The sequence below is a fragment of the Candidatus Binatia bacterium genome, from assembly GCA_029243485.1.
Taxonomy (GTDB): Bacteria; Desulfobacterota; Binatia; order UBA12015; family UBA12015; genus VGTG01.
On sequence record JAQWRY010000088.1, the window covers coordinates 172505 to 287847 of the forward strand.

A 115343-nucleotide genomic window follows, 5' to 3' on the forward strand; every position below is an offset into this window, starting at 1 on the left:
GAGTGGGACGACGACGATGCGCGGGCCGTGGCGTTCGATCTCGGAGATCTCGAGATCGAGCACGTGCGCGACGAGGCGAATCGCGGCCTGGTCGGTCGCTCCGTGGGAGAGGTCGCCGAAGAGCGCGGCACGGAGAAGTTGGCGACGTTTCTCGACCTCGCCCTCCTCGAAGATCTTCAGATGAGCTTCCGCACGCGTTCACCGGAGATCGCGAAGGAGTTCATTGGCCACATCGTCGAGAGCGGGCTCAAGGACCCCATCGTGATGGCTGGCTCCAGCGATGGGGGAGCCCATCTCGCGTCGTTCACCGGCGCCGACTACTCGACGCGTCTTCTCACGGAGTGGGTGCCGAAGACTCTTTCGTTGGAGCAGGCGATCTGGCGACTCACGGGGATGCCGGCCACCGTGCACGGTCTGCGGGACCGGGGATTCCTGCGGACCGGCGCGTGGGCCGACATCGTCGTCTACGACCCGGCCCGGCTCGCGTGCGGCGAGGCTCACCTCGTGCGCGATTTCCCTGCGGAGACCGAGCGCTACGTCGTGAAGGCCGAGGGCTACGTCGCCACAGTCGTGAACGGCGAGATCGTCATGCAAGAGGGCGAGCCGACGGGCGCCCTTCCCGGGCATTTCATTCGGGGCGCCTGAACGGGGGTGCAGTTGGGGCCTGACCGGTTCCGGGTCGGGTTCCTATTCCTCGTCGACCTTCCAGTCGGGCTTCCTCTTCGCAGCGAACGCGCGGGGGCCCTCGGCGGAGTCGGGGTGCGACCAGTGGAGGTAGATCTCCCGCCACCCGCGCTCGAGCGCATCGTTTAGCCCCTGGTCGAGTGACTGCCACAACGCCCGCTTGCTCGCTGCAATCGTGGCGGGGGAGAAGCCGGCGATCGTGTCGGCCAGCTCGCGCGCGCGCGCCATGAGACCCGGTCCGGGCACGACTTCGCTGACGAGCCCGAGTTCGAGGGCTCGCTTCGTGTTCATCCGCTCGGTGCCCGACAGGAGCATCATGCGCATGACCTCGCCGAACGGAACCTTCCGCGCGAGGCCGATCGTCTCCAGAGCGAAGACTTGGCCGATCTTCACGTGGGTGTCGAAGAAGGTCGCGTGTTCCGCGGCCAGGATGAGATCGCCGTCTGCGATGAAGTGGAGGCCGGCGCCGAGGCACATGCCGTTGATGGCGACGATCACCGGCTTGTCGAAGCCGTCGTGCAGACAGTCGGTTGGCGAGCCGCGGTAGTAGGGGCCCTTCGTGGAGCCGCCGATGGTCCCGCTCTCGGTGGTGTCCTTCATGTCGGCACCCGCGCAGAAGACCTTCTCGCCGGCGCCGGTCAGGATGACGACGCGTACTTCGGTGTCCCCGGCGGCCAGGGCGAAGGCTGCGGGGATCTCGGTGTGGAGGAGGTTCTGGTTCAGCGCGTTCATGCGCTCGGGGCGGTCCAGCGTGATCGTGAGGATGTGTCCGTCCTTCTCGTAGCGAAGATCCTTAAATTCCATTGGGCCTCCTCGGGTGCGTTTCTAGATAGCAGGGTCGGGGCGCCGCGACGAAGGCTCCGTGCTATTGAATGATGCGAGGAATGGCGGGCCAGAGCTACAGCATTATCGGGACCGGGGCGCTCGGGGGATACTACGGCGCTCGTCTGGCGCACGCCGGCCGCACGGTCCGATTTCTGGTGAACCGCGACTACGAGCACGTGCGGCGACATGGCTTGCGAGTCGATTCGATCCACGGAGACTTCTCGCTCGCCGAGCCGGAGGTCTATGCCCTTCCCGAGGGCATGCCCGCGAGCGACGTCGTTGTCGTCGGTTTGAAGACGACGCGGAACTCGCTTCTCCCGACGCTTCTACCGCCGGCGACGAGCCGAGATGCGCTGGTTCTCAGCATGCAGAATGGCCTCGGCATCGAGGCGGACGTCGCGAAGGCGGTTCCGGGGCGCACGATTATCGGTGGCCTCGCGTTCTTGTGTTCCAACAAGGTGGGCGCCGGACACGTGAAGCACTTGGACTACGGGGACGTCCGCCTGGCCGAATACCGCGCGGACGGGCAACCCGCCGGAATCACGCCCGCAGTGCGTGCGGTTGCCGAGGATTTCCGAGCGGCTGGTGTCGGGGTCGCCCTCGAGGCCGATCTCGATACCGCGCGCTGGAAGAAGCTCGTCTGGAACGTGCCCTATAACGGGCTCTGCGTCGTTCGGAACGTAACCACCGACGTCGTGATGGCCGACCCGAAAACGCGGGAGCGGGTTGAGCACATCATGCTCGAGGTGCTGGCGATCGCGGCCGCCCGCGGCCACCCCATTCCCACGGACTTCGTACGAACGATGCTCGATTTCACGGCGAAGATGGCACCTTACGATCCCAGCATGAAGCTCGACTACGAGGGTGGTCGGCCGCTCGAGATCGAGGCGCTCTACGCGCGGCCGCTGCGCGCGGCACGGGACGCGGGAGTCTCCTGTCCGCTCACCCTGGAGTTGTACGAGCAGCTTCTGCAGTTGGACCCGGCGGTTCGCGGCTCAGTCTGAGGGATCCGGCCACAGGGACAACGCGGCGCCGCCGAGGAAGCTCGCCTGAGCGGCGTCGTCGAGGCGCGAGCAGGCATGTCGGGCGAAAGCGACCATCTCTGCGTAGGAGCGATCGTGCGTTTGGGGGTAGTCGGATCCCCAGAGAAGTCGACCGGGGCCGAAGATGGTGTGCAGATGGTCGACGAAGTCGCGCACGTCGTCGCCGCTCCGTTCGATTGCCCCCAGGAGATGCGTCGAGACTTTGAGGTGCAGGTTCGGATGCCGGGTGAGCGCGCACAGCGTCGTCGCGCCCTGGAAGGGGGGGCCCCCTCGGAGATCCGGGAACCCGCAGTGATCGAGGGCGACCTTCGCTCGGGGATGTGCGGCGAGCAGGTTCTCGAGCTTCGGCATCTGGTTGGAGAGTAGGGTCGCCACGATCGGGATCCCGAGCTGGGTTGCAACGTCGATCACGGCGACTCCGGGAGCCTCGTCGAGCCATGTGGATTCTGGATGCGTGATCGTGAACAGGCGTACGCCCCGAGCTCCGTGGTCGACGACGAGCCGCTCGAGCGTCTTGGGGGCGGTCGGATCCAAGGGGTCTACGATGCAGACCGATCCGAGCCTGGGGGAATGCTCGCTCGCGGCATCGAGGCAGTACGAATTGTCGTAGGAGTACGCGCCCATGGCTTGGACGGCGACGGTCCGATCAATGCCGGCGGCATCGCCCGCCGCGATCAGATCCTCGGCCGACACCGCATGGGTGTCGAACCAGCGGGCGGGTGCGCCGTCTCCCTGAGGCAGGCCGTAGGGCCGCAATGGATACCGCTCCCGATCGGGCGAGACGATGTGCGTATGGGTATCGACGATCAACGCTCCTAGCGGTACGAGGAGAAGGAAGTGGGATCAACCATTGGCGCTGGAGTCTGAATGAACGAATCGAATCGAGCGGTGATCCGGGCCGAGGTCCGGAAGCAGGCAACGGGCCCCGGCGGTCTCTGTGAACTCGTCCGTGAGCCGGTCCTCGGCTGCGAACTGGAGGTGTTCAAGACGCGAAAGCGTTCTCTGCGCGAGTTGCTCGCGGCCTCCGGCGACCGTGAGGGCGTCGAGTATCTCGTCGACCACGAGCGTCGGATCACGTACCCGGAGCACGTGCGGTTGGTCGCATCGGTCGCTGCGGCGCTGCGGGACGAGTACGATGTGCAGAAGGGGGACCGCGTCGCGATCCTCGCCGCGAATTGCGCGGCCTGGCCGATCGCCTTCTGGGCGACGGTGAGTCTCGGTGGGGTCGTCGCGGCGCTGAACGGCTGGTGGACGGCCGATGAGATCGAGTACGGCCTCTCGGACAGTGCTCCGAAGCTGCTCATCGGCGACCGGAAGCGGCTCGCCCGTCTCGAAGGGACGGGCATCGACGTGCCTACGTTGGAGATCGAGAGCGGCTTCGCCGCGCTTGAGAACTTTGCGGTGGACGCCTCCTTGCCGGACGTCGAGCTCGCGGAGGACGACCCGGCGACGATTCTCTACACGAGCGGGACGACAGGTCGGCCGAAGGGTGCCGTTGGAAGCCACCGTGGGCTCATCGGATTCGCCGACGGCGCCCGTGCTTCGGCGACGTTGAAATTTCTGATCGAGTTGGCCGAGCAGGGAGACGACGCTCCGGCGGCTGCGGAGCGTCCGCAGACCGTCTCTCTTGCCGCCGCCCCGATGTTCCATCTCTCGGGCCTCTACGGTTCGATCGTGCTGCAACTCGTGTTCGCCGGGAAGCTCGTGATTCGAAGTGGTCGATTCGACGCCGGCGAAATCTTGGCGCTCATGGAGCGCGAGCGAATCACGCAGTTCACCGCGCTCGGAGCGATGGGACACCGCGTGAGCAGTCATCCGGACCTGCTTACGCGAGACCTGTCGAGTGTGACGAACGTCGGCTTCGGCGGGGCGCCGGCGAGCCCGGCTCTCCAGGAGAAGATGCGAAAGGCCTTCCCGACAGCCGGGCAGAATCTCGGGATCGGGTACGGTTCGAGCGAGACGGTGGCGATCGTCGCGTCGTTCAACGGAAAGGACTACCACGAGCATCCGGAGGCGACGGGCTATATCGCGCTTGGGCAGGAAGTCGAGATTCGCGACGAAGACGGGATCGTTCTCCCGCGGGGGCAGCAGGGGAAGATCTTCGTTCGCAGCGCTTGGGCGATGCTCGAGTACTGGCGCAACCCGGAAGCGACCGCGAAAACGATCGGGCCGGATCGGTTCCTCGACACCGGGGACATCGGTCGCGTGGACGAGGACGGCCTCGTCTACATCAACTCACGGGCGCGAGACATGATCTTGCGGAACGCCGAGAACGTCTATCCGGTTGAGATCGAGTACCGGCTCGACAAGCACGCTTTGGTTCGCGAGTCGGCGGTGTACGGTGTCGAGCACGAGGAGTGGGGGCAGGCCGTGCACGCGGTTGTCGTTCCGGAGGAGGGCCCAGCCCCGTCGCCCGCGGCGCTCGCTGCGTGGTGCGCGGAGACTCTGGCTCCGTACAAGGTGCCGACGAGCTGGCAGGTCCGCCCCGAGCCGCTTCCGCGAAACCCGGCCGGCAAGGTGTTGAAGAACGTGCTCCGGGGCGGCGCGGCGAACGTTCTGACTGAGGACGAAGTGTAACCGCCGTCGGCGGTGCACTCGTCGCCGCGATCACCGGCCGCGTGGCTCAGATCGCGCCGACCGGCTTCGACGGCGTGAACGTCACCAGCATGCTTTCGAGCCCGGCGATGAAATTCGACGGGCGTCGCGGCAATGGGTCGTCGTTCGCGAGCGCCATGTCGGGAAGCCGGCGCAGGAGCTCGTCAAACATCACGCGCAGCTCCAGCCGGGCGAGACTCGCGCCCAGGCAGTGGTGTGCGCCGTAGCCTCCGAAGGCCACGTGGTCATTCGGGTGCCGCTCGACGTCGAACGAATCGGGGTTCGCGAACGCTCGCTCGTCACGGTTGGCTGACTGGTAGAGGAGCAGGAGCTTGTCTCCCTCCCGAATCTTCTGGCCGCGGAGCCTGGTGTCCTGCGTGGCGGTGCGGTTCATGTTCTTGATGGGCGAAACCCAGCGCAGGAACTCTTCCACCGCAACTTTGAGGCGAGACGGATCCTCGATGAGCTTGGCGCGTTGTTCCGGAAACTGCATGAGCGCGAGCGCACTCTCGGTGATCACGTGTCGAGTGGTCTCGTCCCCGCCGACGAGGATGAGAAGGGATTCGTGGGCGATCTCTTCGTCGGTCAGGCGTTCCCCGTCGATCTCACCGTGGACGAGGAGGGACACGAGGTCGTCGGTGGGTGTCGTCTTGCGGTCGGCCATCGCGCCCATGATGTAGGTGAAGTACTCACCGCCGGCGGCGGTCGCCGCCTCGAGTTCGGCTGCGCTCGCCGTCGAGGAGGTGGCCTGCAGCATCGTCTCCGACCAACGGAGCAGGGTGGGAAAGTCCTCCTTGGGCATACCGAGCATGTCCCCGATCATGATCAGCGGCAGCGGCGCTGCGACGTCGCGCACGAATTCGCACTCGCCGCGCTCGCAGACGGAGTCGATCAGCCAGTTGCAGATCTCCCGAACCCGCGGCTCGTGCGCGGCGAGTCGCCCGGGTGTGAAGCCTCGGTTGACGAGACCACGACGTCGCTTGTGCTCGGGGTCGTCCATGTTGATCGACGATGGAACCCAGCTGTCGGGGCGCGATCCCTTGCCGGAGCAGAAGAGTTCCGGGGCCTTCGAGGTGTGCATCACGTCTTCGTAAAGTGTGATGCCCCAGATCTCGCCGCTCGGGTCGTAGTAGACGGGCGCGTTCGCGCGCATCCAGGCGTAGTGCTCGAGTGGGCGGTCGACGTAGAAGGTTCCATCGAGCAGATGGATGTCCTCGTGGATCGGGTGGTCGGGCATGGTGGATCCTCGGTTCAGGGGCAGCTGTCGCCGGCGGCCCACGTGATGGAGGCCTCGAGCATCCGCTCATGCTCGGAGCGCATGTAGGTCTTCGCACCGTGGCCCAATGCGGAGTAGAAGCTGCGGCCGTTGCCCGGGCAAGCGATCCAGATGATCGGATGGTCCCCCATCTGGAGCTCTTCGCCGGGGTCGTACGTCGATTCGTCGAGCGTCGCGAGCACGTGGGAGCCGGACTCCCGCGCGCTTTCCTCGAAGGAGTACCACTCGTCCGTGTGGACGAAGCTCTCGCCGAAGTGAGCCATGATCGGGTGATCGCCGTCTTCGATGACGACGGTCGCCTCGCGGAACTGCGGCATCATCGGGTGGCCGGTGAAGCGGCCGCCGCCGAGGAGGTCGTCGGTGTACCAGTTCCAGTAGCGGTAGCGGGTGCCGGCGGCGCCATGCAGCCCGACGAAGCCGCCGCCATCTTCGATCCAGCCGATGAAGGCGGCCTTCTGCTCGTCGGTCCAGTTGTCGCCGGTCGTGTTGTTGCCGACGATCACGTCGAATCGCGAGAGTTGCTCGTCGTTGAACACGGCGGCGTTCTCGGTCTGGAAGACGGCCCAGCCATTCCTCTCGGCGAGTCGGCCGAGGGAAGCCTCGGCTGCGGGGATGGCCTCCTCGTGGCGGAACCCGGAGGTCTTCGAGAAGAGAAGGATCTTCACGCTCGAATCGTTCAGCGTCGCTGGCAGCTCCGGTGGAACCGTGTCGATCACCGGATCGACCCAGCCGAGTGCCGGGCCGATGCGCTTGTACGCCTGCCAGCCTACGAACACGATCGCTACCAGCACGATCGCGCCTACTATCTTCAAGATGCTCTTCATGGGCGAGGTCGCCATCGTCACTCCGTTTTCGTCACGGGAAATTCCATCCCGTTGTACGACGCGGTTGCACCGGTCACGGTGCCGTCTTCGTCGGTCTCAAACTGGATGGACATCTCGTCGCGCAGGAAAAGGCCGTCGCCCGCCTCCTCGATCGGTCCCTTGCCGGTTCCACGTTGGCCGACGGCCAGGACCGATTCCTGTCGCACGATCACGAGCTCGGTTCCGATTACCGGAACTTGATAGGCGCCGACGTAGCGATCGAGTCGGTGTCGGATCGGCAGCTCATGCAACTCTTTGACCGTCCATGGCAGCGTGCGTCCGGCGGTCGCCTCTCGAATGCCCGCAATCACGTCCGGTGAGATTGGATCTTCAGCGTGCCCCCAGGCGCGGCGCATGTACGTGAGCAGGCCCGCCAGGGCCTCGTCACCGAAGTGTTCGGTGTCGTCACCGTGCCCGGGCATGGTGAGGTTCCATTCCTTGCCGTCGATTTCGATGGGGCCGGTGAGACCGTCGAGCACGATGCGCACGAGCCAATCGTCGGAGTCACGTGCCCAGGGCGAGCCGGCGAGAGCGGGGGCCTGGCCCGCGAGGCCGCGACCGGTCGCGCCATGGCACGCGGCGCAGCTGTCGGCGAAGAGCTGCTTGCCGGCGGTGCGACGTTTCTCTTCGTCTGGCGAGAGCGCGCGGGCGCCGCCGGGCCGAGGGTCTCCGGGCCATGTGAATCCGCGCCGGACGCGCCGGGTGGCTTGTGCCACGTCGACGCTCGACTCGCGGTCTTCGGAAAAGAGCGGGTGTGCAGCAGGAAGCTCGACGATGCCGCCACCGGGGCTGCGCCACGCGGTTTCGAGGCCCGTGAGAAGAGCAATCTGCGCCGCGTCCGACGGCGTGGCCAACACGAGGTCGAGAACCGTGGTGGGCGGCGTTTGCGAGGGGTTCGTTTTCGCAGAGAGCTGTGCGGCGCGCGCGAGGAGCGCGAGCCACTGTCGGGTTGCGTCATCGATCTCTGCTCGCTCCGCACGCGCGACCTCGCTTTGCAGAGCGTCCGCTTCGAGCCCCGAGAGACCGGACACGACGGCTTGCCTCGCGAGCGGGTCGCCGGGCATTCGGCCCGTCGCGAGCATCTCTTCGAGGGGGCGCTCCTCTGCGGGGAGCGCCCCGAGCGAGTGTAATGCCTGCAGTCGAACCTCGGGGTCGTCGTCCTCTAAGAGCGGGCGCAGGGCTGTGAGGCCGCCTGCGCCGGGGTGGTAGAGGAGGGGTTCTCCGGCGCGCAGGGCGACGACCCGGACACGCGCGTCGTCGTCTCGGAGGGCCGTCTGCCAGGTGTCGACGTCGAGCTCCTCCATCCCTTCGAGAGTCCACAGCGCGTGGCGGCGACCGAGCGGGGCGAAGTCGGCTAGGCGGCGCAGAGCGGGTGCGGCCGCGGGGGATCGCTCGTGGACGAGCCGGCGTTGGGCGTGGTCGCGGACCCAGCCGTTGGGATGTTCGAGTGCGGCGATCTGGTCCCCGGTGGTTGCGAGTGACGGAGGTTGTCGCGGGAGGGGTTGGTCCTCCTTCACGATCCGCCAAAGTCGCCCCGTCGCTCCGGGCTCCTCGAGTTCGTGATTCTGTATGTACTCGCGCAGATAGTCGGACACGAACTCGGCGTGCTGAATCACGCCGCGATACATGTCGATGACCCAGATCGCGCCGTCGGGTCCGTGGTGCGCGTCGACGGGGCGGAAGCGCTCGTCTGTGGATGCGAGGAACTCGCGTTTCCCCCACTGTGGATCGTCGTAGAGGTGGTGTTCGGCGGAGAGATCAGTGCCGTCCCTCTCGACCGAGAAGCGCGCGACCGCGGAGCCTCCCGATTCGGGGACGAACGCATCGCCCACGAACGCAGGGCCGAACTGGTCGCCGCGTTGGATCGCGAGCCCGCTGACCGCGGTCGGTCCGTTTTGGCGACCATCGGCGCGAAGGGTGCCCTTCAAGTAGGCCCGGTTCAGGCCCGGTGCGACGCGTACGCCATGCACGAACTCCCCGTCACTGAGCGGCACGTTCACGCCGGCCTTCGCGACGGGCGCTCCCGTCGCCGGTTGGCGCCTCGGGTAGTCCGCCGGGATCGCGTCCCCGTACAGGAACCCGGAGTTGTGATTGTAGTAGAGCCGTCCGTCGTCGTCCTGCGCGATGCCCCACTGGCCGCGCATCTGCGTCGGCTCGACCTGGAGGGCTTCGTCGTGAAACCGAAACCTTCGTTTCGATCGCGAATTGTAGATCCAGTTGTCGATGCCGGGGAGGAGGCCATTCTCCATGTGCTCGGGATTCGTTCTGCCCTCGGCGTACGCGGTGAGTCGGGTTTTCTCGTCGCACCGCGGCTTGGACGGGTCGGCGCCGGTCGAGCGGCAGAGCCAGAGATTCGGAGGCTCGGCGACGAGGACTCCTTCTGGGAGGACGGCGATTGCACGGGGCATCACGAGCCCGTCGAGGAACACGTGGCTCTGATCCATCCGGCCGTCGCCGTCGGTGTCCTCCAGGACGACGATGCGGCCGTTGGGGATGTCCTCGTCGTTGCCGTAGACGTCCGGCATGAAGCCGCGCATCTCGACGACGTAGAGGCGCCCTTCGTCGTCCCAGTCCATCGCGACCGGGTCTACGACCAGCGGTTCGGCGGCGACGAGTTCGGCACGGAAGCCGGGGGCGAGCCGAAACGTTGCGAGCTCGTCTTCGGGCGACAGCACCGGCGCTGGCGGAACGTCGATCGCGGCCAGGATCGCGGCTGGATCCGGGCCGCGCCAGAGACGCCAGCCGACCCAGCCGAGGGCGATCGCGACGACGAGAATGACGAGCGCGCGCTTCACGGAGTCGCTTACCTACATGTGTTGCGAGCCGTCGGCCAGCGCTGTCGGACTCGGTGGTCCGGGAAGTCAACGACGGGGCCGACCGATGCCTGGCCACGGGGGCCGGCGGGGGCCGATCTCGGCGAGGGGGGGCGCCCGTGGGAGCCCCCCCTCGCGTGATCGAGTGAAGTCCTACTGAAGGACGAGGAGTTCGACGCGGCGGTTCTGCGCGCGGCCGTCTTCCGTGTCATTGGTGGCGACCGGGTTCGACTCGCCCATGCCGATGGCGTCGAGGCGGCTGCGTGCGACACCCTGAGCGACGAGGTAGTCGACGACAGACTCAGCGCGGCGCTGCGAGAGGCCCATGTTGTACTCGGCGGTGCCGATGGAGTCGGTGTTGCCCTCGACGGCGACGCGAACGTTCGGATCCTCGTTCAACGTGGCCGCGGCCGCGTCCAGGATCGGACGGGCATCGGCCCGGATGGCCGACTTGTCGAAGTCGAAGTTCACGCCGCGCAGGACGAGCTTACGCTTGACCGGCGGTGCCGCGGCCACCGCGACCTGCGGTACCGGGAAGACATGGCTTACGCCGATGCCTGCGAGAACGAACTGACGATCGTTGGTCGTCGCCGGGTTGGCGTCCATCGTCGTCCAGTCATAGCGGCCCCAGATGCCGACACTGGTGAGGTCGCTGATTCGGTAGGACACACCGGCGCCGGCGTTCGCGCCGCCGCCCGTGTCGGACATCGCGCCCGTCAGGTCCTTGTAGAAGCCGCCCTGGACGCCGAAATGCGTCTCAACCGGTCCGGTGACGTACGTGAGCTTTGGACCACCGGTGAAGATCACCATGGTGCCGAAGCCGCCGCCGAAGGCGGTCCCGTTGTTCCATCGTTCGGTGCCCGGCGAGAACGTGAACTGGGGCTGTCCGATCAGGGAGATCTTCAGGGCCTCGGTCAGATCCCAGCGATAGCCGCCGTAGAAACCGACGGTCGCGCCGGTGTTGCCGTCGACCGTGTCGCGGAACTTCGACAGCGAGATCATGGCACCGGTGTTGGCGCCCACCTCGGGGCCGTCAGCCGCGAAAGCGGCGGGGGCGACGACCATCGACATCAGCGCGGTCGCCAACAAAACGCTCTTGAACTTCATGTTGCCTCCTCATTTACGTTGCGTGGCGCTGCGGGCAATGGCCGCTTCGCTCACGAGACGCGTTCAACATCATTCCAGACGCCTCCGAAGATCCCTCGCCACGCCTAGGCGCGCGATCTCCGTCCTGCGCGTCGTAATCAGGTCGGGTCGAGCTTGCCGCCCGGCGTCGTTCCAACGAATTGCTGCGCCGGCAGCAAGAAGGTGTCTCGTGCGTCCTGTTCTGTACCGCTCGGCAGGGTGATCGGCAGCGAGAGCACGTAGAACGCTGCACCAGCGATGCCCGCCATGAACAGGGTGGGGCGACCGATGATCAGGTCCGTGAAGACGGCGACCGGGCCGATGGGATCGTCCTGCATGACGACGCTGGGCGCGGGAGCGATCTCTTGAATGACGATGATCTCTTCACCACCGACTTCGTCGGCCCACGCGATCGGGGCGGAAGCGATGAGTGCGAGACCGGCGACGACGGCGGCAACGGACTTGGTGAATCGGGTCATGAATCTCTCCTTACTGCCGGCTGGAATTGCCGGATTTCCCTCGTGGTATCTCAGGATTTTCGTTCTCTCTCAAGGGCCGCGCCCAAGGGATAGGCACTCGAAAGGCCGCCTCGCCCACGAAACGGGCAGAAAACTCTCAACGCACCGCGTTATTTGCTCTCTTCAGGGTCATTCTTGCCATTCGAAACATTGGACCTCGACCATCATCGGCAACAAGAAGCGAACATAGAAGCTGTGGAGCTTCAGGACGCCGTGATCCTCGGTGCTCCGGTCGATGATCTCCACCCGCTCGTCTCGCTCGCAGTAGGCCCGCGCCCGCCCGTACATCTCATCCAGCGCCTCCGGGGTCGCCACGGACATGCCGAAATGGTCGAGGTGGGCGCACGACATCGGGTTGTCGTCTGCGACCAGGAAGACGAACTCCTCGTAGCTATGGGCTTTGAGCACGAGTCGCTCTCGATCGATCGTCATCGTTGGCATCTCCTCCCAGCCGAAGACGTCCGCGTAGAACGAGAGAAGGTCGGTCCGATGTCTCTTGTCGAGGGCTTCGGCGGGCATCGAGAGCGCGACGTGATTGAAGCGAGGATGGCGGGGAGCGTCGTCGGACATGGTGTGGCTCCTTCGTTCGATCGTTCAGCGGTTCAGTCGTTCGGTGAGACGAGGACCTTCCCCGCGAGCCTGCCGGCGGCGTGGGCCACTCCCGCGTACTCGTGCCCGCCGATCGAATCGGGGCGCCCCCAGCCGTCGACGACCATGTGAAGGTCCGTGCCGCAGATCCCGCAGTGGCTCACCGCGAGGAGCACCTCGCCCGAGTCGAAGGTGGGGACCGGCACCTCGGCGACCTCGACCTTGCCCTTCTTGCGATAGACGGCTGCGCGCATCCTAGTGCACCGCCGGCGGCAGGATTTGACCGCCGTGTCGGTCCGTTAGAACCGGTAGCTCAGTTCGCCGCCGAAGGTGCGCGGCTCGTTGTAGATCCGGGTTGCGATCCCGAACGAGGAGACGACCGGGCTCACCCACTGGAAGTAGGTCTCGTCAGTGAGGTTCTTTCCCCACAGCGCGATCTGCGCGCGGTCGTCGAGGAAATCGTACGAGAGTCGTGCGTGGAGCAGGTTGTATCCGCTCTGCGTGCCCTGCGGCACCTCGGCGCCGATGATGTGGACACGGCTCTGGTAGGACCAGTCCATCCGCGGCGTGACCCATCCCCGAAGCCACTCCGGTCCGCCGGGGTCGACCGCGAGCGAGTACTGGACTGCGATGTGGCTCTGGAGCTGTGGTGCGTTGTTGAAGCTCTGGCCGGCGCGGTCGAGCTGCGTGCCGTCGAGCGAGCTGATGCCGATGAACTCGTCGAACTCTGTGTAGAGCAAGCCGACGGAGCCGTGCAGCTGGAGTCCGTCGATCGGTATCGTGAGCAGCTCGAGTTCGGCGCCGTGGGACGTCGCCTTCGCGCCGTTCAGCGTCGTTTGCTCGATGTCGGGTATGCCGTCGCCATTCTGGTCGCCGACGTCGACTTGCGTCGTCACCTGGATGTCGTCGTAGTTGTTGTAGAAGACCGACGCATTCAACGTGGCGAGCTGGTCGAAAGCGATCGTCTTGAATCCCCACTCGTAGGAGTCGAGGTACTCGGGCTCGAATTGGTCGAGGCTGGTCGCGACCGGGTTGAGCACGCCGTTGAAGCCGCCTCCGCGGAAGCCGCGCGAGTACGTGAAGTACGTCATGAAGTGGTCGACCGGGGTGCCGTCGAGGAGGTCTTCGGGGAGAGTGGCGGCGATGGTGCCCATCGGTGTCCAGGCCGTGAAGATAACAGAGTCGTCCTGGTTGAGCGTGGGCGGGTCGTCGGTTCGGGGGTCGGTGTTCTGCGCGAAGAGCCCCTTCTTGTCCTCGGTGTAGCGGCCGCCGCCGGTCAGGCTGAGCCAGTCGGTCACGTCGAGGGTGCCCTGCGTGTAGAGGGCCCAGCTCCAGTTGTCGATTTCGCGTAGGTTCAGCGAGACGATGTTCAGCACCTCGGGGACGACCGTGAGGGTCTGGGCGTCGCGGCCGTTTTCCCAGAACCCGAACGCGCCGGCCACGAACTGGATGCGGTCGTCCCAGAGGCTGCCGTTCACCTGCAGTTCCTGGCTGACCTGCTGTTGGCTGCCCGGAAGCCCGTCGTGGACGCCGCCGCCGACACCGGCGCGGAAGACGGCCTCGGCGGTGCTGCCGTCGTTGTCGAGTCGCAGCCGTGGAGCCTGTTGCCGCCACGAGCCGATGTACTTGAAGACGTAGTCCTCCAGGGGTCCGCTCGAGGGGTCCCATGCGATCGTGCCCCACGTTCCGTAGCTCTGGACGTCGGAGATGCCGTCGATGTTCGACGCGCCGTCGAACGGCGACGTGGACTCGCACGCCGGCTGCAAGCCACTCACGAGGTTGCCGATCGTGCCGCCACCGATGTAGACGCACTCTTGTAGGCGCCCGTGGTTGTGGTCGCGCGACCAGGAGCCGCTCACGTCGATCGTGACGTCTTCGATCGGGAGGATGCGAACCGAGCCGAGGAACGAGAGTGAGTTTCGGTTGCTCTCCCACCGGTCGTACTGCCGATTGAATGCGTACCCGCGGGTGTTGTTTGTCGACACGGAGAGACGCGTGAAGACCTTGTCCTCGACAATCGGCAGATTGACCATCGCTTGCGTGTAGAGTTGGCCGAGGCTGCCGGGGCGGAGGAGGGCGAAGCCCTCGAGCTCTGGCTGTGGCTTCACGGTGGAGATGCTCACGGCGCCGCCGACAGTGTTCTTTCCGAAGAGCGTTCCCTGCGGGCCGCGGAGGACTTCGATCTGTCGTACGTCCAGAACGTCGATGAGCGTGCCGATCGCGCGCGGAAGGAACACGCCGTCTACGTAGATGCCGACGCCGGGGTCGAAGGCGATCGACGCAGACTGCGGTGTGCCCACACCGCGGATCACGATGTCGGCGGCTTGGCCGTCACTCGGTGTCGAGATGCGTAGGTTGGGGACGAGCTGCTGGATGTCCTCCAGTCGAGTGACGCCGGTCTCGCGCATTTCGGTGGCGCCCACGACGCTGACGGATACCGGCGTGTCCTCCAGGAACTCTGCACGCTTTCGCGCTTGCACGACGATCTCCTCGACGCGTGCGGTGTGATGCGCCGCGGTCGAGGCGGGTGCGGCGTCCTGAGCGGCCGCTGACGCTGGGATGGCAAGAGTGACGCATATCAAGAGAAGCCGAGTACAGTTGCGGAGCTTTGCGGTTTGCGAGCCGAACATTCACCCTCCCATTGCTGCTACGGCGGGCATACTCGCGATTGTGGTCGAGACGCAACCCGGCGACATCGGGCGTCGCTGTCTGGGCGTCCGCGCTACGTTTCGACACTTTCTGGCGGACACACGGTCCGCATGACGTCTCAGGGCCGGATTCAGTCGCCCCCATTGATTCCGCGCAGGGATTGACTCTGAACGTTTAGGCCCGGACCGATTCTCTCTGCGAGACAGCGCGGCGGCCCGCTTGACCTTTGGATACGACCGGTACATGCGTTGCGCTCTCTCGAACCCAAAAGGGGCACCCACATGCGCGTTTTTCCACGACTCTTGCCGATGCTGATCGTTCTCGCTGTGCCGCTCGCCGCGGTGGCCCAAACTCCACAGAGTGAAGCCGTCGAGGATTGGGAGACGCAGAGCGCGACGGGTGGTGCCGAGACCGAGATGGACGCGGCCGAGGCGCAGGCCCAGGCGGTCGAGTCGGGAGAGCCGACGGGACTCTCGCGGCGAGCGAGCAATCAGGTCGAAGAGATCGTCGTGAGCGCGCGGCGCCGCGACGAGTTGCTGGAAGATACGCCGGTCTCGGTCACGGCGCTCGGCGAGGCGGCGCTTCGTGAATCCAACATCACGCAGATGACGAACCTGAACGGGATAGTTCCAAACCTGCAGTTCCAGGCAGGTGGTGGGAATCCGAATCTCGCGCAGGTGTTCATTCGTGGCGTCGGGCAGGTCGATGCCGATCAGCTCACGTCGGATCCGGGTGTCGGCGTTTACGTCGACGGCGTCTACCTGGCGCGTGCGCAGGGGACGGTGCTCGATGTCGTCGACGTCGCCCAACTCGAAGTGTTGCGCGGCCCGCAGGGGACGCTCTTCGGAAAGAACACGGCCGGCGGCGCGCTCAACATCACGTCGGTGAAGCCGACGGAGGAGTTCGAAGGATTCGTCTTGCTCCGGCCCGGCAACCTCGGTCAGATCGATACTCGAGTCACGTTGAACATTCCGATTTGGGAAGATCGCGTGTACTCGCGCATGACGTTCGCGTCGTTCATGAACGGCGGCTACATGTTCAATAGCTACGAAGACGAGTACTGGTCGGATCGCAACACGTTGGCGTTCCAGGGGTCGCTTCGTATCCTGCCGCACGACGACGTGACGATCGACATCACCGGCAGCTATTCGAAGGCGCACTCGACTCAGTTCGGTGCGCACTGCACGATGTTCGACGAGAGCGCACTGCAGACTCTCGTTCCCGGCTTTCGTGAGGCGTGTAAGAAGTCCTCCACGCTCACGACTCGGAACTTCAAAGCGGAATGGCCGGGCATGGCGGATCTTCAGTCCTGGGGGATCTGGGGGACGATCCAGTGGGACATCGGCGATGCGTCGGTCTTCGAAGACCTCAGCTTCAAGTCGATCACGGCGTATCGCGCGCAGGAAGAGGCGTTCCGTCGGGACATGGACATGACGGAGTTCAACCTCGGGTCGCAGACGTCGACCGGCGAGGACGTGGTCTTCGGCGACTTCACGCTGCCGAGCACCCCGCTGTTCGCCTCGCAGGTCAGCCAGGAATTCCAGATGAACGGGACCGCCTGGGATGGCAAGATCAACTACGTCGGCGGCGTCTACTACCTGGCCGATAGCGCCGACAACACGCGGGCGACCGGTTTCGTACCGAATATGCCGTCGGTCGGCGGGGTGTTCTACGCCGAGAGTCATCTCGACAATTCGTCGATCGCGGTGTTCGGGCAGGCGACAGCCGACATCCTGGACTGGATGAGTCTCACCGGCGGCATTCGCTGGACGCAAGAAGACAAGCAGGCGTCGCTCCTCGACGTCGAGCCGGCCGTGCGGGTGCGCGCCGACGGGACGGAGAGCAAGAAGTTCCAGGCGTGGACCCCGATGGGTACGCTTGCGATGCGGCTTCCCGAGGAGCATCTGCCCGACCAGCTCGACCACTTCATGGGCTACTTCACGTTCGCGAAGGGCTTCAAGAGTGGCGGCTTCAACTTGCGTCCGATTCCAGAGGACATTGAGCTTCTCGAGCCTTATGAGCCTGAGAACCTCAATTCGTACGAGATCGGATTCAAGACGATCGGATGGGACCGGAAACTGACGTTCAACACATCCTTGTTCTTGAGCGACTACGACAACATCCAGGTGCTCACTGTCACCACGGTCGACACGGGGGGCTTCATCCCGACGGTCGTTCCCCTCACCCAGAACGCGGCGACCGCAACGGTGAAGGGTGTGGAGATGGAGCTTCTCCTGATGCCGTTCGAGGGGATGCGCATCCAGGCGAACGGTGCGCTTCTTGACACCGAGTACGGTGAGTACGCCGGCGTGAGCGATCTCACGGGTCTGGACATCAACCGCAAAGGGGAGACGTTCAGCAACGTCCCGCCCTACACGGCCTTCCTCGCGGCCCAGTATTCCTTCGAACTCGACGTCCCCAGTGCGGACTGGGTACGCGGCTGGCTCACGCCGCGTGTCGAAGGTGTGCTCAGCGGCCCGATTCACTATCAGGGCCCCGAGTTGCCGACGGCCACGCAGGGCGCCTTCGGCCTCCTCAACGCGCGCCTCGCCTACGACTTCAACGACGACCGCAGCCAGGTCGCCCTCTGGGGCCGCAACCTGACCGACACGATCTACTTCAACTCGAGCATCCCCATCACCGCCTTCGGCTTCAATCTCCCGTTCCTGGGCGCCCCCCGCACCTTCGGCGCGGAACTAACGCACAGGTTCTGAGGCCGCCGGTAGGGACGTTGGTTAGTCTCGCTGATTTTGTTTAGTCGTGGCGAGCGCCCCTTTTCCCCGCGACGACCCCGGCGACTACTAAAAAAAATCAGCGAGACTAACCAACGTCCCTGCCTCCTACTTCTCCCTGTAGGTGAAGGGGGCTTCGGGGAAGTCTGAGGCTACGGTGGGGGATAGGCCTACGGGGGAGTCGTCGAGGCCGAAGGCCCAGCGGAGTTGGGCGGTGACGAAGTGGTTGAAGACGGGCCAGCCGGCTTCGGCCGGGAGGGCTTCGGGCTGACAGCCGTCGGTGCCCAGGCGGCGGAGGCCTTCGGGGACGGGGAGGCCGGCGTCGAGTCCGATCTGGACGATGCCGCCGCCGTCGGCGCCGATGCGGCAGAGGTCTGTCGGTGCGAGATGGCCGCCGCCTTCGACGATGACGAGTCGGGACGGTGACGGTGCGTTTTCGAACGCACGGACGACACCGTCGACGCTCACGATGCCGTCGATGTCGCCCGTGAGCCACATGGACGGCGCTTGTGGGAAGTCACTGGGTTCCGTCGTGTCGCGCACGCCGGCCGAGAGCGGAATGTAGGTCACGACGTCGGTCTCGCTGCCGAAGCGGAAGGACGACCCCCCGCCCGCGGAGTGGCCCGTGATCGCGACGCGGTCGGCGGCGATCCGCCCCTCGAGGAGTCCGCCGCCGGTCGAGTTCAGCTGCTTGGCGAGGTCGACGGCGGCTCGGCTCAACACCAGGTCTTCGATCGGCTGCTCCGGCGGTTGCCCCAGCGCGTTTCCGAGACCGCGCTCCAGGTAGTCGGGCGCGACGACGACAAAGCCCCAGGTCGCGAGGTGGGTCGTGAGGAAGGTCGACTGCGTGCGGAAGCTCGCAGACCCGTGCGCGAAGACCACGAGCGGGAAGGGGCCGGCCGCGCTCGCGGGGGCTTCGCGATGTGCGTTCGTCTCGAACGGCGGATTCGCGTCGGCCGGTAGGATTGCGTTGATGAAGTCCGGCAGCCAGTCGCGGATGAAGTACACGTCACGCTCGCGCCCGCCTTCATCGCCGGAGTCGACCGGGTACCAGATCTCGACCTTTCGGTCAGCGTAGCCGACGGTCGTGACGCCCGCGGTGAACGGCCCGGCATCTCGGTAGGCAGCACCGGGAGCCGTCTCGCTCGAGGTCGAGCTGTCGCCACACCCATACGCGCCGACGATCGCCAGCATCACTCCGAGAGTTCGCACAAAGTACACCATAGGAAAACGCTATCCCGCGCCGACGAACGGGACAACGGCGTTTTCGTTCAGCGCAACTTTTGACCCGCGACCGGCACGCCGCCCTGCCCCTTGATCGCATCGTTGTAGTGTCCCTGACCGTCGTGCGGGCGTGCGCCGGGAGGCTTCCACGTGAGGATCAGACTTTCCCGCAGGACCCCGTTGCCGGTCGGCGGAAACGCGGCGTGCATCGTATCGCTCAGATGCAGGGACACGTCGCCCGGCTCGGCCTCGATCAAGACGGAGCCCTCGATCTCGTTCTCCGAAAAGAGGTCCGGAGGGCAGCTGAACGGGGCGGACCCGGGCAGCATCCACAGCCCGCCCGTCTCGCGATTCGCCGGTGTAAGAAACAGGCTAACGTTGACGGTCGGGCAATGGAGCGCGTGGCCACCCATTCCGCAGTCGCGGTGCCAGGGAAGATCCGCCAGCCCCTGGGCGATGTCCTTGACCTTGTAGAGGATGGTCACGGCTTCGCCGTCGACGTCGGGCACGAGGTCCGAGTCGACGAGATCGATTAGACGCGTGAGGCGTGGCTCTCCGACGAGTCCGTGGAGCTTCGGGGCGGCGCGCGCATCGAGAACACGCGTGAGTCGCTTCTCACCCGACTTCGCGACGCCCCACCACGAGTTGCCGTCGTCCTCCGTCGCGGTCGCGGCGATCGCCGAGGCCGCTTCGCGAAAGCTCGCAACCTCGTCCGCCGTGAACACCGAACGAAAGTGGACATAGCCGGCCGTCGCGATGAAATGTGCGATCTCCGCCGGGTCGTCGTCGACAGCGAAGGAGCGCCGCGGATCGAGAGGGGCGCCGTGGCGGTCGCGAAGATCGATCGACGCGCGTTCGAAGACTGGCCGTCCGTGGAACAGGGCTCGCCACCCGGGCTCCCAATCGAGGAAGCGGCGAGAGTCCCCGCGCAGCACACGGGCGCGGCCCGGGTAGAAGAGTCCCGCCGCGGCCGCGAGATCGTTCACGAGGTCCGAGAAGTCGGGCGCACTGATCTCGACTTCGGTGTCGGCGTCCGTTGCGCCCGGCCTCACCGTGATGCTCCCCGCTTCGGGGATGTACGTGTACGCGTCGCCGTTCGGGAGTCGAAGCGCGAGCGATCCGAGCGCTCGGCTCGCCGTGAAGGCATGTGCGCCGTGACCGGCGGCGATGCGGCTCGGCAACTCGTTCTCGTGAAACTCGACGAACTCGATCTCAGGAAACTCGCTGGCCATCCTCGTCTTGTATCGTGCGGAGAGGCCGTCCGCACCACGCCCGCGAGCGTCAGGCGCGCGGGAGGCGGCGCGGCTCGAAGAGGAAGGTTGCCCCTTTGCTCACCTTGGCCAGGGCGAGGGCCTGGGACGGCTCGTACGCGTCGGCCGCCGGGTCGATCAAGACATCGAAGGCGAGCCGTGCGCCGCTCCGTGGGGAAGCCGGCACGCACTGTGCCTTCGGGTTCACCGTGCCCGCGATCGCGTCGAGCGCGGGGTGGGGTGCCTTGCCAAGCCCGGCGAACCACGAGTGCGCCTCGGTCTCCTCGAAGGCCGGAGACGGTCCGAACGTGAGCCGTGCGCTGGAATCTCCGGTGATCTCGACGTGGAGATCGATGTACGCGCGCGGTTGAAAGCACGGGTGCATCTGGAACACCTTCGCGATGGACTCGATTCCATCGCCCTCGATGGCGAGCGCGGTGAGGAGTCGCTCGGCGGTGAGCGCGGCGATCCCGTCCCACTGCTGGGCTGAGAGATCGTCGGCGTCCTCCGTGCCGAAGCGCTGCTCGATGGAGAGATTGAACGCGTGCGCGAGGAGATGGATCTGCACGCCGATCTCTTGGAGTACGGTGACCAGGGCGTCGTGTGAAAGATCCTCGAGCTGAAACCCGGGATCGAATGTGCCGGAGTAGTCCGCCCAGCCGCCCGGCTCGCCGTTCGCGACGGCCTTGGTCAGCACGACGCTTGCCGCCTTCGAGCGGCGGTTGATCGCCAGGTTCGCGTGTTGCTCGTAGGCGACGCCCTCGTCGTCAATGAAGACCCTCCACCGGCAATGCGGCATCCTGTGCTCGGGGGAACGCGGGGGTCGGTGAATCGGTCTGACCTTCATGCAGGGGTGCGCCGCCGCCGCGGTCGCATCGAAGGTCGGATCCTCGATGTCGTGGCACATCGTCCGAACACGCTCTTCGCCGAACGGTTCGACGTCCATCAGGGCGCCGCAGTGTGCGAGCCAGAACTCTCCGTACTCGGGTCGGTGGAGCAGGAACTGAAAGTCCATGAACTGGTGCGGCGCACCGATGTCGAACTGCAGGTTCTTGAAGACGGTGCCGACGTCGTTCCCCTCGAACCGGAGCGCTCTTTGCATGCGTTCCGAATAGATCGGACTCGCCGCCATCCACTCGTCGATCGAGATCGCGGTCATCGCGTCTTCGCCGAAGCGCATCATGACGAGCGGAAGGCCGGCTCGGTCTTGCAGATGGCCGGACAGCAGATACTCACGGCCCAGTTCGGCAAGGACCTGCCGGGAAAAGGAGCCCAGCGTGAGTTCGGGGTCGAACGGTCCGGAGTAGTTGCGCCGCAAAGTGCTCGTCGTCACGGGGAGTTCCTCAGTTGATCCGAACCCGATTCCGAGTCCGGGATGGCGCCGGCGACGTAGGCGATGCGGGCGGCTTGGGTGAGAAGGTCGGCGCGGCTCTGCACGAGAATGTACCGCGCTTCGGCGAGGTCGCCTTCCGCTTTCAGGAGATCGACCACGGTCGCGAGGCCGTGGCGGTAGCTTTCCAGGTTTCCTTCGTACGCCTCTTGGGAGGAGTCGAGGAGTGCTTGTGCGTACTCGTACTTCTTCACGGCGGCTCGTTGGTCGTGGTATGCGCGCCAGACCGCAGCGATGGTCTCGAGTTCGGCGCGTTCGAGTCGGGCGCGGACTCGAGACGCCTCCGCTTCGGCTTCGCGGATCGTGTTCAACCGCTCGAAGCCTTCGAAGATCGACCACCGAAGGCCGAGGCCCGCGTTCCAGACCGGCGTATCGCTCTGCACTGTGGGCGGGCCGGAGAACTGGTACCACCAGGCGTCCAGCCCATAGTTCCCGGCGGCGTAGATGACGGGGTAGAGATCCGCCTTCGCTTCGCGCGCGATGGCCTCCTGCGCCCGTAGCTCCTCGACGCGGGCGGCGAGGTCTGGGCGTTCTGCGAGTGCGACGTCGATGAGTGCATCGACGCTTCCGGAAAGCTCCAGCGGGACGTCTTCCATCGGCTGGATGTGAATCGACTGATTCGCCGGAACGCCGACGGCGAGCGCGAGGTTTGCCTCGGCGTCGCTCACGAGGACCCGTGCGCTCTCGAGCTCGTACGCCGCCTTGGCTTCGGCCTGCCGTGCGAGCAGCACGTCCGAGCGCGTTGCGAGTCCTCGCGCGAGCCGCTCTTCCGCGGCGCTCGCGACCGAATGGGCGCTCACGAAATTGCTCTCGGCCGCGCGGAGCATGCCGCCGGCGGCGTCCAGGGCGAAGTACGTCGTCTGCACGGAGAAGAGGACTTCCTGGAGTGCCCGGTTGAAGTTCAGATTGGCCGCGAGAAGTTGGCGCCGTGCGCTCTCGGCCCTCTCGGGGCGGCGTCCGAAGTCGAAGAGGATCCACTCGAGCTGGACCAGCGGGGTGATCGAATACTGCGTGACGATGTTCGGCGACTCCCGTGACTCGAAGAGGTACCTCGCATTCCCGCCTTCGACCTGGACTCCGATGTCGGGCAGGTACCCGCCGAGCGTTCCTCCGAAAGCGGCGGCGCGCACGCGTGCGGCCTCCCAGGCTTCGCGCGTCCGCGGATTCGTTCGCATGGCGACGTCGACCAGCGTCGCGAGATCGTAGCTTTCTGCCGCGCTGAGCTGCCGGTCTTCCCTTGCGAGGACGCGCGTTGTCTCACGCTCGGCATCCAGGTCGCCCGCCTGCGGTTGCCATGGTTCGGAGGAGTCCTTCGGTGCCAGAGTCTCCGGTTCGAGGTACGCGGCCTTCGAGGTCGCGAAGGGGAGATTGCACGCGGCCGACAGCAGGCACGCCGCAAGGCCGATGGCTCTCTGATACCTCGCGCGTCTTTGGCGTTCGTGTCTCATCGCCCGGTCAGAGGTCGATACACGAGATTCATCGTCGAGAGAAACGAGACAGGCTACGATGGCGGCTGAATCACCGTCTGCGTCATCGTGTTGTAGCCGAATTCCTCGACGCGCTGGGCGATGCGCCAGCCGGCGGGCGTGCGGATGAGCTTGTCGTGGTACCAGCCGCCGCAGAAGAACAGCTTCGGTGGGGCGTCGCCGTTCGGTACCGCCATCGGGTTGTAGAACCCCGACCGGCCGGTCGCGGTGTCTCCGTCGAGGAGGATCTCACGGTTTATGACGAGGTGCTGTGTCATCGGGAAGCCCGCCATGGTTTCCTCGAGCCACTTCCGCACTTCCTTCACGCCGCCCTTGATGCCGCCGAACGCCGTGTAGTCGATGTGGGCATTCTCGGTGAAGCAGCTTTCCCAGAGGTTCCACTGCTTGCGGTCGACCCCGGTCGCGTAGCGGGTCAGGAGGTCGTCGATTTCGAGGCGGTCGTCGAGTTCTTCTGGGGACATGACCGGAGTTTCGCCTGAGTCGGGCCCGGTTCTCAAGTGGAGCGGTCGAAGCTTACAGACGGGCCAGGGCGCGGTGGGCCGACCTGCGAGCGACCTCGAAGGTGATCGCCAAGGCGATGAAGGTCGCGCCGAAGCAGGCGGCGATGAGGGGGGGCTCCCACCGAAGGAGAGGAAGGCTCTTGCTCGAGGTCCAGAAGAGGCGGGTGACCGGCCACGCTTCGAGGGCGCAGACGACGGTGATCACACCGAGGCAGACGACCATGTAAAGGATCGCGCCGAAGCCGGTCGCGATCTGCGCTGCGTTCTGGGTGTCGAGTCGGGGATACGCGGCGCCGAACGCGAGTCCGAGGCTCACGATGGCGGCGATGAGGGGGAGAAGCGTGATCGCGAAGACCACGGTCAAGCCGTGTCCCACATCGAGGAAGTAGTTTGTTGCAGCCACGAGGACCTGCCCGAGGAGCAGCAGAGGCACGTAGCCGATGCAGAACTTGCTCCACCACAGCTCGGGGATCGAGATCGGCGCCGAGCGCAGGATCCACCAGGAGCGTCCTTCGAGGCTCACCATCGGATAGACGAAACGGACACTGACCGCCGTCGTGACGAAAGCGGCGAGGCCCAGGTTGCAGAAGGCCGCGACGTCGCGCAGGACGATCGCGAGGGGCGTGCCGTCGGACGTGGGAAGCGCTCGGAAGTTGAAGACGTAGATCCCGACGAGCGCCGCGAGGAGCAGAAGCTGAGACCACTGGCTGGCGTCGCGCAGGAAAATCGTGACGTCCTTCGAGAGCAGTAGTCCGGTCGCGCGGGGAAGCGGTCGGGTGACGGTCTGCAGGAATCGGGCGAGGCGGCGTTCCGGCCCGGCCCCGATTCGCCCTTGCTGGGCGCGCGTCCATGCGGTGAGAAAGACCCGCTCGACGAGCGCCGTGCTCGCGAAGAACAGAACCGCCGCGGTGGTCACGAGCAGGGCGAGGAAGAAGAGCGGATCTCCCTCGCGTGCACCGAGCAGTGGGATCAACACCTCGCCGGCCCAGGTCGTGGGCAGGAAGGGGGAGGGACTACCGCCGAACCCGACGAGAAAAGCGGCGAATCCGACGAGCCCGTCCGCATCTGCGAGCCGCTCGGGGCGCAGCATCCTTGCAGTGAGAAACGCGGCACCGATCAGCAATCCGACGAGGACGAGAAGGCCGTCGCGCGCTCGCTGTGCGGGGAAGAGGAGAACCAGCCCCGTCGTGACGAGAACCCCGATCGCGCAAAAGATGAAGAGGAAGGGAACGAGGGTTGCTACCGTGCCGAGGTAGAACAGCGGGCCGGCCTCGTACACCACGCCGTAGGCGAGGAACGCCGGCAGGCCGAAGAGCAGCACCATCCACGACGAGGAGATGAGCGTCTCGATGAAGCGAGCGTGGTGCAGAAGCCGCGTGTCGACGGGCGCGGCAAGCAGGAGGTTCACGTCGTCGGCGAGGTAGAACGTCGTGAGCGCACTCACCGTGTTCGAGATCAGCAGAACCATCGCGAACGTGACGAACAGTAGGACGAGCAGACGCTGCGTGAGCAGCGGCCCAAAGTCGCCGATCGTCTGGAAGTAGTCGAGGCCGCGAACAAAGAGCGCGAAGCAGCCGATCCAGAACGCCATGGTGAGGAGCGTCCCGATCACCGGTCGGAGCTTTCGTCGTGCAGCGTTGTTTCGCATCGCGAGGACGCGCGGCGACAGGATACCGCGGAGCGATGCCCCACCGGACGTCGCGCCGGCCGAGGTCGCCACCATGCTACCACTGGCCTTCGGCGGCACCGACGAGATCGAGGAACACCGATTCGAGCGACTCGGGTGCGTCCGTTCCGTCTACCGGCACCGCGGCGCCTTCGGCCTTCGACGTCGTGCGCGAGCGGAGTTCCTCGAGGGTGCCGAGAGCGATCAGCCTGCCGCGGTCCAGCACGCCGATGGCGTCACAGAGGGCCTCGGCGACCGAGAGGCTGTGGGTCGAGAGGAAGATCGAGACGCCTTCCGCCGCGAGTTGCTGAAGCAGGCGCTGAAAGTCCTGCGCGCCTTGCGGGTCGAGCCCGACCATCGGTTCGTCGAGGACGAGGATCTTCGGGCGGTGGACGAGCGCCGCGGCGAGGGCGAGGCGTTGCTTCATACCGTGCGAGTAAGTTTCCGTAAGCTCGCCGGCCCGGTCCAGAAGGGCGAAGTCGCCGAGCAGCTCCTCGCTGCGCGACTCGCGCTCTCGTTCCGGCACGCCGTAGAGCCCTGCGACGAAGCCGAGGAACTCTCGCCCCGTCAGCTTGTCGTACAGGTACGGATGATCCGGGAGGTAGCCGGTGATCGCCTTCGCGTCGCGCGATCGCTCCTGAATGTCGAAGCCGCCGAGGGAGACGGTGCCCTTGGTGGGCTCGAGCAAGCCCATCATCATCTTGATCGTCGTCGTCTTGCCCGCGCCGTTGCGGCCGATGAAGCCGAAGACCTGGCCGGCCGGGATTTCGAACGTGAGGCGGTCGACGGCGACGAGGTCTCCGTAGCTCTTGTGGAGGCCGGCGAAGCGAATCACGAGGGGTTCTCCAACTTGGTGAACTCGAGCCGGCCGACGATATCGGCGAGCTCGAGGTGGCGTTCGGGCCCGCCCTCGAGGAACTTAACGTGAGTGGCGTCGGCGGGAAACTGGCCGAAGATCGCATCGGCGCTGACCCAGCGTCCGAGCCACAGCTCGTTCCACGCGTGGTAGTAGAAGCCGTCTTCGGCGTAGACCACGCCGGCGACGACTCGCGTCGGGATGCCTGTGGCGCGCGCGAGCGCCGCGAGGAGTACGGCGTGCTCGTTGCAGTCGCCGGTCTTTGACTCGAGCACCGCCCGGGCGCTCGGAATCGTGACGCTCATCTCCTGCGTGAGCGCGCCCCGGACCCAGTCGACGAGAAGCCGGGCCTTTCGCCCGGGGTCGGTCTCGCCTCCCACGATTTGAAGGGCCTGGGCGACGATCTCGGGGGCCTCGGATTCGATGAACGCCGACGGTTCGGTGTAGGCGGCCTCCACCATGGTTGCGTGGTCGCCCGGCGCTGCGCCGCGGAGGGACTCGCGTTCGATCTCGAGGATTCCGTTCGCGATTCGCTGCCGCGGCGGGTCGTCGGGGATCCTGCCTGCGGCTTCGCCTCCGACGGCGAGGCGGAGGTGCGACGCTTCTCTGGGCTGCTCGATCGTTCCGCTCAGCGGGATCCGGTTTTCCGTCGCGAGGTCGACGGGCGCGCTGCCCTCGATGTTTGCGACGGCGACCTCGGGGGCTTCGCGCTGAAGTCGAAAGCCGAGGGTCGCTTCTTCTCGAATGGTGGAGCCGTCCTCGGCGATCCACGCGGTCGCTTCGATGCCCTGGTGCGTCTCTCCAATTCGAACGGTCTCGATCGGCCCGTTCGGTCCGTCGATCGTCTCACGCCCCTTCACGGTGACGGTGAGTATTTCGTTCTGCATCGTGAGCGGGCTGAAGACGGTCGCGCCGTAACGCGCCCCGGGCTCTGCACCCCACAGCGCGAGCTTCGAGCGCAGCGTGGTCGGAAGATGGATCGGTTCCTCGAGAGGGATCTCGAGGGTGTTCATTGCGGTTCCGGTGCCGTGTTCGATGTGGACTCGCTCGGGAGTGACGTCACCGACGGCGGAGAACGTTGCGGCGGGGGACACCAGTCGAAACCGGAATCCCTGAAGCGCGTATTCGGAATCGGTCTTGGCCACGAGCGACGTCTGCACCTGCTGCTCGGTTCCGAGCATGGCCAGGCGGAGATTCGAATCGTCCCGGAAGGCGAGCCCGTTGGGGCCCCGGGTCGTCGAGCGGTGGGCCCAGCCGATCTTCCGGTCGTCTTGATAGATCCCGAACCACTCGTCGCTCTGCACGCGGCCCGGATCGGAGAGTGGGCTGTCTTCGAGTGCGATCAGCGGCGCGTCGGTCGGCGGTTGCTGTCGACCCACCAGCGCGGCCAGCAGTCCGAGCCACACGGCGACGACCACGACGATTCCTGCCGTTCTCACTGTGCGATCTCCCTCATGGCGCTCCTCATTGCTTCCCTTCGACGCAGGATTCTCGCAACCCTTCAGGCCGCACAGACGAAGTCACGGAGTTCCACGAAGCCCATGCGAGCCAGGGCCGCACGGACCTCGCCCCGGGGGCCCGCGCCCGCGACCGACGTGACGATCCGCTCTCCAGGGTGATCGGCCAAATCGTCGGGAGAGATGACCGGTGCACCGTGGATCCGTTGCCCGAGCCGGCCCGGATGGACCTCCACTATATGAGAGGGCTCGCGGTCGTGCGCGATTAGGGCCCGTCGGAGAATTTTCCCGGTGTGTCCATACCCCCATAGAACGTAGGTTTTCCGGTCGGCGAGGAAGCCCTGGCGCAGAAACGCCGCCTTCAGGAGGGGGAACTGCTCGATTTCGTACGCCGCGGCCGTGTGCGTCAGCCGATTGGGGTGCTCGCGCCAGGAAACCAGCCGGCGGGGCACGATTCCGAACGCGTGACCGTCTTGGTGGAGTCGGAGGAGGAAGTCGTAGTCCTCCGGCCAGCCGACATCCCGGTAGCCGTAGGATGTGAGGATCTCCCGTCGCACCAGCCAGGTCGGGTGGGCGACCGGGCTCTCGATGAACCGCTCCGCCCGAACGCGCGCCGCGTCGTCGATCGATCCGAGCCAGCGTTCGTAGGCGCGGAGCCCGTCCCTCATCGAATCGCGAGGGAAGATTCGTACGTGACACCCGACACCCGCTTCGTCGGGGTGGCGCCGCAGGTGGTCGACCTGCAAGCGGAGCCGCTCGCGATGCATCAGATCGTCGGCATCCATCCGGGCGATGAAGGTTCCGCTGCAGGCTTCGAGGCCGGCATTGAGAGTCTCGACGAGTCCGTGATGGTCGCGCCGCAGGACCCGCGCTCGCGGCTCGCGGCCTACGAACCGAGCGGCGCAATGGGCGGTGCCGTCGGTCGATCCGTCGTCGACGATCACGCACTCCCAGTCGGTAAGGGTCTGCCGCTCGAGACTTGCGAGACAGGCGGGCAGGGTGGCCTCGGCTTGGTAGACCGGTAGAAGGACCGAGACGAGCGGGGCGGCGGGCACGCACCATCCTCGCTGCGCACGTACCCGATGTCCAACACACCTCTGGAGGCCACCATGTACGAGACGATCAAAGTCGACCGTGAAGATCATCTGACCTGGCTCACGCTCAACCGCCCGGACTCGTTGAACGCGATGAATCGAACGTTGATTCGTGAGGTGAGCGACTTCTTCCAGAACCTCCCGGCGGATCGGCAGACGCGGGTCGTCGTGATGCGCGGTGCCGGACGAGCGTTTTGTGCCGGCCTGGATCTGAAGGAGACCGGGTCGCAGCAGGAGGCCGCGTCTTCTGCGGGGCCCTCGATCGTCGGAAATCTTCGAGGTCAGCGCGAGGTCAGTGAGATTGTGTTGCGCATGCGTCGCGCACCGCAGCCTATCATTGCAGCGGTCCACGGCGCGGCCGCGGGCGGTGGCTTCGGCATGGCGCTCGCCGCCGACGTTCGAATCGCCGGCACGTCGGCCCGAATGAACGCAGCGTTCATTCGGATCGGCCTATCCGCGTGCGACATCGGCGTGAGCTACTTCTTGCCGCGCCTCATCGGCGCCTCGATCGCGAGCGAGCTTCTGCTCACCGGCGACTTCATCGAAGCCGAGCGAGCGGAGCGGTTGGGTCTCGTGTCGCGAGTCGTGCCCGACGAGGAACTCGAGGCCTCGGCCCGCGAACTCGCCGGCCGGATGCTGCGCAATTCTCCGGCCGGGCTCCGGCTCACCAAGGATTGTCTCAAGCACTCCCTGGACGCGGGAAGCTTGGAACAGGTAGTCGGGATCGAGGATCGGAATCAGATCCTGTGCGTGCAGTCGCGTGATTTCAAAGAGGGCGTGACCGCGTTCCTCCAGAAGCGCCCCGCGACCTTCACCGACGACTGAGGCCGTCTGTTTGTCTCGGCCTGGCCTGACCAGTATTTCGTCGGGATGGAACGACCTGCGGACTCACCCCTGAACGACGCCAAGAACGTGGGCCGCGGCCTCCTGATGGGGGCGGCGGACATCGTGCCGGGCGTGTCCGGCGGAACGATGGCGCTGATCCTCGGAATCTACGAGCGCCTCATCGCCGCGATCAGTCACATCGATCTCACGCTGCTGGGCCTCGTGAAGAATCGTCGCTGGGGGGACGCGATGGCGCACGCGGATCTTCGCTTCCTCGTCACGCTCCTCGCGGGAATCGGCGCGGGCGTCGTGAGTCTCGCGAGCTTGATGCACTACCTGCTCGAACACGAGATGGCGGCGACCTTCGGTGCGTTCTTCGGGCTGATCCTCGCGTCGAGTTGGCTCGTTGCGAAGCTCATCGAGCACTGGGGGCCCGGTGAGTTCGCCTCGGCGGCACTCGGTGCGGTGTTCGCCTTCTGGCTGACCGGGCTCGTGCCCGTGGTCGCCGAACCGAGCTACCCGTACATCTTCTTCAGCGGATCGGTCGCCATCTGCGCGATGATCCTCCCCGGAATCAGCGGCGCCTTCGTCCTCCTGATTCTCGGCATGTACTACCACGTGACGGGGCTGCTGAAGGGCCTCGCGTCTGGCGGCTTCACCGGCGACGCCATCATGACGTTGGTGGTCTTCGGCGCGGGTTGCGTGACCGGTATCCTCGTCTTCAGCCGCGTTCTGCGATTCCTGTTGGATCGCTTCCACGGCGTCACGATGGCCGTGCTCTGCGGCTTCATGTTCGGATCGCTGCGCAAAATCTGGCCGTACAAGATCGAGATCGATCCCGATCCGGCCAAGAAGTTCAAGGCTCGCGTCTTCGAGAACGTGCTGCCCTGGGACGCACCCGACGGGATGATCATCCCCGTCGTGATGATCGTCGTCGGGATTGCGTTCGTGCTGGTCCTCGAGCGCGTCAGTCGCCCGAATGAGACCTGACTCGTAGTCTACAGAAGGATCTCCGCCACGGTGCGCAGTGAGTTCACGTCGGTCGCGCCGACGAGGAGCGTCGTCACGCGGCTTTCCTTCCACGCGCCGAGCCGGTCGCGGATGCGCTCCTTGGAGCCGACGAGCGAGATGCTGTCGGCAAAGTCGTCCGGAACGACCTGCGCGGCTTCGTCGCGCTTCCCTTCGGCGAACAGGTCCTGGATCTTCTCGACTTCCGCGCCGTAGCCGAAGCGTGTGACGAGGTTCGCGTGGAAGTTCTTCTTCCGGGCGCCCATGCCGCCGATGTAGAAGGCGAGCATGTACTTGACCGGGAGCAATGCCTGCTCGAGATCGTCGTTTACGTTGACCTGAACCGGGGGGATGACCATGAAGTCGTCGCTCGCATTGGTGAGCGACTCTTCGTATACGTCCTTGTGGAACGGCGAGTAGTACAGCGGCAGCCAGCCGTCGCACAGTTCGGTCGCCATCTGGATGTTCTTCGGGCCTTCGGCGCCGAGCAGGACGGGGATGTGACTGCGCAGGGGCTTGTTGATGAGCTTCAGCGGCTTGCCGAGGCCCGAGCCGCCCTTGAGCGGAAGTTGGTAGTGCTCGCCCTCGAACGTGAGGGGCCCCTCGCGCTTCATCATCTCGCGGAAGAGCGAGATGAACTCGCGTGAACGCCCGAGCGGTTTTGGGAACGGCTGGCCGTACCAGCCCTCGACCACCTGAGGGCCGGATACGCCGAAACCCAACATGAGTCGACCACCCGAGAGGTGATCGAGCGTCATCGCGGTCATGGCGACGCACGCTGGGGTGCGGGCCGAGATCTGGACGATGCCCGTACCGAGCTTGATCTTGGAGGTCTGCGCCGCGATCCAGGTGAGCGGGGTGATCGCGTCGGAGCCGTAGGCTTCGGCAGTCCAGACCGAGTCGAAGCCGAGGTTTTCGGCCTCGATTGCGAGGGGGGCAGGGTTCTGGGGACCCGTCATCCAATAGCCGACCATCAATCCGAGCTTCATGGATGGATGGCTAACGCGCGGTCCCCGGGAATGCGAGGTGGGTCTACGCCAGGGTGACGAGCAGCGCGTCCTCGGCCACCTGGGTTTCGAGCTCGACCTCGATCGATGCGATCGTGCCGTCGCGGGGGGCGACCACGGGGATCTCGACCTTCATCGACTCGATGACGAGGAGCTCCTGGTCTTCGGTCACGGATTCGCCCGGAGCGACGAGGATCTCGAGAATGGTGCCGACGGCGGGGCTGCGAATCTCGGTGGGAGCGCTCATCCGCCTTGTTTCGCAGACTGCTGCCAGAGTGTCACGCCGCGTGGCTGGACCGCGGAGGGCGTGTCATACTTCGCCGGATGAGCAACGAGACGTCCGAGGCGCCGGCGAGTGGCTGGCTCCGCTGGCTAGCGCTCGCGGTGGTCGTCGTCTCGCTGGGGGTGCTCGTCTTCACCCGGGACTTCGATGGTCCGCCCGCGACCCGGGAAGGACCGCCGTCGATCGTCTTGGTCCTAATCGACACGCTTCGTGCCGACTATCTGGGCACGTATGGGTTCGAGGGCGACATCTCCCCGGAGTTGGATCGGGTGGCGGACGAATCGATCGTGTTCGAGAGCGCGTTCAGCCAGGCTCCGTGGACGAAGCCGGCCATTGCCTCGCTCTTCACCTCTCTGCATCCGGAGCAGCACGGCGTGATTGCCCATATGGGGCGCTACGGGGATCGTGAAGGAGAGAGCCCGCGCGCGAGTGCGTTGCCGCAACGCGCGGTGACGATGGCGGAGATGCTTCGCGGGGCCGGGTACGAGACGGCGGCGTTCATCGCCAACCCGTGGATCCAGCGGCGTCTCGGGTTCGCGCAGGGCTTCGATGTGTTCGACGCGAAGGACGTGGGCAATCAGGTGCCCGCGCGGGTTCTGCTCGACAAGGCCGGTGCGTGGCTCGCGCAGCGCGAGCAAGACAAGCCCTTTTTCCTCTACATCCACTTGATGGATGTGCACGGGCCCTACGATGCGCCGCAAGACGACTTCGATGCGCTCGCGGGCAGCCCGGGCCTCGGCGAGCCGCGCCCGCTGACACTGGCCGAAGCGCAGCGGAGGAAGTCGTACCTGATGCGCGCCGGCGGGACGCACGGCGACGATCTCGCGCTGGAGGCGTGGCGCGGTTCGTACGCCGCTGGTGTCCGCTCGGTCGATCGTCAAGTCGGCGCGTTCCTCACCGGCCTTTCCCGCGGTGGCGTTCTGGACGACGCGCTTCTCGTCATCACGTCCGATCATGGCGAGGAACTCGCGGACCATGGCGCGTGGGACCACGGAGGCACGCTGTTCGACGAGCAGATTCGCGTGCCGTTGCTCGTACGTTTGCCCGGCGCGAATCCGGATGGTCGGCGCGTCGAGCGGGTCGTCAGTCTGATCGACCTCATGCCGACCCTCTTGCGGGTCGCGGGGAGCACCGTGCCCAAGGGCCTCGCGGGCGAGGATCTGGGACCGCTTCTGGCCGGACAAGAAATCGAGAAACCCGGAGTCGCCTACGCTTCCGGGGTGAAGTGGCGCCCGGCCGCGAAGGCGGTGCGCACGCGGGACAGCAAGCTCGTTCGGTCCGGCGACGTGACGTGGGTATTCGACGTCGCGACGGACCCGGGCGAAACCCGCGGCGTTCCGCCGGGGTCGATCGAGATCGAAGAGCTCGCCGCCATTCTCGACGAACACGGAGAGAAGCTCGCCGCCGGACCCTCGTTCCGCACCGAGGCAGCCACGATGGCTCCGGGAACGCGCGACAAGCTCCGCGCTCTCGGATATCTAGACGAGGGCCCCCCGCCCGAGCCGACCCCACCCGCCGATCAAACCGAACAGGAGAAGGAAACGTGAAGGTACGAGCCGCAGTCGCCACCGAGGCCGGAAAGCCACTCTCGATTGAAACCGTGGACCTCGAAGGTCCGAAGGCCGGCGAGGTTCTCGTCGAGATCAAGGCGACAGGGATTTGTCACACCGATGCGTTCACGCTCTCCGGCGACGATCCCGAGGGGATTTTCCCGGCCGTGCTCGGTCATGAGGGGGCAGGCATCGTCGTCGACGTCGGCGCCGGAGTGACGAGTGTGGCCAAGGGCGATCACGTCATCCCGCTCTACACGCCGGAGTGCCGGCAGTGTGAGTACTGCACGTCGGGGAAGACGAATCTCTGTCAGGCGATCCGGACGACGCAGGGGCAGGGGCTCATGCCCGACGGCACGAGCCGGTTCTCGCTCGGTGGCGCCGAGCTGTACCACTACATGGGCACGTCGACGTTCTCGAACTTCACCGTGCTCCCCGAGATCGCCCTCGCGAAGATCCGGCCGGACGCCCCGTTCGACAAGGTCTGTTACATCGGTTGCGGGGTGACGACGGGCATCGGCGCGGTGATCAACACCGCCAAAGTGCAGGCGGGGGACAACGTCGTGGTGTTTGGTCTCGGCGGAATCGGACTGAACGTCCTTCAGGGCGCGCGCATGGTCGGTGCCGGCATGATCATCGGCGTCGACACGAACGAGACCAAGCGCCCCCTCGCCGAGAAGTTCGGCATGACGCACTTCGTTAACCCGAAGGAAGTCGAAGGCGACCTCGCGCCGTACCTCGTCGACCTCACGAAGGGTGGGGCCGACTACAGCTTCGAGTGCATCGGCAACGTGAACACGATGCGCCAGGCCCTCGAGTGCTGTCACAAGGGTTGGGGCGAGAGCATCATCATCGGCGTGGCTCCCGCGGGTGCGGAGATCTCCACGCGGCCCTTCCAACTCGTGACCGGTCGCGTGTGGCGCGGCACCGCCTTCGGTGGCGCCAAGGGCCGTACTCAGGTTCCGCAGATCGTCGACTGGTACATGGACGGGAAGATCAACATCGACGACCTGATCACCCACAAGATGCCGCTCGAGGATATCAATCAGGGCTTCGACCTCATGCACGAGGGCAAGTCGATCCGCAGCGTCGTCGAGTTCTAGTCGAGTCTTAGCGGCGCCGGGTACCGCTGTGCGCTGTCGACGGGGCCCCCTCGACGGCACGTGTGGCCGCGTCGATTACGCGGCGGCGATGCTGCGCTCAGGAATGACGAGCCGGCCGGCCGGGCGCTTGTGCGAGGCTCGCACCGGCGCCGTTTCTTCGGCGGTCGGTAGCGCGGCGTCGCGCAGCTCGGCGAACGCCTCATCGAGGCACTCGGCGAGCACCCACGCGTCGGGGATCATCTCCGGGTCGGTGGTGACGCCGATGTCGAGGCGGCCTACGAAGCTCACGGCGGTGAAGTTCAGGCCCTGTGTCGGGGCGAGTACCGAGATGGGGAACACGCGGTGGACGCGGGCGCCGGCGATGTACAGCGGAACGGGCGGGCCGGGTACGTTCGACACGACTGCGTTCGTGGGCAGGGTGCCGGTGTACTCGGCGAGACCGCTCAGTGTCCGAAAGCCGAGGTTGATCAACGCCGGCGGCAGCACTTCTCCGAGCGATGGAATGGCGGTCTCGCGAAGGCGGCTCGTCACCTCTTTGGCGAGCGTCGCGCTTTGGTGGATCGCACGGACGCGCTCGACCGGATCGTCGATGTCGGTCGCGCAGGACACGACCATGTGCGCGACTTTGTTCGAGGACTCTTTGTCGCCCTTCACTCGCGTCGAGACGGGGCACGAGACCGCGAGGCTCGCGTTGAGCTCTTCGCCGTTGCGTTCGGCGTACTTGCGCATCGCGGCGCCGCAAAGGCCGATCACGACGTCGTTGAGTTTCACGCCGAGGACGCCCTTGATGGCCTTCACTTCGTCGAGCGGGAGCGAGGTGTAGGCGAACCGTCGGCCAGGGCCGAGCTCTGCGTTGAAGCTTAGGCGCGGTGCGGCACCAGGCAGTCCTTCGGTGCCATGTTCGAGCACGTACGGGATCATGTTGGCGCCGCGTCGGAGGGCCTGGAATCCGTAGCCCACAACGGCCCCCGGAAGAGTCACCAGGTTGGTGAAGCCCTCCAGCGCGCGCGAGAACTCGCTCGGAATCTCCTCAGTGGTTGGCTTGGTCGGAAGCGGAGTCGGAGGGTCTGCGGGCTCCGGCTCGAGATCGCACAGGATGACGCTCAGGTCGGCGCCCTTCATGCCGTCCATCAGCGCGTGGTGCGTCTTCATGTAGATGGCTGCGGCCGGCTCTCCGTCGAGCTCGACGCCCTCGATGAACCACATCTCCCAGAGAGCGCGGCGTCGATCGAGTTTCTGCTCGTGCAGGTAGCCGCAGAGGTCGGCCAGCTCGCGCATTCCGCCCGGGGAGGGAACGGCGATTCGGTGCAGGTGGCGGGAGAGATCGAAGGACTCGTCCTCCATCAGGTACGGGCGCGCGAGCCCCAAGGGGGCCTCGGCAAGGCGGGAGACGAACTCGGGGCCGGCGAGGTTTAGGCGGGCCGCCAGGTTCCGGGCGACGCGGTCGAAGCTGAAGCTCTTGGCCTCGGTCGGGTCGAGAATGATCAGGCCCCCAACGTGCGCATGTACCTCCGACGTCTCCATGGAGACGAAAAGGGAATCCGTGCCAGACAGCTGCTTCATGACTTCTCTCTCTATTTTCCGGTTTACTTCAGCCGACGACCGGCTAAACGTTCTTTGATCTCTTTTGGAAACTCGTCTGTTTCCTAAGAATACGGAATTGGTGCGAATGGTGCAATGCCCTTACCCGTCGATTTATATGTAGAAATTCTAATTTCTTGGAGCAGCGCTGCCTGTACTGAAGGTTCGGGGCGGGCTGTGGGCCCCGGAAGATATCTATCTGTTTCCCTTGAGAGCTCCAGTGGGGCAGGATAGGATCGGGGCGTTCCCCGCATGGATAGGGAAGAAATAAAGAAACGGGCCGAGGCGAAGGTTCGCCGGGAGCAGGCTCGGACGCAGATGTACCAGGACCTGGTCCTGGAGTGCGCCGAGCGTCTGTTCTCCAAGAGCGGCTTCGGCCAGGTGACGATGCGGGACATCGCGGTCGAGGCCGCGATCTCGCCGAAGACGCTCTACGCCGTCTTCCCGGGCAAGGACGAGATCTACGCCGAGGTTGCGCGGCGCCGGAGCCTGGTGCTTCTCGACGCGCTCCGCACGGCGATGGCCGGTGACGACTCGACGATCGAGCGCATGCGCCGCGGTCTGCACGCGCTGGTTCGATTCCTGGTCGAGCACCGCGCGTTCTTCCACATCATGATGCGCGAGTCGCGGTCGTGGGGGCTCCTGCCAACGGGCGAGGCTTCGTCGAGCGGCGACTGGCGGGCGGGGCACAGGCTGCAGGCCGAGCTGATGCAGGCGGGGATCGACGAGGGCGTTTTCTACGATGGCGACCCGGAGTTGATGGCTGCCATCTCCTTGTCAACGACCCAGGTCTACCTGGCCGCGAAGCTCGAAGGCCCGGGCGACCCGGACTCCGTTGCGATCTCCGAAGAGATATTCGACCAGGTTCAACGCAGCCTTCGCAAGCTGCCTCCGCTCGCCCTCGAGGACTCGAACGCCGGCTGAGTCCGGGCGGCTTCGCGCAACGATGCCGGAGCTGCCGGAGGTCGAGTTCGGACGCAAGGTTGCCGAGCGTGTGGCGCTCGGTCGTCGCATCGAGCGGGTTCGTTGTGCGCAGGACCGTATCGTCTTCGAAGGGGTGGCGCCTCGGACGGTCGCGCGTGTCCTACGGGGGAGAACCGTGACCGCCGTTCGCCGACACGGAAAGCAGATCTGGTTCGAGCTAGACGAGCGACCCTGGCCACTCATTCATTTCGGGATGACGGGAGCGTTCCGCGTGCCTGAAGAGACGCCGCTCCCCCTCGAGTCGAGTGCGCGTGTCGTCGATCGGAGCTGGCCGCCGCGCTTTGCGAAGGTCCACTTCTGGTTCTCTGACGGCGGCGAGTTGGTGATGACGAACGCGCGCCGTCTCGGCCGCATCCGTCTGCAGCAGAACCCGCTCGGAGAGGCGCCGCTCGCGAAGTTGGGGTTCGATCCGCTGACGAACATGCCGCCTCTCGCCGAGTTTCGGCGTTTGCTGGCGGGCCGCGGTGGGACCGTGGTGAAGGGGCTCCTGCTGGATCAGGCATTCGCGGCGGGCGTCGGGAACTGGATTGCCGACGAGGTGCTCTACCGGGCGGGGATCGACCCCCGAAGGAAGACCCGCGATCTCGAACCGGATGAAGTGAAGGCCCTGCACAGAGCCCTCCGTGCGGTGATTCGCAAGGCGGTCTCGGTCGATGCGCGGAAGGACCTCTTCCCGAAGTTGTGGCTCTTCCATGCCCGCTGGGGGAAGGAGAGCGACGCGGCGCTCTCCGACGGAACACCGGTCGAGCACATGACGGTCGCTGGCCGCACGACGGCCTGGGTTCCGTCCAGGCAGCGCTAGCCCAGATTGCGCGCTCAGGGAACGATCTTGGGCGGCAGCGGGTGGCGATAGAGCTTGGCTGCGTTGCCGTGGGTGATCGCGTGGATCTCTTCGAGGGGCAGCTCGCCGATCACGTCGTCGATCACCTGCTGGGTGTTGGGCCAGGTGCCGTCGCCGTGTGGGTAGTCGCTCTCGAACAGGATGTTCTCGACCCCGATCCGGTAACGAGTGCAGACCGTCGACGGATCTTCGATCATGCAGAACCAGAAATTCCGCCTTAGGCACTCGGAGGGGGAGATCTTCGGATCCGGCCACCCTTTGCCGTAACCCGAACGGCTCATGATGTTGTCGAGTCGGTCCATGAGCGTCGCGACCCAACCGATGCCGCCTTCGGACATCGCGATCTTGAGCTCCGGGTACTTCGCGGGCCATCCGCTCCACAGCCACTCCGCGCACGAGCCGAGTGCCATCGGTCCGAACTGGGTGGCGCCCAGTTCCAACATCGGCGCCCCCTCCGGCATCTTCGGAAAGCCCGACGAGCCGACGTGGAGGTTCAGCACGGTGCCGGTCTCAGCGCAGGCCCGGATGATCGGTTCCCAGTAGTCCATGAAGCAGGAGGGAAGACCCTGCTCGTGCGGCTGCTCGGGCACGGTCACGGCGGTGAACCCGCGCTTCGCGTTGCGCCGGATCTCCTCGGCGCCCTTCTCGGGGTCGGAAAGGAAGGTGATCCCGAGCGGCACAATCCTCTCTGGATACGACCCGTGCCACTCCTCGAAGAGCCAGTCGTTCCACGCGCGCGTACAGGCGAGGCCGAGATCCTGATCCTTCGACTCGCTGAACAAGGTGCCGCCGAAGCCCGTCACGCCGGACGGAAAGTTCACCGACGCCCAGGTGCCGTTCAGATCCATGTCCTTGATCCGCGCGTGGATGTCCCAGCAGCCCCGCCGCACTTCGTCGAAGCGTGCGGGCTCGACGCGGTGGTCCTCCCGCGGCCGCCCGGCAACGCACATGAAGCCGACCTGGAAGTAGGGGGTGTCCTCGTACTGCCAGACCTCGTGCCCCTCCTCGGTCTCCACGACTCGGGGCGCCGCCGCCTCGAACTTCTTGGGCATGCGGCCCTCGAAGGTGTGCGGAGGCTCGAGCAGGTGATCGTCGACGGAGATGAAGGTGTATTTCTCCGCGCGCGGCTCGGGGTCGGGGAGGAGCGGGTTGGTGGCGGGGCGTTTTACGCCGAGCTTGATGATTCTGGGCATGGGCTGTCCCTATACAACGAAAAAGGGGGACGGCCACTGGCCGTCCCCCTCCTTCACGTGATGTGTCTCTTGGCTCCTAGTCGAGCAAGCCAGCCGGCTTGTCCAGGAAGGCCATGCACGCCGATCCGCAGGTCATCGACTGACCCGGGTTGGTGGTGCCCGGGCTGTCGGTGTTCGTCGGGCAGAACAGGCCCATCTGGCCGGAGCAGACGAGCGCGCCGAGCTCCGACGGGTCCGTCCACTCGCTCGCGCTCGATGCGCGCGAGAGGCTGCTCGAGTTTTTGTAGATCGACACCTGCTCGAGGAAGCCTTCGTCCCTCTCGGCGCTGTACGGAGCATCGATGTGGAAGAAGCCACCGTACGTGCCGGTGTTCTGCACGATGCCCTCGTAGCCCACGGCATCCACGTAGCCGTTCAGGTTGTCGAGGAGCAGGAAGCCGTCGGGGCAGCTCGAGTCGGTGTTGGTCAAGTGGCCGTTCTTGAGATTCGAGTCACTGGCCGAACCCGGCAAGGTCACGTCGCAGTCCGACACGTGCGTCGACGTGTCGGTGAAGCAGACGACGAAGAAGCCGATTCCGGTGCCGGTGTCGTCCGCGAGGACGCTTCCGCCCGGGATGGTCGCGACGAAATGCGCATCGCCCGCGTTGATGAAGCTCGGCGTGAGGCATCCACCGCCGGCACCTTCGACCGACACGACCTGGTAGCCCGCCAAGTCGAGGCCGGCTGGGCCGGCGATCTCGACGAACTCGTCGCGGTCGGTGTTGGGGAAGCCGTCGTTCGAGTCGTAGTCGAACTCGTTGACCCATGGCTGCAGGAAGTCGCCGCCACACGCGCCGCCGGAGCAAGCGTCGTTCACCGTGCAGCCGTTGCTGTCGTCGCACGGGTCGGTGTTGGGGGCGTTAGTGCAGGTTCCGGCGCCGTCACAAACGTCATCGGTGCAGAGGTTGGCGTCGTCTGTGCAGCCGCTGCCGTTCGGCTCGAAGCCGCAAAGGGCATCGCAGCAGTCACCGCTGACGGTGCCGCCGTCGTCACAGTCCTCGCCGGCGTTCAAGATGTCGTCGCCGCAGACTTCGAGCAGGCACGCGTCACTGCAGCCGTCGCCGTTCACGAGGTTGCCGTCGTCGCAGGCTTCGCCCGTGGCCTGGATGCCGTTGCCGCAGGCCGTGACAGTGCAGTTTGTGTCGCAGCCGTCACCGTCGACGGCGTTGCCGTCGTCGCAGTCCTCACCGGTCTCGGTCACGGCGTTGCCGCAGATTTCCTGGCAGACTGTCGTCGTTCCGTTGATCTTGATGTTGTTGACGAGGTTCTTCTTGAAGAGGCTCGGCGGAGTCTCCCAGCGGCCGCAGTACTGCTCGGCGCCGACCGTGAACCGGGTCTCGACCCAGGAGACCGGGCCGGTAACCGGATCCAGGGAGTAGTCGCCGCTCTGGATCTTGGCTTTCAGGATCCCGCCCTTGTACTTGATTGTGCGGATGCCACCCGGCCCGCCGAGAGCGGCTTTGTAGCTGTAACCCGATCCGGCGGCCTTCCAGTTGCCGCAGGGCAGGGCGACCGATGCGTGTGCGCTGTTTGACGTCAGGACCTGGAGACTCGATGCGTTCGCGCCGGCACACGTCGGGTTCACGAGAGGACCGATGGCCGGATCCTTGTACGTGAACTTCAGGATGTCCTTTTTGGGGATGAAGTGTTCTTTGGCCACGAGCGCCTTGCCCCCGGACAAGGTCGTGAAGGCGAGTGCGGTTGTGCTCGAGAGCAACACTGTACAGGCAAGCATGAGAACGAAAGCAGACAGGGGGAGACGCGTATGCATGGGACCTCCAGGATCCGTATTTTCCCTGCCTCCGCACAGAGAGTTCTTCGGACAATTGTTCCGCTTTTGGAGGGGATCGGTCAAGGTATTACGCGGCTTCTCGCGATGGCAGTCGCCATGGGCGAGGCTTGACGAGTTGTCATTGCGCCGAGCGGGCGGAGTCGGTGGGGACTGCTAGGGAGGCAGCCATGGGAAATCTGCGTTTAGACGGGGAGGTAGAGCGTGAATTGGAACTTGCGTTCGAGGACTTGGCCGGGTTCCCGGGACAGGTGGACGACCTGACGAGGCTCGTCCCCGGGCGCGAGGGTGGGGCGGTGCGGTTCGGATCTCTGCTTGAGGCCGCGCAGCCGAGGGCGTCGGCGACCCACGCGACGCTCTCCTCGGGGGACGGAGACTTCACAGCGAGTGTGCCGCTCGAGGCCCTCGCCGAAGCGGTGGTCGCCTACCGCGACGGCGACGCGGCCCTGCCGGCCAGTCGGGGTGGCCCGTTCCGGTTCTTCATTCCGGAAGGTGGGGCGTGCGCCACGGCTGAGGTGGACCAGTGCGCGAACGTGAAGTTCCTCGCGACGATCCGCTTCACCGCCGGACGAGGCCAGGATAGCCGGCCGACGAATCCGACCGAGCACGCAGAACTCCACGAGCACGACGAGAACTGATCCCGAAACGGGCCCCGATCTCGGAACGGCCCTATCGCGAACCGGACTGAGCGCGAGGCCGGCGGTAGACCCGCCGACCTCGCTTCTCTCGATCAGTCCAGCAGCGAGTCGCTGTAGGCCAGGAAGGCCTGCGACGCGGAGCTAGTGTAGTGTGAGCCGAGGAGGATGAACATCTCATCCTCGACAGTCACGCCGCCGATCAGTCGGCAGGCATCACAGTCGCCGTCGCCCGCACCCGGGGACGAATCGCAGGCGGAGTGGTTGCCGCTGCAGAGGGCGTTGTGGTTCGGGCCGCCGATGCAGCGCGTGCTGCCGGCGCTACACGGTCCGCCCGGGACGAACAGCAGGGGGGGCTCAGGCGACGTCGAACGCCGCTTCACGTCCTGAATGTCCGTGGCGCCGTTGTCGTAGAGCGCGCAGTACTTGTAGGTACGATCGTTCGTGCCGTCGCCGGTGTGATCGACCGGCGGGTCGAAGAGCAGCTGAACGGGGTCGTTGTATTCGGTCGACACGTAGATCGGGGCGCCACCCGGCGCGGTGCATCCGCCCCCCGAGCAGGGGGTCTGCGGCGGGCCCCAGATTCGGAACAACACGCCACGCTTGTGCGTGTGCGAGTCCAATTCGAACAGGAACGAGTCGGCTGGCAACGTGTAGGTGCGACAGTACTCGCGCGTCTCGAACTGCGGCACGCTCATCACGAAGATGTCATCCGAGTCGAAGATCGTCCCGATGGCATTCGCATCGGTCGTATCTGCGAACCACATGTTGTGGTACTGCTCGATCGTCGTGTCGGTGGGCGTGAGGTTGAAGCCGTGGGAGTTCCACACGGTGAATCCCTGGATCGGGACCACGCCGAACACGCCGTCGGGGAAGGTGATCCGGTGGTAGGACTCTTGCGAGCCGCCGATCCGAGGTGAGTTCGGGGTGCCCTGACCGTTGATGCTGAAGCCCATGTCTGGCGGGCCCCACCCCAGGCAGGCGACCGTCGAACTGACCGCGCTGGCGCACGCGGAGCGTGTGCCGCACTCTGCACCGCCGGCTGCGGCTGGTACGCCGAGTTGAGTCGGGTCACACGACGTCCCCTCGTTGACGCCGCCGAGGCACGACCATGCGCCCCATCCCGGGTGCGTCCAATCGTGGGCGCCGATGTAGGCCTGGATAATGCTGTGATGCGACTGCGGGTCCTGTGCGAGGAGTCGGTCGTGGATACGAATGCAAGTGCGCAGAGGTCCACCCATCTCCGGTGGGCAGGGGGTCTGTGCGTTTAACGGGACCTGGCCGTTCAAGTCGTAGCGGGTCGCGTAACAGACCTCGTCCTCATCGTTGGCGGGCACGACCCACGGGGGCGCGTAGAACTGAATGCCCTCACCCGCGGGGGGCGGTTCGAGCGGTGGGATCTTGTTTGGGGTGGGTTCGCCGAAGCAGCCATCGAACAGGCTTTCGGTGCCGAGGACCGTTCCCGTTTTGGGGGCGCCCGCGCGGATCCACTCGCGCAATCCGGCGAGGCGGTTTGTATCGACCGGGGCCAATCCGCCGGTCGGCATCTGCGCTCCCGGAACCGATGCGGGTTCACCGAGCGTGGCGGTCGCGAGCTTATGGTAGAGGAAGCTCACGCGCGCGTCGCCGGGCACGATGCGAGAGAGCGAGCTGATCGTCGAAGCGACGCTGACGATGTTCGCGTAGGCGTTGGCCGGCGTGAGGTCGAGACCGCCCTGCGCCGTAGCGCCGTGACAGACGAACTGCGTGCAGCCACTCGCGGCGAAGATCTGATCCTGCACCGCGTCCCAGGTGTGGTCGTACGACGTGCCGACACAATCGCTGATCTCGCAGTCGGCGATGCAGCCGTCGGTCTCGTCGAGATTGCCGTCGTCGCACTCTTCTAGGCCTTCGATCACGCCGTTGCCGCAGACCTCAGTCGGGCAGAGGCCGGGGGCCGGAGCGTTCTTCGAGAGGAAGAGGCCCGTCTCGTTCTTCTTCACGTCGCCGCCGAAGTCACTGCAGTACCACTCGAGGTCGTTCGGGTCCGTGTCGCTGTAAACGCCGAAGTAGACCTCGACGCTGTCGACCGGTCCGTCGACTTCCCAGGGCCACTTGTCGCCGCCTCCGGTGATGATCAGCGAACCACCGTTGTTGCCGGGCTTGTAGGTGACCCGTTTCACGGCCGTCGAGACGTTATTTTTGTCCGTGTATTTGTAGCCCTTGCTGCCGGCCGGGTTTCCTAGGCCGGTCCACAGAGCCGGGTCGAGTTCGATCAATTCGGTGCGGCCGGCGTTGGCGCCGGTCCAGCGCACGAGCAGCTTCGACCCGTTTACTGCCGGATCGTGCACCGGGTTGATGAGGATATCCCGCGTCGATTTGAAAACGAACTTGTGCTTGCTCGGATCCTTCTTCGTGTCGATCTTGGCAATCTTGCCGCTCACGTTGAAGTTGACGGCGTGCGCGTCGGCCCTGGAGGCCGGGAGCAGGAAGCTCAGGGCAATTCCTGCGATCAAGACGGCGCGAATGCGGTTCTTGGTTTTGGGCATTACGGTCAGATGCTCCCTTGGCGTGGCTCGCTCGATTGGGGCTCGCGCCTCGGGCCCGAACATTAAGGAGATTGCCTCATGGGTGCCGGTGTAGGCAAGCTGTGTGGTGTAGGTCTGCGGGAACAGGCGAGGTGCCCTCTGATCAGTCGTGAGGGCGTGTGAACGGTTCAAATAGGGCGGACCATGTATGGTCCGCTTTGCCGTTGCCCGAAGACGAGTCCGGCCCCTGCGATTGCCTGCAGTGAAGTGTCTACCCCGTTCAGGGTCGAGGGCAGGGGTTTGTCAGTGACCACGCGGTTTTCGATTCTTATCGGTGCAGTTGCACTCGTGCTCGTAGCTCTGCCGGTGGAGGCTGTGATCTCCGGCGGGGGGAACGCTGCCAAGGACTGCTGGGCCGAGTTCGAAGCTCCGAATCTGGGGGCTCAACTTCCCGGCCGCGCCCAAGACTTCACGGGAACTGCGCTGCTTCGACGGCGAGTTCGGCTGCGATCTCGATGGTGAAGTAAACGGCGCTTGTGAGTTCCCGATCGGCGTCTGCCTGTACAACGTCGATCCGCTGCTGCCGACGTGTTCGCCGTCCGACGTGACCCTGGAGGAGGTGAGCAACAAGAAAGGTAACCCCGACCTGGCGCTCTCCTTTGGCAGAACGCGCTCCAGCCCGAGCCCGTCACCCCCGTGTTCGGCTTGTTCAACGGCGCGGTGGGATTCGCCGGTGACCGATTCCATGCCGCTCTTTACGAGACCATCCCGGTGGCCTCGCCGGAGCCCGAGCATTTGATGGCGTTCAGCGCGGTCGATGGTGCGACCTTGTAGGACGAGGAGATCGGGGCGAGTTGGGGCCACGTCGGGATTGCTGCCGGCGTAGTGTGGACCGGGACCCAGGCAGTTTCCGATCTACTCGGATACGACACGGTGACCGGCGCCGCGGTTGCCACGCTGCCGATGCCCGCGAAGGTCGCGTCGGGGCCAGCGATTGTCGACGGTGTGCTCTACGCCGGATTCGGCGTCGGCGGTGCCGGTGGTGTGCGCGCGTACGAGCTCCCATAGGCGCGACGCGAGGAGTGGTCCTTCCGCGGGCTAGAATTTTCCGTGTCGGCCGGCGCCCTTCGCAAAGCGCGTAGCACCTTCGCGCGTCTCGCCGGAGCGGATGACCTCGAGCCCGAGTCGGTACTCGTTCTTGAGCGCTTCCTCGAGTTCCAGGTCCCACTGCTGGTAGGACGACATCCGGTCGGCGCGCATGCAGCGTTGGGGAAACCCGGCGATGCGCTCTGCGAGTTCGAGTGCGCCCGCGAGGGCCTGCCCCGGTTCGACCAGTCGATTCGCGAGTCCCATGCGCTGGGCCTCGTCACCCGAGACGCCGCGGCCGGTTAGGATGAGATCGAGCGCGTTGCTGTGGCCGAGCATGCGTGAGAGGCGGACGGTGCCGCCGTCGAGGAGGGGCACGCCCCAGCGGCGGCAGTAGACGCCGAAGGTCGCATCCGTCGCCGCCACTCTCATGTCGCACCAGATTGCCAGTTCGAGACCGCCCGCGACGGCGAAACCCTCGACCGCGGCGATCACCGGTTTCGAAAGGAGGAAGCGCGAGGGCCCCATTGGACCGTCTCCCTCTTCGCGCACCTGGTTACCGCGCCCTTCGGAGACCGCCTTCAGATCGGCTCCGGCGCAGAAGAAGCCGTCCGCGCCGTTGAGGATCGCCACGGAGAGTGCGTCGTCCTCATCGAAGTGGCGGAACGCAGCCGCGAGTTCCGTCGCGGTCGGGCCGTCGACGGCGTTGCGGACCTCGGGGCGATCGATTGTGATGATCGCGATGTCGTTCTGCGTCTCGAAGCGCACGTTGCTCATGGGGCCATCCTTTCGGCGATGATCGAATCGTTGCGGACGGACGGTTGCCGCGCAACTCGACGACGGGCGAGGTGCGTGGGCGACCGACAGCCGGTGCGCAGACGGCTCGGATTGACGGACCCGGAAACCTCACGGCTGTTCTCGACGCTCGCCGGAGGCTACTACGACGGCGGTCATGGGGCTCTCGATCGAAGTTGCGATGCTCGTTCTGATCGCCGCGGTACTCCACGCTACGTGGAACACCTTCATCAAGGCCAGCGGGGATTCGTTGGTCACGTCGACCGTCATCATGGCGACGGGCTCGTCTCTTTGTGTACTTGCGTTGCCCTGGGTGCCGCTGCCTTCGACGGAGACCTGGCCCTTCATTGCGGCGAGCGTGGCGATTCACAACGTCTACTTTCTGCTCCTGCTCCAGGCGTACCGATTCGCCGATCTCTCGCAGGCGTATCCGATCGCGCGGGGGACTTCGCCGTTGATCGTGGCGGTCTTCTCGGGCGCGGTCGTCGGAGAGCGGCTCGGGTGGCTGCAGTTGGGGGGGGCGGGTCTCGTTGCGATTGGGATCGGGAGTCTCGCCGGGGTGGGGAGCGCGCAGCGCGCGGTCGATCGACGGGGGGTGTTCTACGCTCTGGCGTGCGGCCTCTCGATCGGCGCGTTCGCACTAGTCGATGCCGTCGGGGTGCGGACGTCGCAGAACGTCTTCTCCTTCATTCTCTGGCTCACGGCGCTCGAATGCCTGCCGCTCGTCACCTTCACGATCGTCCGTCGCCGCGGCCGGCTCTTGCGCAGCGTCGTGGAATGCGGACCCCGGGCGGTCCTCGGTGGAGTCCTCGCGGCAGTGGCCTACGCGACGGTGCTGTGGGCATACGACAACGGCCCCGTTGCGCCCGTGGCCGCGTTGCGCGAGACGAGCGTCGTGATGGCCGCGCTGATCGGCGCTCTGCGGCTCGGAGAACCGTTCGGGTTGCGCAGGGTGTTGGCCGCGGCGGTCGTCGTGGCGGGTGTCGCGCTCTTGAACCGCGTGTAGCCAGGGCGCGCGTTACTCCCAGATCACGTCGAAGCCGTCCTGACTCTGGTCGAGACCGGAGCCGTGGACGGCAAGAACTGACAGCCGGCATTCTTGATTGGGCTCCGGGGAGCGTATAGACGCGGCTCCGGGCGTTGGTCGCCCGTCCGCCCGGACAGGGTGGGTCCGAGAAGGAGGAGTTACATGTCGGCCCGTTTTCGTTCTCTGTTCGGCGCGTGTGCAGCGCTCACGCTCGTTGCCGGCTGTGCGGCCTCGCAGGGTCAGACGTCGTCCACTTCGTCTGCCGCGGCCGACACGGCGGCCGACACGGCGCCGGGTATGAATGCCAAGGGTGAAGTCGTCGACTCCTCCTCGATCCAGTCCGGCAGCGGGAAGACCGTGAAGGGCATCAACGACTGGGAGGGCGAGATCACCGGCAAGCCGTTCCCGGGCAGCAAGTTCACCAAGCTGAAGATCGGCATGTCGCGCGCTCAGGTCGTAGACCTGATGGGACCGCCGACGGATGAGGGCGCGTACGTGACCGCCAAGGCCTTCATCCCGTTTTACTACGGTAGCGACACGAGCCGGATCGAGCTGGCCTACAAGGGCCAGGGGCGCCTCATATTCTCGACGGGCGCGGGGTGGGGAACCGATAGGGGGCACCTGACCTGGATCATCTACAACAAGAACGATTCGGGTTACCGCTGATCGGCAGCGCGCGCTGTCATTCGAAGAAGCACCAAGGCGACGTTGACTCCCCATAGGCACCCGGCAATCTGGCGCGACCGATGAATCCGAGGACCGCACTGATCGCCGCCGCGCGCGAATTCAACCACGGCCGGTACTTCGAGGCCCACGAACAGCTCGAGGAAGCCCTCGACGACGTGCCGGATGACCAATGGAGTCTTTTCCTGGGCCTGATCCAGATCTCGGTCGGCTATCACAAGATTACACAGCAGCTGTGGAGTGGGGCCGCGCGGATGCTGAGGATCGGTCTGGAGAAGGTGGACGACCTGCCTGCCGAATTCGGCGGCGTGAACCTCGCGCCGTTTCGGGATCGCGCCCGCGCGGATCGGGATGCGCTCGACGAGCGAAGCTTCGACGAATCTCGGTTCCGCCGGACTCCTCCGCGCCTCCAGCCTCGGCCTGAGTAGACGGACTGCGACTTCCCGCAGTATGGGTTCGGCGTGGCAAAGAAGACGGCCAAGAAGAGGACGACCAAGAAGAAACCCGGGGCGAAACGTGGAAGTGCGGCAAAGCGCCTCACGCCCCGCAAGGAGAAGCGCGGACTCGAGGGCGCGGAGATTCAGCTGGGTCTCGATGCCCCGGAGATCGCGACGCTTAGGCGTGAGATCGATGCTGCGGGAGGCACGGCGATCGGCGCGTACAGAGAGCCACTCTCCGGCCGCCCGATCGTCCTGGCCTCCTTGCCGCACGGCGCGGTGGAGCCGACGCCGTTTCAGCGCGATCTATCGCCGACGCACACAAAGAGGCTCGCGCAGAAGATCGAGGAGAGCGGTTCGTTCCTCGATCCCTTGATCGTCGTGCGCGGGGCCGAAGGGGGCTTCTGGACGCCGAACGGACGTCACCGCCTGGCCGTCGCGAGCGATGATTGATGAAGTCCTGGGTGCGTCGTCTTCTCGCAGGGTTCGCCTTGGCCGTCGTGGTCTTGGTTGCCGCCGGGTGGTGGTTGTTGCGCAGCACGCCCGTTCCGGAACTCGATCTTCCCGGCGTGCTCGAGCAGGGGCGCCTCACCTGGGAGGACCGACCGCGGACGTATGAGTTCTACCGCCCGTCGACTGTAGCCGGCGTCCCAGCGGTGGTGTTCGTGCTCCACGGCTCGATGGGAGACGGCGCGGGCGCACGCGCGATGATGGCGTACGAGTTCGATCGCTTGGCGGAGGAGAACGGGTTCCTTGCCGTGTACCCCGATGGGTTCGATTCTCATTGGAATGGCTGTCGCGCGAAGGGGCCCTACAAGGCGAACGAACTGGATGTCGACGACGTCGGGTTCCTGCGGGCCATCGTGGACCGCCTGGTCGAGAGTGATGGCGTCGACCGATCGCGCGTTTTCGCCACCGGGGTCTCGAACGGTGGCCACATGGCGATCCGCCTGGCTCTCGAGGCGCCGGACTTCGTGCGCGCTGTCGCGCCGATCGCCGCCTCCCTACCATCCGGGGACAATCTCGACTGCACGCCGAGCGGTGCACCCGTGGCGGTCCTCCTCATCAACGGTACCGAGGATCCGATGAACCCGTTCGAAGGCGGAACGGTCGCGCTCTTCGGTGTTTGGGGGAACCGCGGAACGGTCCACTCGACGATGGAGACGACCCGCTTTTTTGCGAAGAGCGCGGGGTACGGCGGTGATCCCGCGGTCGAGAAGCTGCCAGACGTTCGCACGGACGATTCGTCTACGGTGGTTCGCCATCGCTGGTCCGGGGGAGAAAAGCCGGAAGTCGTCCTCCTCGCTGTCCACGGAGGTGGGCACACGGTCCCGCATCCGGAGATGCGGTATCCTCGCATCATCGGCCCGACGAACGCCGATCTAAACGCCGCCGAAGAGATCTGGGCCTTCTTCGATCGAGCCGCCGTGGGGGCCCCGGTCGAGCCGCAAACCCTGCTTTTCGCACGCTAACCCGGGCTCGGTAGAAACCGCTAACCAGGCTTTGCGGCCGCGATCGAGGGAGAACAGGCCATCTTAGAAAACATAGAGTTTACAATGGATTAGGGGATTGTCGACAGGCGGCCAGGGATGGCATCGCACCTGCAATTCCCTGTTCCCATGAACATTCTCTCGAAGGCTCTCGCCACCCTCGCAACGATCGCCACCGCGGCCACTCCGGCCGCCGCCGCCCGCTCCGACGTCTTCTTTGACGGCGAGCGGGTCTCCGCCGTTGCCTTCGAGACCCCCCTTCGCGACCTCTTGGCAGCTCTGGCCGCCGAGACCGGGCTTCAGGTTCGGTTCACGACGGACGCCGGTGACGAGGCTGTCGACGTCGAGATCTTCGAGCTCACCGTGAACGAGGCGCTGGGGCGCATCCTGGCCCACCGCGGATACAGCGTAGTCGGCTCGCAGATTTGGATCTCCTCCCCGGTTGCTGGCTTCCAGGCCGAGACCACCGTCGTCACCGGGGGCGCACACGCCGCCTACGTCGCCGAGCTGGGACGGCAAGCGTTTGGTGTGAGCGGCCGCGGCCGTCTTGCCGCGACAGCCGAGCTGGTGCGGGAGCGCAGCGCGGCGGCCATCGACGCACTGCAGGACGTTCTCGAAACCGAGCGCAGCTCGCAGATCCGAGCCTCGGCGCTGTGCGGGCTCGAGCGCAGCGGCAACCTCTCGATCGACTCGCTCGCCGAGTTGGCCCGCGACCAGGAGGGTGGGATGCTCCGCCGCAAGGCGATCCAACTCCTCGCCCGCCACGGCGCCGGCAGTGAGCTTGCCCAGTCCACGCTGATCGACCTCGCGGACACGGCCGAGAATCCGATGATCCGGTTGACCGCCCGGACCGCGCTTCGCACCCTCGAGCGCGCCGCTGCCTAGAATTTAGGCGGCTCGATCTGGGCGGGCCACTGATGTACGCATGGAGGATGGCTGACCGCGTGTTTTTCGGTGGAAGTCTCCGCCTTTTGCCGGGGCAACTGAGGTGAGTGTGAACGGCGCTTTTCGCGTCGGGCTCAGACGCGTGATCGCTAAGATTTGGCTCTGGTTCTTCCGCTGGGAGGTCGAGGGGCCGCCGCCGGGCGTGCCCAAGGGCGTGGTCGTCGCGTATCCGCACACCTCGAACTGGGACTTCACGTTCGCGCTCGCCGTCGGCTACTACCACCGCGTCGACATCCGGTGGCTCGGGAAGAGCGCCATGTTCAACTTCCCGTTCGGATGGTTCTTCCGCTGGCTCGGTGGGATTCCGGTCGACCGGTCGAAGGCCACAGGACTGGTCGACTCGGTCGTCGAGACGATCCACTCGTATGACGAGCTCCTGATCGTGATCCCCCCGGAGGGAACGCGGGGCCAATCGGGCCGTTGGAAGAGCGGCTTTTATTGGATCGCAGTCCGAGCAAATGTGCCGATCGTGCTTTCTTACCTCGACTACACACGCAGGCGCGGCGGCCTCGGCACCACAATCAATCCGACCGGCGACATCGAAGCGGACTTCGAGAAGATCCGTGACTTCTACGACGGTGTCCTCGGGAAGTACCCCGAGAAGCAGGTCCCGATCTCGCTGCTCGATCCGGCCCCCTGAGCGGCGCCTAGTTCTGCTCGGCTTCGGCTTCGGCTTCGGCTTCGAGCGAGAACGGCGGCGTTACTATCCCGCCGGATACGACCATCTTGATTCCCTCCTCGACCGTCATGTCGAGGATGATCAGGTCCTTTCTCGGAACGAAGAGGAGGTAGCCCGACGTCGGGTTCGGTGTCGTGGGGAGGAAGACGTTCACCGTCTTCTCCTGCGTACGATGCTGCACTTCGCCCGCGGTCGTTCCGGTGAGAAACCCGATCGACCAGATGCCTTTGCGTGGGTACTCGAACAGGGCCACTTCGCGAAATGCGTTCGATTTCTGCGCGAGGACGCTTTCGAAGATCTGCTTCGTGGCTCCGTAGACCGTACGGAGGACCGGGATGCGGCTCACAATCCGGTCCCCGATGCTGTGAATGGCACGCCCCAAGAAGCCCGAGGCGAGCCAGCCGATGAGCGTGATCCCGGAGATCACGACCAGAAGGCCGAAGCCGGGGATTTTGAAGCTCGACGGCAGGATCTGGCTGTCCACAAAATCGACGAACCAGACCGCGACGCCGATGGTGACGGCGAGGGGCGCGGCGAGGAGGAGTCCCGCCAGGAAGTACCCGCGCAGGCGAGCGCTCAGTGGTCGCTGGTCGGGGGCGTTGGGGGTCATGGCGGTCTACTCCAGTTCGGCGGTGATGCGGACGGCTGCGGAGATCTCGATCTCGCCCGCCTGGATTGGCGGCGGTGCGGCCGCGTCGGCCGACATCGCGACGGCCCCGCGACGGAACACGGGTTCCGGAGGCGGACGTCCGCCCGCACCCTGTTGCTCGATGAGGAGGAGGCTGCCGATGTTACTCCCGGCGCCGGCTGCGGCCGCTTCGGCGCGAGCACGGCCATCGCTCACGGCCTGCTTGAGCGCCTCGCGCTCGAGCTCGTCGCGCTTCTTCACGTCGAAGCGAAGACCACTCACCGCGGTTGCACCAGCGCGCGTGGCGAGGTCGATGATCTCGCCGACCTTTTTGATGTCGTCGAGCCGTACCTCGACCTGGTTGCGCGCGAGATAGCCGCGCGAGCGCCGCGTGCCTTTGTTGTAATCGAACTCTTCCTGGAGGCCGTAGGAAACAGTGCGAATCGCGTTGTCGCCGAGGCCCGCACCGCGGAGCTTGGCGAGAACGGCGTCGCTCGTCTTCGCGTTCTGTTGCTGCGCCTCTCGGGGGTTGGGGTCACGCGATTCGACGGCCAACATCACGAAGGCGCGGTCGGGGGCAACGCGGATCTCCGCTGTGCCGGTCACCACGACCTTTGCCGGCTCGTGGTCGGCGGCGTGGCTTGGTTGGGCCAGGACCGCACTGCTCAGTGCGGCGGCCACGGCGACAAACAATCTCCCTCGCTTCATCCCGTCCTGGGTATCCCAGGTTGAGAGCCGAGTCGAAGGCGGGGAGAGCGGGGGCGCCGGCCGCCCACGGGGAGCGGCCGGCGGCACGACCCGGTCAGATGAATGGAATCGTCGTGTACGGAGCCCCCGGCAGGAGGGGGACGTGGGCGTTCGGGCTCTGGAGCCAGTTGTCGATGATGCTGGCGTAAACCTGTCGGAAGTCGGTGTGGTGCACGAGGTTGCCCTTGGAGTCGGGGGCGCCGATGTCCGGCATCTCGCCGTAGATTCCGCCGTTCACGCAGTCGCCGAGGGCGAACACGGCACCGGCACTGCCGTGGTCGGTCCCGCCGCCGCCGTTTTCGGCAATGCGGCGACCGAACTCCGAGAAGGTGACGACGAGTACATCGTCGGAGATGTTGGAACCGGCTTCGACGTTGATGTCCTGGAGATCCTGGTAGAACGCCCCCAGGGCAGGGCTCAATTGATCGAACAGACTCGCGAGTCGCCCGCTGGTCGAACCCTGGTTGGTGTGGGTGTCGTAGCCGCCCTGCCGAACATGGAAGTAGTTGGCCCCGACCGGCGTGCCGCTCACGGCATCGTGCCGGATGATCGAGGACACCTCGGTGAGGCGGTCGGCGATCGATCCCGAAACGCCGTCCAGGTTCGAACCCCAGCCCGTGTCGATGGCCGCGTACTCGTCGATCTTGCCGATGAGCACCTCGCCCGAGACACCGACCGTGTTCTGCAGGCCGCTCGTTTCGCCCGGGTCGGCCTCCACCGCGTACATGGCCTCGAGGGCCGTCTTCTTCGCGACCGCATCGGGGTACTCGTTGTCGTCTGGAAGAACGAACTGTGAGAGCTTCTTCACCGCGAGGACGTTGCAGCCCAGCGGACAGACGAACATCTTGCTCAGCGTCGTATCGACATCGACGGTCACGAGATCCGAAGACGTATAGTAGCTGTCGAGGTAGCGCCCGAACCAGCCGTCGGCGAACGGCAGGACCGACTCGCCGCTGAACCAGATGTCCTCAGATCGGAAATGCGAGAGGCTCTGGTTCGCGTACGACACACCCTGGATGACCGCGAGCTTGCCCGAGTCGAAGAGCGACTTCAGGTGCGACAGCGACGGGTGGAGTGCGAGCGTGTTGCCCTTCACCGGGTCCGTCCCGATCGTCGTGGCGGCGAGTTCCGCCGGAGTGAGTGCGATCGACGAGCGAGCCGCGTCGTACTCGGTGCGCTGCGGGAATCCGGGTTGGTCGTTGACGGGCACGACGGTGTTGAGCGTGTCGAGACCGCCCTCGAGCTGCACGACGACGATGATGGGATTCGTCGGGCCTGCCGCACGAGCCTCGTTCGGGCTGAAGAGGGCACGCTGAAGCGGGCCGGGAATTGCGAGCGTGGCACCGGTGAGTGCGCCGCCCTGGAGGAGTCTTCTTCTACTGATGTCCATTGTCGCCTCCTCCTCTCAGTGGATGTTGGATTCGGGGATTTGCAGGGCCAAGGCGATGGCGCCGCGTACTTTGGTTTCGACGACGGTCTCGTCTTCGAAGTTCGTCTCGCCCTCGAAGTAGTCGATCAGAGCCGCTCGGGTGCCCGTCGGAGTCTTGCCGGCGATGCCGAGGCGACTGAGGATCTCGTCGACGACCTCTTCGATCGTGGTCGCGTCCTTCGGGATGATCTTGCTCGGCTTGAGCAGAACCAGGTTCTTGTCGCGTCCGGCGGCGATGGCCTGTCCGACTTCGAACCGCGCCAGGGTCTGCCCACTGGACAGCCAGGCTGTGCCGTTGCTCCAGCCGTTCACGCCGGGCGGGTTGAACAGTTCCATGCCCATGCTTTCGAGCGCGTTCGGCGTGTAGGTGTGCTTCGACTTCGCCTCGAGGCCGCGCATTGCGCTGAACAGGAACTCGCACGGGTTTCGTACCGTGCTCGACTTCGCCTGCGCGGAGTAGAACTCGTCGTCCAGGAACATGTCGCGCAGAAGGTCGGAGATCACGTAGGTGCCGCCGGCACGGAAGGTCGCGGTCAGGCTGTCGATCAGAGCCGCGGACGGATCCGGATACGCGAAGTACTCCCACAACTTCTTGCCGATGAAGCGCGGCATGGTGAGATTCCCGGAGGAGTCTTCGTGGGTGAAGATCGCGTCGATCACATTCGTCGCGGGCGGGAGCAGGTTGTCGCTGCCGTCCTCGACGCCGAAGTTGGCGGTCACCTCGAAGGACTTTCCTGCAAACAGGGTCTTCGGATCTTCGTCGAAGCGGTTCGGGTTGAAGTACCCGATGTCCTTGTCGCTGATCTGGAAGCCGGTGGTCGCACGCGTGACGGCGATGACGTCGTCCTGCGTGTAGTTCTCTTCGGTGCCGTCGAAACTGAAGACGCCGAGAACGAACAGTTCCAGAACTTCGCGCCCGAAGTTCTCGTTGAGAGAGCCGTCCTTGTTCGTCTTCCCATCGAGGAAGTCGAGCATCGCGGCGTCACGGGTCACCTCGTGGATGAGGGTGCGCATGTCGCCCATCCCGAACTGGCGGAACGCCCGGTTTTGGAAGGACATCTGGCGCACGTTCTTCACGACGTCGAACTGGGTCGCGAAGTGGTCGTGCCATAAGAGGACCATCTTCTCCTGGAGGCGCCGCGCGTTTTGCTTCTCCATGCGCTTGCACCACCAGGTGGACAGCTTCCTCAACTCGGCCCGATCGTTCGATGACTTCCCGGGGCCCTTCGCCTTGCTGGCTTTCTGGCCCACTAGGAACTCGACGGTGAACGCCTGGCCCTTTTTCACGAATTTCGAGACGTCGCTCGGCTTCGCGCCGAAGCCTGCCCGATTCAGCAGGTGGACGACGTTTTCCTCATCCCAAACAACCATAGTTTCCCCTCCGACCTGTAAAGATGCTGCCCCGGGACGGGGGTGGCAAGGCATTTTTTACCTGGAGTGCCCGATACCTCCGATCGGGCGGTTCGGGCGTTCGTATACACAAAGGGGAGGATGGAAGGCGGATTCTTCGGTAGTAGGAGGGCGGGCGGCCCCGGTTCCCACGCCAGCGCTCGGTCGATGGTCCTGGCGGGGAATGGGGTGGTTTGCACCAGCCAGCCTCTGGCATCGCAGGCCGGACTGGCGGTCCTGCGAGCGGGCGGGAATGCGATCGATGCCGCCGTGACCGCGGCGGCCGTCCAGGGGGTGGTCGAGCCGTACAGTACCGGGATTGGGGGGGACTGCTTTGCCCTGGTCTGGTCGGCCCGAGATCAGCGCCTTTTTGCGCTGAACGGGAGCGGGCGGGCCCCGGCGGGAGTGTCTCCGGAGGACCTGCGGGCGGCGGGTTCCGAGATGCCTCGGCAGGGCATCCACACCGTCACGGTCCCCGGCGCGGTCGGCGCCTGGTGCGCGCTTCTCGAGAAGTTCGGTTCACGCTCGCTCGGCGACGCGCTTGCTCCGGCGATCCAGCTTGCCGAGGACGGCTTCGCGGTGAGCGAGGTGATCTCCCACGAGTGGAATCTCACCGCGCAGTTCGGCTTCCTGCAGAATGATGCCGCGCGGCGCTGCTTCGCGCCCCGCGGGACGGGCCCGGCTGTCGGCCAGGTCATGCACTTTCCCGATCTTGCTCGGTCTCTGCGATTGCTCGCAGACGGGGGAGGGCGGGTCTTCTATGAGGGGGAGCTGTCGGACCGGCTCTTGAAGGCGCTCCGGGCCGAGGGAGGCTCGTTCTCGCGGTCGGACTTCGCGGACGCGCGGCCCACCTGGGTCGAACCGATCGGCGTCGACTACCGTGGGTATCGCCTGTGTGAGATTCCTCCGAACACGCAGGGGATCACCGCGTTGATCTCCCTGGGGATTCTCGAGCAGTTCGAGATCGGAGCGCTGGAATGCGGTTCGGCGGATGCGGTGCATCTCACGATCGAAGCGGTGAAGCTGGCGTTCGCGGATCGGAACGCGCACATCGCCGATCCCGATCACATGGCCGCGTCGGTGGAGGCGCTTCTCGACCCGGCCTCGCTGCGGGCCCTCGCCGGGCGGATCGATCCGTCGCGCGCCGCGGCCGACGTGGTCGCGCGGCCTCCCGCCGGGAGTGACACCGTCTATCTCACGGCGGCCGACGGCGAAGGCAATGTCGTCTCGTTCATCAATAGCCTCTACGGGGCGTTCGGTTCCGGACTGGTCGCCGGGGACACCGGTATCGTTCTGCAGAACCGGGGAGCCGGCTTCTCGCTGGACCCCGACCACCCCAACATTCTGGCGGGCGGGAAGCGGCCGTTCCACACGCTGTGTCCGGCGATGCTTCTCCAGAACGGCAAGCCGCGGGTGTCGTTCGGGGTCATGGGCGGAGAAGTGCAGGCGCAAGGGCAGGTGCAGGTCGTGTCGAACCTCGTCGATCACGGCCTGAACGTGCAGGAGGCGTTGGACGCGCCGCGTTTTCATTTCCTCGGCGCGGCGGATGTCGCGCTCGAGCCGGAGTTCGCGACGGACGTTGCGGCAGGATTGGCGGAGCGCGGTCACGAGTTGAAGGACGCGGTGCATGCGCTCGTCCGCGGCGGGTTCGGTGGTGGACAGGCGATTGCGATCCATCCCGACACCGGCGTGTTGTGGGCGGGCTCGGACCGGCGCAAGGACGGGGCCGCAGCCGGCTTCTAGCGGGTCGGGGGCCGTTGGCGCGATCTTGCGCGCGTGACGCTAGCGCGCTCGCAAGAAGACGATCATCGCGCCGTCGTCGCCGCTCCGGTCGAGCTGGCGCTCGAAGTGGTCGACCTGCTCTCTTGCGTTCTGCTCGATCCAGGCTGGGACCGCCTGGCGGAGAACGCCGATGCCGCCGGGGCTTCCCTTTCCTTTGCCGTAGATGATCCGCACCTCGGGTTCGCCGCGCGCGTGAGCCTCTTCGAGAAATTTTTTCGTTGCGTCGAGGGCGGGGCGGACGCCGAATCCGTGGAGGTCCAGGGTCGGGACGATGCCGAAGAGGCGTCTTAGAAGTCCGTGCATCTGTCGTCGCTATATGGACACTTCGAGTGTCACGCGCATGCCCTCACCGATCACAAATGACGCAATGCGTCGTGGCGTATCCGAACGATTGACCCTCATTGGCTCAGCGCGCCCTATAGGTTTGGAGTGCAATGTCGATATCATCACAGGCAACGGGCGGCGTGCCCCAACTGGTCGTGGGTGTGTGGGGTAGGGGGAATGGGGCGCGCCGGATCCGTTGCTCGAGTAGTGGGGCGCAGTCCCCTAAGCACCATGAATCCCAAGGGAAATTTGTTGACTGACCTTCCGGCACAGAATAGCTATCGCTTTACTGATCGTGAGGGTCCGTGTGTCCGGGGTGGGGACATGCTTGGGCGTGGTGGTGAATAGGTATGGCCTCGGTATCCCGAGGCTCTTCGGACGGGAGTCCGAGTTGAGAGGGGTGTCCAACATGAAGCCGTTCGTAAGTGCGCTGGCTCTGGTTTCCATTTTCGGTCTCGCAACGATGGCCACGGCGGAGGACTCCGCCTCGGCGGAGCCGCAGACGGTCACGCAGTCGCGCGTCCAGGGTTCGGTTTTCGATCCGGACAGGAATCCCGTCTCAGGAGTCGACGTGATTCTGCTCTCCGAAGCGGGTGCAGAGCTCGGCCGAACTTCGACCGACGCCACTGGGGCGTACTCTCTCGGGTGCGTCGACCTCGGCAGCTACCAGTACGAGATCGCCCCCACCGGCAACGGCTACAAGGGACACAAGGTCGTCGCGCCTCTGGGGCCGAACGGCCTCACGATCGCGTGGGCGGTGGATCACAGCAAGCCCGCTCTCGCATCCGCAACCGCGACCGGTGGTCCGTGTGGTGCGGCAGCGGTCGCAGCTGCCGGCACGGGCGCAGCCGCCGCAGGTGCAGCGGGCGCAACTGGCGCGGCCGCAGGAGCCGGAATGAGCACTGGCGCCATCGTCGTCGGTGGGACCGCGATTGCGGCCGGTGTCGGAGTCGGGATCGCGGCCGCTGCGGGCGCGTTCGATTCCAACAGCTCTGCACCGTCCTCTCCGGCGCAGTGATCGCATCGAAGGTAGGGTCGTATCCTGCCTTCGCCGTCGAGTGGGCACGGGCGGCTTTGCCGCCCATGGACGAGTCAGGAGGGTAAGCCTCGGTGACGATCTTCCGCGCAGGCGTGGTCGTGGCCCTGGTCGGGTTCGTGGCCGCGGGTTGCTCCGCGAAGCGAGCCGATGGCTGGGAGCCGGTGGAGCATGAGAAGCAGGCCGCCTTGGAAAAGGCGAGCGCGCCTCAGGTGACCCATGCTCTCGCCGATTCGCCGGCCGTAGATCTGGCGCGCCTGCGCCGCGTCTACGACGACCGAACGCGCACCGGCGGAGCCTGGGACTATCCCATCGGTACCGGCGATCTCATCGAGATCTCGGTTCCCGCCATGTCCGAACTCGAACTGGAGACGGTTCGGGTGTCGAGTTCTGGAACCGTCTCCCTGCCGATGCTGGAGGACGTTCGCGCATCCGGGCTCACTGAAAAGCAGTTCAAAGCGGAGCTCCGGCGGGCACTGTCCCGCTACATGCACAACCCACACGTGTCTGTGCATGTGAAGGAGTACCGCAGCCGACAGGTCGGCGTACTCGGCTCGGTTGACAGCCCAGGGTTGCACACCGCCAAGAGCGCGGACGCCACGATTCTCGACATGATCTCCGAGGCGGGCGGCTTGACCGACGACTCGACGCAGCGCCTCTTGTTCATCCCGGCCGAGCGCGTGTCGGCCGAGGATAGCCTTGCTCTCAGCGGTCTCGTCACCGAAAAGCTCGAGTCCGCGAATGTCGACATGGCGAGGTTCGACGACCTGGAGGCGACTCCGATGTTGCAGGCCTCCGACCCGATCGTCATCGATCTCGAAAAGATGAACCGGCGATCGGCACAGTTCGCGTTGGCCGTGCCGGTGCGGCCGGGCGACACGATCATGGCTCTGGGCGGCGGTCAGATCTTCGTGCAGGGCTGGGTCGAGGAACCCGGCGCGCAGAAGATGGCCCGCGGTCTCACATTGCTTGGGGCGATCGCCGCGGCCGGTGGGACTTCGTATCCCGCGCAGAAGTCGACGGTCCAGGTTCTCCGCGAGCAGAGCGGCTCGGATCGAGTCGTCAAGATCGTCGACCTCGAAGACATCGAACAAGGCCGGGCCGAGGACATTCGACTGCGAGAAGGCGATCTGGTGATCGTCGAGGCAGAGGGCGCGAAGCTCGTTGGTTACGGCGTCTACCAGTTTTTCTCGAACGTGATGCGCGTTGGCGTTTCACTCGCGAGTCCATTCTAGCGGCGCTTTGCGCGGCTATCGGGAGAGCGGCACTCATGAGGCAACTGACCACGAATCCCATTCCCCCGAATGGCCAGGTGCCGGCCCACCCGGCAGCCAGCCCGCAGCCGATCCACCTGGATATCCCCGTCGACCCGTACGCGGCGGACGAGGAGCCACGCTTCGTCGAGTATTGGCGACTCATTCGGAGCGGCTGGAAGTGGGTCGTCGCCGGGGCCGGTGTCGCTGCGCTCGGTGCTTTGGCCTACGTGCTGCTCGTCACTCCGCTGTACACGGCGGAGTCCAAGATCATGATCGAGCGGCGCGCGCAGAACGCTTTGAACATCGAGGAACTCCTCGCGGACGGTATGTCCGGCGACGAGTCGAACTACTACCGCACGCAAGAGCAGATCCTGAAGAGCCGCACGCTCACTGTCGACGTAATCCGGAACCTCGGTCTCGATCGAAACCCGGATTTCATCGCCCAGGAGGGTGCGTCGACCGGACTCGTGTCGGGGTGGGTCGCGAGCCTTCGCGGGCTCGTTTCGGGTGACCCGCCGAAGCGGTCCGATCCCTCCGGTATCGCGCGCGACGTCATTCGGCAGTATCAGGAGGATCTCTCGATCTCTCCGGTGACCCGCACGAAACTCGCTGTCGTTCGTTTCACGACGCCGGATCCGGTCCTGTCAGCCGAGATCGTGAACTCGCACGTGAGCGCCTACATCACCCAGGGTTTGCGCCTCCGGAGTGAGGCCAATGACGAAGCGCGGATCTTTCTCCACGAGAAGCTCTCGGAGATCAAAGAGAAGCTCCAGACGTCCGAGGCCGCGCTCAATGCCTATCGGCGGGACAAGGGGATCATCTCTCTCGACGACAAGGAGAACATCGTCGTCGATCGGCTCGCCGATTTGAACGACCTCCTGACCGAGGCCGAGGCTCGGCGCATCAACCTCGAAGCAGACGTCAAGCTCATCAAGTCGCGCGCGTACGACTCGTTGCCTGCGGTGACGAGCAACACACTGATCCAGGCGCTCAAGGGTCAGCTCGCCGAGAAGGAAGGCGAGTACGTCGAGGTCGCGGCGCAGTTCAAGATGGCGTATCCGCCGGTCAAGCAGGCAAAGGCCGAAGTGGATGCGCTGAGAAAGCGCCTCGATGGGGAAATCGAGCAGGTTGTCGGCTCGATCGAGTCGAAATACCTCGCTGCCGCCGACCACGAAGAGCAGCTCCGCGAGGCGATGGACAAGCAGAAGGAGGCGGCTCTCTCGATGAAGGACGCCGCCGTCGACTACGCGATCTTGGAGCGGGAAGCCGAGACGAACGAGCAGCTGTACGACGAGATCCTCCAGCGTATGAAGGAGATCGGTGTCGTGGCGGCGGTTCAGGCGTCGAACGTTTCGATCATCGACGCAGCGACGCCCCCGGAGCATCCGTCTTCGCCGCAGAAGCTCCGCACGCTTCTGCTCGCGCTCCTGATGGGAACCGGCCTTGGTGCGGGTTTCGTCCTCGGAAGAGATCTCCTCGACCAATCCGTCAAGAACTCGGATGAAGTCGAGCGCTACCTCCACTTGCCCAGCCTCGGCATCGTCCCCGATTTCGAAGCGTTGCCTGCGGGAGCGGCCGTGTACGGATACGGTCACGGTTCGCGCCGCAAGCAGAAGGCGATCCCAGTCGATCAGTCCAAGGAAATCGAATACGAGGAGATTCCGGCCGCGGAAGCCATCCGGTCCGCCTCGAAGGCGGAGGCGCAGGATACGACGGCAGTCGAGGTCGGCGGAGGTCAGATGAAGCTCGTCGGGTCGGTCCCGCAAGCAGACTCGTCCCTCGTGCTCGCGCAGGGAAACGACTCCGTAGTGGCGGAGGCCTACCGGACGTTGCGCACGGCCATCCTTTTCTCGACGCCGGAGCAGGCTCCGCAGGTCATGATGTTCACGAGCGCACTCGAGTCTGAGGGGAAGACGACGAGTAGCTTGAACACGGCGATCGTCTTCGCACGGATGGGCTCTCGCGTCCTCGTCATCGATGCCGACATGCGACGTGCGAGCTGTCATCGCCGGTTCGGTGTGACGAATGATTACGGACTCTCGGAGGTGTTGACGGGACAGAAGGATGCGCCGGAAGCGATCAAGAAGACGTCGGTCGAAGGCGTCTTCATGCTGACCGCGGGCTCCTTGCCTCCGAACCCGACGGAGCTTCTCGCATCCAAGGCGATGCAGGAACTCCTGGCGGAATCGGCCGGGGCGTTCGACTACGTAATCGTCGACTCACCGCCCGTCATGGCCGTGAACGACGCCGTCGTCATCGCGCATATGGTCGATGGTGTGGTGATGGTCGTTCGAGCGCATCATACGCCGCGCAAGATTCTACAGCGCGCCGAGGCCAGACTTCTTCAGGCGCGGGCGCACGTTCTGGGCGTCCTTCTGAACAAGGTCGACGCGCGGACCGACCACTATGCGACCTATTACGGTGGTAAGTACTACTCTTCGTACTACTCGAACGAAGAGACCCGCAGTGGCGACGGCGCCGAGTCGGCTTAGGTAGGCGGACTCAGGCGCGAGGTTTTGGCCCCCGCCAGCCGACATCACCAGCACGTGCGCCGCCAGCAGGTAGGCCATTGGTGCGACCGGGCCATCATCGCGGGCCTTGGGTTCGTCATCGTCTTCGGGCCTTTTGCGTTCGGTGCCATCCATCCGTGGGCCTACGGGTTGTTGGAGGTCGTTGCGGCGCTCCTGGTTCTCGTCTGGGTTGGGAAGCTCGAGTTCTGGGGCACGCCGAGTGAGAAGCTTCCGACCGTTCCCCGCGAGATCTGGATCCCGGTCGCAGGCTTCTTGAGCATTGCGGTCTTACAGGTCGTCCCGCTGCCTCCGGGCGTTCTTCGGGTCATCTCGCCCGCGACCTACGAGATGTATGCCACCGCCCTTCCCGGATGGCCGGACAAGGCTCCGTACGAGGAGGTCGTGCGGGACCTGATCGCGCGAGATGACCTGGGCGTTCAGGCTGCGGCTCTGAGCCGGCCCGTCTCGTTGCCCACCGCCCGTGATGTGGAACGCTTCGGGCTGGACTCGATCGTGCCCGATGCCTGGGGCCGCCTCCCGGGCGAGCCACTGCTCGAGCACAACGAACGGAGCCAGCTCGAACGTTGGGTCGACCGCGACCACAACGGGTTTGCGAGTTCCTGGCGGACTCTGTCGATCGATCCGGCACGGACGGCTGCGGAGCTCCTCAAGATTCTGACGTACCTGGCGCTTTTCTCGGTCGTGAGCTTCTATCCGCTCGCTCGCGGTTCGCGCGAAGACACGCGGTTTCAACGCCGACTCCTCCGCATCCTGGCGTTCACCGCGATCGCCGTTGCTGCGGTCGGCCTTCTGCAGCGTTTCGCGTGGAACGGTCGGATCCTCTGGGTTTTCGTGCCGTGGGATTGGGGTGTGCCGCGGCCGACCAGTCCACAGACGAGTGGGCCCTTCGTCAGTCGGAACAACTTCGGTGGCTATTTGGCGCTGACGTTGCCGCTGGTTCTCGTTCCCTTCCTGACCCCCAGTCGGATGGACCTGCGGGGACGACGGACGTGGACGAGGGTGCTCTTCGGCGCGGGCGCGGCTCTGACGGCGGCCGCTCTGTTGTTCAGCCTCTCGCGCGGAGCGTGGGTCGCGTCGGCCGTGAGCATCGGAGTGCTTCTGCTCGGGCTGTCCCGCCGGTTGGCGCCTGAGCAGCTTCCGAGATTCCTGCGCTCCAAGCGAGCCGGTGCCGCGGCGGCGTGCGCCTGTGCGGCGGCAATTCTGTTTCTGATTCTCGTCCCGACGGGTGGGTCGGAGCTGGGCAGTGATATCGACCGGAGGCTTGAACAGAGCGTGACCAACTCGGTGAGCTGGGATTCCCGAGCGGCGTTTTGGCTCGATTCCCTTCCGATGATCGGCGACTTCGCGGCTTTCGGAGTCGGGCTGGGTTCTTGGGGTGCGATCTTCCCGAGGTACGACGGGTCCTTCTTCTTCGGAACGCAGGCCCGCCGCGCCCACAATGACTACGTGCAGCTTCTTTCCGAGACGGGGATCCTCGGGGCGCTGCTCTTGCTCGGGGCGTGCGTCGCCATTGGCGTCCGGTTGCACCGCGCGACGCGGGAACGCTCTGAGGATGCGCTCGCGCCGGGGCTCGCGATCGGTGCCGGACTGGTGGCTCTCGCGATTCACGAGTTCGTAGACTTCGACCTGCAGATGCCGGGAATCGCGGTCACGGCGACGGTGCTGTTGGGCCTCGGCCTGCGGGGGAGTTGGCGCGGCGTGGCCCGTGAGGGGGCTTGGGCCCGGTTGCCGGCTGTTCTCGCGCTCGCGTCGATCGTCTATCTCGGCGCCGTCCTGATGCAGCCCGCGCTGCGTCCGTACACTCCGGTCTCTCCCGGGGTCGTCGCGGCTCTGCGGGCGATCGATCGCCGCCCAACGGAATCGCCCGCGCACCTCGCGCTGGGTGTCGAACTCGCAGAGGTCGGGCCCGGGCTCGCTCGCCCAGCGCTCGACGCCGCGGTCGAGCTGAATCCGAACAGCCCCGGGCCACGGGATGCACGCGCCGTCGTCGTCGCTCAGCTCGGTGAGGAGGAACAGGCCCTGCGGGACATCGAGGAGTCGATGTTCCGCGCGCCCGCCCGATCACAACACCCGCTGTTCCTCTCGACTGCGGTCGCGTGGCTACCGCTCGAGAGCCGCACCGCGGCCGAGCGGGGACTGAAGCGTGCGGTCGATGGTGCCGGGTACCGAGCAGCCATGGCTTTGGCCGGCTTCTACTCCGGCGTTCATGACCGAAAGGCTGCGGCGGTTGCGTGGGAACAGGCCGCCGAGCTCTCGCCCAAACGGCCCTACGCGGCGACGATGCTGCGATTGGCGGGGCTGGAACTGACCCGTGCCGGTGAGTGGGGTGGTGCCGAGGAACTGCTCGAGCGTTCGATCGACCTGGATCCCGGCGCGTTTCCCGCTCGGGCTCTCTTGATCTCACAGGTTCTCGCCCGTCGGCCCGATCTGAGTGAGGCGCGGGCACAGGTGCAAGAGGGCATTGAAGCCGGTGCCGACTCGTACGAGCTCGATCTGGCGCTCGCAGAAGCGGCTCGAGGAGTTGGAGACGCGCAGGTCGAACGGTCGGTCCTCGAGGCGGCCGCAGCGCAGAGGCCGAATGACGTTCGTGGTCACTATCGACTCGGGCTTTCGTACTACCGAGCGAAGCTCTGGGACAAGGCGGCGCGATCGATGGACCTCGCCACGCGAGCAGCGCCGGACTACGGGCCCGCCTGGTTCTATCTCGGGCTCACGTCCGAGAACGCCTATCGTTTCGATGCGGCGGAGAGAGCCTTCAAGCGAGCGCTCGTCGCGGACCCGGAGGACGACGGCTACCGCCGACACTACGACCGGTTCCTGGTCCGCCTGAAGAACGGATGAGCGCTCAGCCGCGCGACGGGCTCTGGTTGTGCATCAGTGGCCGGCCCGTACGGGCCGGGGACAGCAGGTACGCCAACAGTTGCGCAAGCAGCACAGCCACCAGGACGTGTTTCATCCCCTGTGAGAGAACGACCGTGGTCGTCTGGCGAATCGCGTAGACCGCAATGGGGATCAGGTTCAGGTAGAAGGCGAAGCCGATCAGGGAGGTGCTCGACAGGAGGAGCAGCCACCGCGATGCGCGTCCAACGAGCCACATGAGTACGATTACGCCGATCCAGCCGCCATCGATCCAACCTTGGCCGACCAGGGTGAAGCCGGCTCCACCGCCCCGTCGGTAGAGGGCAGGGTAGAAGGTCTGCGAGAACCAGGAAGCCAGGTTCCTGGTCTCATGTGCTGCGCGATCGGTGATGACGCCAACGGAGATCGCATCCATGCTGTCGCCGAGTGTCCCCAACCCGAAGCGGTAGGGATAGTCGGACGGGACATGCTGAACGAGTTGGGCGAGATTCTCTCCGGCGGTTCGGAACTCTCCACCCAATGCGGCGGCGATCATCGCCTTCCCGGAGGACCGGGTGTTCAGGCGGTCGTACACGCCGGACTGCACGCCGCGCCCGTCGAGGAAGTAGCTACGGAACTCGCCCGCGGAGGTGATCGCTACCGCGCCCGCGAGAGTGAGGGAGACCAACATGAGCGGGCGGATCTGTCGGATCGTCGAGGAGTAGAGGATCAGGGCCGTCAGCACGAGGCGAGCGATCAGGTCGCGCTCGCCGAGGACGAGAAGACCGCCGATCGACAACACGGCGTAGACCGCGAGGACTCCGATGGGAAAGGGCCGGCCCTCGGCAATCCGGCTCAGCGCGAACAGCGTGAAGAAGGTGTTTCCGAAGGTGTACAGAAAGTCGAGCTTCCAGACCCACGACCCGACCACGTTCTTCGCCATTTTCCCGACGAGGCCGGAGTCGGCTACGCCCAGGATCGAGAGCACGATCAGCACGGAAGTGATCGCGAGCAGGACTCCGGCGGCCGTGCTGAGGTTGGGCGTCATCGGGAACGTCCGCGTGTTCAGCGCGAATCGCTTCGGGCCGGCGCCGAGCGCGAACGCCGCCAGACCGACGTACTCGATTTGAAGAGCTTGCGTGTGGGGAAGCGGGCGATCGTAAACCCCCATGAGGTAGAGGATCGGTGCCGAGACGGAATACAGAAGGAAGGCACCGCTGAACCACGTGAGGGGGTGTCGAAGCTCGTAGTCGACCAGGCCGGCCAAGCCGGCAGCCAAGGAGGACAGGGCGAGCGTTCCGAACACGATCGACTGGGGAGCCGGGGTCACGAAGGAAATGCCGAGAAGGGCCACCGACAGCATCAGCGCGGGCTGAGCGGCGAGGCTGGCGAGCGAGGCGACCTTGGGTGAGGCCCTGTGCTGCTTGGTTGCTGCGACCGGCGTCATACTCTCCGTTCCCGCTCCATTCGACGTCGTTCCGCTCAGGCCGAGTGGCCGCTGGCAGCCGCCTGTCGCGGAGCCAGGCCGTAGAGCTGCGTCATGACCTGAGTCATCACGAGTTCGTCTGCAAACTCCCGCCGAGCTTTCTCTCTGGATCGGATCCCCTGGTTGCGGCGCAGGAACGGATCGAAAGCGAGCGTCCGAACCGCCGTAGAGAACTTGTCGGTGTCCTCAATGGGGACGAGGAAGCCGTTCTCACCCTCCTCGACGACCTGGCGGCACCCGACATGGTCTGTCGTGACGATGGGTTTCCCCATGGCCAGGCCCTCGATGAGCACGAGTGGACATCCCTCGCGGTAGAACGACGGTAGGGTGACGATGTCGGCGAGCGCGATCAGCTCGCGCACGTCACTGCGGAAGCCCACGTGCGTCAGGTTGTTCCCGGCATTCTGTTCCAGGTATTCCGGTGGCACTGCATCGGGGCTCTCCGGCTCCATGGGGCCGACCAGGAGAAAGTGGGTCGGGATTCCCCAGTCCCTCGCGAGCTTGCCCGTCTCGACGAACTGCCGGACCCCCTTCGGCCAGACGACCCGCGCGACCATCATGAGAACGATCACGCAGGACTCTGGGATGTCGAATTCGGATCGGAGCCGCGCTGTTGCGTCGGGGCCGACTTCGTCGGGCGAATAGCGTTGGATGTTTACGCCTTCGCCCTTCGTCAGGAGAGCGCGGTCGCGTGACACGACCTTGAGGTCGACGAACAGTTCGAGGTCATCCGGGTTTGCAAACCAGACGCCGTCGTAGGTTCGTCCCGCAAGTCGGTAGAGCGCGACGGCCACTTGTCGTTGGATTCGTTGGCCGAGGCCACCTCCGCTTTGGAAGGCGAAGCCCAGGCCGCAGACGAGCGCCACGACCCGCGGGGCGCCGGCGAGCTTTGCAGCGATCGCACCGAAGGTGTTCGGCTTGATGGACATCGTGTGGACGATGTCGGGCTGTTCCCTCTTCACGAGCGTGTAGATGTCCCGGCACAGTTTCAGGTCCGCCGCCGGGCTCGTGAATCGATACATGGGCAGCGGGATGTGGCGCGCTCCGAGCTCGGTGATGTGGGAGATGTAGTCTCCGGTCGGGCAGGCCACGGCGACGTCGACCCCGCGTGCGACGAGTTCTCTGATGAGATTCCCGCGTAGCTTCCACGCCGAGAAGTCCTCATTGATGATGATGATCGCCTTCATGGGATACGGAGCCCGGCTTTCCTAGAGATAGTCATGACGTTCACGGAGGCTGCGGAAGACCTGTGCCGTGGCTCCGGCAAGCATCGCGGCATAGACCAGAAAGTAGAAGAGAATGAACCACTCGAGCTTCCCGAGGAGCACGGCGGCGAAGAAGACGATGAGGAAGTAGCCCCCGATGTTCTCGAGGTCGCGGACAAGGCCGAGACCTCGAGAAATGATCGAGCCGTCGGGCGCGACGTCCTCCGTGACGGGATCCGTCCCGAACCGCACTTGTACGATTCGTTGCGTCAGCCGCATGAGGATCGCGGCGACCGAGCTGTACGCGCCCAAGATCAAGGAGTAGGCCGGATCATAGTCGAACCGGATGTTCGCAGACTCGAGCGCCGCGGTGACGGAGCCTTCCGGATGGAGATAGAGCCCCAGCCCGACACTGATGCAGAAGAATGCGATCAGGAAAATGCCTGCGAGGTGGTCGACGAAGCCGCCGTAGTTGCTCCGAATGCCGAGGGTTCGCGCCATGGTTCCGTCGGTCACGTCCAACGTCTGCCAGATAAGAAGAAGAATGGCGGCAGGTACGCGCGCACTCGCGGGCCCGAGCGCCAGCAGCCCGCAGCAGAACAAGGCCAGGGCGAAGTTGAAGAAGTTGAGCTGGATGGGCCGGAGCCCGAGGCGGAGACCCACCCACGCACAGTACGGCCCCAACGGCCGAATCGTGCGGAGGAAGAACCCGTGGTCCTTGAGGCTCGCGTTCGCCGCGCGGATCTCCGCGACCGACGGATGGCTCATTGCGCGGCGCTGATGGCTCTCGGCTCGGTGCGCGAGCACTTCTCGTAGATGCCGCGCATGATCTTGACGCACTCCACCGGATAGCGGCCGATCGCCGTTTCTTCGGAGAGCTGCAGGCCTTGCACGTTCTTCCGAATCGAGGCGTGGATGTCGTTCACCTCGGCGATCAGCGGCGTCGGCTGTTTCACCATCGTGTGGAGGAACTGCGTCGCCAGGAGGATTCCACGGTCGCGCATGAGCGCCTCGCGAATGATGTGGTCCTGAACCAGTGGGACGTTCTGAACCCCGACCTCGGCGGCCAGGTCCCCTCGGTCGATCAAGATCGGATCCGACACGTCGAGGATCTCGGACAGGTTCTCGACGGCCAACTGGGTCTCGACCTTCGTTACGAGTCCGACCGAGGAGCCCTCCAAGCACTCGAGGCAGCCTCGCACATCATCGGCGGTATGGACGAAGGACAAGGCGAGGAGGTCGACATCAGTCTTCTTTGCGAGATCGATGATCGCGTGGTCCTGCTCCAGCAAGGCCGGAACGTTGGCCGTCCCGTTGATGACGTGGAGCCCCTTGTTGTTCTCGAGCACTCCCTCGCTGTGCGAGATGAACGTGACCCGGTCCGGCAGCTTTTCGGCGACCTCGAACCGGAAGAGTCCGTCGTTGGCCAGGATCTCCTGGCCCTTCTGCAACATCTGCAGGAACGGGGCGTAGTTCACCTGGTGGGAGTAGAGGTGGAACTTGCCCTTCTGTCGAAGGACGATCGGATCGACCAGATCGCGGGTACGAACCTTCCGTCCCGGTAGATCGATCATGATCTTGATGTTCCGGCCCGCGATTCGGCGGATGTCCGCGATCATGGGCTTCAGGGTTTCGATTGAGCAGTGCGCACCGTTCAGGCGAGCGATCGTGGCGCCCTCTTGGATGAGCTCCGGTAGGACGTTCTCGTTCAGTATCCTGCTGCTAATCGTCGCAATGATGTCGAAATCTCTCTTCATCTCAGCATCCCTCCGTTCCATGGTTTCGGGTTCGTTCCCAGAGCCTCTCGAGGCCCGCGATGTTTCGCTGTATGTCGAAGCGCGCTCGCGCGACTGTCCGGCCGCGGGCGCCAAATTGCTCTCTCTGGTTTCGGTTCTGACCCATGAGGCTGATCGCGGACGCGAGACCGTTCGCATCCCCCGGTGCTACGAGGAGGCCGGTCTCTCCGTGCGCGACGATCTCTGCAGTGCCCCCGACCGTGGTGGCGACCACGGGCTTGCCGAGCGCCATCCCCTCCATCACGCTCTTCGGAACTCCCTCGCTGAGGGACGGAAGAACGAGGAGGTCCATCACCGAGGCGATCGCGTGTGCGTCACGTCGCCATCCGAGGAAATGGACGTTCGTCACACCGAGTTCACGGATGCGATCTTCGAGCTCGGCCTGATGCGTGCTGTAGGCCGAAACTCCGGAATCGCCGACGAGGTACAGGTGGGTGTCCGGTAGCACGGCTTGTACGCGGGCCATCGCGTCGATGAGGTGCGTGAGCCCTTTCAGGGGGTAGATCTGGCCCACGTAGACCACGTTGAAGGACTCGGGCGTGAGGCCGATCTCCTGCTCGAGCTCGCTGTGGTCTCGCTTTGCCGCGGTCTCGATCTCTTCGAGGTCGATGCCGTTCGCGAGAATTCGGATCTTCTCGTGGTGGCTCTCGACCAGATCCGGGTACTTGAGCCGCTTGTTCGTCTCGGTCTGATAGACGATCGTCCGAGCCAGCGAGAAGCCGAGTCGGTCCAGTGCCGGGCTCTCAAGGTCGCCCTTGATGTACCAGACACACGGCCGGCCGGTCAGCTTCGCGGCCGGTCCTATGGTGAGGAGCGACCGAAGGTTGTTGCAGTGGAGCAGGTCGGCGGATTCCTTCTTGATCACGGCGGCGAGCTTCGCGGTGTAGCGAAGAAGCGAGAGCCCGGTGAGCGCGTGCTGCGCGGGGCCGCCACCGGTCAGCATGCCTCCGTACTGTCGAAGTCTCTCCGGGGCGGGGACGACGATGCAACGGCCGCCGAGTTCGCGAATCCGGTCGAGGAACTCGTCTTCGAATGGGGTGACGAGGACCGGCTCGTAACGCTCGCGGTCCACGTGCTGAAACAGGGTGATGAGGTATCGCGTGTTCCCGTACACCTTGAAGAAGTAGGGCTCGAAGATCAGCACCTTCAGCTTCTTCGCAGGCGGGGCGGTCGCCGCGGCGCCTAGCTGCCGTGCGGCTTGCATCAGGACTGCGCTCCCGCGAGTCGCCGTTCGCGCAGCCACCCGACCAGCTGTTCTCCGGCCAGGCGATGCCCCGATGCGTTCGGGTGCACGTAGTCGAGCGACCCGCCGAACTCGCGGAAGTAGAGTCCCTGCGCGGAGTTTTCGCGGAAGATCGGCGTGAAGTCGAGGAACGCTACGTTTCGTTCTTGCGCCCATTTCGCGAGCAGGGCTTGGGGTCGGGCCTCGAGTACTCGCTCGGACATGTCGTACCCGTAGGTGTCGCGGTACAGCTCGAGGAGGTCCTGCGAGAGCTGCATCTCATACGGGAACACGACGAAGCCGACGCGGGCTCCCATCGCTTCCGCCTGCGCGATGATGTCGTCCAGTACGGTCTGCGTGTACGCCCACGCGGACTCGAACGCTTGCCCTTTGGTTTCGAGCCCATCGAGGAAATACTTGTGGCGCACGGAGCGATCGAGGACTCCGGTGCGATACAGGGAGTCCCGAGACCGTTCGATGAGCAGGAAGTAGAGGTGCGACCGAACCCGAAGCTGTTGGTGCGCCTCCGCGAGCAGCGCATACAGGTACTCCCGCGTGGTGGGTATGTACGTAGGGCGCTCGAAGTCATTCAGGGTGAGCCCGATCAGAACGAGGTCCGGGGAGAAGGGGACGGCCTCGTCGCGCATCATCTCGAGGTAGCCGCTCGGTTCGTCGCCGCCCTGGCTGAACACCAAGACCTCGAAGTCCTGAGCAGACTCCTCGCGTGCGTTGAGCTCTCGTTCGACGATTTTTCCGTAGGATTCCGCCATGAGAACGCCCGTGCCGAACTCGATCGAGTCCCCGATGAGTGCGATACGATAGGTGTCGGCGGGCTTGCTTCTCGGGTACTCGGAGTCGCGGTGGCCGGTCGAGTTGTATCGGATCGGAACGCCCCACTTCTCGATCTCGGAACCGGGTGCGGGGTTCTTTTCGTAGGTGAAGTAGTCGATGGGCTGCGGAGCGACGACGCGCACCACGACTTCGAGGAGAACGACTGTCAAGGCGATCGACAGGCCGGCCAGTGCCAGCTTCGCGAGCAGAGGTCGCCGGCTCATCGTGTCGCCTCCGCGGTCGCGGTGGGCGCGGCTTCTCGAACGAGCCAGAGAGCGGCGCCGACGGTTCCAACGGCCAGCACGGCCAGACCGATGACGAGAGCCTGCAGGGCCAGAACCTCCGGTGCCGCGCTCCCGGTTTGCAGGACGACGGCTACGACGATGAGGGCGGCCACGACGTTCACACTGCTGACGGGGATTCTGGACAAGCCGTCCAGCGAGCCCTGGAGTGCGAGGAAGAGGGCGAAGGGTACGATGCCGACCGCCGTGTACGCGAGTGCCGTTTCGATGGCGGTCGACTCCATCCCGAGCCACCAGCGAACCGCCAGTGCAGCGAATTCGAATGCGATCACAGAGGCGATGAACCCTCCGACGATGATCCCGCCGATTTGGAGCCACAACAGTGAGCGCATGTCTGCGCCCTTGCCGGTCCGTGTGAGGGAGGCGGCACGCGGCAGCATGACGACCGACACAGGAGACAGTGCGGTGCTCACGAGATTCAGCATCGTGACGGCGAACGCGGCGGCGCCCCCGCCGCTCAGGTCGCCGCCCCGTGTGGCCCACCAGCCGGGCATGAGGAGCAGGATCGAAAACCCGATCGAGCCCGGCAGCCGCGAGAGTCCGAAACGCAGATGGGCGGCGGCCTGTGGGCCCGACCACAGCTGCAGCAGCGTGCCACGTCCACCGCGAAGGGTCCGGGCAATTCCTATGAGGGCGGTGAGGCTGAGAAGCCCGCCGGCGGCGGAGAACACGAGCGCCATGTCCGCGCCGGGCAGGAAGAGGCACGCGAGGGGGACCAAGCCCGTCAGGCCGAGTGAGAGCGCGCCCACGATCTCGAATTTCTCCTGCCCCTTCCAGAAGGCGATCCACAGGTAGGTGAGCGCCATCCCGAAGGCGTAAAGGGTCGTTGGCAACGCCAAGTGGGCGAGTTTCGCGTCGCCGAAGAGTAGGGTCGCTACGACGTCGGGGACCGTCGCCGCGATCGCGACTGTGAAGAGCCCGATGCCGAGGACGGGGACAGCGGCCGAAAAGAGGACGCGGCGGATTTCGTCGAGCTCATGAACCGCTCGGCGCCGCGCAACTTCGCGTGTCAGGCTGGTCGGCACGCCGAGCATTGCGAGCAAGCAGACGGGGCCGGTTGCCCGACGGGCGAGGCTGTATTCGAAGAAGCCCACGTCGGAGAAGTTCTCCGCGACGACGCGGTAGCTGAGGAAGATGGTCGCGGCGACGAGCTGCGTGGCGATCGTCGTGATGAGGAGCGACCGCTTCAGGCCCTCCTGTGGCGCAGGCGGAGGGAGCTCGGCCTGGGTTGTCGCCTGTCGAGTGGCCGCGGCGTTCATGAGGCGTCCGCGAGCTGCCGCGTCTCGACCACTTCCGTGGCACCCGGTGGCGGGAACGGGCGGAGCTCGTCGTCGCGTTTCGCGATGCGGATCAGCTCCGGAGCGGCTCCAAGGCTCGACAGCACCTGGCCCACGCCTGCGAGGGCCTGCTCACGGCCGATGAGCGCGAGTGCCGTCAGGAGCACGATCTGGGCGTCGAGCGCGAGCGAGGAATGCTCGACGTAGAGAAGGCCGAGTCGGCTCTTCCAGGGACGGATCACCTGGTTGTATTTGAGGTCGGGGTCGTCGGCTCCGTCGAGGATGTCTCCTTCGTCGGCGAATACGATCGATGCCAGGTCCGTGATGCCCGGGCGGACTTCGAGGAGGCGTCGCTCCTCTTCGGTGTACAGCGCGACTTCACTCGCGACGTTCGGCCGCGGCCCGACGAGGGACATCTGCCCAACGAGCACGTTCAGGAACTGAGGGAGTTCGTCGAGCTTGAAGCGGCGGATCATGCCGCCGGTTCGCGTAATCCTGCTGTCGGATGCACCGGTCGAATCGACGCCGGACTTGTCGGCGTCGACGACCATCGAGCGGAACTTGAGGAGAGGGAAGGGGCGGCCGCGAAGGCCGACGCGGTTCGCCACGTAAAAGGGCGAGTGGCGGTCCTCGAGAAAGATCAGCGCCGCGACGACGACCATCAACGGCATCGTGATGGCAGTAGCGACGAGGGCTACGAGTGTGTCAGTCGCGCGCTTCAGCATTCCAACGGACGATCAGTGGCCCAACAGCCCCTGTGCGCGGCCTACGACGTCGTCGACGTCGGAGTAGTAGGCAGACTCGAGAGCGCCACTCGTCGGCGCGGGTGCGGGCGGAAGACAGAGTCGGGCTGCCGAGCCCAAGACACCTTCTTCAGCGCAGCGTGCGATCACCTCGGAGGCAATTCCGCAGGCGCCCCAATCTCCGTCGACGACAAGGAGGCGTTTCGTCTTGGCTACCGATTCGAGCACGGTGTCCATCTCGAGCGGGTTGAGCACTCGGAGGTCGACGACGTCGCTCTGGATGCCTCGCTCGGCGAGCTTCTCGGCCGCCTGGCGACATTGGTGGGCCGTGTAGCTGTATCCGACCAGCGTAACGTCGCTGCCTTCTCGGGTTCGACGCGCACCTTGTTCCGCCAGGGGTGTCTCATCGACCGGTCCGAGGTCCTCGTCGAGCTCGTACAGCCAGCGATCGTCGAGATAGATCACCGGGTCGTCGCACTGCGTCGCCGCGACGAGAAGATCTCGAGCGTCCTTGGCGGTGCTCGGCATGACCACGCGCAGCCCGGGGATGTGGGCGAACCAGGAAGCGAGCGACTGCGAGTGCTGGGCACCCTGCTCGCCTCCGCGATTGATGATCGCGCGAACGACGAGCGGCGCGGGCGCGTCGCCGCCAAACATGTGGTTCCACTTCGCCGCCTGGTTCACGATCTGGTCCAGGGCGAGGATCGCGAAGTCCACCCGGGGGTGGATCACGATCGGCCGGTAGCCGGAGATTGCGGCGCCGAGCGCGGCGCCGGTGCACGCGGCCTCGGACACGGGAGTGTCGATGACACGCTCGACTCCGTAGTCGACCTCGAGCTGGGCCATCGAATCACCGACGTACCAGGGGCTCCAGAGTCCCTGGCCGATGGTGAACACCTTGTCGTCGGTGGACAGAAGGTGCGCGAAGCCCTCGCGGATCGCATGTGCGTAGGTCGTCACGAGTTGGCTCCCTTGCGGCTGTCTTTCGCAGACCACACGCGGGCCAGGAGCTCGCCTTCGGCCGGGTGGGGTGCTTTCGAGGCGCGCTGCCAGCTGGCAGCGACGCGCTGTCTGGTTTCGTTACAGATCCTGTCGAGGTCGGACGGTTTGAGTCGGTCTGCGGCCACCATCGCGCTGGCGAGGCGACGGATCGGATCGCGTCGCTTCCAGAGCGTGACGTCACCGCCGCGTCGCACTCCGACGTCGAGATCCTCGCGGTAACCCACGTGACCCCGCCAGCGGTACGTGACGAGTTCGAGGTAGACCGGTTGATTGGTTCGCGCGAGCTCGAAGGCTTCCGCAGAGACGCGCTTGACCTCGGCGAGGTCGTTGCCGTCGACGCGGAACCAGGTGATGCCGTGAGCCTCGGCAAATCGGCAGGTCGAGTCCGCCGGCTGCCGTGCGTGGATGTGGAGATGGCTCGAAAAGAAGTTGTTCTCGCAGACGAAGAGGAGGGGCAGGCCCATCACCGAGGCGAGGTTGAGCGTCTCGTGGACGACCCCTTCCTCTGTCGCGCCGTCGCCGAAGTAGGAGATCGCGACGGAGCCGCGGCCGTCCATCTTCGCCGCGAGGGCGGAGCCGGAGGCGATCGGGACGGTGGCCGCGACGATGGGCACGGTTCCGTAGAGCCCGTTTTCGACGTCGCGCAGGTGCATCGATCCGCCCATGCCGTGCGAGCAACCCGACTCACGGCCGTGGATCTCGTCGAAGAGCGCGTCGAGATCGCAGCCGAGTGAGAGGTAGTGCGCATGGGAGCGGTGAGCGCCGAAGACGCGGTCGTCTTTCTTCACGTTCAGCGCGACACCCATCGCCGTTGCCTCTTGGCCGATGGCGAGGTGGCATGGGCAGCGGATCGAGCCGTCCTTCACGCCGTCCGCCACCTGCTCCTCGGCGGCGCGAATCAAGATCATTCGTTCGAGTGCGAGCTGGGCTTCCTCTCGCGTCAGGAGCGAAAGGTCGCAGGGCTCGTTTCCGTACTCGGGATCCGCGAGTGCGCCAAGCGAGTCCGGGTCTGAAGACTCCGGCAGACCTTTCGCGCGTTTCGCGCCCAGTCGCGCCAGTTCCTCTGCGGGAGATGACATTCCGTCGTGCATAGTTGCGATCCTCTGCGGTCCTGCGGCTTCAGCCGTAGAAGCTGCCGATTTGCTCGATGATGTAAGAGAGCTCCTCATCCGTGAGGGCCGTGTTCATGGGGAGAAGCATGCACCGTTCGAAGAACCGGTCGGTGTAGGGAAGCGCATCCGAGGCCAGGCCGAGGCCGTTCAGCCGATGGAGTGGCTTGCCACCCCATTGGATGATCGATCCCACGCCGCGCTCGCGCAGGTGCGCGCGAAGCTCGTCTCGTCGGTCCGCTTCGATTTCGTAATTCTGATAGACGTCCATCCGGTCGGGGTCGCTGTTGGGGCCCGGGGGAACGCCGATCTGCTCGAGCCCGCGCAGGCCGGCGTCGTAGATCGCGGCGATCTCACGGCGGCGGGCGATGGTCTCTGAATAGTGGCGGAGTTTGGGGAGGAGGACCGCGGCCTGCAGGTTGTCGAGGCGTGAGTTCACGCCCCACATCTGGACTTCACCCTCGTCGTCTCGCCCGTGATCGCGCAGCATGCGGAGCTTCCGTGCGACGTCGGCCGAGTCCGTGAGGAGGAGACCTCCATCGCCGAAGCTGCCCAGCAGTTTGGCCGGGTACAGGCTGATCGAGCCGGCGAGGCCGAACGTTCCGGCGCTCTTCCCGCGATAGGTGGCCCCGAGGGCCTGTGCGGCGTCTTCGATGATCACGAGCCCGTGGCGGTCGGCGATGGCCTGTAGGGCATCCATGTCGGCGATGCGGCCGTTGAGTTGCGTCGGCATGAGGACGCGCGTGCGGTCGGTGACCGCGGCCTCTACGGCTTCCGGATCGATGAGCCGGTCTTCCCGGCATTCGACGAGTACGGGCTTCGCGCCGACGAAGTGGGCCGCCGCGGCTGTGGCGACATACGTGTGGGAAGCCATGATGACTTCATCGCCGGAGCCGACGTTTGCGACGCGCAGCGCGAGCATCAGCGAGTCGGTACCGTTCGCAACCCCGACGACGTGTGCAACGCCCGCCAGGTTCCCCACGGCTCGTTCGAACTCCTCGAGTTCGTCCTGGAGGATGAAGGCCCCCCGCTCGAGACAGCGGTTCATCGCTGCCTCGACGTCGTCGCGGTGCTCGGTGAAGACGTGCGGATATGGGAAGAACGGGATCTGCACTTAGTTGCCGCCCGTCTGCTTCTGGGCCGCGCAGAAGAGGACCTTGTGGTCGTGATCGTCGTTGCTTTCGGGGATCGTAGAGGGCTCGTCCCACGGCACGATCGCCGGATCGACGTCGGCGGGCATCTCTACCAGCTGGCCGAATACGAATCGTTTCAGAATCTGCTTTGCCGCCATCGAGCCAGGGACCACTCCGAGTTTGGACGCGGCGGCCTTCATCGGGCGGAGCATGCGTTGTCGGGTGGACACACTGCCTACGGGGACGCCGCCGAAGAACTCCGGTGCGAATCCCGAGGCCCGCAGCTCGGCGGCGAGTTCTGTGACGCCGAAGTAGCGCTGCGATCGGGGGCTGGACACGAAATCCCAAAGGCTCGGGTTCGCGGTGCAGATGAGAAGTTCGCCGCCGGGTCGAAGGACGCGATGCGCTTCCCGGAAGAACGCGCTGGTCTCCGGCAGGTAGTAGATCGCTTCGAAGAGGATGACCACGTCCACGGATGCCGAACGGCAGGGCAGGGCATCGGCCGGGCCGACCAATACGGGGACCGCGCCGGAGGCGGCCGAGGCTGCCTTCGTTGCGAGGTCGGGATCGAGATCGCACGCAAGGACGGAACGCGCCGCCCCTGCGAGCGCGGAGAGTCCCTGTCCAGAGCCGCACGCGACCTCGAGCACGTCGCGCCCACGGCAGCGGCTCGCCGCCCAGCCGTAGCGCTGTGCGAATCGGGAGAGCTGCTCGGCGGAAACCTGAGTCCCCGTGACCTCGGTGACCTCCGACCAGCTCGTGTCTTTGACTTGGACCAGTTTCGTCCCCTTGCTGCTTTGCTGTGAGGCGGGCCGGCATCGCGCCGGAGTCGCCTCCGTTCGAAAGACGGCCGGCTAACGCCCGGCAGCCCGTAGTTGGGCCAGATTTTCGCTCGCCTCATCATCGCCCAGGTCGGGTGAGAATTCCGGGACGAGGCTTGCGAGTCGATCCAGGAGGTCGATCTCTTCGGCCGACCGGCAGTCCGACTCCAGGCTGTTCAGGGCCGCGTTGAGTTGCGACCGGTCGGCGGGTCGGAAGTGTCCGATGAAGATCTTCGGATGGCGGGTCTTGTCCGCCACCTCTTCTGAGACCGACAGTTCTTCGTACAGTTTCTCGCCGGGTCGAGTGCCGCTGAACTCGATGGCGATGTCTTGCTCCGGTTTGAGTCCGGAGAGACGGATCAGATCTTTCGCGAGGTCGACGATCCTCACGGGCTCGCCCATGTCCAGGATGAAGATCTCGCCGCCCTTCCCGATGCTGCTGGCCTCGAGGACGAGTTGGCAGGCCTCGGGCACCGTCATGAAGTACCGCTTCATGTCGGGGTGCGTAACCACGACGGGTCCGCCTTCTTGAATCTGCTTCTGGAAGATCGGAACGACGCTCCCGGTCGAGCCGAGAACGTTGCCGAAGCGAACCGTGACGAAGCGGGTCTTGCTCTCCTGTGAGAGGGCCTGCACGTACATCTCGGCGAGCCGCTTGGTGCACCCCATGACCGACGAAGGGTTTACTGCCTTGTCGGTCGACACCATCACGAAACGATCGACGTCGTGACGTTGGGCGGCGTCGGCGAGTGCTCGGGTTCCGATGATATTGTTCTTGATGGCCTCGCCGACGTTCCATTCCATCATCGGTACATGCTTGTGCGCCGCCGCATGTAGGACGAGCGAGGGCTTGTATCGAGTGAAGATCTCATCCAGGCGCGCCTCGTCGCCGATGTCGGCAATGAGTGGGTGGATCCGATCTGCATGGTCCGGGAACTTGGCGAGCAGGTGTTGGTGGGCCTGGAAGAGATTGCCTTCCGCCCGTTCGACGAGCAGGAGCCTACGTGGCGAGTAGAGCAACGTTTGCTCGCATAGGCCGAGCCCGATGCTGCCGCCGGCGCCCGTGATCATCACACAGCTATCGTGGATTGTGGACTGAACGTGCGGGCTGTCGAGTTGTACCGGGTCTCGACGGAGCAGGTCCTCGATGGTTACCGGGCGGATCTTGCTGGAGCCCAGTTGTCCCGCGGTTTCGTGGAGTCCCTGTGCGACCTTGGTTTCGATGCCGGCGGACTTGCATCGTTCATGCACGCGCCGGACCAGGGAACCCGGAGGTTCGGAAACCGTGATCAGGGCCTGATCAATTCGATGCTTGAGACCTAGCGCCGGGATGTCTGCCGGCGTGCCGAGTACCCGCAGCCCGTGGATGAGCTGTCCGGTTTTGCCGCCCGTGTCGTCGACGAAGCCGACGGCATGGATCCCGAGGCCTGGTCGACGCTCGATCTCTTTCGCCATCCACAGGCCGACTTGGCCGGCTCCGACGAGGAGGGTTCGCTTCTCCGGGCCGGCGTCGGCTCGTTCCCCGGCTGCGCCGGCTCGTTCGATGAGTGACCGCCACACCGCACGCGTTCCGGCGACGCCGAGGAATGCGACCATCAGGTCGATCAGGATCACCCCGACCGGCAGGATCGCGTACATCACGTAGGCCGACATTGGCAGGAGCATCTCGCCGACGAGTCTCATCGACAGGAGAACGGTTGCCGCACCGCCGGTCGCGTACAGGAGACGCGACGCCTCGCGGAGTCCGATGTAACGCCAGGCGAAGTCGGGCGCGCCTACGGCTTGGAGGCAGATCAGTTGGAGTCCGACGACGTACGGCCAGAGGAAGAAGAGTCTCTTGACGTACTCGTGAGGGATGTCGCCCTCGAAGCGGAGCAAGAACGCGAGCCAGAGGGCAGCCGAGAGCACGACGGCATCGGCACCGACACGGGCAAGTCGACTCAGCCTGCGAAGGCGTGAACTTCCCGCCATGCGTCCCCCTCCATCTCCCATCCCAAACAGCCCCGTTTTCAAGAGCAGTTTCTCGTGGCGCCGCAGAACTCCACCGCCTCCCTCCCCCCAGTCCCCACGCCGCCATTCGACCTGCATCAGGCCCGTCCGACGGCAGAGCAACCAAAGCGGATAATGGCTCGGCGTGTCAACGAAATCAGCCCCGTTCCGCCTACCTCTCCGGCGCTTGCGGACGCGTCGTCCCGAGGGCTGAGACGTGCCTTGCACGCCGTAGCGATTGCCTGATTTTTGGGCACGATCATCCGCAAACTCCTCTTCGTCCGGAGGAGGTAGCGGCAGATTTTACCCCCACCTATAGGGGCATCGATGAGTTTTGTGCCGTTCAGGAACAGGGCGGTACCGTTCTGGCACGCGGGGTGACGCTATCTGCAACGCGCGGTGTTCCCGGTGGTCCCCATCTCGCAGTCGTCCGGGTCGAACACGGCCTCGCCGCAGATACCGGCCGACGCCACCGGTGGTGTGAGCGCGATCGCTGCGCGGAGCGGGAGCACCGGCGGGATCGCGGCGAAGCCGCCTCGACTGCCCGTGACAACGACTTTGTAGACGTCGGCCCCGGCGGCGGTCGTCTGGATTCTCACGCGGTTCACGAACCCCCCGACCAGGCCTGCAGATCGGAAGACGGATCGTGAACCGGTGGGCGTCGCCTTGTCGTAGGCGCCCCCAGGAACGTGGGTGTCGAGGACGCGGTTACGGTCGGCGTCGTGCACGACGATCCGGATTCCGGTTGCGACCGGGTCGAACGCCGGTGCGGACGCGAACGAGAGGATTCCGGTGAGCTTGAAGCGGTCATCTCCCGGCCCGGTCGCGTACTTGGAAAGCTTCAGGATCGCGTTCTCGACCGAGGGGCCGGCATTGCACGCGTCACAAGCGTCGCCGAGTCCGTCGCCGTCGGTGTCCTCCTGTCCGGCGTCGGCATCTTGTGGGCAGAGGTCCGCTTCGTCGCACGCCCCGTCCCCGTCACCGTCGGGTTGTCCTACGTCCGCAGGACACGCTGTCGTAGAGCCATCGCACGCTTCTTCGGGGTCGCATGCACCGGCGCCCGCGCGACACACGGTGCCGGCAGGAAACAATTCGTCTGCAGGGCAGGCGTCGCTGAAGCCGTCACAGATTTCTTCTGGATCACACGTCCCGGTGGACGGACGACAAGTCCCACTGCTCTTCAGGTCGACCGGGCAGGCGGCCGAGATGCCGTCGCAGGTTTCGGCTGCGTCGCAGACGCCCTGGGTGGCACGGCAGATCGAGCCGGTGGTGGCCAGGCTGGCGCAGGTGGAAGAACAGCAGTCACCATTCGTCGTGTTCCCATCATCGCAGGACTCGCCCGCGTCCAGGACGCCGTTACCGCAGCTTCCAAGGGGCGCGGAGACGAAGCTCGGCACCTGGACCAGGCCCGCGCCGGATAGAGTGTCTGGCCCCGGATCGTCCGCGTCTATCGCGTTGTCGATGAGCCGCTGTTTCATTTCGGACGGTGTCAGCTGGGGTAGTCAGTGGCTCGCGAGGTAGCTCTGTGTAAGAGCGACGATGCCTCCGACATGGGCGGAGGCCGCCGAGGTCCCGTTGAACGTCCAGTCGAGGACGAAATCGAAGTCGGTGACGGCGTAGTTCTCGACGATCCCCGGTCCGGCGATGTCCGGCTTGAGCCCGCCGGATCCGGCGGGGCCGTGCGAGCTGGGCTCGCTCACTTCGTCCTCGAAGAAGGAATCGATCTCCGAGACCGTGAGCGCGCTGGCGACCACGGCCAGGTCAGACAGGCTTCCCGCGGAGTTGTGGACCAGGGTCTCCTCGACGCCGAGCCCGCACGCGATACGGAACTCGGGCCACACGGGGAGCGGTGTGGGAGCGGTGTATCGAACCGAGAGGAAGTAGTAGTTCTCGTCGAAGTCGGCATCGAAGAGGTTCACCGTCTTCTGGAAGAAGCCGCCGAGGTTCCTCTCCGTGCCCGAGACCGGTACGACCCCTGAGTCACCAGGGCAGATCGGGTCGTCGTGCGGCGATCCGTCGTTCCAGCTGACGAGACGCACCTTGAACTTGCTCTCGTCGAAGCCCTCCTCGATTGCGCTCCAGCACGTGACTTCGAGACTCTCGGCGTCGAAGTGATCGAAGTCGAACCAGAGCTCGTTCAAGGCAACGCGAAAGATGTCGTCGAAGGTATGGTATTCGCTGTCGTCGTTGGCGTCGTTGCAGATGTAGTCCGGGCCGCCGCTCACGCAGGCCACGCAAGGCTCGTACTGGTTCCTGACGTGGCGCACCGCCTCGTTTCCTGCGGCGACGATGACGACGCTGCCCGCTGCGACCGCGTAGTCGATGTCGTCCGTAAAACGGTTCGTGCCTCCGGCACCCAACCCGACTGGGTCGGCCATCGTTTCGATGTGCGTCAGCGGGACGTGGATGACGTCAATGCCCTGGTCCGCTGCGTGTCGGATCGCATGCTCGATGCCGCTCACGCTCTTTACGCGGTAGAGCTTGATCGTCGCGCCGGGGGCCATCTCGTAGATCACCTCGGCGGATGCCGTTCCGTGCTCCCGAGAGCCCTTTCCGTCGAGAGGCGCATTGATGAAGGTGGAGCTGCCGGAAGAGAGCTGCTCGAACATGTCACCGACGGGAATCGCGTAGAGCTCGTCGTTCGGATCCGCGATCGTGTTGGCCAGACTCTCGTAGTCCTTGTCGATGATGGCGACGGTGACACCACTACCGGTCTCGCCGGCGAAGTGTGCAAGGTCGGCTCGTGTGAGCTCAATGCCCTCGCTGTCAAAGAGCCCGGCGGGGACGGGTTCGATCGGGGTGAGGATCCGTCGAACGAAGGGCAGTGCGGCAATCTTCGGTCGATTCCCGGAAGGCGCCCAGGCCTCGAGGCCGTCGAAGTTGACTACGGCCGACGCGTCGAGGACGACGCCGTGGTCCACGAGAACGTTCAGCGTTTCGGCTAGGGAGTCTCGTGGGTCGAAAGATCGGAAGAGGGGCACCGGCCCCCTGATCGATTCCTCGATCGCCCGGAGTCGATCGTTCGTTCGTCCAAGGTCCGCGGGCGGCAGAGCTTTCATGTCGAGCTGGATCTCGACCCGTGACATCTCCCTGTGGCTCGAGGCAGACACCGAGCTTGGGCCGAGGAGCGCGAGCAGGGTGAACGATAGTGCGAGTGTCGCCTTCATGGGTGAAATCTCCGTCAAGTAAGTAGCCCAGGTGTGCATGCCGCGGAATGCACGCCCGCGTCTACAGCGGATGGCGCCTCCGCCATGGCTTGGCGCTGTCGTCTCACACAGCTACCCCACCCCAATGCCCTTCGACCCGACCCGCGCAAAGTCCTTCATCGACACCCTCTGGAAGGACTCCATCCTCCCGACTCTGATCGACTACGTCCGCATCCCCAACAAGTCCCCCGCCTTCGACAAGGACTGGTCCGCGAACGGTCACATGGACAAGGCCGTCGCTCTCGCCGAAAGCTGGGCCCGCGAGCACTTGCCCAAAAACGCAAAGCTCGAGGTCGTGCGGCTCGACAAGCGCACGCCCGTCATCCTCGTCGAAGTGCCGGGAACGACCGACGGCACGGTTCTCCTCTACGGCCATCTCGACAAGCAGCCCGAGATGACCGGCTGGGAAGACGGTCTCGGACCCTGGACGCCCGTCGTGAGAGACGACAAGCTCTACGGCCGCGGTGCCGCCGACGATGGCTACGCTCTCTTCGCATCGCTCGCCGCGATCAAGGCACTGGAGGAGCAGGGCGCCGAACATCCGCGCTGCGTCGTTCTCATCGAATGCTGCGAGGAAAGCGGAAGCCACGACCTGGCGCCGTACATCGAGCACCTGAAGGATCGGATCGGTTCGCCCGATCTGGTCGTCTGTCTCGACTCGGGCTGCGGCGATTATGACCGCCTGTGGTGCACGACGTCTCTGCGGGGAATCGTCATCGGGGATCTCAAGGTCGAGATCCTACGCGAAGGTGTTCACAGCGGCGATGCCGGCGGCATCGTACCTTCGAGCTTTCGCGTCGCGAGGCAGTTGTTGTCCCGGATCGAGGACCCTGCGACAGGCGAGATCACCCTCGACGAACTCAAGGTCGAGATCCCGGCGGACCGGCGCGGTCAGGCCGAGCGGGCCGCCGAGGTTCTGGGCACGGCGGTCTTCGACAAGTTCCCGTTCCTGGGGGACGCGGGTCCCGCAATTACGAACCCGGTGGAACTCGCACTGAACCGGACGTGGCGCTCGGCGCTCGAGATCACGGCGGCCGAGGGGATCCCCGACCTGGCACACGCCGGCAACGTGCTGCGACCGGCGACGACGTTGCGTTTCGCGCTACGCCTGCCGCCGACGATCAAGGCCGGAGAAGCGGCCAAGGCAATTCGGAAGGTCCTGGAAGACAACCCGCCGCACGGAGCGAAGGTCAAAGCCGGCGGTGGGGGCCAGACCGGCTGGAACGCGCCGCCCATGGCGGCGTGGCTCGAAGGAGCCCTCGACGAAGCGTCGAAGGAATGGTTCGGCCCGCCGGCGGTCGCGATGGGCGAGGGCGGCTCGATCCCGTTCATGGGCATGCTCGGGGAGCGCTTCCCAGAGGCTCAGTTCGTCATCACGGGCGTGCTCGGGCCGGGCTCCAATGCTCACGGCCCGAACGAATTCCTGGACTTGAAGACGGCCCGCCGATTGACGGGCTGCATCGCGCAGGTTCTGAACATTCGAGCCGGGCGCGCCTAGGACGGCTCGCTCGACTCGAGGGCATCATCGAGAAGAGCCCGCTCCGCATCGCCCGGCCGGGAATAACCATGCTCCCATTGGTCCACGGTGCAGACCGTCGTGCCGAGTCGGCGGGCGAGCTCTTCTTGCGTCATTCCGAGGCGCCAGCGCAAGTCTAAAATTCGGTCTGCGTCGGGCGCCTCGTACGTTTTCATTGTTCCGTCCCGCTCGGGGAGCGACCCTTTCACATCCGATGGGCGGATTGTGCTGCGGGCTCAGGGGCGCTCTCAAAAGGGGGGGGTGTCACCGATCGCTCCGCTGTGAGTCGGTCGAGACCTGCGGTCGCAAGGCGACTCGGACGGGTGTGCCCGTTCTCCCAGCGGTTCACCGTGGACACGGTGACGCCGAGCTCGTGGGCCAGGTCCTCCTGAGTCATGCTCAGGTTGACGCGAAGGGTTTTGACTTCGGAACCGGTCATCGTTTGAACTGTAGTAGCCATCTCTCTCTCACTCTCCTATTCCGACCGTTTGCGTTTCTGACGTTTGTTCTGCTGTTCGCATTCGATCTGCACACACTCATCGCAACGCGAGTGCCAAGGCAGTGCAGGGAGGCGCTTGCGCAAGAATCTTCCTGATTTGGGCACTTTTCGGTCGCAGGTGGATCACAGAGTGAGATTTACGGGAGGATTCTGTCACTTGCGGGCGACGAACGTCGCCGCCCAGTGACACGAGCCCCTCGCGCGCGTTCCACAAATGTGGATCCGCGGACGTCGAACGCGATGGGGTTTACGCTGCGCCGTTGCCGAGCAGGCTGCGTGCGATCTGGGAGATCTGGATCTCGTCGGTGCCGGCATAGATCTGCAGCACCTTCGCATCGCGACACAACTGTTCGACCTGGAACTCCGCCATGTATCCGTTCCCGCCGAAGAGCTGGACGGCCTCGAGGGACACGCTCATCGCTGCACGTGCGGCGTAGAGCTTTCCGGCGGATGCTTCGGCAAGGGTGAAGTTCTTGCCGAGCGAGGCGCGCTCGATCTGCTGGAACACGATGTTTTGCAGATTCATGCGCGCGACTTCCATCTCGGCGAGCTTGGCCTGGATCAGCTGGAACTCACCGATCGGCTTTCCGAACTGCACGCGCGTTCGCGCGTACTCGAGAGAGAGCGAGAGGCACTGCTCGATGATGCCGAGGGCCATGGCGACGACGCCGATGCGCTCGGTTCCGAAGGTATCCTTCGCGCCGGAACGGGCGGGTCCTTCTTCGGTCTCGCCGATCAAGCGGTCCCTGCCCACGCGGACGTCTTCCAAGAAGAGCTCGCCCGTCGGGGAGGAGTGGAGACCCATCTTGCGCAGGGGCTTGGACTGCGTGAGGCCGGGCGTTCCCTTGTCGAGAATGAAGCTCAGGACCTTTCGCTCGCGAGGCTCGTTCCCCTCGTCGAGCTTGCAGATGAACACGATGGTGTCGGCGTAGGGGCCGTTGGTGATGAAGGTCTTGGAGCCGTTCAGAACGTAGTCGTCGCCGTCGCGGCGGGCGGACGACTTCATGCTGCCGAAGGCATCGGAGCCCGAACCGGGCTCTGTGATGGCCCATGCCCCGATTTTCTCCATCGTTAGGAGCGGCGGAACGAACTTCTCCTTCTGGGCGATCGTTCCCTTCGAGCGGATGGCGCCCCCGGTGAGCGCCACGCTGACGCCCATGGCCGTGATCAGCCCGGGGCAGTAGTGGCACAACTCGATGATCGGGATGAGCTGCATGGCTGCGGCGTCGGCCGCGGCTTCGATGGAAACGCCCCGCTTCTCCTTCGAGCCCTTGTCCGCAGACTCGTCAGCGGTTCCGTTCGCTTTCGCCCTCTCGCGCTCGAGCTGGCGTTTGAAGCGATCGGCCTGCATGGCGCCGATCCCGAACGTATCGAACATCTTGCGCAGGACGGCGTAGGGCGGCGTGTCGCCGTGCTCGAGCTCCTCGAGATTCGGCTTGATCTCCGCCTCGACGAACTTCTTGAACGCGTCGCGCATCGCCTCGTGCTGCTCACTCCATTCGATCATGGAGCGAGCTAACCGAACGGCGTCGTTTCGGTCAACGTGGGGGTCTCTGCTACCTCTGCGGCCATGCCACGTGCTTCCGGACAGACGTTCGTCTTCGACAAGAGCCTGCGAGAATACGCCTACCGTTGTTGGCCGAACGGCTGCCCCAAAGGTCGGACCTGCTGTGTGGGACTGACGGTCGAGGTCTCCAAAAAGGAGATTCGTGCCGTGGACAGTCTGATGGACGAGCTCGAGGTCCTGATCCCGACTCTTCGCGAGGACGACGGCTACATCGACGCCTTCGTGGACGATCCGCCGACGTGGGTGATCGACTCCGACGAGAGCGGCGCCTGCCCCTTTCTTCTCCGAACCAAGAAGCACTCCCTATGTTCGATTCACCACCTGGCGCTGGAGACCGAGCGGCACGTGCCCGATTGGAAGCCGGCCGCCTGTCGACATTGGCCCATCATGCTGCGTGGTGAGGGAAGTCGAGTGCGCGTGATGGTGCAGCCTGCGGCCGAGCGAATTGGTTGCGTTGCGCCCCTGAAGGATCTGCCGGGACACCCGACGGTCCTCGAGGCGTACCGCGAGGAGCTCATCGAGATCTGTGGGGCCGATGTGGTCGAGCGCCGCGCTCCGAAGAAGAAGGCGCGGTGAGCATCTCCCGCGCACCCGCCGGCATCGTCCGGCCTGCGCGCCGGCCGGCAGGATGGAAGCCGGTCGGGCCGCAGCCCCCGGCGCACGTCGCTCCGGAGTTGGGCCCACGCGAGGGCGAAGACCTCTGTTACCTGACCGGAGACTTCCGGATCCTACAGCGCCTCGGTGGTCATCGGTGGTCGCTCGACGATCTTCTCACCGCACACTTCGCAGCGTCCTTTCACACGGAGAATGCGCCGACGCAGTTCGTGGATCTCGGCTGCGGCATTGGCTCGGTCTTGATGATGCTGGCGTGGCGCTTTCCTGAGGGGCGCGGCGTCGGGCTCGAGGCGCAGACCGGCAGCGTGGATCTCGCGCGCCGCTCGCTCCGGTTCAACGGTTTGGAGGACCGGTGCCTGGTGCATCACGGGGATCTGCGTGAGTCGCCGCATGCCGGCGGGACGTTCGATCTCGTGACGGGAACGCCCCCGTATTTTCCGATGGATGCCGCGAGTGGGTCGGACGATGGGCAGCGCCTCGCGTGTCGGCTCGAAACCCGGGGCGGCGTCGAGGACTACTGTCAGGCCGCGGCGCCGCGGCTCGCTCCCGGGGCGCGCTTCGTTCTCTGTATGCCCGGAGGGCCCGACGGTCGCGTTGGGCAGGGGGCGCGTGACGCCGGCCTCGCGATCGAGTGCCATCGCGACGTGGTTCCCCGTGCAGGCAAGGCGCCGCTCTTCGGTCTGTGGTCGCTCCGGCGCTCGGACGAAGTGCAGGGCACCGACGTCCTGTCCCCGCTGGTCGTGCGCGACGAGCGCTCGGTGTGGACCCAAGAACTGCTCGACGTCCGTCGCGACATGGGAATGCCGAGTGCCCACGACCCGTGAGACCGGACGAGGGTGGGCGGATGGCCGCGTCGTCTTCGGGTGCCTGGTCTGCCAGATCGGGATGGGAGTCGGCGGCTACATCTTTCCGGTCTTCCTCAAGCCCATCGCGGACGAACTCGACTGGTCGCGCACGGTCTATTCACTCGCGCATCCACTGATGAGCACCTCGGTCGCGCTGGTGGCACCGCTTGTCGGGCGCTTTGCGGATCGGCGCGGACCGCGCCCCGTTCTCGTCGTCGGCGGTTTGCTGATGAGCCTCGCGCTCCTGGGTGCGGGCGAGATGCAACGCCCCGAGCACTTCTATGCGGTCGCGATCGTTCTCGGCGTCGCCGTTGCGTGTCTCGGAGATCTTCCCACCGGAGCGGCGATCGCGGGGCGCTTCGATTCCCGCAGAGGGCTCGCGCTGGGCATGGTGTACATCGGGTCGAGCATTGGTGGTTCGCTCGGTCCGTTGCTCGCGACCGCGCTCGCCGCGGGTGCGTCGTGGCGAGCGGGCTTCACCGGCGTCGGGAGTCTGTTGTGGATCGTTCTTCTGCCGGCGGCGTTCCTCGTCGGGCCGAGTCGCCGCGGCCCGGCCGCGGATGCGGTGGGCGACGTCGCGGCCACGCGCTGGACCGCGCGCGATCTCGCCCGGACCCCTGACTTCTGGCTCCTCTTCTGGGCGATCTTCGTCTTCTACGTCTACCGCCTCGGCGTGAATGCTCACCTCGTCGCCTACCTGAGCGACCTCGGCTACTCCGACGGGCTTGCGGCGGCGGGTTTCAGCTTGATGGTGGGCGTCGGGGTCACCGGCAAACTGATGGCGGGGAGCTTCGCGGATCGCGTCGGCGCTCGTGCGGCGGTGCTGGTCAACTTCGGCTTAATCGTCGTCGCTTCGATCTTGTTGCTGCTCCCTGGGATCGGAACGATTCTCGGCGTTTTCCTCGTCGTGCACGGTTTCGCAACCGCCGCGGAGGACGTCGTCATCCCGCTCGTCGTCGCCCGACGGTTCGGAAGCGAAAGTCTGGCGACGGTGTACGGCTTCTTGATGCTGGCTCTCGTGCCGGGCGGCTCCCTGGGCCCGGTTCTGGCAGGCTGGATCCACGACACCCTCGGCAGCTACACAGTCGCTTTCAGCCTCTTTGCCGCGGGGAACCTCACGGCCGTGGTCGCTCTGGCGGCGATCCGGTCGGGGGATGATACGGAGCAGGAAAACCTCTCATGAAAAGCACTTTGGTGACCATCGTTTCTCTCGTCGTGCTCGCCGGAGTACTCACGTGGCTGACAATCGGCGCGCAGCAGGTGGAGTGCGAGGTTTGTATCGACTTCAAGGGCCGTCGAAACTGCGCGACGGCAGCGGCCGCGACGAAGGATGAGGCGGTGCGAAGCGGACGGACGACGGCGTGTGGTCTTCTCGCTTCGGGTGTGCGCGACGGCTTCGCGTGTGACGCCACGCAGCCCTCATTGGTGAAGTGCAAGTAAAGCTTCGCGTGTGACACCACGCAGCCCGCGTCCGTGAAGTGAGTAGCCGGGCGCGTCGCGTCAGGCGGCGGTGTGGTCGAGGCTTCGCGGGAGCCAGATCCGGAACGTCGACCCGGCTCCGGGCGCGCTCTCGACGGTGATCGAGCCGCCGAGCAGATCGACCAGGCGTCGGACGATGTAGAGGCCGAGCCCGGCTCCGCCGTGCCGCCGGCTCGAGGAACCGTCGACTTGTTGGAACGGCTCGAAGATCGCGGCGAGTTGGCCTTCCTCGATCCCGATCCCGGTGTCCTCGACCGAAATCTCGATGCCTCGGTCGTCTGCGCGGCCGCGCACGGTCACGCTGCCTTCGGTCGTGAACTTGAGCGCGTTGCTGATGAGATTCTTCAGCACGACTTTGAGCTTCATCGGATCCGACCGCAGGGTCGGCAGGTCTTCCGGGAGCTCGATCCGCAGTGCGAGTCCCACGTCTTCCTGCTGCCTCTGCGTGTCGAGATCTACCTCGGAGAGCAGGCCGGAAAGCGAGACCTCTTCGACGTGGAGGAGCACGCGGCCCGAATCGAGGCGGCTTACGTCGAGCGTGTTCGTGATGAGGTCGTGCAGCTCCCGCGCGCGTCGGTCGATCCGTCGCGCGGTGTCGGCCTGTTCCGGCAAGAGCGGCCCGAACTCTTCGGTGATCAAGAGGTCGGTGTAACCCAGAATGACGTGGAGCGGCGTCCGGAGCTCGTGCGACATCGTGGCCACGAAGTCGGACTTCACGCGGCCGGCCTGCTCCAACTCGTCGACGAGTCGTGCGTGGTCGAGCGCGAGCGAGGCGAGGTGTGCGATGCCTCGTGCGATGGCCAGGTCCGTGTCCGAGAAGGGTGTCGCGTCTCCCCGGCGCACGGCCTGAACGCCGATCAGGTCCGGCCCCTGTCGTAGGGCCAGGCAGATGCAGTTTCCGTGTTCGAGTTCGGGATTTCGCTCGAGGAAGGCTTCGGGAATCGTTCCGACGGTTGCCACTTCGGTGTCGCGAAGTCGTTCGGTGAGCACATCCATGAGGTGGCGCGGGACGCGGAGGCCCATGGAGGCCTCGCGGTCCTCGTTCGTCGCGTACGTCCCGGCGATCAGTTCGAAGACATCGTCTTCCGGTCGCAAGAGCAGCGAGTGACTCGACTCGCAGGACAGGTGCTGGGCCGTCAGCGCGCAGAGCCGATCGAGGAAGTCGGGCGAGTTGAGGGATGAGATCAGTTCCTGCCCGACCTCTGCGAGTGCGGCGGCGACGGTGGCGCCTTCAGCGCGCGCCTCCTGCTCGCGACGGCGGTCGGTAATGTCCACGCCGTACCCGATGAAGCCTAGGAAGGTCCCGTCGGCCGAAGTGCGGGGCGTGGCCCTCCCCAGCATCCACATGTAGGTGTCGGTAGCCACGTCGTGTACGCGGAATTCGTGCCGTATCTCACGTCGTTCGGCCATTGCCGAGACGTACGCCTGGCGCGTGCCCGCTTGATCGTCCGGATGGAGCGACGCAATCCAGGTGTCTTCCCGCAGAGTTTCGTTGGACCAACCGGTGATGTCACAGAACCTCGAGTTGACGTACTCGAGTTGCCCTGTCGTATCGGTCATCCAGATCATGAGTGGTGCGCCCTCGGCCAGCGAACGGAACCGCTCTTCGCTCTCGCTGAGGCGCCGCTGAGTCGTACGCTGCTCGGTCACGTCCGACGTCACGCCGATCTGCCCGATGATCTCGCCGTCGGCGGAGCGGAGCGTGGTCACGACCGTATGGCCGTCGAACGGAGTGCCGTCGCGTCGGACGAGCTGCGCGTCCAGTTCGAGGTGGCCTTCGCTGCGGACGAGGGGCAGGACCTCGATCGCACCCTCGCGGGCATCCGCCGGCAGGATGACCTCGTCGAAGCGGCGTCCCAGCACGTCTTCGGCCTTCCATTGAAACTGCTGCTCGGCGAACTGGTTCCAGTAGACGATTTGTCCCTCGAGATCGGTCGCGATGACCGCGCAGTGCATCTGCTCCAGGATCGAAGCCTGGGCCTGCGCCCACGTGTCGAGAGTTCGAGGAGAAGTCATCCGTCCGCCAGAGAGACCGACACGGGTCCGGGAAGGGGGGCCGGTGCGGGCGATGAGGAGGTCGCCATGTCAGTCTCGTTGTTCATCGTATACGGAGGCGGGGACGCGAAGGAAGGACCACCGGGATCTATCCCTGATGGGCTGATCTGCCACCGAATTCCCAAAGGTCGCCTTACGTCCTATGGTGAGAGAACGTGGTTCTGCTAGAAGGGTCTACATTATGATGGACGTATCGCGAGTGCTGAAATGGATCGTCGGGGTAGCTCTCGGAGCGGCGCTTGCCGCCTCTCACGTCTCGGCATTCGCCCAGTCGGATTCATGGAAGGGCATGGACCCCTTCGAGGCCATGGACCCGAGATTCGAGCGCAAGAGCACTCTCAAAATCATCAAGTCCAACGGTGACCTCGACGACACCCTGAACGACCAGGGTTCCGCCGTCGGCTTTGGCACGTCTGCTGCGACCGGCAACCTCGAGCCCCGCGTGAAGCCGGGGTCGACCGAAAGCCTCGAGATCATGAAGAAGGGCCAGCTCTCGGCGGACAAGGAGTAGGGTTCGACACGGCGGCCGGCTAGCCGCCTAAGGTCGCCTGGCGCCCGGACCGCCGTTGCAGCTCGCGGCCCTATCGTAGGGTGTCACTTCCGGAGGTGTTCAGGAGCTACTGCAGCAAGTCGGTCGTATCGAAGAAGACTTCGCTCGATTCCTCGCACTCGTGACATTCCATGCGGGCGACCCGGAAACGACGGCCGTCGCGTTCGCGAGTGCCCTCACCGGTCACCTCGAGGAAGCCGCCGCACGAGCACCACCGCTTCCGCATGTGGTCGTCCATCTCGTTGAAGGACCGGATGTAGATCGGGTTGTCCGGCGAGGCGCCGTCGCGGTGCAGGGCGGCTTTCTGCCGGCTTTGCTTCTGGAGCCGACGGTACGCCATCGCGGCGATTGCGGCGACGATGGCCACTACGAACAGGATCGTGGTCACGCGACGTGGGACTAGCCTCTCCATCTGTGATAGTCGAGCAGAATGGCCAAGGACATGCCCCCGGAGCTTCTGCAGTACCTGCCGATGTTGTACCGGCGTCACCCGTGGCACGGCATCACGTGCGGTGAGGACTCGCCGCGCAAGGTGGTCGCGTACATCGAGATTGTTCCGACCGATACGGTCAAGTACGAGCTCGACAAGCGGACGGGGTATCTAACGGTCGACCGACCGCAGCAGTTCTCGAACGTGTATCCGTCACTGTACGGGCTGATCCCGCAGACCTACTGCGGAGACAAGATCGGAGAGCTCTGCTCCGAGCGCGCAGGGAGGCCCGGCATCAAGGGCGACGCGGATCCGCTCGACATCTGTGTTCTTTGCGAGCGCGACATTACGCACGGTGACATTCTGGTGCCCGCGATCCCGATCGGCGGTCTACGGATGATCGATGGCGACGAGGCGGACGACAAGATCATCGCGGTTCTGGAGGGCGATGCGGTCTACGGGAATTGCACCGAGATCGACCAGCTGCCTTCGACCCTGGTCGATCGGCTCGAGCACTACTTTCTCACGTACAAGCAGGCTCCGGGGATGGACCGCGCCAAGGTGGAGATCACCGAAATCTACGGGCGGCACGAGGCGTACGACGTGATTCGGCGGAGTCAGGAGGACTACGAGACGAATTTCGGTGAGATCAAGCGGGCGAAGGAGCTTCTCGCCAGCACAACGGGGAAATCCTGACGGGAGCCGCGGGGTCCCAATTTTGGGGATGGTCTCTCGGCGGGTTGGACTGGTAATCGGGACTGCGATGGTTGCGCATACGATCCTCCTGGTCGAGGACGACGAGAACACGCGAACGCGGCTCGGCGGGGCGATTGGTGAGCACGACGAACTGACGCTGCAGGCGTTGGTTTCCAATTAAGCGGATGCGATCGCGGAACTCGACCGCTCGCCGCCGGCCGTTCTCCTCACCGACATCGGGCTTCCAAACGGAAGTGGGATCGACCTGATCCGTGAGGTGCGGGCGCGGGATCTTCCCACACAGCCGATGGTGATCACGGTGTTCGGTGATGAGAAGCACGTCGTCGCGGCGATCGAAGCCGGCGCGCTCGGCTACGTGCTGAAGGACGGCTCGGCGGATTACATCAGACGCTTCCTTTTGGATTTGGTCGCGGGTGGTTCTCCGATCTCGCCGCCGATCGCGCGCTACTTCCTGCGCCGTTTCCGGACGCCGGGGGCGGAACCCTCCCCGGAGCCGTGGCTTCGTCGAAATCGAGGCAGGCCGTGCAGTTGATTCGTCGAGGCGACTCGCTCTTCGTCCCACGCGCGGTCGGCCGGCGGGGCCTGCTCGGCATCGTCCAGCGATGCGGTCGTCACGTCGATCTCGCTGGGGAGATCGACGCGCTCATGCGTGAGTGAGGAGCCGCAGTCGGAGCAGAAGCCGCGCGTGACTCCCGCGGACGATCGATGGGTTGCGAGACTGCCTTTGGTCACGCGAAAGGCCTCGCGAGCGAACGTGACCCACGCGACCATGGGGACACCGGTTGCGCGGCGGCAACTGCGTCAACGGCACACCGTTGGGTGCGTGGGCTTCCCCGTCGCCTCGTAGCGGACGTTGCCGCAGAGGTAGCCCCCGGTCATCGTCGTTGCTGGCGGAGTTGGGTGAGGGCGGTTTCGAGCTGATGACGCAGGTCGGCGAGGTTTTCCCGCATTTGGATGATGACGGCGACGCCTGCCAGGTTCACGTCGAGCTCGTGCACGAGGTTGTCGGCGACGCGTGCGCGTTCCAGCATGATCTCGGAGAAGCGCTCTTCGGCTTCGTCGTCCTCGGTCTCGATCTGCACGATCTCTTCTTGCTCCAGCTGAATGAAGAAGGACTCTTCGATCGCGAGGAGCTCGATGACCTGTATTCTCGTGAAGTACTTCATCGCGTCTTCCCCAGATGCTCGCGGACGTCGGTCCCGGCGTACAGAGGCTCCATGGCGTCGGCGATCTCCTCGAGCGCGCCGTTCTCGCCTTCCTTGGGCAAGACGGCGGACAAGGTCACGTACAGATCGCCGTGCTCCTTTTTCGAGCCGCGCTTGGTGGCGCCCTTTCCGCGGAGACGGAGCTTGCCCCCGTTGGCGGAGCGGGGCGGCACTTTGACCGTCGCGGCGCCGTCCGGGGTCGGCACCTGGATCGATCCTCCGCGAAGAAGCTCGGGGATCGTCACGGGCAGGTCGACATAGACGTCGGCGCTTTTGCGGGTGAAGAACGGGTGCGGTCGCACGCGGAGCGTGAGGTACAGGTCGCCCGCGGGCCCGCCGCCGTTACCGGGCGCGCCTTGCCCCGAGAGACGGATCTTCGTGCCGTCGTCGGATCCCGGAGGGATCGTCACGTTGAGGGCGCCCTTGCCCTCGAACTGCAGGTTCACCTTTCCGCCCCGGACCGCGTCGAGAAAATCCACGAGCGCCTCGCCCTGAGCATCCTGGCCCTTGCGGGGGCCTCTCGGTTCGCGGCGACCGAAGCCGAACCGCTCTCCGAAGCCGCCCAGGCCACCGAGAAGATCTTCGAGGTCGACCTCGGAGGTGAATTCCTGGTGTGAGGGGCTGCGTCGTGCGCCCTGCTGCCAGTGCTTGTAGGCGCGTGTCTGTTCGGCGTCGAAGCCGGCTTCGAGCCCCTTTTCGCCGAACTCGTCGTACAGGGAACGTTTCTTTTCGTCGGAGAGGACGTCGTTCGCGTAGGAGATGTCCTTGAAGCGCTCGGCGGCCTTCGGGTCGTTGGGGTTGACGTCGGGGTGGTGTTTTCGGGCGAGCTTGCGGTACGCCTTGCGGATGTCGTCCTGGCTCGCGCCTTTTTCCAGCGCGAGCGCCGCGTAGAGGTCCTTTCCGGCCATCACCCTACTGTAGCGCAGAGCGGCGCGTTGTCAGCCGGGTACGTTGGGGAATCGCCCGATTTGTTCTCCGCTAAACATTTTCGGCGAGACTAACCAACGTCCCCACCGGCGGATGCGGCGTCGGCGCGGGTGCGGCCGAGTTCGGCGACCCAGGTGCGGAGGGTGGGGAGGGCGTCGTCGGTCCAGGTGGAGGTGGAGCGGGTGCGGCAGAAGGCGGCGAAGAGCCAGTCGATGACGCCTACGGTGTCTTCCACGTCGGCGAGGCGCAGGAACAGGTCGTTTTCGAAGGCGGCTCGACGGTCTTCTTGGAGGCCCGGATCGCGGTCTCCCAGCGGGGGGCAGCGCAGGGAGTCGTAGGTCAGCAAGCCGCCGTCCAGCGTGAGCTCCCAGCGGCGTTCGCCGCGGGTGATCGAGAGGCGGGCCCGGTCGAGGAGCTTGCCGCGGCGCAGGCCAGCACCGAGCTCGGAGCGGATGTCGCCCTCATCGACGAGCGAGAGGCGGGCCCCGGGATCGCCGCCGGCCTCGAGGACGATCCGGTCCCCGAGTGCCAACTCCAGGATATCGCCCTCGATCTCGATCCGGCCGCCTTCTTCTTCGAGGCGGCAAATCAGCCAGGTGAGGAACTCGCGTCCGAGAAACCGTTTGGCTTCGACGACGGACAGGAAGGTCTCGGTCATGCTTGCTCCGTCGAGGCGCGTTCCGTGGGCTCGGCCTCGGTGGTGGCTCCGTCGGCGCTGGCTTCGGCAGTGGCGGGCTCGGCCTCGGTGGTGGCGGCTTCGCCGGTGCGGGGCTCGGCCTCGGTGGTGGCGGCTTCGCCGACGACCGCGGCGGCAGCTTCACGGGCGACGGCTTCCGCCTCAGTTGCGGCGGTTTCGCTCGAGATCGCTTCGGCGGCGACGGACCGCAGCGAGATCGGCGCCGCGGCGACCGGCGCAGGAGCCTCGTTCCAGCTCTCCTCGGCGGCGTCCGGGCCCAGGTGGCTGGGTTCGACACCGCGCACGGAGTCGACGATGCCGTCGGGCAGGCCGACGCGCTCGGCGGCGAGATACGGGATCATCGGAATCGGCGCGACGCCGAAGGTCTCGCGGAACAGCGAGGCGAACGTCTCACGTGCGCTCTTCAGTTTTCCCGTGAAGTAGAGCGCCTCGGTCTCGAGGTTCCACGCGCACTCGAAGAGCTTCGGGTTCGGGAGCGCGCGCGACATCAGGTTGGACTCGACGTCCTGCTTGATCTCGCGCTTCATGTCGCGGCTGAGCTTCTCCAGATCCTGCTCGCGCCGCCGAACGTCTTCCTGGCGCCGTCTCTCCATCCACGAGAGCTTCGCCGGCACGGCCCGCGTGTCGAACCGGAAACCGACCACGAGATACTGCTGAAAAAACAGATCGGTCGCATCGAAGTCGGTCACGAGGGGGTCGTGAATGGCGACCCAGCCGAATGCCTCGGCCTTCGGCATCCCGTCTTCGTCCGTATCGCGGAAGGCACGCTCTTCGACCGCGCGCGTGATGGCCTCGCGATCCATATTCGGTGGCGGTTTGGCGTGCAGACGGACGATGCTCGAAGTGGCGGAGAGAAATCCCATGGCGGCCGCGAAGTAGCACCGTCCGTCCGCCCGGTGCAAGGCGGTTCGGGGCTTGACACGCCTCGTCTCCGCTCAGAGCCGGGTGGAGAGCTGCGCGAAGATGAATCCGACGACGACCGCGACACCCGCGAACGCCAGGAATCCCAGGAGGAAGGCCTGGACGGCACGGATTGTGGTCACGGCGAACGCCTGACGGATGGCGATGACGTTCGCGACGAGCGACAGGCCGAAAATGAGCACGCCGAGCGCCAGTTCGAATGGCGCCGAGTCGAGTGAGGCGAGGCCGAGCAGCCACAAAATTTGCGGACTCGTCGCGTAGCCGGTGCAGCGCAGCACGCGGGGCAGATCGACGTTGGTGCCCAGGAACCGATTCCCGACGACCCACACGAGCGCGCCCGGCACGAGCCAGCTGAAGTACGCCCACGCGAGCGCGAGAGGCATGTCCTCCATCGGAATGCGCTCGGGCCCGCCGAGCGCTTGGGCGAGGGCTGTGATCGCGACGACGACGGCGGCCTGATTGGTCGCATCGGGGTCGGCGGCAATCTCGTCGTACACCGGGCCCTGCAGCTGCAGGGAGCCGGTCATGCGCTGCACGAACGGTCGGACCTCGTCTGCCGCCGAGGCGTTTTTGGGCTCCTCGGGAGTCACGCCTTCTCGGTCGTTTGGATGACCTCGTGGATCTCGAGCACGTTCGGCCCCGCGAACATCTCCGCCGGTGGACGGTTCGAGTGTGCGGCGCGGAACGAGTCGCTCTTCGTCCAGTCCCAGAAGGCCTCTTCGCTCTCCCAGTAGGTCTGGACGAGATAGAAGCCCTGTTCTTCCTTCTCCTCGTACTCGCCGGTCTTGTGATTCAGGCGGCGTTGAACGGGGCGCAGGACGAGGTTCTTCACGAAGCCCGGTGACGAGTCGATGAGGTGCGCGCGCTTCTTGAAGCGCTCTTCGAAGTCCGCCTCGTGGCCCTCGGAGACGGGAATGCGGTTGGTGACGACGAACATCGCGTGACTTCCTCCCGAGCCGTCCTCAAGCACGATCCCCGCCGGGCTGCAATTGGCCCGCCATGAGGGCCTCTTGGAGATAGGGTAGAGCTTCGTGCGTGAGGGAGAGTTCGGGAGCGAGGCGCTTACCGAGGCCCTCCGCGGTCATGAGAGCGATGTTCACCATCGTCATGTGGCTGCGCGCCTGGACGCGATGCCGCCGCAGGATGTCGAAGATCCGACCGATCTCGGCCGTGATCTGCACGTTCTGGAGGCCCTGGTCCTGCAGGCTGCCGACGAAGTTCGCCATCTCGCGCTCGTAGGCGTCGTAGTCCGGAGTGGCGGTGTGAGGCGCGTTCTCGTGGAACAGGCGGGCGACGGTCTTGCCGTCGCCGGTGGCGAGCGCGAAGAGCGTCTGGGCAGTGGTAATCCGATCTTCGTCGTTGATCTCGCCCGTGAGGCCGAGGTCGAGGAGTACGACATGCGAAGGATGCTGAAAGCGCATGTTGCCCGGATGAAGGTCCGCGTGCACGAAGCCGTGTAGGAAGATCATCCGGCAGACGCACCGCATGCCCGCGGTCACGATCGCGTGGACGTCGCACCCGGTCGCTTCCAATTCCGATTCGTGGACGCCATCGACGAACTCCATCGTGAGGACGGCGTCGGAGCACGCATCGAGATAGAGGCGAGGGAAGTCCACATCGGGATCGTCGATGAAGTTCTCGGTGAATCGCGCGTTGTTGCGTGCCTCGTTCTCGAGGTGGATCTGCGCCTGCACGGCGTCGCAGAACGCGCGGAGTGCTTCCTCCAGAGCCATGAGGCGAACACTCGGAATCACGCGCTCGAGCGTGCGCCCGATGAACAGCAGGATTGACCGGTCGAGCGACGCCTTCTCCACGATGTCGGGCCGTCGGACCTTCACTGCGACGGTGTCGCCGCCGTCCTTGAGGATCCCCCGGTGTACTTGTGCGACGGAGGCGGCTGCGACCGGCGTTGGGTCGAACTCCTCGAAGATCTCGTCGAGCCGGCGACCCAGTTCGGACTCGATCGTGCGTTGGACGTCTTCGAAGGCGAACGGAGGCACGTCGTCCTGCAAGGTGGTGAGTTCGCTGACGAGCGCGCGGGGCAGAAGGTCGCCGCGCGTCGACGCGATCTGGCCGACTTTGATGAAGGTTGCCCCGAGATCGGCGCAGAGCCCGACCAGTGCCCTCCCGAGGGCGCGCATGCTCGCCTCGGGATCGCCCGCGAGGGCGCGGCGCTCTCGAGTGAAAGCCACCAGCCCGAGGGCGGACGCCCGGAGGATCTGTGCTGAGCGGCGCGTGATGCGCCAGGCGGAGGATCTAGAGTTCACGCTGGTGCTCCCGTGTGTTGCGGCGGGCGTACGAACAGGATCAGCGTTGCGGCGGAGAGCCCGACGACGAACAAGACCCAGATCGCGCTCGGATAGCCGCCGAAGCGTTCGGCGACGACCCCGACGAGCAAGGGGCCGATGCCCCCGCCAAGCGAGGTGAGGAAGTTCAGCATGCCGAGGACGGCCCCGAACGAGGCTAGGCCGAAGAGTTCGGCAACGAGCAAGGACTGCATCATGAAGATGGCGCCAATCGTCAGTCCGAACACGACCGACGCGGCGAGGAGGCCGCTCGGATCCGTCGCGAGCCCGAGGCCCGCGAGCGAGAGGGCTTGTGTCGCGAAAAGAATGGCCGTGACGTTCCGCTTCTCCATCCGGTCCGCGAGGCGCCCGGCGACGAGACGTCCGACGATGCTCCCGGTGGGGATCGTCGCGGCGCCGATCGCGGCCGCGGACGTGTCGAGGTGATCGCGCAAGAGGTGGAGGTGGTGCACCGCGAGACCGGTCTGACAGATGAGGATCGAACCGAACGAGAGCGCGAGAAGTCGAAAGCTCCGAGTGCGCATCGCCGCGCGAACGGTCCACGGCAGTTCACCGTCCGCGCCGTCCGCGTCCGCATCGTCGACCAGGTGGTCGCCGTCGGGTTCGAGGCCGTGCGTCTGTGGGTCCTCGCGAACGACCCAAAGGGTGATTGGAAGGACGATCACCAGGACGAGCGCTGCGAGCCAACGCGTGGCGATCTGCATCCCCTCGGTCGCGATGAGTGCCGTGGCGATCGGAACCAGGATGAGGCCGCCCACCGACACGCCGGTCTGTGAGAAACTCATCGCGCGAGAGCGGCCGCGGACGAACCACTTGTTCATGAGCGACGACAGAGGAATCGCGGAGCTCATCGAAAAGCTCGCGGCGAGCAGCAGGTACACGAAGTACAGCTGGGCGGGCTCGTCGATGGAACCGAGCCACAGCAGGGCCGTCGCCATGGTGATCGCGCCGGCGAGGAGAAGGGGGCGCGTCCCGAAGCGGTCGACGACGCGCCCGACGCCGACGCCGACGAGACCCGTCGTGATGAAGTAGACGGTCGACGCGCCCGAGACCGACGCCTTCGACCATCCGTTTTCCCGGATGAGGCCGTCGAGGAAGACGGTCTGGCCGTAGAAGCCGATCCCCACGCTGACGAAACTCAGCGCGAACCCAGCCGCGACGACGTACCAGCCGTAGTAGAGCTCGGGCCGGAGACGGTGGATGGGCGGCAGGGCTCGGATCGGGGGCGAGTCGGGGGCCGCAGGCACGTACCGGGAGGGGATAACATGGGGGGTCTGGTGATCTCACCAGTGGTTCCGGGTACCCTCCTCGGTATGGAGAATCCGGAGGAGACCCAGCGCCTGCTCGATGAACTGGTCGCTCTGCTCGATCTCGAAGAGCTCGATCTGAACATCTTTCGGGGCAGGAGTCCCAAGGAGAGCCGGGTACGGGTCTTCGGCGGCCAGGTCGCGGCGCAGGCGCTCGTGGCAGCGGGGCGCACCGCGCAGGACACGGTCGCGCACTCCCTGCACGCTTACTTCCTGCGGGCGGGCGACCCCTCGATTCCGATTCTCTACGAGGTCGACCGTATTCGCGATGGGAAGTCGTTTGCCACGCGGCGTGTCGTCGCGATCCAACGGGGGCGCGCGATCTTCAATCTCCAGGCGTCGTTCCAGCACCCCGAGCCGGGGCCCGACCATCAGATGAAGATGCCGGACGCACCGGACCCGGAGAGCCTGCCGACGTGGGCCGAACGGATGGCGAAGACCCTCGTGAACGAGCCGCAGGAGGTCCGCGACTGGTTCCAGCGGCCACGGCCGCTGGAACTCCGCTACGTGGAGTCGTTCGATCCCGAGCGCAGGAGCCAGGGCCAGCACGTGTGGCTTCGTGTGAACGGCCGGCTGCCGGATCTTCCGCTGCTCCACCAGTGCGTCGTCGCTTACGCCTCGGACATGACGCTGCTGGATACGGCGACGCTGCCGCACGGTCTGCTCTGGAACGATCCGCGCTACATGATGGCGAGCCTGGACCACGCGATGTGGTTCCACCGAGACCTTCGGGCGGACGAGTGGCTTTTGTATTCGCAGGAGAGCCCGTCTGGCTCGGGCGCGCGCGGCTTTGCGTGGGGGCACCTCTTCCGGCGAGACGGAACGCTCGTCGCTTCGGTAGCCCAGGAGGGGCTCGTCCGACCGATTCGGCCGAAGGAGTAGCCGGGCCTACTGCGCTTTGACCTCGACGCGGACCGGGATCCACTTGTTCACGGTGGAATCCATCTGCCCGTTTTCCTTCCACCGGGTCACGAAACCGTCGAGTGCGCCCTTCAGGTTCGGGTCGTCCTTGCGCACGCCCCAGGCCAGGTACTCCTCGGTGAGCGGCTCGTAGAGCGCGAGCAATTCGCGTTCTTTCGGGTCGAGGGAGACCCGCCAGATGGTCGGTGCGTCGTGAATGAAGAGGTCGATCGATCCGTCGCGAAGGGCGGCGACGCCCTTGTCCGCGCTCTCTACGGCGACCTTGGTCGCCTTGGGCAGAGACGCGGCGACGTAGCGGCCTCCGGTCGTCCCCTGGACGAAGCCAATCTTGGCTCCGCTTGCGTTCAGGCGCCCCGGGTCGGCGAAGCGGGAGAACTCCTCGGAGCTCACGAGGGCCATCTGGCCGACGCGCATGTAGGGCTGAACGAAGTCGACACTCTTCGCGCGCTCCTCGGTGACGGACATGCCCGACATGATTACGTCGATCTTCTTCGCCTGGAGCGCCGGGATGAGTTCCTTGAACTCCATCGTCTTGAACTCGATCGGCTTGCCGATTTCGGCCCCGACGGCGCGAGCCAGATCGACCTCGAGGCCCCCGAGTTGGCCGTCCTTCTCGAACGCGACCGGTGGGTAGCTCGTGGACAGACCGACGCGCAGGGGCGTCGCGTCGGGGTTCTCTTGCGCTTCGGCCCAAGGGGCGATCGTCATCCCCAGAAGGCACAGGGCCACCAGGAGCCCCGCTCGTTTGCCGCTCATCGTCTTGCGCATGTGCGCGCGAACATAGGCGACGACTCGGGCGGGATCAACGCGGTGTCGCGGTTGGGTGCTGGTCGTTCAGGTTCCAGTCGTACTCGATGAAATCGACATCGTAGCCTTCCTGGCGGGCCCGCAGGAGGGCGGCCTCGTGTTCCTTCGGGCCGTAAAGCGAGATGTACGTCAGGAGCGTTGCGGGTTGATCCGGGTGGTTCTTCTCGAGCCATTCCGTGAAGTCGGCGCCGTGCCACTTCAGGATCGAGGAGACGTAGACCGTCTCTTCGTCGTGGTCGAATCGGAGATTTCGGGGCTGCGCGAAGAAGCGGAACGTCTCTCGGTCGAGTTGGTCCTGGAGGCGGGCTGCGGAGAACGCCTCCTGCGGGAGGTGCGGGCATCCGATGGACGCGCAGTTCAGCGCGAAGTGCACGCGGGGTTCGCCGAACCGCGAGCGAATCAGGGAGTTCTCGAGATCGTAGAGATTCGTCGTCTCGCCGCCGACTTCGACCTGCTGCAAGAAAAAGAACCCGACCTTGTCGTCAATGATGTTGAGCGGGAAGACGTTGCCGATGTCGGTCACGCTGGCGACCGGGTAGTATTGCACTACGGTGTACAGCACGGCGGCGTTGTACGCGTTGATGAAGTACGCGAGCTCGTCGTCGCGCGTCGGGAACCGCTCGGGAGCGTTGTCGGGACTCTCCTCGGTGATCCACCAGTAGTAGCGATCGAGCATGCCGGGGTCGCGCTGGAGTGCCGCGTAGTCGACACGTCCGTTCCCGTCGACGAAGCGCTTCTGTACGTCGTCGAGGTCTACGTGGGCGACTTCGGGTGTCGTCTCGCCGGAGGGGAGGGCGACACGCGGTCTTTGGATCGTGGTGCACGCGTTCACGAGCGTGAGTGCCGCGGCTGCGATCAGCAGCGACGAACGACGGCGAGACGGCGAGCGGGTAGGGGGCATGCCTTCTCCTAGTTCGGATACGGTCGAACGGTGGCGAGCTGTTTCGCGAACAGGTCAGGGTCGGTCGTCGGCAGAGCGCAGACGCGGTTTTCGCAGACGTAGGCGGTCACTCGTCCGTCGCGCGCGATCTTGCCAGCGACGAGGGGGATGAGATTCGCGAGCGCGGTGGCGGGCTCTCCCTCGACGGTGAGAGCGACGATCGAGTTGGGAAGATACTGATGGGCGAGCACGGAGAGGAACGGCGCAAGCCCCTCGTCGTCCGGGCCCGGCAGAACGAGGATCACCTCTTTGGGCGTGTCGAGGTACTGATCCAGCGCCGAGAGGAGCCTCGGGGAACGGGAAGGCCGGGTTCGCAGGTCGAGCGCAAAGGCTCCGAACAGTTTTTCGGCGCGGCTCTTGTAGGCCTCGTCGGTCGTGAACTCGTAGAGCCGCAGTAGATTCGACGCCGCCACCGAGTTCCCCGATGGGCGCGCGCCGTCGTAGATCCCCTTTCGTCGAACGAGGAGTTCTTCGCCATCCGTGGACGTCATGAAATAGCCGCCGTTTCCTTCGTCCCAGAAGCCCGAATCGAGCGTGCCCTGCAAGCCGATCGCGGCGCGCAGCCAGCGGGGATCGAAGCTCGCCTCGTAGAGGTCGAGCAGGCCGGCGATGAAGAACGCGTAGTCGTCCAAAACGGCGTCGTGGCGTGCCTTGCCGTCGATGTACGAACGGTTGAGCCTGCCGTCCTTGGTCATGCGGCCGAGGACGACGTGTGCGGCAGCGGCTGCAGCCTCGGCGTACCCGGCCTTCTCGAGCACGCGAGCGCCGCGGGCGAACGCCGAGACGGCGAGTCCGTTCCAGGCGGCCAGAACTTTGTCGTCGCGGATCGGCGGAGGGCGATCCCCGCGCGCGTCGTAGAGCGACGCCCTCGCGGCGGCGAGCTCCGCCTCGGTCTCTTCGACCGACAGGCCGGCATCGCGCGCGACCTCCTCGACCGGACGGGCTCCGTGGAGGATGTTGCGACCTTCGAAGTTGCCGGCTTCGGTCACGCCGTACCGGCTCGCGACGAGCGCCGCGCGTTTCTCGCCGACCAGCTCGATGATCTCCGCCGGGGTCCACGTGAAGAACCAACCCTCTTCCTGGTGCCCTTCGGGAGTGGGGCTGTCGGCATCGGTTGCCGAGTAGAAGGCCCCCTCCGAGGAGGTCATCTCGCGGCGCATGTAGTCGAGCGTCTCGCGCGCGACGTCGGCGAACCGCTCTTCGCCGGTGATTTGATAGGCATCCAGATAGGCCACGACGAGGAGCGCGTTGTCGTAGAGCATCTTTTCGAAGTGGGGAGTGAGCCACTCGCGATCTGTGGCGTACCGATGGAATCCGCCCCCCACGTGGTCCCGGATTCCACCGGCGGCCATGTGATCGAGCGTTCCGAGCGCGTGGGACAGGGCGACCGGGTCGCCGGTGCGGCGTCCGTGGCGCATGAGGAGTTCGAGCCCGACGGTCCGCGGGAACTTGGGCGGACGCCCGAAGCCCCCCCATTCGGGGTCGTAGGTCTTGGCCATCGACGCTTGGGTCATGAGGATCGGCGTCGCCCCCGGCACGGTCTCCGGCTTGCGAGGCTGGCTCTGCGCACGCAGGCGCGCCGTAATCTGCTTTGCCTGTTCGGCGATGGCGTCGGGGTCGCCGGCGTACTGCGTCGACAGCGCCTGCAGGATCTCGAGCAATCCGGCGCGGCTTCCCCGGTCCCCCTTGCGGGCAGGAAAGTAGGTGCCGCCGAAGAAGGGCTCCCGGTCTGGGGTGAGCACGACCGTCATCGGCCAACCGCCTCCGCCCGTGAGCATCTGCACGACGGCCATGTAGACTTGGTCGACGTCGGGTCGTTCCTCGCGGTCGACCTTGATCGGGATGAAGTTCGCGTTCATGTACGCCGCGATCTCTTCGTCTTCGAACGACTCGCGCTCCATCACGTGGCACCAGTGGCACGTCGAGTACCCGATACTCAGAAATACGGGACGGCCGAGCCGACGTGCCTCCTCGAAGGCTTCGTCGCCCCAGGGCCGCCAGTCGACGGGGTTGTGTGCGTGCTGCAGGAGGTACGGGCTGGTCTCGAGGATGAGGCGGTTCGTGTAGATCGGCGAGCCATCCTCACGGACGTGGTGCGTCCGCGGTTCATATTCGGCGTCGCGCAGAGCGAGAGTCTTCGCGAGCTCCGCGCGAACTTCGTCGGGGAAGGGCTCCGATCCCGGTGCACCGGTCGGGACGGGCCAGCTCTGGAGCGCGACGCGCGCCGTTGGCGCGGGGGGAGGTGGTGGGCGCGTCTCCGGGGCGTCGCCGGTCGTGTCGTTGGTACAGCTGACGACCAGCGTCGTCGCTGCAATCACCATAAAGAGTGCTGCGGCGTACCCGATCTTTCTCGACGGAAGTGTCCTGCGCATGGGGGCCCTTACCATTGCTACGGCCCGGCGCGCAGAAAGTGACTTTTCCGGCCCGCCCCGTTTGAGGCACCCTCGAAGCCATGGATCCTTCCAGCAAGGCCGATCTACTGCGTGCCCTGGCGCTGTTGCCGTTGCTGGTCTTCATGCCGCTGGTCATGGCGACCCTGCTCACACCGGTGCGGGTCCTGGTGGAGCGTCGGGTCGATCGGAAGGTCCGGGACCGCCGATCCGATCCGTGAGTTGAGTTTCGCGGTTCGCATGACATCGTTCGCGAGATGATCCTCGCGACGCGTCTCCTGTTATCTTGTCTGGTTGCGGTGTGGATCGCTGGTTGTGCGGCTCCTCCGGAACCCGAGCAGCCGGCCGCGGCCGCTCCGCTGGAGGCGGCCTCCTCGAAGTCCGAGTCTGCGCCGGAATCTGCGGCGCCGCCGGCGCCACCGCTGGAGCCCGTGTCGGGCGAGCCGGAGCCGGAGCTGGAGCGCCCGCCCAACATCCTCCTCATCACGATTGACACCCAGCGAGCCGACTCGTTCGGCATGTACGGCAATCCGGGGGGCCATACGCCCCACATCGATGCGCTGGCCGAGCGCGGGGTGGTCTTCGATCGGGCGACCGCTCCGATCGGCACGACCTTCCCGTCGCATGCGACGCTCCTGACCGGGCTCTATCCCCGTCGTCACGGGCTTCGCTACAACGGCGACACGCTCGAGGAAGAGATGGTGACGCTCACCGAGATCCTCCGGGAGAACGGTTGGGACACGATGGCGCTCGTGACCTACGGCTCGATGGTCAGCCGAGGCGGACTTGGACAGGGCTTCGTACGGACGAGCCACGAGAAGAACGGCGAGCGGAGTATATCGGCTGCCGCCAGCCGGGTCGGAACCATGGCGCGCGGACTTTTGAAGCGTCGTCGACCGTTTCCGTTCTTCATGTGGGTGCACTACTTCCAGCCGCATTCGCCGTACGAGTTGACGCCGTACGCCGAAGAGCAGCTCGCGGGCTACGACGGGCCGCTGGCGAAGGGTGCAACGGTCGAGGAGTTCTATGCGCTCGGCAAGAAAAAGTGGCGGGATGAGGACCGTGCAGCTCTCCGTGTCCTGTACGACGGTGAGACGCGGTCGGCCGACGCGGCGGTTGGAAGTATCCTCGAGACGCTGGAGCAGGCGGGGCACGCCGAGCGAACCATCGTCGTGGTGACGTCCGATCACGGCCAGCTGCTCGGCGAGCATCGGGCTGTGGGACACGGGGCTCGGCTCTGGGAGCCGGTTTTGCATGTGCCCCTGGTGATCTTCGACCCGCGCCGTCCGGATGCACGCCGCGTTTCCTCTCGAGTAGGCCTGGTCGACGTGACCCCGACGTTGCTCGAGATGGTGGGCCTTCCAGCCCCCGAGGGAATCGACGGCCGCAGTCTCGTCCCGGGGCTGCGGGGCGAAAAACTCGAGGAGAGGCCGTACTACAGCGAAGTGCGGGGTCTGAAGAACGGGAAGTCGAAGCGGGATCCGAACGCTCTGGCCGTTTATCTCGGCGACCGGAAGCTCGTTGTCCGCAAGGGCAAGTCGAGGCACTACGATCTCGCGGAGGACCCGTCGGAGCGCTCACCGATCCGCGATGTCGCCGAGGATCCGCAGGCGCAGAAGCTCGCAGAGCTCGCAGCCGCCTACGGCGCGCCGGGAGACGCGACTGGGGGGCAAGTGGCGCCCAAGGACCTGGCGCCGCACGTGCGCGAGGAACTGCGCGCCCTGGGCTACGTTCAGTAGCGATTCGGGGAGCGCTGCACGTTACCGCGAACGCGGAAGCGCACCCGGTCGACGGCTGCACCGGCGTCGTCTTCGAGCACCAGCTGATGTCGGCCGGGGCGTGGGCGCCAGAGCCGCGGTTCGGTCGCCGGACCGAGACGTTCTCCGTCGAGCCTCCACGTGAGGTCGTCGCCGGCCGGGGACGCGACCAGCGCGACCTGCTGACGATCGTCGGGAATGTCGGGATCCAGCACCAGGATCGCGCCGTCGACGGGCGACACGATCTGGGACGGAGGTGCGGCCGCAACGATGCGTAGCCCCGGGGGTTGGGTGCCTTCGAGGAACCACTCCTGCGCGGTCCGGCCGTCGGGGAACGCGACCGGAAGACGGACGACCCCCGGCGGCGCCGGCGGTGGTTGGCTGGCGCTCGAGCGGTGCAGGTACGACATCACCTGCAGCCACGTGGGTGCGGCACCGGTGATGCCGCTCACATCGTGCATGGGCTCACCTGAATGGTTCCCCACCCATACGGCGACGGTGTAGTCGCTCGAGAATCCGACGCACCAGTTGTCGCGCATCTCTTTGCTGGTCCCCGTCTTCACAGCGGTCCAGAAACGGGTGGCGAGGGCGTTCTCGAGGCCGAACGTGGTGCTGCGGGCTTCGCGGTCTGACAGAATCTGCCCGATGACGAAGCTACTGGCGGGCGAGTAGACCGGCCGGGGTGGGGTTGTGGTGTCTTCTTGTGTGAATCGAATCCCCGTGTGCACGCCCGCGCGCGCGAGTGTGCGGTAGGCGTTCGCCAGTTCGAGCAAGCTCACCTCGGCCGTTCCCAGAGTCAGCGATGGTCCGTAGTGGTCGCCGGTCGTGACCAGGCCGGTGATCCCAAGCGCGAGCAGGCGATCGACGAACGCCGGCTCGCCCACGAGGCGCTGCGTCCGAACGGCCGGGATGTTCAGCGAGGACGCGAGCGCGGTGCGCAGAGAGACGTCTCCCCGGAAGCTCCCGTCGTAGTTTCGCGGCCGGTAGACGGCGCCGGTGAGGGCGACCTCGAGCGGGCTGTCGTCGAGCAGAGACGCCGCGGTGAGAAGGCGCCGTTCGAGAGCGAGGGCATACAGGAACGGCTTCAGTGTCGATCCGGCCTGACGTCGCGCACGGATTGCGTCGACGTGCGGGGAGGTCGCGTGGGGCCCGCTGCTCGCGACGTAGGCGAGCACGTCGCCGCTCTCGTTGTCGAGGACCAGGACCGCGCCGTCGCGAACATTGCGGGATCGGACCGCTGCCAGTTCCCGCTCCAGCGCCGCGGTCGCCCTCGCCTGGAGGTCGGCGTCGAGCGTCGAGCGAATCGTGGCCCGGTCGGGGTTCGTGACGAACAGCCGGCGCGCGAGATGGGGTGCAAGCCGCGTCGTCGGGGGGCGCCGGTTGGGCGGTGCGAAGATCGCATCGGTCGCTCTGGCCAGCTGGTCTTCCTCGAGACTTTCTTCGTTGAGGCGGCGTGCCCGCTCCGTGACGACGTCGGGTGGCGCGGACGGCGCGCGGAGGAGTGCGGCAAGGAGTGCCGCCTCTGCGTTGTCGAGACCATGCGGTGACTTGGCGAGCAGCACCCCGGCCGCGGCGGTCACTCCCTCGACTTCGCCGCGAAACGGCACGAGGTTCAGGTACGCCTCGAGGATCTGCTCCTTGCGCCACGTTCGTTCAAGCTCGATCGCGGCGCGGATCTGGCGCGCCTTCTGTTCCCAGGTCCGGCCGCCGGCCCCCGCACGGAGTCGCGGGTCGAGCAGCGCCGTGAGCTGCATGCTGATCGTACTCCCACCGCGTCGGGTGGACGTCGTGGTGCGCTGCCACGCGGCGGCGGCGAGCGCGCGTACGTCGACGCCGGGATGCTCGTGAAAGCGTCGATCTTCCGATCGAAGCACGGCGTCCACGAGGGCGGGGGAGATCTCGCCGAGCGGCGTCCACGGCAGGACGCGCCGAGTCGGATCGATGCGGATCTCGTGGAGAAGCCGACCGTCGCGCGCTTCCAGCCGTGTGTCGGATGGCCGATGCGCGGCGCGGACGTCCTGATATGTCGGGGCGTGCCACTCTAGTTCGCCCCAGCCCGACACGCCGATGGCGACGAGGGTGCCGATCGCCACCGCGAGTGGAGCGAACCGACGGAGCTGCGTCGTCATCGCTCCACGTGCACCAGAGCCTGCGGCAACTCCGCGTAGGCTTCGGGAGAGTACATGGCCTCGACGCGCGTCGGCGGCGAGTGGAAGTCGCCAGCTTGGTTCAGGCGGATCCGATACTCGAGAGCGAATTTTCCGGGGAGAATCCGTTCGTAGTACGCCCGGTAGCCTTCGAAACTGCGCTCGACGAAGGCGGGCACAGCGTCCCCCGAGCTGTCGTCGGCCTCGACCAACTTCGAATCGGTGTCGAAGCCGCGCCCAAGGAAGGAGACGCCGGCGGGGACCGGATCTTCGACCACGACCCAGCCGTGCCCGGATGCGGCCTCGACCTCGAGCTTCACGGTGAGGATGTCGCCGACCCGAAGCGTACCGTCGGCGCGCGGTTGCGCCGGGGTCACGGTTCGACGGATCCAGAAGCCGCTTCCAGACGGTTCGGTGAGCGGCACGGCAGCGCGGGTTCGCGTGAGAATCCAAGGGCGGCCGTGTCCCTGATGCTGCACGCTCAACTCCGAAGCCGTCGCGGGCCACGCAAAGGAGAGGGATTCGCCCTCGGGGTGGCGGATCCAATCGATCTGCTGTGCGTGGCCGGCCAGGGCGGCCACGGTCGTGCCGTCGACGGGCTCCGGTTCGAACTCGCGGGAGAAGCGGGCGACTGCGAGCGCCCCCCACGCGTTCGCGACGGTGGTCGACCACGCGCCCTTTTCTTGCAGGCCGATGGCACCGCGCATGAGCCGCGGCAGGTCGTCCCGCCATACGTCGGCCTGTAGGAGGAGGAGCACCAGACGCAGGGCATCCGTGTCCTCGTTCGCGAGAAGCCACCATGCACTCTCGGCGCTGCCGGTGGACAGGCTGAGGGTGGTGCCCTGTTCGAAGACCCGAGCCCGGACGATCTTCTCGACCGCGGCGAGCTTCTGTTTGCGACCCGGAAGATCGGGGAGCGCGCGCAGCACGTTCCACCAATCGAGGACGGAGGTCGTGGGCCAGAGCTCAGGCTCGATGGTCAGACTCTCGAGCAACTCCGGACGCGCACGTCCGACTTGGGCGAGTGTGCTCAGTACGGCGAGTTTGCGCAGCCCGAGAGCGCCGCCACTCGCATCGGTGTGTGCGGTCTTCCCCTGGATGAAGCGGATCAACGCGGACTCCATGCGTTCCTGGAGGTCCGAGGGCAACGGTCGTTCCGCGAGGTGTGCGATCTCGAGGACGTAGGCCGTCAGAACGGGGCTGCCGCGGTCCATCGTCGGGAAGAACTTGAGGAGACCTTCGCGGTCGACGTAGGACGACAGGCCCTGGATGATCGTTGACCATTGCGCATCGTCGTCGAGGACGATGGCGCGAGAGACCTGTTGTTCCAGGCAGGTGTAGGGGTAGTCGCGCATCCAACCGCGCACGCCGGCGAGGCCGTCGGCGAGCGAGCCGGCGAGTGCGACCACGACGCCGCCCTTGTCCGTCAGCGCATCCGCCGGGCGCGCGACCGGGAGCATCGTCGGGCCCGGCGGGGCCCACTGTTCCAGGCTCGCCTGAAGCGTCTGCACCGGGACGGCGGGTTTCACCTTCTGCGAGACACGCAGTCGATCCGTGGCTTCGCCGTGGGTGTCCCGCGCCTGTACCTCCCACTCGAGTCGGTCGATCTCGTGTGGGACCTGGGTATGCCAGCCGAGCGCTCGCGCCTCACCGGCGGCCAGCCGCACGTCGAGCGGCGGAAGCGTGGCGCCCAGGCCGTCTGCTCGAACGGTGAGCTGGACGTCGATCGTTCGGTTTGTGGTGTTTCGTACCGTGAACTCCGACCACAGACTGTCCCCGCCGCGCACGACCGGCGGGAGGCCGGAGAAGATCATCAACTCCTGGGTCGCCTGGATCGTCGTGCGCCCGGTGCCGAAGCGCCCGGCGCCGCCCGTTGCGATCGCGACGATGCGGAAGGAGGTGAGGGAGTCGTTCAGCGGGATTGAGACCTTCGCGTCGCCGTTCTCGTCGAGCGCGACGCGGCCCTTCCACACAAGGAGGGTGTCGAAGAGTTCGCGCGTCGGCTTGCGGCCCCCGCCACCGCCTTGGGGGATCGCCTTTCGGCCGAAGTGTCTCTTGCCGACGACCTGCATCTGCGCGGTGGACGTCGAGACGCTCTCGGGTCGGTCCCCCATCATCGCGCGAAGGAGGTTCCAGGATCGGTTGGGGACGAGGTCGAGCAGGCCGGCGTCGACCGCGGCAATCGCGATCTCGCTGCCAGCGGGTGGTGCGTTGCCGGACTTGTCGCGCACTTCGACCGTGACTTCGGCGTTCTCGCGGACCTTGTAGACGCTCCGATCCGCGGTGACGGCGACGTCGAGCTCGTGCGTGCGCCACCCGACTTCGATCTCGGCGAGGCCGAGTCGATATGCCGGTTTTCCGAGGTCCACGAGGGCGGTGGGTTGCGGCTCCGTCACGCGCCCGCGCACCGCCAGGACCGACACGTAGGCGTTGGGAGCGAGCCGGCCCGAGATGGGCAGTTCGATCACCGGGTCGATCCCTTCGAGTGTCTCCACTGAAGCTTCGATCACCCCTTCGCGCTCGACCGTCACCAGCGCGAGCGCGCGCGGGAAGGGCATCCGTACCTGCAGACGAGCGGTCTCGCCGGGCTCGTAGCGGTGCTTTTCCGGGATCAGCTCCATGCGATCCGTGTCGGACGGGCGGAACCATTGGTCCTCCTCGCCGGAGATCCACACGGATTGATGCGTCGTCGAAACGCGCCCCTCGGAATCGGTCGTGCTCGCCTGGATCACCAGCTCGCCCTTGGCCGGCGGGCGCCTTCGGCAGGCCAGGCGACCGTTTTTGTCGGTCTGTCCGCTGCAGACAGTGTGCGCGAAGGTGGTCTCCTCCACGGATTCGTAGGAGTAGAACCCGCCGACGACGCGTTTGCGGCTGGTGAAGTTCCGGCGGGTGAACGCCTTCACCTCGACCGCGGCGCCGGAGACGGGAACGCCGGCGGGATCGATCACCGCCGTCTCGATGACGATGCGTCCAGTGGACCCGACCCAGTCGTCGACCTTCAGGCCGATTGCGTGGGCGGCGGGCCAGAGGGCGACGCTGGCGGCAGTCGTTTGCGTTTCGCCGTTGGGGTCGCGGTACTCGACCTCTGCGGTGAGCTGTCGCGGCCGGCCGCCCTGCGGGAGGTTCGTGATCCACGCGCGCGCCGTGCCTTCGGCGTCGAGTTCGACTTCCTGGCGTTCGTGGATCTTGGGCGCTGTCGGCTCGTTTCGCTGATATGTCGGTTGGCGGTCGATGCCGGGCTCGACGGGGCCGTTCCCGAAGGTGAGGCCTTCGAACACGGCGGGCGCGTCGATCGACCCGGGCGAGATCTGCGAGCGGAGAAGCACTGCGGTGTTTCCGGCACCGCCGCCGGCGAGGTAGCGCAGGGCGATGTCCACCGGAACGACGGGCACGCCGACCTGCGACTCCGGGGGCAGCTTCACCACTGCGTGCATCAGGGGGACTCGGAATTCTTCGACGCGGAACGAGCCGGATTGTCCCCGCAGTTCGGGTGGGCCCGGGTCGTACACCCGCAAGTCGCCGTCCTCCTCCTCTTCGCCTCCCGGCGCGGCTTTGCTCGTCTCCTCTTCGGTTGGCGGAGGGTGCTCGAGGAAGACGTCGTATTCGCCGAGTTTCGCAGATGGAGGGATCGCCCAGGTCGTGAGCGCGCTTCCGTCGGCTGTCCACTCGATGGGGAGTTCGACTTTGGCATCACTGCCGACGTGGCGGATCGACACGAGGCCTGGGAGTGCGTCCGGCTTCGCGAGCGCGAACCCGTCTCCGGTCTCCATGCGGACGATGTGCTTCATGTGCACCGTGTCGCCTGCGCGCAGGAGCGTGCGTCCGAAGACGGTGTGCAGGCCGGCGGGTCGACCCCACGCGAACGAGTAGATGCCGAACCGCCAGGGCTCGATACCGTCGTCCCACGCGGAGAACACGAAGCTCAGATCTTCGCCGCGCCGGGCGGTGACGAAGACGCCGTGGTCGATCCCGTCGAGCGCCTGGTTGTTGCCGCGCCAGCCGCGCCAGGGATCGCTCCAGTCCTCGTTCTGCACGCTGCAACTCGCGATGTCATCGGGGGCGGGGAGCGCGTCGAGCCTTGCGATGCCGTTCGCGTCGGTCGTGCCGGTCGCGAGGACTTTGCCGGTGCAGTCGTACGCCCGGATCTCGGTCTCGGCGGCGGGCGCTCCCTGGTCGAGTGTCGTCACCCAGACCAGGGACCCCTCGATGCCGTGTTTGAGGTGAACCGCGAGGTTCGTGACGAGCGCGGCCGCGGAGACGTACATTGGTTTCGGCTTGCCGAGCAGGACGCGTCCGAGAGGCTTGCTCTCGATCTCGACCACGTACAGGCCGGGCTTCGAGAGGGGGATTCCGAGGACTTCCGTCTCGTCGGGCTTCCCCGGGATGGGCAAGGCGAGCTTCCGTCGCTCGGACGAGGCTTCGTCCTTCTTGTCCGCCGGCGGGAAGACGGACCGGTCTCGTCGCGCCGCTCGGATGCGCCGGAGCCATGGGAGGACGTCGTCGACGTCGTCGGCACCAACCCGAGCGACCTTGCCGTCGAGCGTCTTGGTGGTGGCGAGGATCTGGCCGTGCAGTTCGGGCCCGAGGCTCCGGACGGTGACGGGCAGAGCGGGCGAGGCGTTCGCTTCGAGGAGGCCGAAGCGTGCGGCGAACTTGGCAAGCGGTGGGTAGGGCCCGGTCTCAACGGAGAGCGGGAACTGCGCGGCGTTCTCGAGTGCGCGGCCGCCTTCGTCGCGGAGGTCGTCGGGCAGCCGGAGTTCGAGGGTCGTCCCGGGAGGCAGGTGCTCGCTGAAGCGGATGCCGCTCGTGCTCGCGCCGTCGCCGAGCCAACGCTCGGCCTGGGCTGTGAAGTCGGACGCGGGATCCACGAGGGTCGCGGTTTGAGCGACCTCCCACGAGACCGGTTCCGAAAAGCGGATCCGGACCTGCCCGAGCGGGACGCATGGCCCCTGCGCCTTCTCTCGCTGGCACGTGAAGGTCGCATGGAACGCCTTGCGGGCCTGGAAGGCGACCTTCTGGTCCTTCGCTCGCGCGAGACCGGTGGTCGCCTCGATCCCCTTGGCCCACACCAACTCGATCTTGGCCTCGGGGGGGAACGCCTGGCGCGCCTGCAGCACGACGATGGGCCCCGTGCGGGACTGCTCGGGAAGAGTGCGCAGGATGGCGCCCCGGTCGTCGCCGCGGATCAGTCGGACGCCGACGCGCTCGCCGATTCCGCTGACGGCGAAGTACGCGTGCTCTTCGACCGACTCGGGGACCGTCTCGGCATCGAGGCGGAGGAGGAACGCGGCATCCTCGGCGACGGTGCTGCCCCGGTACGGATCGGTAGACACGATGCGTGGGCCACCCGTCGAGAAGGAGAACTTCTTGCCCCCCCGGACCGAGTTGCCGGCGAGGGTTCGAAGCCCGTTGAGCAGGGTGAAATGGCATTCCAGTCCACCTGGGAGAGTGGATTCGAAGTCGAAGGTCCAGGTCCGGCTGTCGACCCAACGGGGTGTCCCCTGCGCCGGGCAGTTCACGTCGAACGGCTTCTCGATGAC

General features: G+C 65.6%; 101 protein-coding genes (2 of these 101 running past the window's edge). 37 read left to right on the forward strand and 64 right to left on the reverse strand.

Going from position 1 to position 115343, the window contains the following annotated elements:
* On the forward strand, positions 1-645 hold the 3' end of the coding sequence (locus P8R42_29215) for an amidohydrolase family protein (GenBank protein ID MDG2308679.1). It extends 1044 nt beyond the left edge of the window; 645 of the gene's 1689 nt are visible here — the last part of the coding sequence; its start codon lies off the left edge, out of view; the stop codon is at positions 643-645.
* A gap of 42 nt (positions 646-687) precedes the next feature.
* Here the strand turns inward: P8R42_29215 and P8R42_29220 are convergent, their stop codons facing one another.
* Positions 688-1488: an enoyl-CoA hydratase-related protein gene (locus tag P8R42_29220; protein MDG2308680.1), complete on the reverse strand. Its 801-nt coding sequence runs from the start codon at positions 1486-1488 to the stop codon at positions 688-690.
* A gap of 80 nt (positions 1489-1568) precedes the next feature.
* Here P8R42_29220 and P8R42_29225 point away from each other — a divergent pair, with 80 nt between their 5' ends.
* Positions 1569-2513 (forward strand): putative 2-dehydropantoate 2-reductase, encoded by a 945-nt coding sequence (locus P8R42_29225; GenBank protein MDG2308681.1) that lies wholly within the window; start codon positions 1569-1571, stop codon positions 2511-2513.
* Here the strand turns inward: P8R42_29225 and P8R42_29230 are convergent.
* Positions 2505-3362, reverse strand: a complete 858-nt coding sequence (locus tag P8R42_29230) for an amidohydrolase family protein (GenBank protein ID MDG2308682.1) — start codon at positions 3360-3362, stop codon at positions 2505-2507. The genes P8R42_29225 and P8R42_29230 overlap by 9 nt on opposite strands.
* 57 nt (positions 3363-3419) lie before the next feature.
* Here P8R42_29230 and P8R42_29235 point away from each other — a divergent pair, with 57 nt between their 5' ends.
* Positions 3420-5129, forward strand: a complete 1710-nt coding sequence (locus P8R42_29235) for a class I adenylate-forming enzyme family protein (GenBank protein MDG2308683.1) — start codon at positions 3420-3422, stop codon at positions 5127-5129.
* Between the two features lie 46 nt (positions 5130-5175).
* Here P8R42_29235 and P8R42_29240 read toward each other — a convergent pair whose 3' ends face one another.
* The 8 genes from P8R42_29240 to P8R42_29275 all read right to left on the reverse strand — a co-directional run bounded on the left by P8R42_29240 (position 5176) and on the right by P8R42_29275 (position 14960).
* Positions 5176-6384 carry a cytochrome P450 gene (locus P8R42_29240; GenBank protein ID MDG2308684.1) on the reverse strand — a complete coding sequence of 403 codons (1209 nt, stop codon included), beginning with the start codon at positions 6382-6384 and terminating at the stop codon, positions 5176-5178.
* A gap of 14 nt (positions 6385-6398) precedes the next feature.
* Positions 6399-7262: a ThuA domain-containing protein gene (locus P8R42_29245; protein ID MDG2308685.1), complete on the reverse strand. Its 864-nt coding sequence runs from the start codon at positions 7260-7262 to the stop codon at positions 6399-6401.
* A 2-nt stretch (positions 7263-7264) separates the two neighbouring features.
* The gene (locus tag P8R42_29250; protein MDG2308686.1) at positions 7265-10081 is read right to left on the reverse strand and encodes a c-type cytochrome; all 2817 of its coding nucleotides are present in this window, start codon (positions 10079-10081) and stop codon (positions 7265-7267) included.
* A gap of 171 nt (positions 10082-10252) precedes the next feature.
* On the reverse strand, positions 10253-11206 hold the full coding sequence (locus P8R42_29255) for an OmpA family protein (GenBank protein MDG2308687.1): 954 nt from the start codon (positions 11204-11206) through the stop codon (positions 10253-10255).
* A gap of 137 nt (positions 11207-11343) precedes the next feature.
* A complete protein-coding gene (locus tag P8R42_29260; protein MDG2308688.1) occupies positions 11344-11703 on the reverse strand; it encodes a hypothetical protein in 360 nt (119 codons plus the stop codon).
* 168 nt (positions 11704-11871) lie between these two features.
* A complete protein-coding gene (locus tag P8R42_29265) occupies positions 11872-12312 on the reverse strand; it encodes a hypothetical protein (protein MDG2308689.1) in 441 nt (146 codons plus the stop codon).
* Between the two features lie 32 nt (positions 12313-12344).
* The gene (locus tag P8R42_29270) at positions 12345-12584 is read right to left on the reverse strand and encodes an alcohol dehydrogenase catalytic domain-containing protein (GenBank protein ID MDG2308690.1); all 240 of its coding nucleotides are present in this window, start codon (positions 12582-12584) and stop codon (positions 12345-12347) included.
* A gap of 45 nt (positions 12585-12629) precedes the next feature.
* Positions 12630-14960 carry a TonB-dependent receptor gene (locus P8R42_29275; protein ID MDG2308691.1) on the reverse strand — a complete coding sequence of 777 codons (2331 nt, stop codon included), beginning with the start codon at positions 14958-14960 and terminating at the stop codon, positions 12630-12632.
* Positions 14961-15260: 300 nt separating this feature from the next.
* On the opposite strand from P8R42_29275, the gene P8R42_29280 reads away from it, so the two are divergent.
* Positions 15261-17693: a TonB-dependent receptor gene (locus P8R42_29280; GenBank protein ID MDG2308692.1), complete on the forward strand. Its 2433-nt coding sequence runs from the start codon at positions 15261-15263 to the stop codon at positions 17691-17693.
* Between the two features lie 126 nt (positions 17694-17819).
* On the opposite strand, the gene P8R42_29285 is transcribed toward P8R42_29280, so the two are convergent.
* The 9 genes from P8R42_29285 to P8R42_29325 form a co-directional block, all read right to left on the reverse strand.
* Entirely contained in the window at positions 17820-18935 is a 1116-nt protein-coding gene (locus P8R42_29285; GenBank protein ID MDG2308693.1) for a hypothetical protein, read from the reverse strand.
* 47 nt (positions 18936-18982) lie between these two features.
* Positions 18983-20167, reverse strand: a complete 1185-nt coding sequence (locus P8R42_29290) for a phytanoyl-CoA dioxygenase family protein (GenBank protein ID MDG2308694.1) — start codon at positions 20165-20167, stop codon at positions 18983-18985.
* A gap of 49 nt (positions 20168-20216) precedes the next feature.
* The gene (locus tag P8R42_29295) at positions 20217-21518 is read right to left on the reverse strand and encodes a hypothetical protein (GenBank protein MDG2308695.1); all 1302 of its coding nucleotides are present in this window, start codon (positions 21516-21518) and stop codon (positions 20217-20219) included.
* A complete protein-coding gene (locus tag P8R42_29300) occupies positions 21515-23023 on the reverse strand; it encodes a TolC family protein (GenBank protein ID MDG2308696.1) in 1509 nt (502 codons plus the stop codon). The genes P8R42_29295 and P8R42_29300 overlap by 4 nt, the downstream gene beginning before the upstream one ends.
* Before the next feature lie 53 nt (positions 23024-23076).
* A complete protein-coding gene (locus P8R42_29305) occupies positions 23077-23523 on the reverse strand; it encodes a nuclear transport factor 2 family protein (GenBank protein ID MDG2308697.1) in 447 nt (148 codons plus the stop codon).
* A 52-nt stretch (positions 23524-23575) separates the two neighbouring features.
* Entirely contained in the window at positions 23576-25285 is a 1710-nt protein-coding gene (locus P8R42_29310; protein ID MDG2308698.1) for a hypothetical protein, read from the reverse strand.
* A 1-nt stretch (position 25286) separates the two neighbouring features.
* Positions 25287-26063 carry an ABC transporter ATP-binding protein gene (locus P8R42_29315; protein ID MDG2308699.1) on the reverse strand — a complete coding sequence of 259 codons (777 nt, stop codon included), beginning with the start codon at positions 26061-26063 and terminating at the stop codon, positions 25287-25289.
* Entirely contained in the window at positions 26060-27523 is a 1464-nt protein-coding gene (locus P8R42_29320) for a transglutaminase-like domain-containing protein (GenBank protein ID MDG2308700.1), read from the reverse strand. Before P8R42_29320 ends, P8R42_29315 begins: the two co-directional genes overlap by 4 nt.
* Positions 27524-27585: 62 nt before the next feature.
* Positions 27586-28596 carry a glycosyltransferase family 2 protein gene (locus tag P8R42_29325; protein ID MDG2308701.1) on the reverse strand — a complete coding sequence of 337 codons (1011 nt, stop codon included), beginning with the start codon at positions 28594-28596 and terminating at the stop codon, positions 27586-27588.
* A 54-nt stretch (positions 28597-28650) separates the two neighbouring features.
* Between P8R42_29325 and P8R42_29330 the strand changes: the two genes are divergently transcribed.
* Both P8R42_29330 and P8R42_29335 read left to right on the forward strand, forming a co-directional pair.
* Positions 28651-29460, forward strand: coding sequence for an enoyl-CoA hydratase-related protein (locus P8R42_29330; GenBank protein MDG2308702.1), 810 nt, complete (start codon positions 28651-28653; stop codon positions 29458-29460).
* Between the two features lie 45 nt (positions 29461-29505).
* A complete protein-coding gene (locus P8R42_29335) occupies positions 29506-30450 on the forward strand; it encodes a DUF368 domain-containing protein (protein ID MDG2308703.1) in 945 nt (314 codons plus the stop codon).
* Positions 30451-30458: 8 nt separating this feature from the next.
* On the opposite strand, the gene P8R42_29340 is transcribed toward P8R42_29335, so the two are convergent.
* A complete protein-coding gene (locus P8R42_29340) occupies positions 30459-31457 on the reverse strand; it encodes an LLM class F420-dependent oxidoreductase (GenBank protein MDG2308704.1) in 999 nt (332 codons plus the stop codon).
* Between the two features lie 43 nt (positions 31458-31500).
* Complete coding sequence (locus P8R42_29345) at positions 31501-31722, reverse strand: acetyl-CoA carboxylase biotin carboxyl carrier protein subunit (protein ID MDG2308705.1); 222 nt, start codon at positions 31720-31722, stop codon at positions 31501-31503.
* Between the two features lie 77 nt (positions 31723-31799).
* Between P8R42_29345 and P8R42_29350 the strand changes: the two genes are divergently transcribed.
* Both P8R42_29350 and P8R42_29355 read left to right on the forward strand, forming a co-directional pair.
* Complete coding sequence (locus P8R42_29350; GenBank protein ID MDG2308706.1) at positions 31800-33305, forward strand: sulfatase; 1506 nt, start codon at positions 31800-31802, stop codon at positions 33303-33305.
* Positions 33302-34411 (forward strand): S-(hydroxymethyl)glutathione dehydrogenase/class III alcohol dehydrogenase, encoded by a 1110-nt coding sequence (locus P8R42_29355; protein MDG2308707.1) that lies wholly within the window; start codon positions 33302-33304, stop codon positions 34409-34411. The genes P8R42_29350 and P8R42_29355 overlap by 4 nt, the downstream gene beginning before the upstream one ends.
* Before the next feature lie 75 nt (positions 34412-34486).
* Here P8R42_29355 and P8R42_29360 read toward each other — a convergent pair whose 3' ends face one another.
* Positions 34487-35974, reverse strand: coding sequence for a wax ester/triacylglycerol synthase family O-acyltransferase (locus P8R42_29360; GenBank protein ID MDG2308708.1), 1488 nt, complete (start codon positions 35972-35974; stop codon positions 34487-34489).
* Between the two features lie 270 nt (positions 35975-36244).
* Between P8R42_29360 and P8R42_29365 the strand changes: the two genes are divergently transcribed.
* Entirely contained in the window at positions 36245-36916 is a 672-nt protein-coding gene (locus tag P8R42_29365) for a TetR/AcrR family transcriptional regulator (GenBank protein MDG2308709.1), read from the forward strand.
* Between the two features lie 22 nt (positions 36917-36938).
* Entirely contained in the window at positions 36939-37778 is an 840-nt protein-coding gene (locus P8R42_29370; protein MDG2308710.1) for a DNA-formamidopyrimidine glycosylase family protein, read from the forward strand.
* Positions 37779-37792: 14 nt separating this feature from the next.
* On the opposite strand, the gene P8R42_29375 is transcribed toward P8R42_29370, so the two are convergent.
* A complete protein-coding gene (locus P8R42_29375) occupies positions 37793-39010 on the reverse strand; it encodes an amidohydrolase family protein (GenBank protein ID MDG2308711.1) in 1218 nt (405 codons plus the stop codon).
* 76 nt (positions 39011-39086) lie between these two features.
* Positions 39087-40784 (reverse strand): DUF4215 domain-containing protein, encoded by a 1698-nt coding sequence (locus P8R42_29380; protein MDG2308712.1) that lies wholly within the window; start codon positions 40782-40784, stop codon positions 39087-39089.
* Between the two features lie 224 nt (positions 40785-41008).
* Between P8R42_29380 and P8R42_29385 the strand changes: the two genes are divergently transcribed.
* Entirely contained in the window at positions 41009-41476 is a 468-nt protein-coding gene (locus P8R42_29385) for a molybdopterin-dependent oxidoreductase (GenBank protein MDG2308713.1), read from the forward strand.
* A gap of 92 nt (positions 41477-41568) precedes the next feature.
* On the opposite strand, the gene P8R42_29390 is transcribed toward P8R42_29385, so the two are convergent.
* Positions 41569-44001 (reverse strand): hypothetical protein, encoded by a 2433-nt coding sequence (locus tag P8R42_29390; protein MDG2308714.1) that lies wholly within the window; start codon positions 43999-44001, stop codon positions 41569-41571.
* A 675-nt stretch (positions 44002-44676) separates the two neighbouring features.
* Between P8R42_29390 and P8R42_29395 the strand changes: the two genes are divergently transcribed.
* Complete coding sequence (locus P8R42_29395) at positions 44677-44814, forward strand: hypothetical protein (protein ID MDG2308715.1); 138 nt, start codon at positions 44677-44679, stop codon at positions 44812-44814.
* Between the two features lie 99 nt (positions 44815-44913).
* The gene (locus tag P8R42_29400; protein ID MDG2308716.1) at positions 44914-45048 is read left to right on the forward strand and encodes a hypothetical protein; all 135 of its coding nucleotides are present in this window, start codon (positions 44914-44916) and stop codon (positions 45046-45048) included.
* Between the two features lie 30 nt (positions 45049-45078).
* Here P8R42_29400 and P8R42_29405 read toward each other — a convergent pair whose 3' ends face one another.
* Positions 45079-45843, reverse strand: a complete 765-nt coding sequence (locus P8R42_29405) for a crotonase/enoyl-CoA hydratase family protein (protein MDG2308717.1) — start codon at positions 45841-45843, stop codon at positions 45079-45081.
* A gap of 175 nt (positions 45844-46018) precedes the next feature.
* On the opposite strand from P8R42_29405, the gene P8R42_29410 reads away from it, so the two are divergent.
* The 7 genes from P8R42_29410 (at position 46019) to P8R42_29440 (ending at position 51084) form a co-directional block, all read left to right on the forward strand.
* Positions 46019-46867: an EamA family transporter gene (locus tag P8R42_29410; protein ID MDG2308718.1), complete on the forward strand. Its 849-nt coding sequence runs from the start codon at positions 46019-46021 to the stop codon at positions 46865-46867.
* A gap of 183 nt (positions 46868-47050) precedes the next feature.
* Positions 47051-47554, forward strand: coding sequence for a hypothetical protein (locus P8R42_29415; protein ID MDG2308719.1), 504 nt, complete (start codon positions 47051-47053; stop codon positions 47552-47554).
* Between the two features lie 80 nt (positions 47555-47634).
* Positions 47635-48000, forward strand: coding sequence for a DUF309 domain-containing protein (locus P8R42_29420; GenBank protein MDG2308720.1), 366 nt, complete (start codon positions 47635-47637; stop codon positions 47998-48000).
* A gap of 33 nt (positions 48001-48033) precedes the next feature.
* Positions 48034-48462, forward strand: coding sequence for a hypothetical protein (locus P8R42_29425; GenBank protein ID MDG2308721.1), 429 nt, complete (start codon positions 48034-48036; stop codon positions 48460-48462).
* Positions 48462-49481 (forward strand): PHB depolymerase family esterase, encoded by a 1020-nt coding sequence (locus tag P8R42_29430; GenBank protein ID MDG2308722.1) that lies wholly within the window; start codon positions 48462-48464, stop codon positions 49479-49481. Before P8R42_29425 ends, P8R42_29430 begins: the two co-directional genes overlap by 1 nt.
* A 147-nt stretch (positions 49482-49628) precedes the next feature.
* Positions 49629-50384 (forward strand): hypothetical protein, encoded by a 756-nt coding sequence (locus tag P8R42_29435; protein ID MDG2308723.1) that lies wholly within the window; start codon positions 49629-49631, stop codon positions 50382-50384.
* A gap of 142 nt (positions 50385-50526) precedes the next feature.
* Complete coding sequence (locus P8R42_29440) at positions 50527-51084, forward strand: lysophospholipid acyltransferase family protein (protein ID MDG2308724.1); 558 nt, start codon at positions 50527-50529, stop codon at positions 51082-51084.
* 7 nt (positions 51085-51091) lie between these two features.
* On the opposite strand, the gene P8R42_29445 is transcribed toward P8R42_29440, so the two are convergent.
* From P8R42_29445 to P8R42_29460, 4 genes are all read right to left on the reverse strand, one after another.
* Positions 51092-51733, reverse strand: coding sequence for a DUF502 domain-containing protein (locus P8R42_29445; GenBank protein ID MDG2308725.1), 642 nt, complete (start codon positions 51731-51733; stop codon positions 51092-51094).
* Between the two features lie 6 nt (positions 51734-51739).
* Complete coding sequence (locus P8R42_29450; GenBank protein ID MDG2308726.1) at positions 51740-52459, reverse strand: SIMPL domain-containing protein; 720 nt, start codon at positions 52457-52459, stop codon at positions 51740-51742.
* A gap of 94 nt (positions 52460-52553) precedes the next feature.
* The gene (locus P8R42_29455; protein ID MDG2308727.1) at positions 52554-53888 is read right to left on the reverse strand and encodes a DUF1501 domain-containing protein; all 1335 of its coding nucleotides are present in this window, start codon (positions 53886-53888) and stop codon (positions 52554-52556) included.
* A 15-nt stretch (positions 53889-53903) separates the two neighbouring features.
* On the reverse strand, positions 53904-55298 hold the full coding sequence (locus tag P8R42_29460; protein ID MDG2308728.1) for a DUF1800 domain-containing protein: 1395 nt from the start codon (positions 55296-55298) through the stop codon (positions 53904-53906).
* Positions 55299-55505: 207 nt separating this feature from the next.
* Between P8R42_29460 and ggt the strand changes: the two genes are divergently transcribed.
* Positions 55506-57059 carry a gamma-glutamyltransferase gene (gene ggt / locus P8R42_29465; protein ID MDG2308729.1) on the forward strand — a complete coding sequence of 518 codons (1554 nt, stop codon included), beginning with the start codon at positions 55506-55508 and terminating at the stop codon, positions 57057-57059.
* 39 nt (positions 57060-57098) lie between these two features.
* On the opposite strand, the gene P8R42_29470 is transcribed toward ggt, so the two are convergent.
* Positions 57099-57401 (reverse strand): Smr/MutS family protein, encoded by a 303-nt coding sequence (locus P8R42_29470; protein MDG2308730.1) that lies wholly within the window; start codon positions 57399-57401, stop codon positions 57099-57101.
* Positions 57402-57831: 430 nt separating this feature from the next.
* Between P8R42_29470 and P8R42_29475 the strand changes: the two genes are divergently transcribed.
* The 4 genes from P8R42_29475 to P8R42_29490 all read left to right on the forward strand — a co-directional run bounded on the left by P8R42_29475 (position 57832) and on the right by P8R42_29490 (position 65086).
* Positions 57832-58440, forward strand: a complete 609-nt coding sequence (locus tag P8R42_29475) for a carboxypeptidase-like regulatory domain-containing protein (protein MDG2308731.1) — start codon at positions 57832-57834, stop codon at positions 58438-58440.
* A 92-nt stretch (positions 58441-58532) separates the two neighbouring features.
* Positions 58533-59693 (forward strand): polysaccharide export protein, encoded by a 1161-nt coding sequence (locus P8R42_29480; protein MDG2308732.1) that lies wholly within the window; start codon positions 58533-58535, stop codon positions 59691-59693.
* A 35-nt stretch (positions 59694-59728) separates the two neighbouring features.
* A complete protein-coding gene (locus P8R42_29485) occupies positions 59729-62206 on the forward strand; it encodes a polysaccharide biosynthesis tyrosine autokinase (GenBank protein ID MDG2308733.1) in 2478 nt (825 codons plus the stop codon).
* A 54-nt stretch (positions 62207-62260) separates the two neighbouring features.
* On the forward strand, positions 62261-65086 hold the full coding sequence (locus P8R42_29490; protein MDG2308734.1) for an O-antigen ligase family protein: 2826 nt from the start codon (positions 62261-62263) through the stop codon (positions 65084-65086).
* A gap of 4 nt (positions 65087-65090) precedes the next feature.
* On the opposite strand, the gene wzy is transcribed toward P8R42_29490, so the two are convergent.
* The 15 genes from wzy to P8R42_29565 all read right to left on the reverse strand — a co-directional run bounded on the left by wzy (position 65091) and on the right by P8R42_29565 (position 83166).
* Positions 65091-66530, reverse strand: coding sequence for an O-antigen polysaccharide polymerase Wzy (gene wzy / locus P8R42_29495; protein MDG2308735.1), 1440 nt, complete (start codon positions 66528-66530; stop codon positions 65091-65093).
* A gap of 35 nt (positions 66531-66565) precedes the next feature.
* Positions 66566-67756: a glycosyltransferase family 4 protein gene (locus P8R42_29500; protein ID MDG2308736.1), complete on the reverse strand. Its 1191-nt coding sequence runs from the start codon at positions 67754-67756 to the stop codon at positions 66566-66568.
* A 21-nt stretch (positions 67757-67777) separates the two neighbouring features.
* A complete protein-coding gene (locus P8R42_29505) occupies positions 67778-68542 on the reverse strand; it encodes a CDP-alcohol phosphatidyltransferase family protein (protein ID MDG2308737.1) in 765 nt (254 codons plus the stop codon).
* Positions 68539-69531, reverse strand: a complete 993-nt coding sequence (locus P8R42_29510) for a pyruvate kinase (GenBank protein ID MDG2308738.1) — start codon at positions 69529-69531, stop codon at positions 68539-68541. The genes P8R42_29505 and P8R42_29510 overlap by 4 nt, the downstream gene beginning before the upstream one ends.
* A gap of 1 nt (position 69532) precedes the next feature.
* Positions 69533-70774 carry a glycosyltransferase family 4 protein gene (locus tag P8R42_29515; protein MDG2308739.1) on the reverse strand — a complete coding sequence of 414 codons (1242 nt, stop codon included), beginning with the start codon at positions 70772-70774 and terminating at the stop codon, positions 69533-69535.
* On the reverse strand, positions 70774-71847 hold the full coding sequence (locus P8R42_29520; GenBank protein ID MDG2308740.1) for an SGNH/GDSL hydrolase family protein: 1074 nt from the start codon (positions 71845-71847) through the stop codon (positions 70774-70776). The genes P8R42_29515 and P8R42_29520 overlap by 1 nt, the downstream gene beginning before the upstream one ends.
* A complete protein-coding gene (locus P8R42_29525) occupies positions 71844-73184 on the reverse strand; it encodes a hypothetical protein (GenBank protein ID MDG2308741.1) in 1341 nt (446 codons plus the stop codon). Before P8R42_29525 ends, P8R42_29520 begins: the two co-directional genes overlap by 4 nt.
* On the reverse strand, positions 73181-73927 hold the full coding sequence (locus P8R42_29530; protein MDG2308742.1) for a sugar transferase: 747 nt from the start codon (positions 73925-73927) through the stop codon (positions 73181-73183). The genes P8R42_29525 and P8R42_29530 overlap by 4 nt, the downstream gene beginning before the upstream one ends.
* Before the next feature lie 12 nt (positions 73928-73939).
* On the reverse strand, positions 73940-74905 hold the full coding sequence (locus P8R42_29535) for a transketolase C-terminal domain-containing protein (protein ID MDG2308743.1): 966 nt from the start codon (positions 74903-74905) through the stop codon (positions 73940-73942).
* Entirely contained in the window at positions 74902-76038 is a 1137-nt protein-coding gene (locus P8R42_29540; GenBank protein MDG2308744.1) for a thiamine pyrophosphate-dependent dehydrogenase E1 component subunit alpha, read from the reverse strand. Before P8R42_29540 ends, P8R42_29535 begins: the two co-directional genes overlap by 4 nt.
* A gap of 28 nt (positions 76039-76066) precedes the next feature.
* Complete coding sequence (locus P8R42_29545) at positions 76067-77170, reverse strand: DegT/DnrJ/EryC1/StrS family aminotransferase (GenBank protein MDG2308745.1); 1104 nt, start codon at positions 77168-77170, stop codon at positions 76067-76069.
* Positions 77171-77968 (reverse strand): class I SAM-dependent methyltransferase, encoded by a 798-nt coding sequence (locus P8R42_29550; GenBank protein ID MDG2308746.1) that lies wholly within the window; start codon positions 77966-77968, stop codon positions 77171-77173.
* A 75-nt stretch (positions 77969-78043) separates the two neighbouring features.
* Complete coding sequence (locus tag P8R42_29555) at positions 78044-79981, reverse strand: nucleoside-diphosphate sugar epimerase/dehydratase (GenBank protein MDG2308747.1); 1938 nt, start codon at positions 79979-79981, stop codon at positions 78044-78046.
* Positions 79982-80382: 401 nt separating this feature from the next.
* Positions 80383-81477: a hypothetical protein gene (locus P8R42_29560; GenBank protein MDG2308748.1), complete on the reverse strand. Its 1095-nt coding sequence runs from the start codon at positions 81475-81477 to the stop codon at positions 80383-80385.
* 24 nt (positions 81478-81501) lie between these two features.
* Complete coding sequence (locus P8R42_29565) at positions 81502-83166, reverse strand: S8 family serine peptidase (GenBank protein MDG2308749.1); 1665 nt, start codon at positions 83164-83166, stop codon at positions 81502-81504.
* A 124-nt stretch (positions 83167-83290) separates the two neighbouring features.
* Here P8R42_29565 and P8R42_29570 point away from each other — a divergent pair, with 124 nt between their 5' ends.
* A complete protein-coding gene (locus P8R42_29570) occupies positions 83291-84703 on the forward strand; it encodes a M20/M25/M40 family metallo-hydrolase (protein ID MDG2308750.1) in 1413 nt (470 codons plus the stop codon).
* Here the strand turns inward: P8R42_29570 and P8R42_29575 are convergent.
* From P8R42_29575 to P8R42_29585, 3 genes are all read right to left on the reverse strand, one after another.
* On the reverse strand, positions 84700-84897 hold the full coding sequence (locus tag P8R42_29575; protein ID MDG2308751.1) for a helix-turn-helix domain-containing protein: 198 nt from the start codon (positions 84895-84897) through the stop codon (positions 84700-84702). The two genes, P8R42_29570 and P8R42_29575, sit on opposite strands and share 4 nt — an antisense overlap.
* A 29-nt stretch (positions 84898-84926) precedes the next feature.
* On the reverse strand, positions 84927-85160 hold the full coding sequence (locus P8R42_29580) for a helix-turn-helix transcriptional regulator (GenBank protein MDG2308752.1): 234 nt from the start codon (positions 85158-85160) through the stop codon (positions 84927-84929).
* Between the two features lie 307 nt (positions 85161-85467).
* Positions 85468-86727, reverse strand: a complete 1260-nt coding sequence (locus P8R42_29585; GenBank protein MDG2308753.1) for an acyl-CoA dehydrogenase family protein — start codon at positions 86725-86727, stop codon at positions 85468-85470.
* 63 nt (positions 86728-86790) lie between these two features.
* Between P8R42_29585 and P8R42_29590 the strand changes: the two genes are divergently transcribed.
* From P8R42_29590 to P8R42_29605, 4 genes are read left to right on the forward strand one after another with little or no spacing between them, the layout of a single operon-like run.
* A complete protein-coding gene (locus tag P8R42_29590; GenBank protein ID MDG2308754.1) occupies positions 86791-87363 on the forward strand; it encodes a hypothetical protein in 573 nt (190 codons plus the stop codon).
* Entirely contained in the window at positions 87360-88226 is an 867-nt protein-coding gene (locus P8R42_29595; protein ID MDG2308755.1) for a methyltransferase domain-containing protein, read from the forward strand. Before P8R42_29590 ends, P8R42_29595 begins: the two co-directional genes overlap by 4 nt.
* A complete protein-coding gene (locus P8R42_29600) occupies positions 88210-89430 on the forward strand; it encodes an MFS transporter (GenBank protein MDG2308756.1) in 1221 nt (406 codons plus the stop codon). The genes P8R42_29595 and P8R42_29600 overlap by 17 nt, the downstream gene beginning before the upstream one ends.
* Positions 89427-89687, forward strand: a complete 261-nt coding sequence (locus P8R42_29605; GenBank protein ID MDG2308757.1) for a hypothetical protein — start codon at positions 89427-89429, stop codon at positions 89685-89687. The genes P8R42_29600 and P8R42_29605 overlap by 4 nt, the downstream gene beginning before the upstream one ends.
* A 60-nt stretch (positions 89688-89747) precedes the next feature.
* Here the strand turns inward: P8R42_29605 and P8R42_29610 are convergent, their stop codons facing one another.
* The gene (locus tag P8R42_29610; protein ID MDG2308758.1) at positions 89748-91742 is read right to left on the reverse strand and encodes a PAS domain S-box protein; all 1995 of its coding nucleotides are present in this window, start codon (positions 91740-91742) and stop codon (positions 89748-89750) included.
* A 220-nt stretch (positions 91743-91962) separates the two neighbouring features.
* Between P8R42_29610 and P8R42_29615 the strand changes: the two genes are divergently transcribed.
* Positions 91963-92292 carry a hypothetical protein gene (locus tag P8R42_29615; GenBank protein MDG2308759.1) on the forward strand — a complete coding sequence of 110 codons (330 nt, stop codon included), beginning with the start codon at positions 91963-91965 and terminating at the stop codon, positions 92290-92292.
* 106 nt (positions 92293-92398) lie between these two features.
* Here P8R42_29615 and P8R42_29620 read toward each other — a convergent pair whose 3' ends face one another.
* Complete coding sequence (locus P8R42_29620) at positions 92399-92719, reverse strand: hypothetical protein (protein ID MDG2308760.1); 321 nt, start codon at positions 92717-92719, stop codon at positions 92399-92401.
* A gap of 42 nt (positions 92720-92761) precedes the next feature.
* Between P8R42_29620 and P8R42_29625 the strand changes: the two genes are divergently transcribed.
* The 3 genes from P8R42_29625 (at position 92762) to P8R42_29635 (ending at position 94135) form a co-directional block, all read left to right on the forward strand.
* Positions 92762-93457, forward strand: a complete 696-nt coding sequence (locus P8R42_29625) for an inorganic pyrophosphatase (protein ID MDG2308761.1) — start codon at positions 92762-92764, stop codon at positions 93455-93457.
* 190 nt (positions 93458-93647) lie between these two features.
* Positions 93648-94010 carry a response regulator transcription factor gene (locus P8R42_29630; protein ID MDG2308762.1) on the forward strand — a complete coding sequence of 121 codons (363 nt, stop codon included), beginning with the start codon at positions 93648-93650 and terminating at the stop codon, positions 94008-94010.
* Positions 94001-94135 (forward strand): hypothetical protein, encoded by a 135-nt coding sequence (locus P8R42_29635; GenBank protein ID MDG2308763.1) that lies wholly within the window; start codon positions 94001-94003, stop codon positions 94133-94135. The genes P8R42_29630 and P8R42_29635 overlap by 10 nt, the downstream gene beginning before the upstream one ends.
* Positions 94136-94353: 218 nt before the next feature.
* Here the strand turns inward: P8R42_29635 and P8R42_29640 are convergent, their stop codons facing one another.
* The 8 genes from P8R42_29640 to P8R42_29675 all read right to left on the reverse strand — a co-directional run bounded on the left by P8R42_29640 (position 94354) and on the right by P8R42_29675 (position 100781).
* Positions 94354-94644: a chaperone modulator CbpM gene (locus tag P8R42_29640; protein ID MDG2308764.1), complete on the reverse strand. Its 291-nt coding sequence runs from the start codon at positions 94642-94644 to the stop codon at positions 94354-94356.
* Positions 94641-95591 (reverse strand): DnaJ C-terminal domain-containing protein, encoded by a 951-nt coding sequence (locus P8R42_29645; GenBank protein MDG2308765.1) that lies wholly within the window; start codon positions 95589-95591, stop codon positions 94641-94643. Before P8R42_29645 ends, P8R42_29640 begins: the two co-directional genes overlap by 4 nt.
* Before the next feature lie 89 nt (positions 95592-95680).
* On the reverse strand, positions 95681-96268 hold the full coding sequence (locus P8R42_29650) for a hypothetical protein (protein ID MDG2308766.1): 588 nt from the start codon (positions 96266-96268) through the stop codon (positions 95681-95683).
* Complete coding sequence (rdgC, locus tag P8R42_29655; GenBank protein ID MDG2308767.1) at positions 96265-97170, reverse strand: recombination-associated protein RdgC; 906 nt, start codon at positions 97168-97170, stop codon at positions 96265-96267. The genes P8R42_29650 and rdgC overlap by 4 nt, the downstream gene beginning before the upstream one ends.
* A 72-nt stretch (positions 97171-97242) precedes the next feature.
* Positions 97243-97818 carry a YIP1 family protein gene (locus P8R42_29660; protein MDG2308768.1) on the reverse strand — a complete coding sequence of 192 codons (576 nt, stop codon included), beginning with the start codon at positions 97816-97818 and terminating at the stop codon, positions 97243-97245.
* A complete protein-coding gene (locus tag P8R42_29665; protein MDG2308769.1) occupies positions 97815-98165 on the reverse strand; it encodes an antibiotic biosynthesis monooxygenase in 351 nt (116 codons plus the stop codon). The genes P8R42_29660 and P8R42_29665 overlap by 4 nt, the downstream gene beginning before the upstream one ends.
* A 25-nt stretch (positions 98166-98190) precedes the next feature.
* Positions 98191-99495 carry an AarF/UbiB family protein gene (locus tag P8R42_29670; GenBank protein MDG2308770.1) on the reverse strand — a complete coding sequence of 435 codons (1305 nt, stop codon included), beginning with the start codon at positions 99493-99495 and terminating at the stop codon, positions 98191-98193.
* The gene (locus tag P8R42_29675; GenBank protein ID MDG2308771.1) at positions 99492-100781 is read right to left on the reverse strand and encodes an MFS transporter; all 1290 of its coding nucleotides are present in this window, start codon (positions 100779-100781) and stop codon (positions 99492-99494) included. The genes P8R42_29670 and P8R42_29675 overlap by 4 nt, the downstream gene beginning before the upstream one ends.
* Positions 100782-100847: 66 nt before the next feature.
* On the opposite strand from P8R42_29675, the gene P8R42_29680 reads away from it, so the two are divergent.
* Positions 100848-101723, forward strand: a complete 876-nt coding sequence (locus tag P8R42_29680) for an acyl-CoA thioesterase II (GenBank protein ID MDG2308772.1) — start codon at positions 100848-100850, stop codon at positions 101721-101723.
* A 6-nt stretch (positions 101724-101729) separates the two neighbouring features.
* Here P8R42_29680 and P8R42_29685 read toward each other — a convergent pair whose 3' ends face one another.
* Genes P8R42_29685 through P8R42_29695 form a run of 3 tightly spaced genes read right to left on the reverse strand, consistent with a single transcriptional unit; the run spans position 101730 to position 105881 of the window.
* Positions 101730-102530 (reverse strand): transporter substrate-binding domain-containing protein, encoded by an 801-nt coding sequence (locus P8R42_29685; GenBank protein MDG2308773.1) that lies wholly within the window; start codon positions 102528-102530, stop codon positions 101730-101732.
* Between the two features lie 34 nt (positions 102531-102564).
* Positions 102565-103470 (reverse strand): DUF547 domain-containing protein, encoded by a 906-nt coding sequence (locus P8R42_29690; GenBank protein ID MDG2308774.1) that lies wholly within the window; start codon positions 103468-103470, stop codon positions 102565-102567.
* 8 nt (positions 103471-103478) lie between these two features.
* On the reverse strand, positions 103479-105881 hold the full coding sequence (locus tag P8R42_29695; GenBank protein ID MDG2308775.1) for a thioredoxin domain-containing protein: 2403 nt from the start codon (positions 105879-105881) through the stop codon (positions 103479-103481).
* Positions 105882-105961: 80 nt separating this feature from the next.
* Between P8R42_29695 and P8R42_29700 the strand changes: the two genes are divergently transcribed.
* Both P8R42_29700 and P8R42_29705 read left to right on the forward strand, forming a co-directional pair.
* Positions 105962-106120, forward strand: a complete 159-nt coding sequence (locus P8R42_29700) for a hypothetical protein (GenBank protein ID MDG2308776.1) — start codon at positions 105962-105964, stop codon at positions 106118-106120.
* A 36-nt stretch (positions 106121-106156) separates the two neighbouring features.
* Positions 106157-107638: a sulfatase gene (locus tag P8R42_29705; GenBank protein ID MDG2308777.1), complete on the forward strand. Its 1482-nt coding sequence runs from the start codon at positions 106157-106159 to the stop codon at positions 107636-107638.
* Here the strand turns inward: P8R42_29705 and pbpC are convergent.
* Complete coding sequence (pbpC, locus tag P8R42_29710; protein MDG2308778.1) at positions 107632-109785, reverse strand: penicillin-binding protein 1C; 2154 nt, start codon at positions 109783-109785, stop codon at positions 107632-107634. The genes P8R42_29705 and pbpC overlap by 7 nt on opposite strands.
* A protein-coding gene (locus P8R42_29715; GenBank protein ID MDG2308779.1) for an MG2 domain-containing protein crosses the window boundary here: on the reverse strand, positions 109782-115343 show its 3' portion. Its footprint extends 180 nt past the window's final position; only the last 5562 of its 5742 coding nucleotides appear in the window; the start codon falls outside the window, past its right edge — the gene reads right to left on this strand; it ends in the stop codon at positions 109782-109784. Before P8R42_29715 ends, pbpC begins: the two co-directional genes overlap by 4 nt.

Coding starts and splice junctions, on each gene's coding strand:
- P8R42_29220 (MDG2308680.1), bottom strand. CDS start 1,488: ATGGAATTTAAGGATCTTCGCTACGAGAAGGACGGACACATCCTCACG.
- P8R42_29225 (MDG2308681.1), top strand. CDS start 1,569: ATGGCGGGCCAGAGCTACAGCATTATCGGGACCGGGGCGCTCGGGGGA.
- P8R42_29235 (MDG2308683.1), top strand. CDS start 3,420: ATGAACGAATCGAATCGAGCGGTGATCCGGGCCGAGGTCCGGAAGCAG.
- P8R42_29240 (MDG2308684.1), bottom strand. CDS start 6,384: ATGCCCGACCACCCGATCCACGAGGACATCCATCTGCTCGATGGAACC.
- P8R42_29245 (MDG2308685.1), bottom strand. CDS start 7,262: ATGGCGACCTCGCCCATGAAGAGCATCTTGAAGATAGTAGGCGCGATC.
- P8R42_29255 (MDG2308687.1), bottom strand. CDS start 11,206: ATGAAGTTCAAGAGCGTTTTGTTGGCGACCGCGCTGATGTCGATGGTC.
- P8R42_29260 (MDG2308688.1), bottom strand. CDS start 11,703: ATGACCCGATTCACCAAGTCCGTTGCCGCCGTCGTCGCCGGTCTCGCA.
- P8R42_29265 (MDG2308689.1), bottom strand. CDS start 12,312: ATGTCCGACGACGCTCCCCGCCATCCTCGCTTCAATCACGTCGCGCTC.
- P8R42_29270 (MDG2308690.1), bottom strand. CDS start 12,584: ATGCGCGCAGCCGTCTATCGCAAGAAGGGCAAGGTCGAGGTCGCCGAG.
- P8R42_29275 (MDG2308691.1), bottom strand. CDS start 14,960: ATGTTCGGCTCGCAAACCGCAAAGCTCCGCAACTGTACTCGGCTTCTC.
- P8R42_29280 (MDG2308692.1), top strand. CDS start 15,261: ATGCGCGTTTTTCCACGACTCTTGCCGATGCTGATCGTTCTCGCTGTG.
- P8R42_29285 (MDG2308693.1), bottom strand. CDS start 18,935: ATGGTGTACTTTGTGCGAACTCTCGGAGTGATGCTGGCGATCGTCGGC.
- P8R42_29290 (MDG2308694.1), bottom strand. CDS start 20,167: ATGGCCAGCGAGTTTCCTGAGATCGAGTTCGTCGAGTTTCACGAGAAC.
- P8R42_29300 (MDG2308696.1), bottom strand. CDS start 23,023: ATGAGACACGAACGCCAAAGACGCGCGAGGTATCAGAGAGCCATCGGC.
- P8R42_29305 (MDG2308697.1), bottom strand. CDS start 23,523: ATGTCCCCAGAAGAACTCGACGACCGCCTCGAAATCGACGACCTCCTG.
- P8R42_29310 (MDG2308698.1), bottom strand. CDS start 25,285: ATGGTGGCGACCTCGGCCGGCGCGACGTCCGGTGGGGCATCGCTCCGC.
- P8R42_29330 (MDG2308702.1), top strand. CDS start 28,651: ATGTACGAGACGATCAAAGTCGACCGTGAAGATCATCTGACCTGGCTC.
- P8R42_29335 (MDG2308703.1), top strand. CDS start 29,506: ATGGAACGACCTGCGGACTCACCCCTGAACGACGCCAAGAACGTGGGC.
- P8R42_29340 (MDG2308704.1), bottom strand. CDS start 31,457: ATGAAGCTCGGATTGATGGTCGGCTATTGGATGACGGGTCCCCAGAAC.
- P8R42_29345 (MDG2308705.1), bottom strand. CDS start 31,722: ATGAGCGCTCCCACCGAGATTCGCAGCCCCGCCGTCGGCACCATTCTC.
- P8R42_29350 (MDG2308706.1), top strand. CDS start 31,800: ATGAGCAACGAGACGTCCGAGGCGCCGGCGAGTGGCTGGCTCCGCTGG.
- P8R42_29360 (MDG2308708.1), bottom strand. CDS start 35,974: ATGAAGCAGCTGTCTGGCACGGATTCCCTTTTCGTCTCCATGGAGACG.
- P8R42_29365 (MDG2308709.1), top strand. CDS start 36,245: ATGGATAGGGAAGAAATAAAGAAACGGGCCGAGGCGAAGGTTCGCCGG.
- P8R42_29370 (MDG2308710.1), top strand. CDS start 36,939: ATGCCGGAGCTGCCGGAGGTCGAGTTCGGACGCAAGGTTGCCGAGCGT.
- P8R42_29375 (MDG2308711.1), bottom strand. CDS start 39,010: ATGCCCAGAATCATCAAGCTCGGCGTAAAACGCCCCGCCACCAACCCG.
- P8R42_29380 (MDG2308712.1), bottom strand. CDS start 40,784: ATGCTTGCCTGTACAGTGTTGCTCTCGAGCACAACCGCACTCGCCTTC.
- P8R42_29385 (MDG2308713.1), top strand. CDS start 41,009: ATGGGAAATCTGCGTTTAGACGGGGAGGTAGAGCGTGAATTGGAACTT.
- P8R42_29390 (MDG2308714.1), bottom strand. CDS start 44,001: ATGCCCAAAACCAAGAACCGCATTCGCGCCGTCTTGATCGCAGGAATT.
- P8R42_29405 (MDG2308717.1), bottom strand. CDS start 45,843: ATGAGCAACGTGCGCTTCGAGACGCAGAACGACATCGCGATCATCACA.
- P8R42_29410 (MDG2308718.1), top strand. CDS start 46,019: ATGGGGCTCTCGATCGAAGTTGCGATGCTCGTTCTGATCGCCGCGGTA.
- P8R42_29415 (MDG2308719.1), top strand. CDS start 47,051: ATGTCGGCCCGTTTTCGTTCTCTGTTCGGCGCGTGTGCAGCGCTCACG.
- P8R42_29420 (MDG2308720.1), top strand. CDS start 47,635: ATGAATCCGAGGACCGCACTGATCGCCGCCGCGCGCGAATTCAACCAC.
- P8R42_29430 (MDG2308722.1), top strand. CDS start 48,462: ATGAAGTCCTGGGTGCGTCGTCTTCTCGCAGGGTTCGCCTTGGCCGTC.
- P8R42_29435 (MDG2308723.1), top strand. CDS start 49,629: ATGAACATTCTCTCGAAGGCTCTCGCCACCCTCGCAACGATCGCCACC.
- P8R42_29445 (MDG2308725.1), bottom strand. CDS start 51,733: ATGACCCCCAACGCCCCCGACCAGCGACCACTGAGCGCTCGCCTGCGC.
- P8R42_29450 (MDG2308726.1), bottom strand. CDS start 52,459: ATGAAGCGAGGGAGATTGTTTGTCGCCGTGGCCGCCGCACTGAGCAGT.
- P8R42_29455 (MDG2308727.1), bottom strand. CDS start 53,888: ATGGACATCAGTAGAAGAAGACTCCTCCAGGGCGGCGCACTCACCGGT.
- P8R42_29460 (MDG2308728.1), bottom strand. CDS start 55,298: ATGGTTGTTTGGGATGAGGAAAACGTCGTCCACCTGCTGAATCGGGCA.
- P8R42_29470 (MDG2308730.1), bottom strand. CDS start 57,401: ATGCACGGACTTCTAAGACGCCTCTTCGGCATCGTCCCGACCCTGGAC.
- P8R42_29475 (MDG2308731.1), top strand. CDS start 57,832: ATGAAGCCGTTCGTAAGTGCGCTGGCTCTGGTTTCCATTTTCGGTCTC.
- P8R42_29485 (MDG2308733.1), top strand. CDS start 59,729: ATGAGGCAACTGACCACGAATCCCATTCCCCCGAATGGCCAGGTGCCG.
- wzy (MDG2308735.1), bottom strand. CDS start 66,530: ATGACGCCGGTCGCAGCAACCAAGCAGCACAGGGCCTCACCCAAGGTC.
- P8R42_29500 (MDG2308736.1), bottom strand. CDS start 67,756: ATGAAGGCGATCATCATCATCAATGAGGACTTCTCGGCGTGGAAGCTA.
- P8R42_29505 (MDG2308737.1), bottom strand. CDS start 68,542: ATGAGCCATCCGTCGGTCGCGGAGATCCGCGCGGCGAACGCGAGCCTC.
- P8R42_29510 (MDG2308738.1), bottom strand. CDS start 69,531: ATGAAGAGAGATTTCGACATCATTGCGACGATTAGCAGCAGGATACTG.
- P8R42_29515 (MDG2308739.1), bottom strand. CDS start 70,774: ATGCAAGCCGCACGGCAGCTAGGCGCCGCGGCGACCGCCCCGCCTGCG.
- P8R42_29520 (MDG2308740.1), bottom strand. CDS start 71,847: ATGAGCCGGCGACCTCTGCTCGCGAAGCTGGCACTGGCCGGCCTGTCG.
- P8R42_29525 (MDG2308741.1), bottom strand. CDS start 73,184: ATGAACGCCGCGGCCACTCGACAGGCGACAACCCAGGCCGAGCTCCCT.
- P8R42_29530 (MDG2308742.1), bottom strand. CDS start 73,927: ATGCTGAAGCGCGCGACTGACACACTCGTAGCCCTCGTCGCTACTGCC.
- P8R42_29540 (MDG2308744.1), bottom strand. CDS start 76,038: ATGCACGACGGAATGTCATCTCCCGCAGAGGAACTGGCGCGACTGGGC.
- P8R42_29555 (MDG2308747.1), bottom strand. CDS start 79,981: ATGGCGGGAAGTTCACGCCTTCGCAGGCTGAGTCGACTTGCCCGTGTC.
- P8R42_29560 (MDG2308748.1), bottom strand. CDS start 81,477: ATGAAACAGCGGCTCATCGACAACGCGATAGACGCGGACGATCCGGGG.
- P8R42_29565 (MDG2308749.1), bottom strand. CDS start 83,166: ATGAAGGCGACACTCGCACTATCGTTCACCCTGCTCGCGCTCCTCGGC.
- P8R42_29570 (MDG2308750.1), top strand. CDS start 83,291: ATGCCCTTCGACCCGACCCGCGCAAAGTCCTTCATCGACACCCTCTGG.
- P8R42_29575 (MDG2308751.1), bottom strand. CDS start 84,897: ATGAAAACGTACGAGGCGCCCGACGCAGACCGAATTTTAGACTTGCGC.
- P8R42_29580 (MDG2308752.1), bottom strand. CDS start 85,160: ATGACCGGTTCCGAAGTCAAAACCCTTCGCGTCAACCTGAGCATGACT.
- P8R42_29585 (MDG2308753.1), bottom strand. CDS start 86,727: ATGATCGAATGGAGTGAGCAGCACGAGGCGATGCGCGACGCGTTCAAG.
- P8R42_29590 (MDG2308754.1), top strand. CDS start 86,791: ATGCCACGTGCTTCCGGACAGACGTTCGTCTTCGACAAGAGCCTGCGA.
- P8R42_29605 (MDG2308757.1), top strand. CDS start 89,427: ATGAAAAGCACTTTGGTGACCATCGTTTCTCTCGTCGTGCTCGCCGGA.
- P8R42_29610 (MDG2308758.1), bottom strand. CDS start 91,742: ATGACTTCTCCTCGAACTCTCGACACGTGGGCGCAGGCCCAGGCTTCG.
- P8R42_29615 (MDG2308759.1), top strand. CDS start 91,963: ATGATGGACGTATCGCGAGTGCTGAAATGGATCGTCGGGGTAGCTCTC.
- P8R42_29625 (MDG2308761.1), top strand. CDS start 92,762: ATGGCCAAGGACATGCCCCCGGAGCTTCTGCAGTACCTGCCGATGTTG.
- P8R42_29640 (MDG2308764.1), bottom strand. CDS start 94,644: ATGAAGTACTTCACGAGAATACAGGTCATCGAGCTCCTCGCGATCGAA.
- P8R42_29645 (MDG2308765.1), bottom strand. CDS start 95,591: ATGGCCGGAAAGGACCTCTACGCGGCGCTCGCGCTGGAAAAAGGCGCG.
- P8R42_29650 (MDG2308766.1), bottom strand. CDS start 96,268: ATGACCGAGACCTTCCTGTCCGTCGTCGAAGCCAAACGGTTTCTCGGA.
- rdgC (MDG2308767.1), bottom strand. CDS start 97,170: ATGGGATTTCTCTCCGCCACTTCGAGCATCGTCCGTCTGCACGCCAAA.
- P8R42_29665 (MDG2308769.1), bottom strand. CDS start 98,165: ATGTTCGTCGTCACCAACCGCATTCCCGTCTCCGAGGGCCACGAGGCG.
- P8R42_29680 (MDG2308772.1), top strand. CDS start 100,848: ATGGAGAATCCGGAGGAGACCCAGCGCCTGCTCGATGAACTGGTCGCT.
- P8R42_29685 (MDG2308773.1), bottom strand. CDS start 102,530: ATGCGCAAGACGATGAGCGGCAAACGAGCGGGGCTCCTGGTGGCCCTG.
- P8R42_29690 (MDG2308774.1), bottom strand. CDS start 103,470: ATGCCCCCTACCCGCTCGCCGTCTCGCCGTCGTTCGTCGCTGCTGATC.
- P8R42_29695 (MDG2308775.1), bottom strand. CDS start 105,881: ATGCGCAGGACACTTCCGTCGAGAAAGATCGGGTACGCCGCAGCACTC.
- P8R42_29700 (MDG2308776.1), top strand. CDS start 105,962: ATGGATCCTTCCAGCAAGGCCGATCTACTGCGTGCCCTGGCGCTGTTG.
- P8R42_29705 (MDG2308777.1), top strand. CDS start 106,157: ATGATCCTCGCGACGCGTCTCCTGTTATCTTGTCTGGTTGCGGTGTGG.
- pbpC (MDG2308778.1), bottom strand. CDS start 109,785: ATGACGACGCAGCTCCGTCGGTTCGCTCCACTCGCGGTGGCGATCGGC.